104 protein-coding genes, 2 tRNA genes and 1 pseudogene are annotated in these 112,819 nt (G+C 47.1%); 52 read left to right on the top strand and 55 right to left on the bottom strand.

Going from position 1 to position 112,819, the window contains the following annotated elements; translation table 11 throughout:
- Nucleotides 1-881 (bottom strand): (E)-4-hydroxy-3-methylbut-2-enyl-diphosphate synthase (gene ispG / locus VNK96_00540; protein ID HWP30206.1); only part of this gene is annotated, 881 nt, incomplete at its 3' end.
- A 102-nt stretch (nt 882-983) separates the two neighbouring features.
- A complete protein-coding gene (locus tag VNK96_00535; GenBank protein ID HWP30205.1) occupies nt 984-1,598 on the bottom strand; it encodes a DNA-3-methyladenine glycosylase in 615 nt (204 codons plus the stop codon).
- 90 nt (nt 1,599-1,688) lie between these two features.
- On the opposite strand from VNK96_00535, the gene VNK96_00530 reads away from it, so the two are divergent.
- The 4 genes from VNK96_00530 (at nt 1,689) to VNK96_00515 (ending at nt 6,960) form a co-directional block, all read left to right on the top strand.
- Nucleotides 1,689-2,339 (top strand): sigma-70 family RNA polymerase sigma factor, encoded by a 651-nt coding sequence (locus VNK96_00530; GenBank protein ID HWP30204.1) that lies wholly within the window; start codon nt 1,689-1,691, stop codon nt 2,337-2,339.
- Nucleotides 2,336-3,115 (top strand): hypothetical protein, encoded by a 780-nt coding sequence (locus VNK96_00525; GenBank protein ID HWP30203.1) that lies wholly within the window; start codon nt 2,336-2,338, stop codon nt 3,113-3,115. Before VNK96_00530 ends, VNK96_00525 begins: the two co-directional genes overlap by 4 nt.
- Nucleotides 3,093-4,220 (top strand): S1C family serine protease, encoded by a 1,128-nt coding sequence (locus VNK96_00520; protein HWP30202.1) that lies wholly within the window; start codon nt 3,093-3,095, stop codon nt 4,218-4,220. Before VNK96_00525 ends, VNK96_00520 begins: the two co-directional genes overlap by 23 nt.
- A 328-nt stretch (nt 4,221-4,548) precedes the next feature.
- A complete protein-coding gene (locus VNK96_00515; protein HWP30201.1) occupies nt 4,549-6,960 on the top strand; it encodes a hypothetical protein in 2,412 nt (803 codons plus the stop codon).
- Nucleotides 6,961-7,176: 216 nt separating this feature from the next.
- On the opposite strand, the gene VNK96_00510 is transcribed toward VNK96_00515, so the two are convergent.
- The gene (locus VNK96_00510; GenBank protein HWP30200.1) at nt 7,177-9,003 is read right to left on the bottom strand and encodes a DHH family phosphoesterase; all 1,827 of its coding nucleotides are present in this window, start codon (nt 9,001-9,003) and stop codon (nt 7,177-7,179) included.
- Between the two features lie 175 nt (nt 9,004-9,178).
- Here VNK96_00510 and VNK96_00505 point away from each other — a divergent pair, with 175 nt between their 5' ends.
- From VNK96_00505 to dnaN, 3 genes are read left to right on the top strand one after another with little or no spacing between them, the layout of a single operon-like run.
- Entirely contained in the window at nt 9,179-9,718 is a 540-nt protein-coding gene (locus VNK96_00505) for a sigma-70 family RNA polymerase sigma factor (GenBank protein HWP30199.1), read from the top strand.
- A complete protein-coding gene (locus VNK96_00500) occupies nt 9,715-10,041 on the top strand; it encodes a hypothetical protein (GenBank protein ID HWP30198.1) in 327 nt (108 codons plus the stop codon). The genes VNK96_00505 and VNK96_00500 overlap by 4 nt, the downstream gene beginning before the upstream one ends.
- Before the next feature lie 3 nt (nt 10,042-10,044).
- The gene (dnaN, locus tag VNK96_00495) at nt 10,045-11,175 is read left to right on the top strand and encodes a DNA polymerase III subunit beta (GenBank protein HWP30197.1); all 1,131 of its coding nucleotides are present in this window, start codon (nt 10,045-10,047) and stop codon (nt 11,173-11,175) included.
- Nucleotides 11,176-11,507: 332 nt separating this feature from the next.
- Here dnaN and VNK96_00490 read toward each other — a convergent pair whose 3' ends face one another.
- The 9 genes from VNK96_00490 to VNK96_00450 all read right to left on the bottom strand — a co-directional run bounded on the left by VNK96_00490 (nt 11,508) and on the right by VNK96_00450 (nt 19,982).
- Nucleotides 11,508-12,866: an aspartate kinase gene (locus VNK96_00490; protein HWP30196.1), complete on the bottom strand. Its 1,359-nt coding sequence runs from the start codon at nt 12,864-12,866 to the stop codon at nt 11,508-11,510.
- Complete coding sequence (locus VNK96_00485) at nt 12,863-13,339, bottom strand: hypothetical protein (GenBank protein ID HWP30195.1); 477 nt, start codon at nt 13,337-13,339, stop codon at nt 12,863-12,865. The genes VNK96_00490 and VNK96_00485 overlap by 4 nt, the downstream gene beginning before the upstream one ends.
- 122 nt (nt 13,340-13,461) lie before the next feature.
- On the bottom strand, nt 13,462-14,697 hold the full coding sequence (locus VNK96_00480; protein ID HWP30194.1) for a pitrilysin family protein: 1,236 nt from the start codon (nt 14,695-14,697) through the stop codon (nt 13,462-13,464).
- Nucleotides 14,698-14,738: 41 nt separating this feature from the next.
- Nucleotides 14,739-15,572, bottom strand: a complete 834-nt coding sequence (locus VNK96_00475) for a fumarylacetoacetate hydrolase family protein (protein HWP30193.1) — start codon at nt 15,570-15,572, stop codon at nt 14,739-14,741.
- A gap of 28 nt (nt 15,573-15,600) precedes the next feature.
- A complete protein-coding gene (hppD, locus tag VNK96_00470) occupies nt 15,601-16,686 on the bottom strand; it encodes a 4-hydroxyphenylpyruvate dioxygenase (protein ID HWP30192.1) in 1,086 nt (361 codons plus the stop codon).
- A gap of 531 nt (nt 16,687-17,217) precedes the next feature.
- On the bottom strand, nt 17,218-17,793 hold the full coding sequence (locus VNK96_00465) for a sigma-70 family RNA polymerase sigma factor (GenBank protein ID HWP30191.1): 576 nt from the start codon (nt 17,791-17,793) through the stop codon (nt 17,218-17,220).
- Nucleotides 17,794-18,024: 231 nt separating this feature from the next.
- Complete coding sequence (locus VNK96_00460) at nt 18,025-18,588, bottom strand: sigma-70 family RNA polymerase sigma factor (GenBank protein ID HWP30190.1); 564 nt, start codon at nt 18,586-18,588, stop codon at nt 18,025-18,027.
- Nucleotides 18,589-18,856: 268 nt separating this feature from the next.
- Nucleotides 18,857-19,402: a sigma-70 family RNA polymerase sigma factor gene (locus VNK96_00455; GenBank protein HWP30189.1), complete on the bottom strand. Its 546-nt coding sequence runs from the start codon at nt 19,400-19,402 to the stop codon at nt 18,857-18,859.
- Between the two features lie 130 nt (nt 19,403-19,532).
- On the bottom strand, nt 19,533-19,982 hold the full coding sequence (locus tag VNK96_00450) for a CHAP domain-containing protein (GenBank protein ID HWP30188.1): 450 nt from the start codon (nt 19,980-19,982) through the stop codon (nt 19,533-19,535).
- 377 nt (nt 19,983-20,359) lie between these two features.
- Between VNK96_00450 and VNK96_00445 the strand changes: the two genes are divergently transcribed.
- The 7 genes from VNK96_00445 (at nt 20,360) to VNK96_00415 (ending at nt 28,368) form a co-directional block, all read left to right on the top strand.
- Nucleotides 20,360-23,236 carry a hypothetical protein gene (locus tag VNK96_00445; GenBank protein ID HWP30187.1) on the top strand — a complete coding sequence of 959 codons (2,877 nt, stop codon included), beginning with the start codon at nt 20,360-20,362 and terminating at the stop codon, nt 23,234-23,236.
- Between the two features lie 329 nt (nt 23,237-23,565).
- Nucleotides 23,566-24,693 carry a vitamin K epoxide reductase family protein gene (locus VNK96_00440; protein ID HWP30186.1) on the top strand — a complete coding sequence of 376 codons (1,128 nt, stop codon included), beginning with the start codon at nt 23,566-23,568 and terminating at the stop codon, nt 24,691-24,693.
- Between the two features lie 18 nt (nt 24,694-24,711).
- Nucleotides 24,712-25,836 carry a tRNA 2-thiouridine(34) synthase MnmA gene (gene mnmA, locus VNK96_00435; protein ID HWP30185.1) on the top strand — a complete coding sequence of 375 codons (1,125 nt, stop codon included), beginning with the start codon at nt 24,712-24,714 and terminating at the stop codon, nt 25,834-25,836.
- Between the two features lie 8 nt (nt 25,837-25,844).
- On the top strand, nt 25,845-26,231 hold the full coding sequence (locus tag VNK96_00430) for a hypothetical protein (GenBank protein ID HWP30184.1): 387 nt from the start codon (nt 25,845-25,847) through the stop codon (nt 26,229-26,231).
- A gap of 67 nt (nt 26,232-26,298) precedes the next feature.
- Nucleotides 26,299-26,748, top strand: a complete 450-nt coding sequence (locus VNK96_00425; GenBank protein HWP30183.1) for a hypothetical protein — start codon at nt 26,299-26,301, stop codon at nt 26,746-26,748.
- An 11-nt stretch (nt 26,749-26,759) separates the two neighbouring features.
- Nucleotides 26,760-26,999 carry a YtxH domain-containing protein gene (locus VNK96_00420; GenBank protein ID HWP30182.1) on the top strand — a complete coding sequence of 80 codons (240 nt, stop codon included), beginning with the start codon at nt 26,760-26,762 and terminating at the stop codon, nt 26,997-26,999.
- Nucleotides 27,000-27,015: 16 nt separating this feature from the next.
- Nucleotides 27,016-28,368: an AI-2E family transporter gene (locus tag VNK96_00415; protein ID HWP30181.1), complete on the top strand. Its 1,353-nt coding sequence runs from the start codon at nt 27,016-27,018 to the stop codon at nt 28,366-28,368.
- Between the two features lie 278 nt (nt 28,369-28,646).
- On the opposite strand, the gene VNK96_00410 is transcribed toward VNK96_00415, so the two are convergent.
- Together VNK96_00410 and galK are read right to left on the bottom strand one after the other, a co-directional pair.
- Complete coding sequence (locus VNK96_00410; GenBank protein HWP30180.1) at nt 28,647-28,904, bottom strand: response regulator transcription factor; 258 nt, start codon at nt 28,902-28,904, stop codon at nt 28,647-28,649.
- Nucleotides 28,905-29,152: 248 nt separating this feature from the next.
- Complete coding sequence (gene galK / locus VNK96_00405; GenBank protein HWP30179.1) at nt 29,153-30,316, bottom strand: galactokinase; 1,164 nt, start codon at nt 30,314-30,316, stop codon at nt 29,153-29,155.
- 321 nt (nt 30,317-30,637) lie between these two features.
- Here galK and VNK96_00400 point away from each other — a divergent pair, with 321 nt between their 5' ends.
- Both VNK96_00400 and VNK96_00395 read left to right on the top strand, forming a co-directional pair.
- Nucleotides 30,638-30,970, top strand: a complete 333-nt coding sequence (locus VNK96_00400) for a prepilin-type N-terminal cleavage/methylation domain-containing protein (GenBank protein ID HWP30178.1) — start codon at nt 30,638-30,640, stop codon at nt 30,968-30,970.
- Between the two features lie 144 nt (nt 30,971-31,114).
- Nucleotides 31,115-32,050, top strand: a complete 936-nt coding sequence (locus tag VNK96_00395) for a hypothetical protein (protein ID HWP30177.1) — start codon at nt 31,115-31,117, stop codon at nt 32,048-32,050.
- Nucleotides 32,051-32,598: 548 nt separating this feature from the next.
- On the opposite strand, the gene groL is transcribed toward VNK96_00395, so the two are convergent.
- From groL to VNK96_00380, 3 genes are all read right to left on the bottom strand, one after another.
- The gene (gene groL / locus VNK96_00390; GenBank protein HWP30176.1) at nt 32,599-34,206 is read right to left on the bottom strand and encodes a chaperonin GroEL; all 1,608 of its coding nucleotides are present in this window, start codon (nt 34,204-34,206) and stop codon (nt 32,599-32,601) included.
- A gap of 2 nt (nt 34,207-34,208) precedes the next feature.
- On the bottom strand, nt 34,209-34,541 hold the full coding sequence (gene groES, locus VNK96_00385) for a co-chaperone GroES (protein ID HWP30175.1): 333 nt from the start codon (nt 34,539-34,541) through the stop codon (nt 34,209-34,211).
- A 99-nt stretch (nt 34,542-34,640) separates the two neighbouring features.
- On the bottom strand, nt 34,641-35,654 hold the full coding sequence (locus VNK96_00380; protein ID HWP30174.1) for a glycine cleavage T C-terminal barrel domain-containing protein: 1,014 nt from the start codon (nt 35,652-35,654) through the stop codon (nt 34,641-34,643).
- 183 nt (nt 35,655-35,837) lie between these two features.
- On the opposite strand from VNK96_00380, the gene VNK96_00375 reads away from it, so the two are divergent.
- Nucleotides 35,838-36,509, top strand: a complete 672-nt coding sequence (locus VNK96_00375) for a hypothetical protein (GenBank protein ID HWP30173.1) — start codon at nt 35,838-35,840, stop codon at nt 36,507-36,509.
- Nucleotides 36,510-38,555, top strand: a complete 2,046-nt coding sequence (locus VNK96_00370) for a glycosyltransferase family 39 protein (GenBank protein ID HWP30172.1) — start codon at nt 36,510-36,512, stop codon at nt 38,553-38,555. It begins immediately after the preceding gene.
- Between the two features lie 54 nt (nt 38,556-38,609).
- On the opposite strand, the gene alr is transcribed toward VNK96_00370, so the two are convergent.
- The 6 genes from alr to gyrA form a co-directional block, all read right to left on the bottom strand.
- On the bottom strand, nt 38,610-39,713 hold the full coding sequence (gene alr / locus VNK96_00365; protein HWP30171.1) for an alanine racemase: 1,104 nt from the start codon (nt 39,711-39,713) through the stop codon (nt 38,610-38,612).
- 99 nt (nt 39,714-39,812) lie between these two features.
- Nucleotides 39,813-40,517: a metal-dependent transcriptional regulator gene (locus VNK96_00360; protein HWP30170.1), complete on the bottom strand. Its 705-nt coding sequence runs from the start codon at nt 40,515-40,517 to the stop codon at nt 39,813-39,815.
- A 55-nt stretch (nt 40,518-40,572) separates the two neighbouring features.
- Nucleotides 40,573-41,364 carry a hypothetical protein gene (locus VNK96_00355; protein HWP30169.1) on the bottom strand — a complete coding sequence of 264 codons (792 nt, stop codon included), beginning with the start codon at nt 41,362-41,364 and terminating at the stop codon, nt 40,573-40,575.
- Between the two features lie 125 nt (nt 41,365-41,489).
- On the bottom strand, nt 41,490-42,695 hold the full coding sequence (locus tag VNK96_00350) for a M14 metallopeptidase family protein (GenBank protein HWP30168.1): 1,206 nt from the start codon (nt 42,693-42,695) through the stop codon (nt 41,490-41,492).
- Between the two features lie 112 nt (nt 42,696-42,807).
- On the bottom strand, nt 42,808-44,328 hold the full coding sequence (locus VNK96_00345) for a hypothetical protein (GenBank protein ID HWP30167.1): 1,521 nt from the start codon (nt 44,326-44,328) through the stop codon (nt 42,808-42,810).
- 333 nt (nt 44,329-44,661) lie between these two features.
- On the bottom strand, nt 44,662-47,112 hold the full coding sequence (gene gyrA, locus VNK96_00340) for a DNA gyrase subunit A (GenBank protein HWP30166.1): 2,451 nt from the start codon (nt 47,110-47,112) through the stop codon (nt 44,662-44,664).
- A gap of 299 nt (nt 47,113-47,411) precedes the next feature.
- Between gyrA and VNK96_00335 the strand changes: the two genes are divergently transcribed.
- Complete coding sequence (locus tag VNK96_00335) at nt 47,412-48,209, top strand: hypothetical protein (protein ID HWP30165.1); 798 nt, start codon at nt 47,412-47,414, stop codon at nt 48,207-48,209.
- A gap of 91 nt (nt 48,210-48,300) precedes the next feature.
- Here the strand turns inward: VNK96_00335 and VNK96_00330 are convergent, their stop codons facing one another.
- From VNK96_00330 to dapA, 3 genes are read right to left on the bottom strand one after another with little or no spacing between them, the layout of a single operon-like run.
- Complete coding sequence (locus tag VNK96_00330; GenBank protein HWP30164.1) at nt 48,301-49,050, bottom strand: ABC transporter ATP-binding protein; 750 nt, start codon at nt 49,048-49,050, stop codon at nt 48,301-48,303.
- Nucleotides 49,047-49,919, bottom strand: coding sequence for an ABC transporter permease (locus VNK96_00325; protein ID HWP30163.1), 873 nt, complete (start codon nt 49,917-49,919; stop codon nt 49,047-49,049). Before VNK96_00325 ends, VNK96_00330 begins: the two co-directional genes overlap by 4 nt.
- 3 nt (nt 49,920-49,922) lie before the next feature.
- Nucleotides 49,923-50,786: a 4-hydroxy-tetrahydrodipicolinate synthase gene (gene dapA / locus VNK96_00320; protein HWP30162.1), complete on the bottom strand. Its 864-nt coding sequence runs from the start codon at nt 50,784-50,786 to the stop codon at nt 49,923-49,925.
- 65 nt (nt 50,787-50,851) lie between these two features.
- On the opposite strand from dapA, the gene VNK96_00315 reads away from it, so the two are divergent.
- The 4 genes from VNK96_00315 to VNK96_00300 all read left to right on the top strand — a co-directional run bounded on the left by VNK96_00315 (nt 50,852) and on the right by VNK96_00300 (nt 55,056).
- Nucleotides 50,852-51,847, top strand: a complete 996-nt coding sequence (locus VNK96_00315) for a CapA family protein (GenBank protein ID HWP30161.1) — start codon at nt 50,852-50,854, stop codon at nt 51,845-51,847.
- Between the two features lie 28 nt (nt 51,848-51,875).
- Nucleotides 51,876-52,538, top strand: coding sequence for a phosphoribosyltransferase family protein (locus VNK96_00310; GenBank protein HWP30160.1), 663 nt, complete (start codon nt 51,876-51,878; stop codon nt 52,536-52,538).
- A 34-nt stretch (nt 52,539-52,572) separates the two neighbouring features.
- Nucleotides 52,573-53,238 (top strand): alpha/beta family hydrolase, encoded by a 666-nt coding sequence (locus VNK96_00305; protein ID HWP30159.1) that lies wholly within the window; start codon nt 52,573-52,575, stop codon nt 53,236-53,238.
- 84 nt (nt 53,239-53,322) lie between these two features.
- The gene (locus tag VNK96_00300) at nt 53,323-55,056 is read left to right on the top strand and encodes a carbon starvation CstA family protein (protein ID HWP30158.1); all 1,734 of its coding nucleotides are present in this window, start codon (nt 53,323-53,325) and stop codon (nt 55,054-55,056) included.
- A 175-nt stretch (nt 55,057-55,231) separates the two neighbouring features.
- Here the strand turns inward: VNK96_00300 and nuoI are convergent, their stop codons facing one another.
- The 3 genes from nuoI to galE are packed head-to-tail and all read right to left on the bottom strand — an operon-like array spanning nt 55,232 to nt 57,268.
- Complete coding sequence (nuoI, locus tag VNK96_00295; protein ID HWP30157.1) at nt 55,232-55,690, bottom strand: NADH-quinone oxidoreductase subunit NuoI; 459 nt, start codon at nt 55,688-55,690, stop codon at nt 55,232-55,234.
- Nucleotides 55,687-56,250 (bottom strand): NADH-quinone oxidoreductase subunit B family protein, encoded by a 564-nt coding sequence (locus VNK96_00290; protein ID HWP30156.1) that lies wholly within the window; start codon nt 56,248-56,250, stop codon nt 55,687-55,689. Before VNK96_00290 ends, nuoI begins: the two co-directional genes overlap by 4 nt.
- A 13-nt stretch (nt 56,251-56,263) precedes the next feature.
- The gene (galE, locus tag VNK96_00285) at nt 56,264-57,268 is read right to left on the bottom strand and encodes a UDP-glucose 4-epimerase GalE (protein ID HWP30155.1); all 1,005 of its coding nucleotides are present in this window, start codon (nt 57,266-57,268) and stop codon (nt 56,264-56,266) included.
- Nucleotides 57,269-57,389: 121 nt separating this feature from the next.
- On the opposite strand from galE, the gene VNK96_00280 reads away from it, so the two are divergent.
- Nucleotides 57,390-60,107 carry a zinc-dependent metalloprotease gene (locus VNK96_00280; GenBank protein ID HWP30154.1) on the top strand — a complete coding sequence of 906 codons (2,718 nt, stop codon included), beginning with the start codon at nt 57,390-57,392 and terminating at the stop codon, nt 60,105-60,107.
- 42 nt (nt 60,108-60,149) lie between these two features.
- Here VNK96_00280 and VNK96_00275 read toward each other — a convergent pair whose 3' ends face one another.
- Nucleotides 60,150-61,340: an amidohydrolase family protein gene (locus VNK96_00275; GenBank protein HWP30153.1), complete on the bottom strand. Its 1,191-nt coding sequence runs from the start codon at nt 61,338-61,340 to the stop codon at nt 60,150-60,152.
- Nucleotides 61,319-61,990, bottom strand: a complete 672-nt coding sequence (locus tag VNK96_00270) for a prepilin-type N-terminal cleavage/methylation domain-containing protein (protein HWP30152.1) — start codon at nt 61,988-61,990, stop codon at nt 61,319-61,321. The genes VNK96_00275 and VNK96_00270 overlap by 22 nt, the downstream gene beginning before the upstream one ends.
- A gap of 63 nt (nt 61,991-62,053) precedes the next feature.
- Between VNK96_00270 and VNK96_00265 the strand changes: the two genes are divergently transcribed.
- The 4 genes from VNK96_00265 to VNK96_00250 all read left to right on the top strand — a co-directional run bounded on the left by VNK96_00265 (nt 62,054) and on the right by VNK96_00250 (nt 63,879).
- A tRNA-Thr gene (locus tag VNK96_00265) sits at nt 62,054-62,128 on the top strand.
- Between the two features lie 44 nt (nt 62,129-62,172).
- Complete coding sequence (locus VNK96_00260; protein HWP30151.1) at nt 62,173-62,892, top strand: ATPase domain-containing protein; 720 nt, start codon at nt 62,173-62,175, stop codon at nt 62,890-62,892.
- Between the two features lie 165 nt (nt 62,893-63,057).
- A complete protein-coding gene (locus tag VNK96_00255; GenBank protein HWP30150.1) occupies nt 63,058-63,453 on the top strand; it encodes a hypothetical protein in 396 nt (131 codons plus the stop codon).
- 276 nt (nt 63,454-63,729) lie between these two features.
- Nucleotides 63,730-63,879 carry a hypothetical protein gene (locus tag VNK96_00250; GenBank protein ID HWP30149.1) on the top strand — a complete coding sequence of 50 codons (150 nt, stop codon included), beginning with the start codon at nt 63,730-63,732 and terminating at the stop codon, nt 63,877-63,879.
- 26 nt (nt 63,880-63,905) lie between these two features.
- Here VNK96_00250 and ilvC read toward each other — a convergent pair whose 3' ends face one another.
- Both ilvC and VNK96_00240 read right to left on the bottom strand, forming a co-directional pair.
- Nucleotides 63,906-64,865, bottom strand: coding sequence for a ketol-acid reductoisomerase (gene ilvC / locus VNK96_00245; protein HWP30148.1), 960 nt, complete (start codon nt 64,863-64,865; stop codon nt 63,906-63,908).
- On the bottom strand, nt 64,835-66,727 hold the full coding sequence (locus VNK96_00240) for a hypothetical protein (GenBank protein HWP30147.1): 1,893 nt from the start codon (nt 66,725-66,727) through the stop codon (nt 64,835-64,837). The genes ilvC and VNK96_00240 overlap by 31 nt, the downstream gene beginning before the upstream one ends.
- Nucleotides 66,728-66,798: 71 nt before the next feature.
- Here VNK96_00240 and hrcA point away from each other — a divergent pair, with 71 nt between their 5' ends.
- A complete protein-coding gene (hrcA, locus tag VNK96_00235) occupies nt 66,799-67,827 on the top strand; it encodes a heat-inducible transcriptional repressor HrcA (protein HWP30146.1) in 1,029 nt (342 codons plus the stop codon).
- A 234-nt stretch (nt 67,828-68,061) separates the two neighbouring features.
- Here hrcA and VNK96_00230 read toward each other — a convergent pair whose 3' ends face one another.
- The gene (locus VNK96_00230; GenBank protein HWP30145.1) at nt 68,062-68,763 is read right to left on the bottom strand and encodes an outer membrane lipoprotein-sorting protein; all 702 of its coding nucleotides are present in this window, start codon (nt 68,761-68,763) and stop codon (nt 68,062-68,064) included.
- Here VNK96_00230 and VNK96_00225 point away from each other — a divergent pair.
- A complete protein-coding gene (locus tag VNK96_00225; protein HWP30144.1) occupies nt 68,747-70,270 on the top strand; it encodes a hypothetical protein in 1,524 nt (507 codons plus the stop codon). The genes VNK96_00230 and VNK96_00225 overlap by 17 nt on opposite strands.
- Before the next feature lie 44 nt (nt 70,271-70,314).
- Here VNK96_00225 and VNK96_00220 read toward each other — a convergent pair whose 3' ends face one another.
- From VNK96_00220 to VNK96_00200, 5 genes are all read right to left on the bottom strand, one after another.
- Complete coding sequence (locus tag VNK96_00220; GenBank protein HWP30143.1) at nt 70,315-71,043, bottom strand: hypothetical protein; 729 nt, start codon at nt 71,041-71,043, stop codon at nt 70,315-70,317.
- Nucleotides 71,044-71,145: 102 nt separating this feature from the next.
- Nucleotides 71,146-72,069, bottom strand: a complete 924-nt coding sequence (locus VNK96_00215) for a phenylalanine 4-monooxygenase (GenBank protein ID HWP30142.1) — start codon at nt 72,067-72,069, stop codon at nt 71,146-71,148.
- Between the two features lie 26 nt (nt 72,070-72,095).
- The gene (locus VNK96_00210; protein HWP30141.1) at nt 72,096-73,892 is read right to left on the bottom strand and encodes a DUF2207 domain-containing protein; all 1,797 of its coding nucleotides are present in this window, start codon (nt 73,890-73,892) and stop codon (nt 72,096-72,098) included.
- Nucleotides 73,889-74,446 carry a LemA family protein gene (locus VNK96_00205; protein ID HWP30140.1) on the bottom strand — a complete coding sequence of 186 codons (558 nt, stop codon included), beginning with the start codon at nt 74,444-74,446 and terminating at the stop codon, nt 73,889-73,891. The genes VNK96_00210 and VNK96_00205 overlap by 4 nt, the downstream gene beginning before the upstream one ends.
- 48 nt (nt 74,447-74,494) lie before the next feature.
- Nucleotides 74,495-75,874: a glycosyltransferase family 39 protein gene (locus VNK96_00200; protein ID HWP30139.1), complete on the bottom strand. Its 1,380-nt coding sequence runs from the start codon at nt 75,872-75,874 to the stop codon at nt 74,495-74,497.
- A gap of 95 nt (nt 75,875-75,969) precedes the next feature.
- Here VNK96_00200 and VNK96_00195 point away from each other — a divergent pair, with 95 nt between their 5' ends.
- The 3 genes and pseudogenes from VNK96_00195 to ispH all read left to right on the top strand — a co-directional run bounded on the left by VNK96_00195 (nt 75,970) and on the right by ispH (nt 78,014).
- Complete coding sequence (locus VNK96_00195; GenBank protein ID HWP30138.1) at nt 75,970-76,713, top strand: hypothetical protein; 744 nt, start codon at nt 75,970-75,972, stop codon at nt 76,711-76,713.
- Between the two features lie 12 nt (nt 76,714-76,725).
- A pseudogene (locus VNK96_00190) lies at nt 76,726-76,965 on the top strand (thioredoxin family protein).
- Between the two features lie 98 nt (nt 76,966-77,063).
- Complete coding sequence (gene ispH, locus VNK96_00185; GenBank protein ID HWP30137.1) at nt 77,064-78,014, top strand: 4-hydroxy-3-methylbut-2-enyl diphosphate reductase; 951 nt, start codon at nt 77,064-77,066, stop codon at nt 78,012-78,014.
- Between the two features lie 62 nt (nt 78,015-78,076).
- Here ispH and thrS read toward each other — a convergent pair whose 3' ends face one another.
- From thrS to VNK96_00160, 5 genes are all read right to left on the bottom strand, one after another.
- Nucleotides 78,077-79,822, bottom strand: a complete 1,746-nt coding sequence (thrS, locus tag VNK96_00180) for a threonine--tRNA ligase (GenBank protein ID HWP30136.1) — start codon at nt 79,820-79,822, stop codon at nt 78,077-78,079.
- A gap of 184 nt (nt 79,823-80,006) precedes the next feature.
- Complete coding sequence (locus tag VNK96_00175; protein HWP30135.1) at nt 80,007-80,402, bottom strand: hypothetical protein; 396 nt, start codon at nt 80,400-80,402, stop codon at nt 80,007-80,009.
- 152 nt (nt 80,403-80,554) lie between these two features.
- Nucleotides 80,555-81,739 carry an acetyl-CoA C-acetyltransferase gene (locus VNK96_00170; protein ID HWP30134.1) on the bottom strand — a complete coding sequence of 395 codons (1,185 nt, stop codon included), beginning with the start codon at nt 81,737-81,739 and terminating at the stop codon, nt 80,555-80,557.
- A 322-nt stretch (nt 81,740-82,061) separates the two neighbouring features.
- Complete coding sequence (locus VNK96_00165) at nt 82,062-83,015, bottom strand: zinc-dependent alcohol dehydrogenase family protein (protein ID HWP30133.1); 954 nt, start codon at nt 83,013-83,015, stop codon at nt 82,062-82,064.
- Nucleotides 83,016-83,075: 60 nt separating this feature from the next.
- Nucleotides 83,076-83,636: a DUF1579 family protein gene (locus VNK96_00160; GenBank protein ID HWP30132.1), complete on the bottom strand. Its 561-nt coding sequence runs from the start codon at nt 83,634-83,636 to the stop codon at nt 83,076-83,078.
- A gap of 69 nt (nt 83,637-83,705) precedes the next feature.
- Here VNK96_00160 and tkt point away from each other — a divergent pair, with 69 nt between their 5' ends.
- From tkt to rfbB, 7 genes are all read left to right on the top strand, one after another.
- On the top strand, nt 83,706-85,694 hold the full coding sequence (tkt, locus tag VNK96_00155; GenBank protein ID HWP30131.1) for a transketolase: 1,989 nt from the start codon (nt 83,706-83,708) through the stop codon (nt 85,692-85,694).
- Complete coding sequence (locus tag VNK96_00150; GenBank protein ID HWP30130.1) at nt 85,691-86,299, top strand: sigma-70 family RNA polymerase sigma factor; 609 nt, start codon at nt 85,691-85,693, stop codon at nt 86,297-86,299. Before tkt ends, VNK96_00150 begins: the two co-directional genes overlap by 4 nt.
- 5 nt (nt 86,300-86,304) lie before the next feature.
- Complete coding sequence (locus tag VNK96_00145) at nt 86,305-86,859, top strand: hypothetical protein (protein ID HWP30129.1); 555 nt, start codon at nt 86,305-86,307, stop codon at nt 86,857-86,859.
- Complete coding sequence (locus tag VNK96_00140) at nt 86,837-89,524, top strand: CHAT domain-containing tetratricopeptide repeat protein (protein HWP30128.1); 2,688 nt, start codon at nt 86,837-86,839, stop codon at nt 89,522-89,524. Before VNK96_00145 ends, VNK96_00140 begins: the two co-directional genes overlap by 23 nt.
- A complete protein-coding gene (locus VNK96_00135) occupies nt 89,521-90,717 on the top strand; it encodes a S8 family serine peptidase (GenBank protein HWP30127.1) in 1,197 nt (398 codons plus the stop codon). The genes VNK96_00140 and VNK96_00135 overlap by 4 nt, the downstream gene beginning before the upstream one ends.
- 140 nt (nt 90,718-90,857) lie before the next feature.
- Nucleotides 90,858-91,322 carry a dTDP-4-dehydrorhamnose 3,5-epimerase family protein gene (locus tag VNK96_00130; GenBank protein ID HWP30126.1) on the top strand — a complete coding sequence of 155 codons (465 nt, stop codon included), beginning with the start codon at nt 90,858-90,860 and terminating at the stop codon, nt 91,320-91,322.
- 12 nt (nt 91,323-91,334) lie between these two features.
- Nucleotides 91,335-92,363 carry a dTDP-glucose 4,6-dehydratase gene (rfbB, locus tag VNK96_00125; GenBank protein ID HWP30125.1) on the top strand — a complete coding sequence of 343 codons (1,029 nt, stop codon included), beginning with the start codon at nt 91,335-91,337 and terminating at the stop codon, nt 92,361-92,363.
- Nucleotides 92,364-92,462: 99 nt separating this feature from the next.
- Here rfbB and VNK96_00120 read toward each other — a convergent pair.
- Both VNK96_00120 and VNK96_00115 read right to left on the bottom strand, forming a co-directional pair.
- Nucleotides 92,463-92,539 (bottom strand) — tRNA-Glu (locus VNK96_00120).
- Nucleotides 92,540-92,634: 95 nt separating this feature from the next.
- Nucleotides 92,635-93,501 carry an HDOD domain-containing protein gene (locus VNK96_00115; GenBank protein ID HWP30124.1) on the bottom strand — a complete coding sequence of 289 codons (867 nt, stop codon included), beginning with the start codon at nt 93,499-93,501 and terminating at the stop codon, nt 92,635-92,637.
- Nucleotides 93,502-93,631: 130 nt separating this feature from the next.
- Here VNK96_00115 and VNK96_00110 point away from each other — a divergent pair, with 130 nt between their 5' ends.
- Together VNK96_00110 and VNK96_00105 are read left to right on the top strand one after the other, a co-directional pair.
- Nucleotides 93,632-94,684 (top strand): dipeptide epimerase, encoded by a 1,053-nt coding sequence (locus tag VNK96_00110; protein ID HWP30123.1) that lies wholly within the window; start codon nt 93,632-93,634, stop codon nt 94,682-94,684.
- The gene (locus VNK96_00105; protein ID HWP30122.1) at nt 94,681-95,709 is read left to right on the top strand and encodes a DUF1611 domain-containing protein; all 1,029 of its coding nucleotides are present in this window, start codon (nt 94,681-94,683) and stop codon (nt 95,707-95,709) included. Before VNK96_00110 ends, VNK96_00105 begins: the two co-directional genes overlap by 4 nt.
- Nucleotides 95,710-95,779: 70 nt before the next feature.
- Here the strand turns inward: VNK96_00105 and VNK96_00100 are convergent, their stop codons facing one another.
- Genes VNK96_00100 through pyrF form a run of 3 tightly spaced genes read right to left on the bottom strand, consistent with a single transcriptional unit; the run spans nt 95,780 to nt 97,772 of the window.
- Nucleotides 95,780-96,046 (bottom strand): hypothetical protein, encoded by a 267-nt coding sequence (locus VNK96_00100; GenBank protein HWP30121.1) that lies wholly within the window; start codon nt 96,044-96,046, stop codon nt 95,780-95,782.
- Nucleotides 96,047-97,078: an A/G-specific adenine glycosylase gene (gene mutY, locus VNK96_00095; protein ID HWP30120.1), complete on the bottom strand. Its 1,032-nt coding sequence runs from the start codon at nt 97,076-97,078 to the stop codon at nt 96,047-96,049.
- Between the two features lies 1 nt (nt 97,079).
- Nucleotides 97,080-97,772, bottom strand: a complete 693-nt coding sequence (pyrF, locus tag VNK96_00090) for an orotidine-5'-phosphate decarboxylase (GenBank protein HWP30119.1) — start codon at nt 97,770-97,772, stop codon at nt 97,080-97,082.
- A gap of 46 nt (nt 97,773-97,818) precedes the next feature.
- Between pyrF and fliD the strand changes: the two genes are divergently transcribed.
- Nucleotides 97,819-100,074, top strand: a complete 2,256-nt coding sequence (fliD, locus tag VNK96_00085; protein HWP30118.1) for a flagellar filament capping protein FliD — start codon at nt 97,819-97,821, stop codon at nt 100,072-100,074.
- Between the two features lie 83 nt (nt 100,075-100,157).
- On the opposite strand, the gene VNK96_00080 is transcribed toward fliD, so the two are convergent.
- Nucleotides 100,158-101,351 carry an ABC transporter permease gene (locus tag VNK96_00080; protein HWP30117.1) on the bottom strand — a complete coding sequence of 398 codons (1,194 nt, stop codon included), beginning with the start codon at nt 101,349-101,351 and terminating at the stop codon, nt 100,158-100,160.
- Complete coding sequence (locus tag VNK96_00075) at nt 101,335-102,093, bottom strand: ATP-binding cassette domain-containing protein (protein HWP30116.1); 759 nt, start codon at nt 102,091-102,093, stop codon at nt 101,335-101,337. Before VNK96_00075 ends, VNK96_00080 begins: the two co-directional genes overlap by 17 nt.
- A gap of 127 nt (nt 102,094-102,220) precedes the next feature.
- Between VNK96_00075 and leuB the strand changes: the two genes are divergently transcribed.
- Nucleotides 102,221-103,264, top strand: a complete 1,044-nt coding sequence (gene leuB / locus VNK96_00070) for a 3-isopropylmalate dehydrogenase (GenBank protein ID HWP30115.1) — start codon at nt 102,221-102,223, stop codon at nt 103,262-103,264.
- Between the two features lie 81 nt (nt 103,265-103,345).
- Here leuB and VNK96_00065 read toward each other — a convergent pair whose 3' ends face one another.
- The 4 genes from VNK96_00065 to VNK96_00050 are packed head-to-tail and all read right to left on the bottom strand — an operon-like array spanning nt 103,346 to nt 105,927.
- Nucleotides 103,346-103,603 carry a FeoA family protein gene (locus tag VNK96_00065; GenBank protein HWP30114.1) on the bottom strand — a complete coding sequence of 86 codons (258 nt, stop codon included), beginning with the start codon at nt 103,601-103,603 and terminating at the stop codon, nt 103,346-103,348.
- A complete protein-coding gene (locus VNK96_00060; protein HWP30113.1) occupies nt 103,600-103,791 on the bottom strand; it encodes a hypothetical protein in 192 nt (63 codons plus the stop codon). The genes VNK96_00065 and VNK96_00060 overlap by 4 nt, the downstream gene beginning before the upstream one ends.
- Nucleotides 103,788-105,425: a ferrous iron transporter B gene (locus tag VNK96_00055; GenBank protein HWP30112.1), complete on the bottom strand. Its 1,638-nt coding sequence runs from the start codon at nt 105,423-105,425 to the stop codon at nt 103,788-103,790. The genes VNK96_00060 and VNK96_00055 overlap by 4 nt, the downstream gene beginning before the upstream one ends.
- Nucleotides 105,406-105,927: a FeoB small GTPase domain-containing protein gene (locus VNK96_00050; protein ID HWP30111.1), complete on the bottom strand. Its 522-nt coding sequence runs from the start codon at nt 105,925-105,927 to the stop codon at nt 105,406-105,408. Before VNK96_00050 ends, VNK96_00055 begins: the two co-directional genes overlap by 20 nt.
- 623 nt (nt 105,928-106,550) lie before the next feature.
- On the opposite strand from VNK96_00050, the gene rocD reads away from it, so the two are divergent.
- The 8 genes from rocD (at nt 106,551) to VNK96_00010 (ending at nt 112,465) form a co-directional block, all read left to right on the top strand.
- The gene (gene rocD / locus VNK96_00045; protein ID HWP30110.1) at nt 106,551-107,846 is read left to right on the top strand and encodes an ornithine--oxo-acid transaminase; all 1,296 of its coding nucleotides are present in this window, start codon (nt 106,551-106,553) and stop codon (nt 107,844-107,846) included.
- Between the two features lie 23 nt (nt 107,847-107,869).
- Nucleotides 107,870-108,589: a ribonuclease PH gene (rph, locus tag VNK96_00040; protein ID HWP30109.1), complete on the top strand. Its 720-nt coding sequence runs from the start codon at nt 107,870-107,872 to the stop codon at nt 108,587-108,589.
- Nucleotides 108,589-109,218, top strand: coding sequence for an RdgB/HAM1 family non-canonical purine NTP pyrophosphatase (rdgB, locus tag VNK96_00035; GenBank protein ID HWP30108.1), 630 nt, complete (start codon nt 108,589-108,591; stop codon nt 109,216-109,218). The genes rph and rdgB overlap by 1 nt, the downstream gene beginning before the upstream one ends.
- Before the next feature lie 73 nt (nt 109,219-109,291).
- Nucleotides 109,292-110,224, top strand: coding sequence for a prepilin-type N-terminal cleavage/methylation domain-containing protein (locus VNK96_00030; protein ID HWP30107.1), 933 nt, complete (start codon nt 109,292-109,294; stop codon nt 110,222-110,224).
- Nucleotides 110,209-110,388, top strand: a complete 180-nt coding sequence (locus VNK96_00025) for a hypothetical protein (protein HWP30106.1) — start codon at nt 110,209-110,211, stop codon at nt 110,386-110,388. Before VNK96_00030 ends, VNK96_00025 begins: the two co-directional genes overlap by 16 nt.
- Nucleotides 110,389-110,430: 42 nt before the next feature.
- A complete protein-coding gene (locus VNK96_00020) occupies nt 110,431-111,219 on the top strand; it encodes a dienelactone hydrolase family protein (GenBank protein HWP30105.1) in 789 nt (262 codons plus the stop codon).
- A 12-nt stretch (nt 111,220-111,231) separates the two neighbouring features.
- A complete protein-coding gene (locus VNK96_00015; protein ID HWP30104.1) occupies nt 111,232-112,269 on the top strand; it encodes an acetoin utilization protein AcuC in 1,038 nt (345 codons plus the stop codon).
- 13 nt (nt 112,270-112,282) lie between these two features.
- Complete coding sequence (locus VNK96_00010) at nt 112,283-112,465, top strand: hypothetical protein (protein HWP30103.1); 183 nt, start codon at nt 112,283-112,285, stop codon at nt 112,463-112,465.
- Nucleotides 112,466-112,819: the final 354 nt, after the last annotated feature.

The following is a 112,819-nucleotide window of genomic DNA, read 5'->3' as shown; positions in this document are numbered from 1 at the left end:
CAAGCGATGAATTCCGTTTTCGTGCGTCTCAATCCGAGGGCTTGCAATAAATCATAGCAAACGGAAATTTCATGAATCGGGTCCTCCGCTAAAGAAATGCGAATCGTATCGCCGATTCCTTCTGCCAAAAGCGTCCCGATGCCAGCGGTGGATTTCACCCTCGCATATTGCCCGTCTCCCGCTTCTGTAACTCCTAAATGTATCGGGTAATTCGTTTTTTGCGAAAGCATTCGGTTCGCTGCGAGCATTATCGGAACTCGAGAAGCCTTTAGAGAAATAACCAAGTTCGTGAATCCGTGTTTTTCGCAAATGCGCACGTATTCCATTGCGCTTTCCACCATCCCTTCCGGTGTATCGCCATAAGTAACTAACATCCGCTCGGAAAGAGAACCATGATTGACCCCGATGCGCATCGCGATGTTTCGTTTTTTACACCCTTCGATGACGGGTACGAGGTTTTCTTCGATGATTCGTCGCTCTTCTTCGTGTTCTTCAGGAGTGAATTCTTCTTTTCCCGTCGGTTTTCGATAAACGAAAAGACCGGGGTTGATGCGAACCTTATCGGCATGCTTCGCCGCTTCGACTGCAATGGCTGTGCCTTGGTGATGGACATCGGCGACGATGGGAATGCGCCGGTATCGTTCGATGATTTTTTTGCAGATCTCTTCGAGGCATTCTGCCTCACTCAGTGAAGGAGTGGTGATTCTTACGATTTCGCATCCTTCTCGATGAAGCGCAATTGCCTGTTCAACGCATGTTTCGATGTTTTTAGTCTCCTCCGTGAGCATGCTTTGAACAGCGATAGGGCTACCTCCTCCGACGGTGATATCACCAATTCGGACTGCTTTGCTTTTTCTGCGAGGAAATGTAAGAGGAATCATAAGTTTTCTTTCAACGAATTCGTTTTTTTCAGTTCTTTTTGTGGAGTCGTTTGTCTTCTAAAAACCACTATCCTTTTATAAAAACCATTTTATCTTCATTACTTATCCCATGACCTCATAGCCCATGACCCCCACTGGCACAACGAATTCCTTCCCCCTTTTGTTGTGGCTTACATAGGGATTTCCCGCGATGAAAAACCTTCTTTGCCAGTCAGCAGCCTTTCGTATTCCTATGCGAGTGCTTACCATTATTGGAATGGGTTCCGACGGCGGTTCTAAATCGGCAATGCCTTCTCCGAGGAGTAAGCCACTATGTTTGCCTGTGATTCCCATTGCAGCCGCAACGCAGCCCGGACCACAGCATAAACGGGATAAATCGGAACAATTTCGGCGTCTTTTCATCGTAGATATACCCATAGTAGGTTCGAGAGATCGGATAAGAACAGCCTCCCCTGAACCTTCGGCTCCTACCACGATATTCACGCACCAATGCACACCATAACTCCGATACACGTAAAGATGCCCAGGTCCGAGGAACATGTGACGATTTCTATGCCGCATTCCTCCAAAAGAATGGCTCGCCGGGTCTTCTTCGCTGTAGGCTTCGACTTCGACGATTTTTCCGGCTGTCTTTCCAAAGCGAAAAATGCATCCTAACAGCAAGGGGGCAGCCTCGACGGCTGGCAAAGAGACGATTCGCCAGAGAGACTCCGTCATGGAATTAGAGCAAACTCATTTTCGGGCAACAGGGAGAAATAGAACATCTACCTCTAATGGTAACTCGAAACGGTTTGAGGCGTCAAGCATATGACAGAACAAGAAAAGGACCTCGAAATGGAAGCCACGATGTCTCATGCCGCCTCGCTTACAGGAGGGATAACCGACGAAGTGTTGGTTGCTGCAGCGCGTGAAGGGGATTACCAGGCTTTCGAAAGGTTATACGCGGAGCATCGCCTGACCGTTTACCGATATGTGTATCAGATGTTGCATTCTCGAGATGAAGCGGAGGATATCACCCAAGAAGCATTCGTGAGGGCATTCCAAAACCTTCATCGTTTTCGAAAACAAGCGAAGTTTTCGACCTGGATAGTGCGAATTGCTATGAACTTATGCACTGACCGTGTAAGGATGAATTCACGCAGGGCATCTCTCGAACAGCAAGAAGCCGCGGGAGCGCTCGAATGGATGACGATAGGGAAAACAATAAACCCGACTGAGGAGATGGAACGCGAACGTCGAGCAGAAATAGTTCGAAAAGCGCTCCTGGGGATGCCTGCTCATCACAGAAGTGTATTGATTTTGCGTGATTTCGAGGAAAAAGATTATCACGAGATTGCTGAAATATTGGGCTGTTCAGTCGGTGGGGCGAAACTTCGAGTTCTGCGTGCCAGAAGGGCATTGCGCGATAGACTCATCCCGCTTTTAGGCGAAGGCAAGGAGGAAAAATCGCAAAAATGAAAAGATGTAAATACGAAGAAAAAATTATTTTATTGGCTTACGGCGAATTGGACGAGGCCGAGAAAGACCGCTCCCTCGCACATGTCGAATCCTGCACTTATTGTAAAAACGTATTTCAGGACTTTAAACGCTGCGCAGAGGCAATCAAATCGTTGCCCGAAGCACCCGTTTCATTCTTCGACAGTGCTCGCCTTCGAGAAGCGATTCTTTCACGAGAACTGCGAATGGCGACGCGGCTGACCCTCGCACGAGCATTCGCATTCAGTGCTTTTTTCGTGGCGGTGGTTTCTTTAGCGTTACTGTTACCGAATTATTATCCTCGAGATTCTTCGACGAAATTCGTTGCCGCTAACCTCTCGAACGATTCAAAACCTTCCTCAGAGGGGATTGAAAACGGCGCTGCTTACACTTCGCCGAACACTTTTGCTCCGACGGAGGAAGGAATTGTAAAACCTGAAAACAATCAGAAATCTATGGCGAATGCTAATGGGGGGGCTGATATTCCGAAGAAACTAAAAACTAAGAAAAAGCCTTTATTGGTAGCAACTTCTGTTCCAAAAATTACGGAAAAGAAAACATCTGAAAACTCGGCGGTCGAGGAAGTTTCCGAGGTGGTTCTTGCTGCGTCATTAGGAGCAGGGAATAGTAGCATCGAAGCAGTGAGTAGCGAAGACAATACTTCGGCATCAGTCGTAATCATCCAACCAGGAAAAACCGGATTTCCTGCTGGTGCTGTGGAGGTTAAATCACCTGATGATGTATCGGTTGGCGGTTAGCATCTCGTTCATCTTATTGAGCGGAACAGGCGGAGTGTCTCAAGTTCCATCAGAAGAGCCTATTCCGGTGTCCTTTGTCGTGTCACTCCCGCAAGACGGACTCATCCAACCGTTGAGTCGTGAGTTGGTCGAGAGGGTTTCACCTTCTGTCGTAATGCTTTCCCAAGCCGGTGTCGCTTTAGGACAAGCGGTCGTGATTTCCGAAAACGGAAAAGCAATCACGACGGGTGAAGTTGCATTCGGTGGAGACGGATCTCCGCGTTTTATGCTCGAAGCGAAATTAACAAATGGAGCTCGAGTGCCTTGCAAAGTAGAGGCGTACGACCCTGTAACTGACCTTGCTTTGATTCAATTAGAAAATTTTCCGAAGTCTGCGATTTCAGTAGCGAAGGTCTCATTTCCTTCTCATCCTGTTGTGCTTGTTTTGCTTCCTCGAGGTCCTGTGCGCGCCGAAATTTCGAATAGTTCTGTAATCGGTGTTCTTTCACCGAGCAGAAGATATGCGCCACTAACGGAAATTCGATTCGAAATGCCTTGGCAGCCGATTGGAGCATCGCCCGTCTTCGATTCGCAAGGGAATTGGGTGGGAATTTTAGTCGCTTCCTTAATTTCCACAGAAAAGACTGAAAACAAACGTGTCCCGCGTGAAAGTGTCGCTCGTGAAGAAAAGCCGTCTTCTGTTTCTGCACCTGTCGGTGCGGTGAAAACTTTGGCTCCTCATGGTGCGATGACCGCTTATTCGTTATCGGGAATCGTTTTGCAAAGAGTGGTAGATGGATTTTTAAAAGAAGGATTCGTTCGTCATCCTTGGATTGGTGCTTACTTCACGAACGCACCGAATGGAGCGCGAATTACGGATTTGGCTCCAGGAAGTCCCGCCATGCGTGCTGGATTACGCGCCGGTGATATCATTATACGTGCGAATAATAAAGACATTCGTTCACAGTTCGATTTTGCCGGCTATTTATTTCATCAGCCATTGGGAAGCATGATTCGACTCGTGGTGATTCGAGAGGGAAAAGAGATTACATTGAATGTAGAAGTTCAGAACGACCCACGCACGAGCCGCGTACAACTCCGACGAATCTTGACACCGACGAGTTAAGAAACCACCTCATCGTTGCGGCGTTATTTCGTTCGTTTTTCTAAACTTTGACGAATACGTTTTTGCAGTACTGGGCACCCTCTTAAATACAAAGCGGAAAAGTTAAATAAATTATCCTGTCAAACAACAGATAAACCCTTTAGCAAGCAAGTGTACCAAGGTTTGGAAATATACAGGGTTTTTACAAACGCACTCGTTCTGAAAAAGTTACAGTGTTATCGAATAATCGAAAAACCCCTGACAGGTTGGCAAAGAACGGCTATATAATGTTTGTAGTCCCCGGCATGAAAACAGGTGCCAGGGTCAAAAGTTCAAAAGGAGAAGAACGATGAAATTACTATTTATTTTGTTAGGGGCGGTTATCACATCGGTTGCAATAAACTGGTTGGTTTTGCCCAGATACGTTTCTGCACAAGAGCGAACGTTGACGATGTTCGGCAGTGTGAAGGGGAAATCCGTCCCCGATGGCTATGCCGAATTGGCGTTCAACTTCTTTGACAAAGATACGGAGGTTCTCGCCTACCGGAGCGTTTCGACTGCTGATGTAAAAGATGGCATTTACACGGCGTCTTTGTACGCAGGTGAGCTCATAGAAGGCAAGGAGTATTACGTTTTGGTGACGCTGCCGAGCGCAATCCCGGGGAGTCTCCAAAAGGAAAATCGTGATGCAACAGGCGTTGTTTTGCTTCAATCGGAGACACCTGGAATACAGCAGACGGGTCATGTGAACATTTCTGGGACACTGATTGCTGGTGCGATCAAGACGAATGCGTTTCAAATGTCCATAGACGCTGCGGCAGGTCGTGTTTTGACGAGCGATGCTTCCGGGAACGGGACTTGGCAGTCTCTTCCTCCTCCTTCAGGAACTGCTGGAGGCGATTTGTTCGGGACGTATCCTAACCCGTTGGTGGATGGTTTGCAGGGTTACGCGGTAGCGAGCACTGCTCCTGCCATAGGTCAGGTGTTGAAGTGGAGCGGTTCTGCATGGTCACCCGACGCAGACCTGCGCGATGCTTTTTGGCAAGCATCGGGAAGTGACATTTTCTACAACGCGGGTAATGTGGGGGTTGGAACGAGCAGTCCTGTATATTCCCTACATGTAGTAACAAGTAGCGGAGGGCGAGCCATTTACGGGATTCACACTGCCGCAAGTGGTGTAACCTACGGTGGGCGTTTTGAAAGCGATAGTACCTCCGGCAGAGGCGTGTATGGCTATGCCTCTTCTAGCAGCGGCACAACCTACGGCGTGTTTGGGCAAAGCTACAGCACTTCGGGCTGGGGTGTGTTTGGCTATGCCTCTGCCACAAGCGGCACAACCTACGGCGGGCGTTTTGAAAGCGCTAGTACCTCCGGCAAAGGCGTTTTTGGCTATGCCACTGCCAACAGTGGCCCCACCTACGGCATGTATGGGCAAAGCGCTAGCACTTCCGGCACGGGTGTGTATGGGGTTCATCAAGCAACAACGGGCACAGCCCCTGGAATGTACGGCATCACGAACTCTACCGAAAACTATGCCGTGGGCGTGTTAGGCGAAGTGAGTTCCACTACGCCGGGTAGTTATTCAGCAGCTGTGCGCGGGCTCAATCAGGGTATTGGCGGCTCAGGCATTGGCGTATGGGGGTCGCAAGATGGCTCCGGCTGGGGTGTTTATGGTACAAGCGTTTCCGGTAGGGGCGTGTATGGCTGGGCATACGCCACCAGTGGCACTAACTACGGCGTGTATGGACAAAGCGCCAGCACTGAAGGCAGAGGCATCTTTGGCTGGGCAACTGCTTCAAGCGGGACCACCTACGGCGGGCGGTTTCAAAGCGACAGCACATCGGGCATAGCTGTTAATGGCTGGGCAACCGCAGGTAGTGGTGCAACCTACGGCGTGTGGGGGCAAAGCGCTAGCACCTCGGGTAGGGGCGTATATGGCTATGTCACTGCCACCAGTGGCTCTACAAACGGGGTGTATGGCCGAAGTGAAAGCACCAACGGTTTAGGCGTAGTGGGATATGCTCCTGCCAACAACGGTATCAACTACGGTGTGTATGCGCAAAGCGACAGCACCAACGGTCGTGGCGTGCTTGGCTGGGCAACTGCCATAAGCGGCACCACCTATGGCGTAGTAGGGCGTAGCGACAGTACATCAGGCTACGGCGTATACTCCTCTGGAAACTTCGCTGCTACTGGCACAAAATCGTTCCAAATAGACCACCCACTGATGCCTGAAACACACTACCTCAACCATTTCTGCACGGAAGGTCCCGAGCCCTATAACGTATACAGCGGAAATGTGGTTACTGATGCGCAGGGCTATGCGAACGTACAACTGCCCGACTACTTCGAATCTATCAACCGCGACTTCCGCTATCAAATCACAGTGATTGATGGCGCAGGTGAGGAGTTTGTCCAGGCAAGGGTTGTACGCAAAATCCAGAACAACCATTTCGTGATTCGCACTAGCATGCCGCACGTGGAAGTCTCGTGGCGAGTGGAAGCCGTACGGAACGACCTCTGGGTTCAGAAGTATGGGTTCGTGACGGAACAGGAGAAGCCTGAAGAATATAAGGGAAAGTATCTTCGTCCAGATCTCTACGGAATGCCGAAGGAGTATGGAATTTTCTATCGCCCGGATATCCCAGATATAAAGATAGGGGAACAAAAGGCGCAGAAGGGACAAGTCCATCGCGTTCTTGAACACCCTCGTCCAACCACCTCGAACCCTCGTCGCATGGCTTCACAGAAGACGCGCTAAAGCGAGAATCACATACATATACTACATATCGCCCCGCCGCAAAGAGTCGTCTCAACGACTTCAGCGGTGGGGCACAGTTTGGCTTGTCTATATGGCGAAGTGTGCAATTCACAATTGCATAAAGACTAACAATCAATTCACAATTACATAAAGAATAAACTGTCAAATGAAGTTGAAGAATCAAAAAAATCGCGCCTTACGGCGCTCCTACAAAGGTTAGGAGTTCTCCATAAAATCGAGAAGTTGTAAACGCATTCGTTCGCTTCCGTTCCAAGAATCGAGGCAGGCGCGAACTATCATGTCTGTTTTCGTGCAAGGAGGAAACGAGCGCAGACGCTCTCCGAAATCGAAAGCGATTCCTTCGATTACTGTATTCTTGCGGAATCGGGAAGAATCGTTAGAAGGGGCAGTTATTGCGAACTGCACGTGATTCGGATTCGAAGTTTCGCGTATCCATGCAAATTCTACGTTACGAAGCAAAAAGCGCGGCTCTGGATTCGCCTCTCCGAATGGCTCTAATTTGCAAAGTTCTTTTACCGCGCGAAACGTAAGATTTTCGGGCTCGATTTCAGCATCGATGTCCCATTGAGGAACGAGTTCTATTTCTGCAATCGTTTTGTCGGTCCATTCGCATAATATTTCTGCCGCTTCCTCTAATCGCTCTGGACGAATGCTGAAACCGGCGGCCATTGCGTGCCCACCGCATGAAAGAAACAAATGTTTATTCGCTTCGAGCGCGTTATGAAGATGAAAGTTCGGGATGCTCCTTCCAGAACCGCGCGCAATTTCGGATGTGTCGTGAATTGTAGCGAGAAATGTGGGACGATAAAACATCTCGGCGATTTTTCCTGCAACGATTCCGATAACCCCCGGATGCCATCCCTCTGCATACAAAAAGATTAAATTCTTCTTGTGAATTTCCCGTTCATAAATAATTTCGAGAGCATGTTCGAAAACCCGCTTTTGTTCTTCTCGTCGCTCTAAGTTTTGTTGATTGAGAAGTTTCGCAATTTCGGATGCCTCTTCTTCGTCTTCCGTTAATAATAATGCAAGGGAATGCGCGGCATCGTCGATTCTTCCTGCAGCATTGATGCGAGGACTCAATCTCCACCCAACGTCCCAAGAAGTGATTTTCTTTTTTGTAGGTTTTCCGAAGTATTGATAATATTCATCTTCTTCGATTGTTGCAGGATCTTCGTCTAAATCGGAAACCCGCAATAAAGCGCGCAGTCCTTTCTTTTGTGTTTTCTCGAGAGCATCGAGCCCGTGTGAGGCGAGAATTCGATTTTCTCCGATAAGGGGAACGACATCCGCAATCGTGCCCAAGCAAACTAAATCCAAAAACGCTCGTTGGAATTGATTGGGTTTTGCTCCACACTCTTCCGCTACAGCCTGTGCAACTTTGAAAGACACTCCTGCACCCGATAAGTATGGAAAAGGATATTCACTGTCAGAGCGTGAAGGGTTTACGACTGCGTTCGCTCTCGGAAAAGCATTTCCCCCCCCATGATTTCCATTTCCAATTAAATGATGATCTGTGATGACCACACGCATTCCCAACTCGCGCGCGATTTCGACGGTCTCGAACGCTGAAGAACCGCAATCGCAGGTGAGTAGCAATTTCGCCCCTTGCTCAGCCGCTTCTCGAACTGCGGTGTCATGAATCCCGTATCCCTCGCGAATACGATGAGGAACATGCGCAGTTACATCGAACCCGAGACGCTTCAACGAGCGGGTCCAGATCGCCGCGCTGGAGATGCCATCCACATCGTAGTCTCCGTGAACGAAAATGCGCTCCTTTTTTTCTTTTGCGAGCATGATTTCTTCGACAGCCCGCGCGCAATCCGGCAAAAGATACGGGTCGTGGAGATTTTCCAAGCGAGGATGGAGGAACTCCTCCGCCTCTTTCGGTTCGGTTATGCCTCTAACAACCAAAACCCTCGCGAGAAGCGGCGAAATGCCCAACTCCTCCGTAAGCCGATTCTCCTGAGATGGGTTTCGCAGAGGGATGCGCCATTTCGCTCTCGGTAGCTCTAACGTCATCTTCCAAGAGATTATGACGAGAAAGCACCCTCGAACTCTGCAATTCGAGCGATGCTTCTCTTTTGTTCTTCCACAAGATTTCCACAAGCCCACTTTGTTCAAAAGGATTTTTTGTACCGGTAAAGAAAGTAAGATTCGTTTTGAATTCTCGTATCGTCTCTTAGGTAGGAAAAGCTTGAACCAACGTTCATCCGCTGAAAAGCGGTTGCTGAGGGCGTTAGCTGAAGGCGACCCAGCAGCCATAGCAGCCATTTACGAGCTCTATGGAGAGCGCGTCTTTCGCTATACCCTTCGAATGCTCAACAATCGCGCAGACGCAGAGGATGCTACCGCAGAGACTTTTCTGCGGGTGATTCGTCGGTCTGCCGATCTTCGTGCGGACGGAGCTTTCAATACTTGGCTTTTCCGAATCGCACGAAATTTGTGCATTGACAAACTTCGACAACATCAACTTATGAACTTGCCACAAGATGCGCTCATATCTTCGGGAGAAGACGCTGCGGCGTTACGAGTCGCAGTGCGTGAGGCATTGCAAGATTTGCCGAAAGATTATCGAGAACCGTTGATACTCTGTGACTTAGAAGAAATCAGCGCAAAAGATGCAGCAGATGTCCTTGGCATCTCCGTGCCAGCGCTGAAATCGCGTTTATATCGAGGCCGCAGAGCGTTGAGAGAAAAACTCCAAGCAGCCCTGGAGAAGGAGAATGCAAAGTGACAGTAGAAGAAGCCCTCAATCTCGTTGATCTATATATTGACGATGAACTTCCGATGGAGTTGGTTTCGGAGTTCAAACAACTTATGTTCGAAAATGAAAAACTTCGTGAAGAGGTTGTATCATTGCGTAAGATTAAAGAAACATTACACGAATCTAAAAGCGTAGACGAAATGACCGAAGACGAACGAGTTCGAGTATTCTCCCGAATCATCGCTGAGATTGGAGCCTCACGAGCGGAATACTACGGACATCCGAGACAACTCGAATTGCCTATTTCGAAAGAAATTACAAAAATCTTTATGCCAAAAGAAGGAAAGGGGTAAAGCATGATCAGTGAAATCGGAACCTTGAGAGTAGATTGCCCGAGAAAGGGTTTGCTCGATGCCGTCCAATTAACCAACGCAGTAAATTCAGGAAGAACGCCGACTCTTCCCATTTTTCAAAACTTACTTTTCGAAGCAAGGGATGGGAACATCCGGCTCGTAGGTTGCGATGGAGAAATGTGGGTAGAACGCGTCGTTCCGGCAATGGTAAGTGATACCGGTGGGTTGGCAATCAATGGACGCCTCTTTCAAGACATCCTCAATCAATTGCCCGAAGGGGATGTACACATCGAGCAACCGAATGGCACATCGTTGAAACTTTCTTTGGCAACAAGCGAATATCGCATTGTCGGCATAACGCCTGAGGATTTTCCTGACCTGCCCGATGTCGAGGAAAAAGTAAGTGTTCGAGTAAAGCGCGGGGATTTAGAGGAAGTCGTATCTTCAGTGGATTTTGCAGTTGCTAAAGAACATCAAGGTAGGCCGGTATTGACTGGAGTTTTATTGCATTACGATGGCGAAAAATTAAAAGCAGTAGCCACCGACACGCATCGACTCGCGATTCGTTCTGAATCCATTCCAGGAATCGGAGGGGAAATTCAAGCGATCGTTCCTGAACGCACGATCAATGTGATTCGACGTCTCCCCGTTGCCGATGATGGCGAATTGAATTTGGTTTTCGGAGAATCCCGATTGCTCGTTACCGCGGATGGGTCACGAGTCGTTTCGCAATTGCTTTCCGGTTCCTATCCTCCCTATGAACGAGTAATTCCCAAATCCTATACGAGGCGTTGGATGTTGGATAAAGAAGCATTTGCAGCATGCTTGAAACGAGTAGGTGTTTTGGCAAAAGAAAGCGCAGAGAGAGTCGTTCTTCGTTCGGAAAACGATAATTTGTTGATTTATGCACGCAGCGAGGGATTGGGTGAAGGCAAAGAAGAGATGCAAATTGTAAAAGAAGGCGACGATATCGAAATCGCCTTCAATGCGAAATATCTTCTGGATGCACTTCAGCCGGTGAAAAGCCCTGGCGTTTATTTGGAGATGACGGAGAACGACCGCGCCGCCTTATTGAAACCGAGCGACGAGACGACGGATTACTGCTGCGTCATTATGCCGATGGCATTGGTGTAAGTGTTTTTCTAAACTCTTTACGCTCTTTCTAATTTCTCGTTCTCGTTCCCAAACTCTGTTTGGGAACGCTTTTTCATTTTCGAGTTTAATTTGCATTATTTTCTCGTTCCCAAACTCTTTTTCTCGTTCTGTTCCCAAACTCTAATTTCTCGTTCGTAAACTCTGTTTGGGAACGCCTTTCTTCAATTTACAGTTTGTACTAACGTTCGAAAGATAGTAAGCCTCAACTGCAGGAGCAGTTGAGGCATTATAAACCGAGAGGATAGTTGAGATAAAAAACGCGCGTTACGGCGCTCCTACATGAGGCATCAATTGGGATTAATCAATTGGGATTAAACTGCCTCTGCCAACTCGAACTCTTCATGCAAAAGCAAAACAGCACGTTCGCAATCGGCTTCGGAAACTAAAACGGAAAGCGATAAGGGACTATCGCACGTCTGCAAAACATGAATGTTCTCTCTACTCAAACATTCTAATACTCGAAGATACACGCCAGGCTGCTGAAGATACTCGTGAGCAATCAAAGAAACCATCGAGCAATTTTCCGTTATTTTCGCAACGCATTTCTTGATTTCTTCGAGAGCCTTCATACCGCTCAACATTCTTTCCTGAGCCTTCACCTCTGCAGAGGGCTTATTTCCGATTTGTAAAATATACGCTCTTTCACTTCCTTCTTCGATTGGAATCACTAATCCGTCTAAGATCTCTTTCACAGAAAGCAACTGCTTGCGAGGAACTGCAAAACCGAAACTATTCGGATGCACGTTCAGCATGAATAAATTGATTTTGTTATCCGCCATGAGTTCGTACACCCTCGTTTCGATGAAAGACTTGTCTTTTCCGAAAGGCGCATCGAATTGTAAATAAACCAGCGTCCCTGTGTGGGTAACTCCAGTAACTCTTCTTCCGGGAAATTTTTCTTTTTGCACGACTTCTGTTCCTGCTTCGTCGGAGAAAGTGCATTTAATCCAAAGCGGAATGTTGAATTTCATCGCGATTTCCGCAGCACGAGGATGCACGACTTTCGCGCCTTGGTGAGCGATTTCTGCAATTTCTTCATACGTCATTTTTCGAAGCGTAGGTGCCGTTGGAACATATTCCGGGTCTGCCGTTTTTACTCCGTCTACATCTGTGTAAATTTCGATTGCTTCCGCTTTGAGCGCAGCACCTAATGCGCTTGCTGTTGTGTCGCTTCCACCTCGTCCCAAAGTGGTGATCTCGCCATAAACGCTCTCCTCACTCGTTTTCGAGCGACCCTGGAAACCGCACACGACCGGTATTCTTCCTTTCTCGATGACTTTTAGCACGTCGTCGGGTTTGACTTCTATGATTCGAGCGTTTCCGAAATTCGCATCGGTCACCAACCCTGCTTGCCCCCCCGTCATTGCACTCGCAGGATGACCTAAGGCATTCAGTGTTTGCGCGAAAATACACGTAGACATGATTTCGCCACAACAAAGCATCAAATCCACTTCGCGCGGTTCTGGTGGAACTAAAGGGTCTATCTCTTTCAAAAGATTAAGTAAAGTGTCCGTTGCATAAGGAGCGCCATCTCTACCGATTGCACTCACCACTACAACAGGAGAAAAGCCGCTTTCTTTCGCGTTGATGACCTTTCGCGCGGCGAGAAGACGGTCTTCGCGAGTTACCAAACTCGTGCCGCCGAATTTCATGACCTTTATGCGCTTCATATAAAGTCCACTTTACCGATGCATTTTCGTAATGCGTTTGCTGCATTTTCCGCAGAATCCGCATCTACGACGACCAACACAGCAGAGTGCATGTCGCCGACGCTGTCTATATTCGCGCGATTCCGAACGATGAATTCTGCAATCCTCGCAATCAAACCTTCTTCTTCGCGAATGCTCGGAGCAGAAACTTTGATAATCGCCCTGTTTTTTAGTACCTTCGCATCGAAACCGTTCGAACACAAAGCCTCTTGGACTCTTGCGCCTAATTCTTCGGGAACCACGAAGGAAAAACCGTCCAAGGAGAGTTTGAGAAAGTCGATGGAAATTCCGCTGTCTTTCAAGACCTCGAGGGCTTGGATTCTCCGAACGGAAGTCAATTCCTCCGGAAAGCCGCTAACGACTACCCAAGCATGACCATAACTGACTTCGACATCGGATATCCCGCGCTTCGTTTCGAAGGTTGTGTCGGACATTTATGTCTTCGCGCCCTCCATGGCAATGATTTTTGCAATTATACTGCGTGTGGTGGCTTTGATTCCGCGAGATAGTTAGGTTGGCCGCCAGAGCAAGGAAGTGTGGAGTAGGCTTTAGAAATTCAAAATGGCCCGATTGCGGTCGTAGTCATCTTCTCCGGATCCAGGAACTCTTCAGCCAAAGTTCGAATGTCTTTCTGCGTTACAGCCTCGATTTTCGCAAGTGTTTCCTCGATGGGGATATCTCTACCGTAAATGAGTTCGTTTTTCGCGATACGTTGCATGCGCGCGCTCATGCTTTCCATTCCTAAAACGATGCTCCCCTTTATCATTTTCTTCGCACGTTCCAATTCTTCTTCTGATACATCTTCAGAACGTATCTTTTGAATTTCTTTTACGACGAGTTCTTTCACTTGTTCCCACGTTTGCAAGCCTGTCCCCCCATAAATCGTGAAGGAACCAGCCTCGCGATAAAGAGCGGCGTAACTGCCAACCGCATAAACAAGACCGCGTTTCTCACGAATTTCTTGGAATAAACGGCTACTCATGCTTCCGCCGAGTATCGCATCGAGGATTCCGAGTGCGTAGCGACGCTCGTCGTAAAGTGTCACGGAATCCCCCCCAATGCAAAAATGCACTTGTTCCACATTTTTGGGCACGAGAAATTCTCCAGGGTTGGAGTTTGGCGGTGGTTCGTTGGGAAGCTCGAAATCACCTGCAAGGAAAGAGAGTTTTTCTTCGCATAACTTTCGCAATTCTTCGGGCTCGAGTTTTCCTGCAACGGCAACGAGAGTTTTTCCTGCAACGTAACGTCTTTTCATATAATCCTTAAGATGTTCGCGTCGAAATGAATTCAAAGACTCGTGCGTTCCGATAATAGGACGACCTAAAGGGTGGTCGCCCCACCTCTTCCGCATGTGCAAATCGTGAATATGTTCTTCCGGAGTATCTTCGTATTTGCGAATTTCTTCGTGGATTACACTTTTCTCCAATTCCAAATCTTCCGGTTTAATCAATGAATTCGTGAACATATCGCCCAAAACATCGAGTGCGGTCGGCAACTCCTCGGCGAGTGTTCGTGCGTAAAAACATGTTATTTCTCGGTCGGTAAAAGCGTTGAGGTGGCCACCTTTACCTTCGATTTCTTGTGCGATTTGTTCCGCCGTTCGTTTTTCAGTGCCTTTGAAAAGCATATGCTCGATGAGATGGCTGATACCGCTTTCTTGCGGGGCTTCCATTCGGCTTCCCGTATGACACCATATTCCGATGGCAACGGAATGGACGTAAGGAACATGCTCGCAAACCACGCGGACGGAGTTAGGCAACACGAACTTAGCAATTTGGGCGTTTAATTTCATAGTTTTATAAAAATGCTCTCGTGTGAGGAATTCTAAGTATGTTACTCGATGATCGGATTCCTCAGTTCACCCAATCCCTCTACTTGAAGAATCACTTCGTCACCGGGTTTGAGGTAGTCCCTCTCGTGTTCTAAAATGCATCCTTTTCCCACCGTCCCCGAACCGATTAAATCACCTGTTTGCAATTCCACTCCTTGACTCGCGTAGGAAACCATCTCTGCGAAAGTCCAATGCATGTTTTTGAGATTTCCTTCTGTAATCAGTTCGTTATTGACGTACGCTCTCATGGTGAGTTCATATACTTTTCCTCTTTCCGTATCTCGGCATTTCGATTCCAGTTCATCCGGTGTAACTAAATACGGACCTACACTGGTTGCGAAGTCTTTACTTTTTCCGAACCCGATTCCTACGCGAATTTCTCTCCGTTGCACATCGCGCGCAGTCCAGTCATTGATGATCGTAAAACCTAAGATATAATCGTCGGCTTCTTCGACGGGAATGTTCGAACCGTTTTCCCCGATTACGATGCCGACTTCCAATTCGAAATCTAATTCGCGCGTGAAAGCGGGTTGGGGAATCGGTTCGTTCGGACCTACGATGCTAGTCGCGTTTTGATAAAAGAAAGAAGGAGCGGCATACCATTCTTTAGGAACATCCTCACGACCGAATTTTTTTCGGACGTTGATAAGATGTTCTTCGAAACTCATGAAGTCGCGAAAATTCGGATGCCGAGGGATTGGCGATAAAAGACGAACTTCGTGAAGTTTATGAATACCGATAGGCTGAACACCATCGGTTTCGTAAATCTTCTCTTCGTAAAAAAATCCTGAACGCGCCGTTGGCTCGTCCAACAAAGTGAATCGGACGAGTTTCATGATTGTTTAAAACAATCGAATGGGATTCTTATAACGTTCCTCGTATCTTTTGCTCTCGCTCGATCGCTTCGAAAAGGGCTTTGAAGTTGCCTTTTCCGAAACTCTTCGCACCTTTGCGTTGAATGAGTTCATAGAAGAGCGTAGGGCGGTCTTCCACCGGTTTGGTGAAAATCTGAAGAAGATATCCCTCGTCATCCCTGTCTACGAGAATTCCTAAATTTTCGATTTCGCTCAGCGTCTCTTCGATTTCACCTACACGGTTAGGAACATCTTCGTAATAAGAGTGAGGAACGCTCAAAAAGCCCAATCCTCTTTCGCGCAATTTTTTCGTGGTCTCGATGATGTTTCCGGTATGAAGTGCAATATGCTGCACTCCGGGACCACCGTGAAATTCTAAGTACTCTTCGATTTGTGATTTCCTTTTTCCTTCGGCAGGTTCATTGATGGGGAACTTGATTCGACCGTTGCCGCTTTGCATCACCTTCGACATGAGGGCGGAGTATTCCGTGCTGATGTCTTTGTCATCGAAATGAATCAACTGCTCGAAACCTAAAACGTTGCGATACCATTCGACCCACTTGTTCATCCCCCCCAGTTCTACATTTCCGACGACGTGATCGACGTATTCGACCCCGATGGATTCGCCCTTTTTGTTTACAGGAACGTAATTCGGAGCGAAAAGACCGCTGAATTGGTCCCGGTTAATAAACGTATGGAGCACGTCGCCATAGGAATGAATAGATGCCACCTCGACTTTGCCGAAACTGTCCTCGAGAACGGTTGGCTCGAGGGCTGGGCTTGCACCTTTGCTCACTGCTAAGTCGAAGGCACTTTTAACGTTGTCTACTTCGAAACAAATGTCCCTTACGAAATCCCCATGCTTTCCGAGCAATTCCCCGATAGGGTGATTGGGGATGAGCGGGGATGCGATGAGGAGGCGAACGTCGTTTTGCTGGAGAAGGTAACTCGCTTCCGTCCGCACGCCTGTTTCCAGCCCTGAATAAGCCACGATGTCGAAGCCGAAAACGAAGTGATACCAATCGGCTGCTTGCTTTGCGTTTCCGGAATAGAACTTGATGTGGTCTATCTTTCGTATCGGGAATGAGTCACTCATGGGGTTTACTCCTTCTGCATCCATTTTTCCATAAAATATACGTTCGGGGAAACGGTACGACGCTCGAAAACTGACGAAAAAGAGAGGGGAATAAACCCCGCTGGAAAACGCCGATGTCCGATGCTCGCTTTAAAAGATGCCTCAACTGCTCCCGCAGTTGAGGCTTTTTGTATTTTGATGTTCTTTCAGAAAATTTTTATAACGATGCCTCAACTGCTCCTGCAGTTGAGGCTATTTGTATTTTGATGTTTATAACAATGCCTCAACTGCTCCTGCAGTTGAGGCTTTGAGGCTTTTGATGTTCCCTTAGATTGTATTGATGTTCCCTAATAGAATTTCCATGCTAAAAGGTTTCCCTCAGCTTCGCAAATATAACCGAGATTTGTGTGATGCCTCGACTGCTCCTGCAGTCGAGGCTTTTTCGATGGTCTTCCTGCTTAGAGGAAAATTAGCCTTTGCATATAGCATAAGGTGATGAAAAAAAGCGGGGATTGAACCCCGCTTTAAAATCAATGAGATTCCGAATGGAAATTAGGCTCTGCTTGCCGCTCGTATTTTCGCAAGTTTTTTGCGGAGCGTTTTATGGGTTCGATGCAAGCGGCTTCTTATCGTACCGATAGGTGCATCGAGACGCTCTGCAATCTCTTGATAGGGAATCTCTTCTACATCCGCCATGCGCATGATGGATTGTTGCTCGGGAGTTAGATTTTTAATCGCACGTTCCAACTCGTCGCTAAGTTCTTCTTTCATAAGTTGAGCTTCTGGGTTCGTGCTATCGTCTGGTTTTTCGAAGTACACGATATCGTCATGTTCATGCGGCAGAGGAGCATCGTAACTTACCGTCTTCACTCTGCGTTTTCTGTGGCGAATGAGGTCTAAAAACAATCTTCCGAGGATTTTGAAAATCCAATTTTCGAAAGATTTGCTTCCGTCATAGGTGTCGAATTTTCGCAGTGCGCGGTAATAAGTCTCTTGAGTCAAGTCTTCCGCGTCGCTCGAATTTCTCACTAAACGATAAGCGAAGTTGTACACCTTGGAATAGGTTTTCTTCATGAGCCTTTCGAATCGTTCCAAGGTGTGTTCCAAGGCACGGTTTACACGGGCCATTTAGTGACCTCCTATTCCTTTCAAGGGTAGTACCTTAGACACCGCTTTCCCGGCATAAGTTCGCTAATAATACGGGCTTTTTTCTATGATTTTTTCGCATAAGGTCTTCTCAGCCGGTTTGGGGGGTCTCTACCCAAAGATTCTGTGAAAATTGGGCGGAGACTGGGCAAGGTCCCCGCCCTGCAATAGAGAGGAGCTGCTGTGAGACAAGTCGTTAGCAGAGAAAACTCTTCATGCGGCTTTTTTAGAAAGTGCTTCTCGCAACAGTCTATGCGTCCGATGCAAGCGGCTTCTTACCGTACCGATGGGTGCGTTAAAACGTTCTGAAATCTCTTGATAGGGAACTCCTTCTACATCAGCCATCAGCACAAGAACCCGCTGCTCGGGATTTAATTTCCTTATCGCACTTTCCAACTCCTCACTGAGTTCTTCATTCATGAATTGAGTTTCTGGGTTTGTACTGTCATCTGGTTTTTCGAAATATACGGTGTCGTCATGTTCTTGTGGCAGAGGAGCGTCGTAACTTACCGTCTTCACTCTGCGTTTTCTGTAGCGAACGAGATCCAAAAACAATCTGCCGAGGATTTTGAAAATCCAATTTTCGAATGGTTTATCTCCGTCGTATGTATCGAACTTTCGCAGTGCTCGGTAATAAGTCTCTTGAGTCAGGTCTTCCGCATCACTCGAATTTCTCACCAAGCGATAAGCGCGCTGATACACCTTAGGATAAGTCTTCTTCATAAGCCTTTCGAATCGGTCCAGAGTGTTTTCCTGTGTACAGTTCAAGCAAGCCATAACATCACCTCCCATTTTTGTAAGTTTTTTCGATGATTAAAGATTGCTAAAAATTACGGGGTTTTTCCTATGATGTTAATCATATTTCGTACATTTTTTAGTTCCCAAATCCTTATCCAAATCCCGCCAATGGCTATATATTGTATGCAAGTAGGAAAGTGAAGAGTTTCGTTGTGTCAGTGTGTTTTCTGACGGATAGACATAAAAAATGGGCGGGGACTGGGCAAGGTCCCCGCCCCTTGGTGTTGGGAGGAGAGGAGATGAGAAGCTAGGAGCTAAGTTGCTCGGCAGGTAAAAATCGTTTCATCTTTACGTTTTTTGAAAGCATTTTTCGTAACGTTTTGTGCGAGCGATGTAATCTGCTTCGCACCGTGCCTACGGGTGCTCCGATCCGTTCGGCAATTTCTTTGTATTGCAGCCCTTCCACATCTGCCAGTATCACAACGGTTTGTTGTTCTGGTGTCAATTTGTTGATAGCCTCTTGCAACTCATCACTCAACGTTTCTTTTATGAACAGAGTTTCCGGGTTCGTGCTCTCGTCAGGTTTTTCGAAATACACGTTGTCCTGACGTTCTTCTGGCAGGGGTGCATCGTAACTTACCGTTTTCACCCTACGCTTGCGATAGCGCATGAGGTCTAAAAACAGTCTGCCGAGAATCCTAAAAATCCAATTTTCAAAGGGCTTGGTTCCATCGTAAGTTTCGAACCTTCTGAATGCACGGTAATAAGCCTCTTGGGTCAGATCCTCCGCGTCATTCGGGTTTCCAGCCAACCGATACGCTAAGTTATAAACTTTGGAGTAGGAACTCCTCATAAGCCTCTCGAACCGCGGCTAGGAGGCTCTAATCTTAGAATGGATTCCATAACGAGTCCTAACGGGCTCTGACATTTCAAAACAACAGTACGGACTCGGTTAAAAGTTCCAGAAAATCACGAGGTTTTGTTTATGGTATTCGGATGAACCCTAACAAACGGGGCATTTTGCCCAAGCGGTATTTGAAGGTGGCGACTTTGGGTTCCCGATTTCCCTCGATGGTTTCGATTTCGTCCCCTATTCGTTTGGCGACTATGCCTATGTGCCCAAATGGACCAGATGGACTCCCACGCGACCAAACCACGAGGTCTCCTGGCTTGGGGTCATGGGTAATCATCCCCGCTCGAATAGCAGCATATAAAAGCCTTCTTGCGCTGGTTGTGTAAGGGAGCGGAGAGGGTTTTTTCTCTTTCTTAGCGGCTACAGCAATGCACCATGAAACGAACGCAGCGCACCAGGGCTGAGGAGGACGAAGTCCTGAAGGTTTCAAGTATTTCTCTACAAATGAGCCGCGGTTGTTTCCTCCGATTTCTCGCGCACCTTTCTCGAGTTCTTTTTCTGCAACGCTTAGTACCGCCATGCCCAGGCTATATTTCTCCTTGCTCATGATATATTTGGAACGAGGCGTCTGGGATAGTAAACTGGCTTTCGGGAGGAATGTCGAGCACTGCTTTTTATACTATTTTTTTTATGATTTTAGTCACAAAGTATTTTGTATTTACTAATCTGTGCACATGACAGAGGAACCTGCGTTATACTGCTTTTACTTTGGGTGCCCCGGTAACCCAAGCCTGGTTACCGGGGCATATACCAGCAAGACAAAAACAAAGCAAAAGGAGAAGAACTGTGAAATTGCTATTTGCTTTTATAGGCGCGGTTATTGCGTCGGTTGTAATCGTGCCTGTTGTAATAAGTTGGTTGGTCTTGCCCAGAGACGCTTCTGCGCAAGAGAGAACGTTGACATTGTTCGGCAGTGTGAAAGGGAAGTCCGTCCCTGACGGCTATGCCGAGTTGGCGTTCAACTTCTACGACAAAGATACAGAGGTCCTTGCATACCGGAGTATTTCGACTGCGGTTGTACAAGACGGGAGTTACTCCGCGTCTTTGCGTGCGGACAATCTCACAGAAGGTAAGGAGTACTATGTTTTAGTCACATTGCCGAACGCAGTTCCTGGGGCTCTCCAACAAGAGAATCGTGATGCAATAGGCGTTGTTTTGCTTCAGTCGGAGACTCCAGGGATTCAGCAGACGGGTCATGTGAACATTTCTGGGACTCTGATAGCGGGTGCGATCAAGACGAATGCGTTTCAGATGTCCACGGGAGCCGCGTCGGGTCGTGTTCTCACCTCAGATGGTTCGGGGAATGGGACGTGGCAAGCGCTTCCCCCACCTTCTGGTGCTGCGGGGGGCGATTTGTCCGGGACGTATCCTAACCCTTTGGTGGATGGCTTGCAGGGTTACGCGCTTGCCAGCACTGCTCCTGCTACGGGTCAGGTTCTGAAGTGGGACGGCAGTGCGTGGTCACCTGGCATAGACAACGACACGACTTATACGGCAGGAGCAGGCTTGCAACTGATGGGAACGACCTTCTCAATAGCGACGGGCGGGGTGGTGTCCAGCATGTTAGCCGACCTGTCAGTAACGACAGTGAAGATTGCCGACGGTGCAGTGACCGACACGAAACTTTCCAACACGGGCGTTTCTTTAGGTACCTACGGCAGCGCTACGCAGGTGCCGCAGTTCACGGTGAACGCGCAGGGTCGGGTCACTTCGGCAAGCAATGTGACCATTTCAGGCGTTTCACCGGGCGGTAGCGCGGGTGGCGATTTGTCAGGGACTTACCCTAACCCGTTAGTAGACGGTTTGCAGGGTTGGTCGGTTGCGAGCTCTGCTCCATCTGCAGGTCAAGTGTTGAAGTGGAACGGCAGCGAGTGGTCTCCCGATGCCGACCTGCGCGATGCTTTTTGGCAGTCTACGGGGAACAACATATACTACAACGCTGGGAATGTGGGCATTGGCACGAGCAGTCCGCTTTACCCGCTACATGTAGTAGTAGGTACGGGAGACCGCGCCATCTGGGGACTTCACACCGCCACCACCGGCGACGCCTATGGCGTGTATGGACAAAGCGACAGCACTTCAGGCAGGGGCGTGCTCGGCTGGGCTTCCGCCACCAGTGGCACGAACTATGGTGTGTTTGGGCGAAGCGAAGGCACATCGGGTACTGGCGTTTACGGCTTGGCAACCGCAACCAGTGGCAGTAATCATGGCCTGTTTGGGCAAAGCGCCAGCACCTCAGGCAGGGGTGTAGTTGGCTGGGCAACCGCCACGAGCGGTGTCAACTATGGCGTGTATGGGCAAAGCGACAGCCTCGACGGCTATGCTGGCTATTTTGTAGGGCGTGGCTACTTCAGCGGCAATATGGGCATTGGTACCACAACACCGACCAACTTGCTCCATATAGAGGGCGCCGGAACGAACTGGGGAGGAATTTCGGGATTCCCAGAAGTGGTCCTTCGGGCACGCAATACGAATACCAACTCACATACTGCTATCTCCGTTGATGCACAGACAGCCCTGGATGCCATACTCTACTTCGCGGAGAACGGAGCGCCCCAATGGGACATTCGAAGTGATGCAGATACCGACACGTTTGACATTCGCTATCAGGCGGGTGGGGCAAACGCCACCCGGTTCACGATTAACAGCAGCGGCAATGTGGGCATTGGAACGAGCAACCCTGCTTACCGCCTTCATGCAGAAACGGGTACCGGACAAATCGCTCTCTACGGGAATCACACCGCCACCAGCAACACTGCCTACGGCGTATTTGGACGAAGCTCTAGCACCACGGGCAGGGGCGTAGCTGGCTGGGCAGCCGTCACAAGCGGCGACGCCTACGGGGTGTATGGGCAAAGCGACAGTGCATCCGGTACCGGCGTATACGGCTGGGCAAGCGCCTCCACCGGCGCCACAGTCGGCGTGTTTGGGCTAAACTACAGCACCACGGGCAAGGGCGTGGTTGGCTGGACAAACGCCACAAGCGGCACCACCTATGGCGTGTATGGGCAAAGCGACAGTACATCGGGCACCGGCGTGTTCGGCTTGGCAACCGCGACCAGCGGCAACTTTACCACTGCAGGCCTGATTGGGCTAAGCGGAAGCCCCTGGGGCAGAGGGGCAATAGGATGGGCAACCGCTACGAGTGGCTTCACCTTCGGGGTGTATGGGGTAGCCTACAGCCCTGATGGCTTTGCCATCTACTCCGACGGAAACTTCGCTGCCACAGGCACCAAGTCGTTCCAGATAGACCACCCCCTAAGACCAGAAACCCACTACGTGAACCACTTCTGCACCGAAGGTCCGGAGCCGTACAACGCATATCGAGGAAACGTTGTAACCGATGCACGGGGTTATGCCACCGTACAGCTCCCCGACTACTTCGAATCCATTAATCGCGACCCCACTTATCACCTCACGGTGATTGACGACAGCGACGACTTCGTGCTGGCAAAGGTAGTGCGCAAGATTCGGAACAACCAGTTCGTCATCCGCACCAGTAAGCCCCATGTGGAAGTCTCCTGGCGTGTAGAAGCCGTTCGCAACGACCTATGGGTTCAGAAGCATGGGTTCAAGACGGAGCAGGAAAAGCCTGAGGAGTATAAAGGCAAATACATACATCCAGAACTGTACGGCATGCCGAAGGCATACGGCATTCACTACGACCATAGAGTGGAAGCGTACGGACAGAAATCGGAAGTCCGCCGAGTTTCTGCGTCGAATCATACTTCGTCTTCAGGTTCTCGCAGGGTCTCCTGGCAAAAGACACGCTAAGCGGAACTCGTTAGATCGCAAAGACGTTTCGAAAAAACTTCCTTTACAAGGGAAGCTGCCCCCGCTCCAATGAGCGGGGGAGCGTTTCCTTGGCAATAATCCATTTTTCCAAGTAGAACTCATTCGCTCAAAGGAAAGCAGGCCGTGCTCCAAGGAGTGGTGAAACCAATTTCTAGGGGAAATTCATCCGCCTTATGGGAAGAACTCCGTCGCTACATTTGGGGGAAGTCGCTACTTGGGGAAAATAGTATAATTATTTTTTCGAGGTGCAACCAAAGGCGTCTGCTTTTGTTTAAACATTCCATAGAAGCTAATCAAAGCGAAAGACCATGCTCACTCCAGAACTCCTAAATAGAATCGTGTTTTTCACTGCGTGCGTAGGGCTTTTCATCGCCTTAGTTTTGGGTATTGCGCATTTGACAGAAATCAGTCTCCCTTGCGGTCCATTCGGAAGCGATTGCGATGCTGTCGCCTTCGATGAGTGGAGCAAGTTCCTGGGCATACCTATAGCGTTTTTCGGAGCGGCTTTGTATCTCGTAACCGCAATCGGTGCGGGATTTCGTGCAGTTCGTGGAATTCCCGATACGTCGCGATTAGGATTTTTCTTATGGTTTTTCTTAGCCGCTGGATTTTTGATTAGCGCATTGCTTTTAGGGCACTCCGTTTTTAGACTCAAAGCGATGTGTGTTTGGTGTTTGGCGAGCGGTGTTGTGATGACCGTTGCTTTTTTATCGCAATCATTGGGGTTGTTTTTCGAGAAACTTGCAACTGGGAAACGCTCTTCTTTTGTTTCTTTCGGCATCGTTTTAGGGCTTGCTGTTTTCGGTTCACTGGGTTATGCGGTTGCGGAATATGGAATCGGGAAAAAACTTCCGAAGCCCGTCGAAGTGCAAATTCCGAAAGAAATTCCTCTTTTTCGAGAGCACACTCCGTTAGCAGGAAACCCGAATGCGCCGATAACAGTCGTAGAATTCACCGATTTGCACTGCCCCAGTTGTAGCGAATTATTTTTCTGGCTCGAAAACGAATTGCGAGGAAGGTTGAAAGACAAAGTCAAATTGTATTTTCGTCATTTTCCTCAATTGGAATTGCATCCTAATTCATTGCACGCAGCAGTGCTCGCAGAATGGGGAAGAAGCAAAGGAAGATTTTGGGAAACGATACGCGCGCTTCTCGAGCACCGCGAGGAAACAGAACCGAATGCAATGGTTAGCCTAATGGGAGGCGTAGGTCTCGATCCTCAGGAAGCCCAATCACTTTTCGATGAACCAGAAAAATTGGATAAGGTTTTGGAAAACATCCATACGGATATGGACGACGCTGCGAAGTTAGGAGTGATTGCGACCCCTTCGTGGTTCGTGATCTATCCCAACGGAAAAACTCTATTCGCAGTAGGCGGTGGGATACAAATATTGTTGTCGGATAAGGAAATAGAGAAACATTACGTCAATAAATAACATCTCACTTTAGGTGGCATGAAGAAGAAGCACCGAGTTTTGGTAGCGATGTCTGGGGGTGTGGACAGCAGTGTCACAGCCGCTCTATTGGTTCGTCGGGGCTACGATGTAGTCGGTGTAACGATGCAGATTTGGCAGGAAAGCCAGACAGACCCGAGACATTCCGGATGCTGCTCCCTCGGTGCTGTAGAGGATGCGAGACGTGTAGCAAGACATCTCGGCATTCCGTACTATGTCATCAACTTCCGCGAGGAATTCAAAGAATATGTAATTCAGCGTTTTTTGGATTCCTATGCCGCTGGATTGACACCGAATCCCTGCATCGAATGCAATCGTCATGTGAAGTTCGATTTGTTATTGCAAAAAGCAGAAGAAATCGGATGCGATAAATTGGCGACAGGGCACTATGCACGTGTTCGGTATTCCCATGCTAAGCAAAAGTGGAGTTTATTACGAGCGCGTGCGAAGGAAAAAGACCAGAGTTATGCGCTTTATATGCTCAGTCAGGAACAACTGAGCAAAGTAATTTTTCCTTTAGGCGAACTCCCGAGCAAAGCACATACGCGGAGTATTGCGCGCGAGTTGGGATTGCCTGTTGCGGATAAACCCGATTCGCAAGAGATTTGTTTCGTAAGTGAGGCAGGTGGTTATGCGAACTTCTTGAAAAATCGCAGACCCGATGCTTTCGTCGAAGGACCTATGATCACCTCGGATGGAAAAGTGGTAGGAACACATCGCGGATTGGGAAATTACACTATCGGTCAACGAAAGCGAATTGGATTGAATTTAAATGGCAAACCTTTGTATGTCTTGCGGATTCAACCGGAAACGAACAGCATCGTCGTGGGTTCCGAAGAAGAACTTTATTGTCAAGACGTGATTTTCGAAAATGTGGTTTCGCAAGAAAACCATGTGCCTGTTCGTGTGATGGGAAAGGTGCGTTACAATATGACTCCTATGCCTGCAATCCTTTATCCCGGAAATCCTATGCGGGCACGTTTTTTGACACCGATACGAGCAGTTACACCTGGTCAGACTGCTGTTTTCTATAAGGGAGAAAGAGTCGTTGCAGGAGGAACGATTTTGGGTTCGGAAATGACGGGTTCAGAAAGGATGGCTTCGGAAAAGGTGAATCTGTCGTAATAAAACGTATGCTGTTATTACAAATACTCGTAATTGCGGCAAGCGTAGGTCTCGCTTTTTATACTTTGTTTCTTGTTAAGGAAGGGATAAGAATCGGGAAAAGAATAGAAAGGGTATCCGAAGACATTCAGAGTTTGAAAACTATGTATGATAAGACTTTGGTCGAAGAATTACGAGGATTGTCGAGAGAACTCGAATCACTGAAAAGCAAAACGGAAGGAATTGTAACCGAGCTTAGCCCACCGAAACCTCGGGTGAAAAAAGAAGTCGAAATCCTCCTTCCTCCCTCGCTTTCTGAGCTCGTAGAAGGACCGTTGAAGGAATTGGCTGACACCGTTCCCCTTTTGAAAAGAATGTATTCTTTTCTCGTAGAAATGGTCTTTCCCAAGGCGTAAGGATAAATGCAGGTGAAGCGAAACGTTTCGAGTCTCTCGGTGGTAGTCTTGTCGTTAGGAGAATGAGATGGAAGCGACACTTTTGATTGCAGCTTTGATGCAGATCGCCCTTTTGGGAGCGCTACTTTATCTCCACCTTCAGTTGTTACAAAAGGTGGAGCGCAATGCAGATAAATTGGAGGAACTATTGAGTAACGCGACTCAGATGTTACGGGACGAAGTACGCCCCGCGCTTTCCGAAGCCCGTCAAGCGATTCGGAGTGTCGAAACCGCCGCAAAAGAGGCAAGCGAGACGTTAAAATCAGCGGAGCCTGTGATAAAAACGGTTTCTCAGGTTTTAGGGGTATTTCAAAAGCCTGCTTCGCCGGTGTGGCTGGATGCCATAAGGTTAGGCATTCGGGTAGCCTTGAGTCTGCGAGAAAAAGTCAAATCGAAACAAATGCAAGAGCCGCACCGGAATGACGAACCAATCGTAGAAATGAGTGAGGCAATAAAAAATCCGACAATTGAAAAATAAGGAGGAACAAAATGGCAGAAAACAATAGTGAAGAAAGAAGTGTAATGATTTACTTTCTTGCCGGTGTAGGAGTTGGCGCTTTGATAGGAGCAGCAGCCGGGATACTTCTCGCTCCGCGTGCTGGAGCAGAGACCCGCGAAGAACTCGCAAGAAAGTTCGACGAACTGAAAAATCGAGTGAGTGACTGGATGCGCGAACGCAAGGAAAGAAAGACTGCGGGAGTGCATAGCGCCGATGAGGCGGGAGCCTAATTAGGCTCCCCCTGTGATGGGGACTCGCGTCGTACTTTGGCTGGCGATTGTTATAATCGCCGCCGGCTTCTTGTATCTCGTTCGGAGCATCCTGCTTCCGTTCGTCATCGCTATATTTACTGCCTTATTGCTCGAGCCTTTAATTCGGCGTCTTAGAAGAAGGGGTTTCAGCAGAGCGGTAGCGGTTTGGACGGTTTTTCTCGGATTCTTTATTCTCGTAAGCACGATTGCCATTGCACTGACTCCGCTCATTCAACGGCAAGTGTCTGGAATTCAGGAAACGACGACGAAGTTCATTAACGACACTCTTTTTCCACCAACGAAAACAGAGCAGTTTCTCGCCGATAACGCCGTCAAGAAAAAACTGGCGGATTATGGAATTCCACAGGATGTTCAGAACTTCAGAAAATGGCTCGAATCTCCGGAACAGAGTGCAGAGCATGAGGCTTTCTTCCGAGATTTTTCGAGCGAGTTGATTGCTTTCGGTTTACCGACCAGCAAGGATAGATTACTGCTCGAAATTAGAAACTCTTCGAAACAAGGTTTAATTGACCGCTTTATCGAAAAATGGAAGCCGACTTTAGCGCGATTAGGATTGCCGACGACTCGAGAGGGAATCGAGCAAACATTCCAAATCGAAAGGCAAGTAAAGCAATGGGCGCAAGCGGCGTTAGGGGGGGCAGTAACGATTTTTCAATACTTGGTTTCCTCGGCGATTCTGCTCATTTTCACGCCGATTATCACGTTACTGTTCCTTTTCGAGTACGACACATACAAACGCCGTTTCGTAACCTGGATACCTCCCGCGATTCGACCCGCTGCGATGGATTTGCTCGGAGATATCGGAGAGGTGCTCGGAGGATACTTGCGTGGCTTGACGGTGAGCGTTGCATTATACATGACGATAATGGCAGTGGTGCTGACCGTGCTCGGCGTGCCCTTTTCGTTATTTTTAGCGATAGTGTGCGGTATTTTCTATTTGATTCCTTATTTGGGGGGGCTTATTTCTGCGATTCTTATCGCTTTTTCGATATTCGCGCAAGGAGCGAAAGGTCCTTTTTGGTACACTTTTTCCGATCAAGGAACGTATATCGCTGTCGTTTTAATCGTATTCTTCGTTGCGCATATTTTGCATGACCAGTTGTTTCATCCTCAATTTGTCGGAAGGTCGGTCGGTCTTAATCCAGTGGTGAGCTTCTTCGTCGTTTTCTCGGGCGCTGCGTTGTTCGGCTTGGCAGGAATGATATTGGCATTTCCTATCGCAGGAACGATTAAAGTAATTTTAGACCGTTTGATTCGATACACGACGACTGCTGTTCATGCGGGTGAACTGGAGTTACCGCGAATCCCATCGAGACACCAAACATAGGGATTTGATTTATTTTATGAGCATCTTTCGCATGATGACGGGGCAATTGCTCATTCTAAAAACCGAGCACTTCAAACCTTGAGAGAGAAGGAGTTTTTCTTTTTGAATCCCATTCGAAATAAAAGAGCCTCAACTGCAGGAGCAGTTGAGGCATCAAAAAGCTTCCCCCTGTTAGCGCAAGATTTTCGCGACACCAAGTAAGGTTTTCTTTGCTACATAAAAATAACAAAAACGCGGTGGTATTCCACCGCGTTTTGCAGACAGAAGCCTCTAAAAACTTATCGGTTATGATTGAACGAAGGTTCGAATGGAATCAATCCCATTCTCGTAGCGACTCGAAACGCTTGGACTCGATTGTTCACTTGAAGTTTGCCGTAAATATTCGCTAAGTGAAAGTCTACGGTGCGCTTCGAAACGAACAATTGTTCCGCAGCTTCTTTGCTACTATAACCTTGTGCAATGAGGCTTAATACTTCGATTTCTCGCTTCGTAAGCCGCACAGGTCGTTGCTCCTGTTCTGAACGTGTTGTTGACATAGCCATCTTATCCCCCCGCTCCTAAGTCGAAAACTGCCGCTTGGTAAAAACATTCCATGTTTTTTTGCTCCTTACTTTAAGTTTCGCAACTTAATGGTTAATATTTAGGGATAAATACGAGGATGTGCCTTGAGCATCTCCTTCTATTTTCCCGACCTTTTCGCAAATATTGCCAATTCCAATTTTCGGTATCGGCAATCGCGTCCGTTACTAAATTTGACGCTAATCCCTTATCGAAGTTCCGTTTTTTATTCTTCTTTATCGCAAACTTCACAAATCACTCCATCGTCTGCTTCCACTGAGTAAATTTTGGGCTCTTGAAAACCGTATGACATGTAACGGTCATAAACATATTGCTCGAACTTTCGCAAAGAGTCCGTGAAGACTAAACCCACACAACTCCCTCCGAAACCTGCCCCCGTGAGCCTTGCTGCAACGCAACCGGGGGCTTCCCAGGCCGCTTGAGCCATCGCATCCAACTCGGGGCAACTTACTTCGTAATCTTCTTTCAGGCTTATGTGCGACTCTTTTGCTAAGTTATTCAGAGCGCGGAAATCTTTGGATTCTAATGCTTTTACGAAAGCGAGTACTCGTTCGTTTTCACGAATTACGTGCCTCGCTCGTTTGAAGGCGATTTCATCTAAGCCATGTTGTTTGGCTGCTTCGAGTAATTCGAGCGTTGCATCTCTCAGGGAACGGATTTCTGGATTTTCCTTTCGGAGGGCTTCTACTGCTCGCTTGCACTCTGCTACACGTTGATTGTAAGCGGAGGATGCTAATTGCCTCGGCTTGCGAGTGTCCATAATGCTGATAGATATTTCGGGGGGGAGGGAATGATATGAGAAATCGAGAGAACGCGTATCTATGAGAAGGGCGTGTCTTTTTCGTCCTAATGAGCAAACGAGTTGGTCCATCATCCCACAATTCACTCCTACGAATTTCGTTTCTGCGAGCCATGCGATGCGCGCGAGTTCTTCGAGGTCGATTTCTTTGCGAATATGCTTGAGCCATGAAAAAAGCGAGGCTGTTTCTAATGCAGCACTGCTGCTCAATCCTGCGCCTCGAGGTATTTCTGAAACTATCGCCGCTTCGATATTAGGAATCGAAATGTTCCATTCCCTTTGCAATGCTTGCGCGCATGCCCACGGGTATTTCGCCCATCCCTTCGGAGGCTTTTCATCTCGAGTATCGAAGTTGACAATTTCCTCGAACTCTTGGGAAACGATTGCAGAACAATTTGGGGAAACTCTCGATGCGATAGTAAGCCTTAGCGATACAGCCGCTGGGAATACATAACCTTCGTTGTAATCTGTGTGTTCTCCGATGAGGTTCACTCGCCCGGGCGAGGAGACGATGAGTGTAGGAGAACCTAAAAAGTATTTATAGAAGAAATCAGCAACCTTTTTCTTCACCGGTAAGTCAGGATACCCAGGGTGTTTTTCGTGTGTTTCGAAAAACGTTGTGAGTCGCGACGTTTTTAATATTCTTGTAATATTTCGCAAGTAGGAGCGCCGTAAGGCGCGACAAACAACCCCTTCCGTAAGGTTCCTCCTGCTGTGCAAGGGGAACCGATTTGTTCTTGACACATTAACCCGCCCTTTGGAGATAGGAAAACCAGTAATGATTGCGGGTATGTCGAGGAAACACGATGGAAAAGAATATTCGTGGCGGGGTTCGAGTCCTAATAGCCGCCTGGACTCGGCTCCGCATTCACTAGGATGGTGAGAATAAAAATGCGGAAGCGAGGATTTACGCTGGTCGAAGTGATGATTATCGTTCTGATAATCAGCGTTTTGCTTAGCATCGCTATTCCGCAATTTATGACAGCGCGCGCGAAGGCTTCCAAACGCGCATGCCAGGGAAATATGCGTTTGTACGACACTGCGAAAGCACAGGCGGCAATAGATAAAAATTTGCCACCGGATTATGTAATCGTAGATTCCGATATAGACCCTTATTTGCGGGAGTTTCCTGTGTGCCCCGCAGGCGGAACTTACGATTACGGAACCGTCTCCGACCCGACACGCTGTAGTTTAGCGGAGCACCCCCCCATAGAAGAAGAGTAGAAAAGGCAATTCTTCCCTAGATTTCCTTTTTGTTTCTCTGTCGCTCCTTTGTTTTAGGCAGTAAACCTCCAACTCTCTCTATCTTCGTTATAATCTCCTTTTCTAGTGGGTGCACCCACCCACATTGACTGAGGAGACAATCAAATGACATTGGACAAAAAAGTAGAGATGTTGGAAGCACGAATAGAGGCACTGGAGGACCAGCTCAGAAAAGCGGAGACCATTCGGGCGGAAAAGTTCGAGTTGGTCAAAAACGGCAAAGTGTCCATGGTGCTTCAGGCCGGGCCTTATGGAGGAGTGCTGGCTATCTACAACAAGGAAGGTAAGCAAGTCGCGCTACTTAGCGCTGCCTCAGAAGGCGGCTTGCTGGGTCTGTATAACAAAGATGAGAAAAAGGTAGCGGTATTTGGTGCTGGCTCTAATGGCTGCTTATTATTCATATCCAATAATGATGAGAAACCGGTCATGGGGCTCTATGCTGCCTCTGATGGAGGCTTGCTTGAGATTTACAATAAGGATGGGAAAAAGGTATCTAGGCTTAGCAATGACTCCTATGGCGGCTTGTTTGTAATATTCAACAAAGATGAGAAACTGGTCGCTACTCTTTGTACAGACGCAGATGGTGGCTTGCTAGGCATACGTAATAAGGATGGAAAAACGGCCGCAGGGCTTGGCGCTGTATCTGAAGGTGGCGTGCTGGACATCTACAACAAGGATGAAAAACGAGTCGTTGCGCTTGGCGCTATACCTGAAGGTGGCGTGCTGGACATCTACAACAAGGATGAAAAACGAGTCGTTGCGCTTGGCGCTGACCTTGATGGCGGTGAGCTGGACATCTACAACAAGGATGAAAAACAAGTCGTTGCGCTTGACGCTGATCCTGTTGGCTACGGCGGCCTGAGCATCTTCAACAAGTATGCGAAACTCGCCACGTGGCTTGGCGCTCTCCCTGATGGCGGCAATCTGAGCATATACAACAAGGATGGGAACCCGGTCGCGGGGCTTGGCGCGGAGCCGGATGGCGGGCTGTTAATACTATGGACCCCTGATGGTAGCGTGCGGTCCAAGGCGCCGGAGTAGTAGTACGGGGGAAGGTGTTCATGGCGCGCTCCTACCACCCCCTTGAATTCTCTCATCGCCTCCAAGGAAAGCGGTTCATGCGCTCGGAAAGAGTGACAGGTAATACCTGTCGCTTGTACCGTTTCACACAACCGTGATTGGAATCCCTTGTACTTCCTATGGAATGATGAAAAACTTTGCTCACCCAGCAAGGGAAAAAAATAACGGTTCCTTGCGTAAGTGGGGGGGCCTTACGGGATAAAAGAACGTTCCCAAACAGAGTTTGGGAACGAGAAGAAACTCTTAGTGACTGAGAAGTGAAAGTTTTCACCCCCTCCCTAAAGGTTCCCCCCTCATCGCTTCGCTCGAAGCGGAACCGGATTGTATTTAAAAACCTTTTGATAATTCCGCTTTCGCTAAAAATATTCAAATACAAAATCTATACCCCTTGCGTTTTTTTCTGCTTTCGCTAGATGATATTCAAAAACAAATCGGTTCCCCCTCTTCGCTCGAAGGGGAACCGGATTTATTTAGATTATTTTCAAGGACTATATCCTTGAATGCTCCGATTAGTAGGGTGGCGGAGTATGGGGCTTTTCTTCTTTTTCAGGGATTTCGGCGACGATTGCCTCTGCGGTGATAATCATGCCTGCAATCGAGGCGGCGTTTTCTAAGCATAGTCGAACGACTTTTGTGGGGTCTACGACTCCTGCTTCCATAAGGTCGCAGAATTGCATTTTCATTGCGTCGAAGCCGAATGCACCCTCTTTCTCTTTCACTTTCTCGACGGTGGTTTCTCCGTCACGTCCGGAGTTTTCCGCAATGAGACGAAGAGGAGCTGAACATGCGTTTCTGACGAGGTTCATTCCGAATGCTTCGTCGCTTTCTAGTTTTATGTTTTCGATTGCACGAGCAGCGCGAAGGAGTGCAACGCCCCCACCAGGAACGATTCCTTCTTCCAAAGCGGCGCGCGTTGCATGAAGAGCATCATTGAAACGCTCTTTGCGCTCTTTCATTTCCGTTTCCGTTGATGCGCCGACTTTGATGACGCATACACCACCGGTTAATTTCGCTAAACGCTCAGAGAGTTTTTCTTTATCGTAATTGCTCTCTGTCGTTTCGATTTGTTTTTTGATTTGCGCTATTCTCGCCTGAATTTCTTCTTTTTTCCCTTTTCCACCGATGATGGTGGTGTGGTCTTTCGTCATGATGATTTTGTCGCAAGAACCGAGCATGTCGGTGGTTACGTTTTCCAGTTTTATTCCGAGTTCTTCAGAAATGAGTTTTCCGCCGGTGAGGATTGCCATGTCTTCGAGCATGGCTTTTCTTCTTTCTCCGTAACCCGGCGCTTTTGCTGCTGCGCATCGAAGACCGCCGCGGATTCTATTTAGCACCATAAGAGCGAGCGCTTCGCTTTCTACGTCCTCCGCAATCACGATGATAGGGCGACCCGTTTGTGCCGCTCTTTCCAGAAAGGGCAGGAAGTCGATCACATTGCTGATTTTCTTTTCATAAAAGAGAATAAGCGGATCTTCATAAACGACTTCCATTTGCTCCGGATTGGTGACGAAATACGGACTGATATAACCTTTGTCGAATCTTAAACCCTGCACTTCTTCGACGACGGTTTCTCTTCCTTTGCCCTCTTCGACAGTGATTACACCGTCGAGACCGATACGGAAGACGACATCTCCGACGATTTCTCCGATTTCGGTGCTGTTCGAAGAAACTGAGGCAACATGGATTGCATCTTCACGGCTTTGGATGGGGCGGCTCATCTTTTTGAGTTCTTCGACAATCGCATCAACGGCTTTGTCTATTCCCGATTTGATTGCCATCGGATTCGCGCCCGCAAGCACTGACCTGATTCCTTCATGGAGCATTTCTTGTGCGAGAACTGTCGCGGTTGTCGTTCCATCACCTACGAGGTCGTTCGTTTTATTGCTGACTTCCCGAACGAGCGCCGCTCCCGCGTTTTCGAAGCGGTTGTCGAATTCGATTTCTTTTGCGATGGTAACTCCATCGTCCACAACCAAAGGACCACCGTATTTCCTTTCTAACCCGACACAGCGACCTCTGGGACCTAAAGTAACACGAACTGCGTTCGCTAATTTGTCGACACCCGACTGCAAGGCAAGTCGTGCATCCGTGCCGAATTTGAGTTCTTTCGCTGCCATAGTTATTTCGCCTCCGCTGTAACCTTTTCGGATTTTTTCTTTTTGGCACCCTCGTCTATCGCCAAAATATCATCTTGTCTAAGAATCACATATTCTTCGCCATCTATTTTTACTTCGGTGCCCGCGTATTTTCCGTACAAAACGACGTCACCTTCTTTTACATCCATGGGGAGGATTTTTCCGTTGTCTAATAATTTCCCCGGTCCTACCGCAACAACCGTTCCCCTAAGCGGTCTTTCTTGCGCAGTATCGGGAAGGATGAGTCTGGATGGGGTTTTCGTCTCTTTCTCTTCGGGCTTCACGATAACTCTGTCATACAAAGGTTGAAGTTTCATTGATACACCTCCAAAGAGTTTGTTCGATAAGAATTAGCACTCGAAGGGTTAGAGTGCTAACCGCATTATACTCGTTTTCGTCAAGATGCATGTTTTCCATCAGAATTGAATTTTTCTAAGCGGCATGTTTTGTACAGTCGCTTCGACGTCGCCGCCAGGGGCATGAATGATCACGAGTTCGTTGGGCTTTGCAAAAGGTTGCCGCAAGTAGGCAGCTCCTATTGGCCCGAGTTCCGGGGAGACCACACTACTCGTTACCTTTCCAATTTGTTTTTGTTCTGAGTGAGAAACAGAGGAGCCCGGAGGAAACGCGATTTGGGCGATGAGCCCCATCCAGGTGCGGTTCGTGTGTCCTCGTGCATAAATTCTCATTACGACTTCCTGCCCTATGTAACATCCTTTCGTAAAGGACACGTGCGATGACAGAAAGTGAGGACCTAATTCTGCAGGAAGGGTTTTTTCGTCGTAATCTATCCCGTATAAAGGAAATCCGCTCTCGAGTCGCGCGATATTCCAGGCATCTTCTCCGATAGGAGGGATGTCCTCGAGAAGCTTCCTCACTTCCTCGGTGTCTCGATGATCGAAGAGCAAATCCCAGCCTCCTGAACCCGTTCGGTCACTGCGGAGAACGATGAGATTTTTCCCTTCGAATTCGACCGAACTCGCATCAGAATGGGGAAGTGAGATTCTTTCTTCGAGCACTCTTGCACTCGTGGGTCCTTGTACGCTGAAAAGAGAATATTGGCTCGTGAGGTCGTTTATTTTTACGTCCTCTAAAATAATCATCCGATTGAGTCTATCGAGGATTTTTTCATGCGCTTCTTCGGGAAAGAGGAGTATCGTGGAGTCGGATAACTCCCAGAGAGCGACTTCAGAAAGGATTTGACCTGTGGGTGTGAGAATGCAGGCTCGAAGAGAACGCCCGGGAGTAAGCTCCTGCACATCGTTCGTGATTTGTCCTTGGAGCCAGTCCTTTCTATCGCCACCTGTAATTTGCAATTTCGAAAGATGCGATAAGTCCATCCACCCACAAGAGTTTCGGATGAGATGGTATTCCTCTTCTACCGAGGCATAATACGGCGTAAGCCTTTTCGAGATGTGCGATTCGTGCATGAATTACGCTTCCAAGTGTTTATGAATACGAATTATGGGGATAAAACCGTTCGAAAAAGAACGTTTTTTGTTTTTTTATCCTTTTTTTGTCTCGTGTGTTGTTCATGTAACGTAAGATCATTCGAGAAAGGAGCAGCATCGGACATTGCATCGAAACTCGAAGGGGAGAATAAGAAGGTCGAGGTGAAAGTGAAATCGGATGGGCTTCTGGGGGCATTAGAGGGGAGATTTTCGGAAGTTTCGATAACAGCAAGAGATTTTTCGGTAAATGGTTTGCCTCTTTTTTCCGAGCCGGAGCGCTCGAAATACGGACGAATCAAAAGTTTGAAACTCCGTTTGTTCGATTTTTCCTTGCGAGGACTTCGTATCGAAGAACTCAAGGCGGATTTGCGCGATTGCCGCTTCGATTTCGCTTTGGCTCTCGATGAAAGAAAAGTGAGACTGAGCCGCTCGGGCAGTGGAGAAGGGTATGTTCGTGTAAACGAGAAAGCATTAGAAGATTTTATTCTCCGAAAATATCATGAAATCAAAAGAATTCGAGTAGAGTTGAAAAAATATAAAGTCTACGTAGAAGGATATGGCGAGTTTCCTTTTTTCAAGACGGAGTTTTATGTCATTGCTGATTTAGTTCCGAAAAACGATTTCGAAATCCATTTGGAGAACGCTTTCGTTTTTTTGGGAAGAAGCATAGACGAGACTATGAAACGCGCGCTACTCGATTTCATCAATCCCGTTATTCATGAAAACGAAGATTTGGCATTATACGGAGCGTTGAAAATGAAGCGAGTCGAAATCGGGGAAGGAGTATTGGAACTTTTCGGTGAGGCGAGAATTCCAGAAAGACCGAATCTATAAATGTTCATTTTAAAAGATGTGGCAGAAGTTTCACCCTATATAGGGTTTTTAATAGTCCTATTTTTGTGTTTTCTTTCCGTGTCAATCGGATTGCTCGTTATTTCGAGATGGGTTTCCGATTTGCCGGTCGAAGCGAGGTGGGGATTAGGTGGGGCAGTCGGATTAGGGGTGATCAGCATTGCAACTTTTTTCGTAGGTTTGTTGGGATGGTTCCATTACGGGGTGTTTTTCGTGGGATTATGGGTGCTTGTCGGGGTGTGGTCATTTTATCGAACGCGGGCGTTCATTCTCGAAAAGATAAAAACTACGCCGATTGTGCGCATTCTTTGGATGTTCATTTTGCTTTTGTTTCTCTTGAGGCTTCCATCCGTACTCACCCCGAGTGTCGGTGCTGATTGGGATTCGGTGAGTCATCAATTGGCAATGAGCAAGATATGGCTGAGGGAGGGCAAACTCGACTACATTTTTTTCATGCATCAAAGCAACATAGCCCCTGGGATAAACATGCTTTATCTCTGGGGTTTGGCATTGGGGGGGCAATCGGGAGCGAAAACTTTCGCATTCTGTTTTGCGCTTTTCGCAGTGTTATGCGTTGCTGGAATCACGGCGAAACGATACGATAGAAATATAGGTTATTGCGCCGCTCTCGCGTTTTTGAGTGCACCGGTTGCTCTTTGGGAGATCGGCACTGCATACGTAGACGTCGCTCACGGACTTTTCACCGGCTCTGCGATTCTGTTCAGCGCGTTTTATCTTCGGGAAAGAGAAAGGAAATGGCTTTGGTTATCGGGAATCTGCTTAGGCTTCGGATTGGGAACGAAATACACAGGGTTTCAAGTCGCGGCAGGAATCGTTCTAACGATGCTGCTTTTCGGGTTTTACGATGGATGGAAAGAAGGTGAACGGAAATTTGTACGGGTTTTATCCCCCCCTTTATGGCTATTAGTCGTAGCTATTGCGATTGCCTCTCCATGGTATGTGCGAAATATCGTAAACACGGGCAATCCCATTTATCCTTTTTTCTATGAGGTTTTCGATGGCAAAAATTGGAATGCGCAGGCAGCCGAAGCGTATCGAGTAGAGCAGCAGCGATTCGGCATAGGACAAACGGAAACGGGTAAGAGTTGGAAAGCGTTTCCGGGTTCGATAACCGCACTATCGCTCATGCCCCATCTTCACATCAATGGGGGGGTTCCTTGGGGTGCAATGGGAATCGTTTTCGTAGTTTCTCTCGTCGTTTGGTTTTTCTCGGGGAAAATGGGTCGAGAAGAAGCGGCGATTATGACGATGATATTTATTACGCTCTTTACATGGTTTTATCTTACACAGCAATCGCGTTACTTAATCGGACTGCTCATTCCTTCTTCATTTTTGATAGGGGGGGCGGCCGCTAGGCTTTCTTTTCGATACATTGCAGTCGGTATTATCGCCTTGCAAGTTTTATGGTCCTTATTTTTGTTCGCTTTCGGTAGCGATTTGCCGTTGCAATTGAAAAACCTGCTCTCGGGAAAGACGGAAAAAGAGATGCTCACAGAGATGGTTTCCGTAGATGGGCATCGCGTGCGTCGTTTTCCCTTCGGAGAGCCTACGGAATACATCAACGCGCTTCAGAGAAAAGAGCCAGAGAAGAAAATAAGTGTCGCATTATATGACGAAGTGCGTGGATTTTATTTGGATGTAGATTATTTTTGGGCGAACCCCGGCCATCACACCTATATCCCTTACGATAGGATTCGTTCTCCGGAAGAGTTAGTCGAAGCACTGAAAAAGTTAGGTGCGACTCATGTCTATATGAATTTAGATCCAGCGATAATTGGGGGGGAAGAGTATAGGAAATTGAGGCAGGGGTTATACGATATTCTATATGAAGAGGATGCGATTTTGAGTTTAGACCGCTCTCCTGAGAGTTTGTCCGATTACCGATGGCTTATTTTGCTTGCTTACGCCGATGCTTGGTTAGAGTTGGAAAAGATTTTCATGGCTCCTGGTGCGAAAGAGGGCGACTTCATTCCGGAGTCCGTATTGTTTCGGATTGCTTCTCGGTAAGGAGAAGTGCTTTTTGCTACCATTTCGGCAAACCGAAAAGTTTTTTTTAAAAATTTACGAAATGTAATAGCGTGGCACGCGGGACATAATGCGCGTAGTGATTTCGTGCGGAGTCGTGCCGACTATTTTCGCTAGTTCCACTGCGTTCAATTCAGGACCCAAGAGAATTGCCTCGTCACCCACCTTCGCTTCAGGCACATGCGTCGTTTCGACCATGATTTGATCCATACAAACGAGACCGCGAATCGGGCATGGCTTTCCGTGGAGCATGACGAACCCTTTGTTGCTGAGCGCACGGTGGTAGCCGTCACCGTAGCCTACTCCGAGAGTAGCGATTCGCGCCTTTGATGATGTGCGATACGTGCAGTTGTAACCGATAAACGAACCTGCTTCCAATTCGCGCATCGCCATAATGCGCGCCTTCCAACGCAGAACAGGTCGGATTTCAAAACCTGGGTCTCCAACGTGCGTAATTCCATAAGCGAGTATGCCGATTCGCACCATGTTGTAATTCATTGCTTCCGGGAAGTTGACCAATGCAGCGCTATTCCCGATATGGATGATTTCCGGATGGATGTTTCGTTCTTTTATTTCACAAAGCGCTTTTTGAAAGCGCTCATACTGCCATTGCGTATATTCATTCGAGAACGCCGCGTTTGCAAAATGACTCGCTATGCCTTCTAATCGCACGTTGGGCATGGCAATGATGCTTTCAGCGAATTTCACTGCTTCCTCGGGTTGCACACCGAAACGCGCCATTCCTGTATCGATTTTCAGATGGATTTTAGCGATTCGCCCTTGTTGAGTTGCAGCGTGAGAAATAGCCTCTGCAGTTTGTAAGGATTCGACGAGACTGCTCAGTTCATAAAAAACAACCTGTTGCGCTTCAATCGGAAGAGCAGGCGCAAGAACGAGTATCGGGGCTTCGATTCCTGCTTCACGAAGAGCAATGCCCTCTTGCACGGTTGCAACCGCAATCCAATCTGCGCCGAAATTCGATGCCGCTCGTGCGATGGGAATAAGACCATGCCCATAAGCATCTGCTTTTACGACGAGAGCCAGCAGAGTGCGAGGGGGAAGTTTAGAGCGGATTTGTCGCAGATTCCAACGGAGAGCATCTAAAGAAATTTCTGCCCAGGTGCGGGGGAACAGCTGCACGGATTTTGATTTTACGCTAATTTCGATAGAACAGTATATGTCGCGCCTTACGGCGCTCCTATATTTTTTATCGCGCCTTACGGCGCTCCTACAAGGGATTTAAATTCTCGATACCCAGACGTGTCGAGAAACCTCTCTTCCCACTGTTATCGGCTTTCCTTTGATTTCTAAATGAATTAAGCCGTCGAATTCGGTCGAGCCTATGGCTTTGAATTCCGCACCAGGAACTAGGCCTATGTCTTCGATGAATTTGAGAAATTCGTAACTTTCGTTGGTTAACTTCACCACTTTGAGTTGGTCGCCGATGCAGGCGTCTGCTAAGCGAAAACTGCCATCATCGTAGTCGGGGTCAATAGGGTTTCCATGGGGGCAAGTTTTCGGTCGTCCGATTCTCTCGTACATTTGTTCGATGACATCCGGAGAGATGTAATGCTCGAGTTTGCATGCAAGTTCGTGCACATCGTTCCACGGTAAGCCGACGGCGCTAACGAGGAAACTTTTCAGAATTCGATGAGAGCGGCTGAGAAGTTTCGCGAGTTTTTCGCCATTCGGTGTTAGGTTCACCCCTTTATAGCGCTCGTATTCTGCCAAACCGAGTTGTTTGAGTTTTTTGAGCATGGCAGTTGCGCTCCCCGGAGAGACGCACATATATTCGGCTAAATCGCCTGTAGTAACTTTCCCGAGGGCTTCACGGAGCCGATAGATTCCTTCTACGTATTCCTCGACGATCTCGGTGAATGCGCGCTTCGTCCTTTGGTTCTCACCAGGACGGCAACTTGCAGGAACACGAAGAGAGATTGCCATATCGAGGTTCTTAAAATTATACAAGAGGCGGTCTATTTTTCTCTTGAAAAGATTCTTAGTTTTTGACGGGTTCTTCGATCAGAGTTATTTTGGGCGGCCAAACGGAGTTGCCTTCCTCACCGGATATGAGCAGCACATAGATCTTTCCTGCTTGCAAAGTAAACGGACCATCGGTGAAAAGAACCGCGTCTTTGTTGCCTGCAATTCTGACTTCGAAGGTGTAAGTGCCCGAAGTGATTTCAGCAGAATATTGCGACGCGTCTTGTTCGTCCGGAGGAAGAGTGCTGTTACCGAATTGGACATTGCTCACGATAGGTATGTCGTCTCCGGGTTTGGCTAAGTCGATATTCGGTGTTATATGAGTAGCATCACGATTGAAACCATGCACCACGATAATTCTTGCCTTAGACCCAGACGGGCTTCCTCGATCAATGGGAATGGCTGTAAGTCGTGCGCTTTTTTGGCTAGGAGCAGCGTTGACTAAGCCAAGGAACAAAATGTGCACACTGGTATCGGGGATGATGTCTACGGATATCGCATCGAGTTCGTTCGTAGTACTCGCTTCTTTGACGATATAGTCTATGTAAATGTCTTGCTCTTTATGTTCGAAATAATTGGAGAATTGCAGATAAGAAAAAGTTCCGAGGAAGGACTGTTCATTCGGGTCTCCATCGACTTGAGCGACATAGTCAACACTGCTATTTCCACCTAAATCAGGTACGGCATTCGTGACTCGATAATTGAATGCGGTGATTTTAGAGCCACCACCGCCGAAAAGACCGCCGTTACAGCCAGAGAGGAGAAGAATAAATGCGAGAAAGCCTAAAACGAGCCATGCCTTTTTCAAAAGTGGTACCTCCTAGTTAGAGAAGACGTGCGAGTATACCCATACTCTTCTCGATGAAGAGTAATACGTCTGTTCGGTAAAAGCATTTCTATTTCTGTAAAACTTTTTAATGAATAAGTGAACTTTTATTGAGCGAGCGAGAAAAGCCAATCTTCGAAACCACCCCAATTTTCTTTTTGGGTGGGGTTGATTTGGTTCTCGGGAAGCAGGAATCCATACTGCCCGGTGTCGCGAAGTTCTATGGTAAAGGACATGGCACCGAAGACGTCATAGAACCAATCCTTGCTAACTCCGGAAGCGACGTAAAGAGTCCATGAGCCTTGCCCGTTTTCGTAATATTTCCCACCGACGTCGAGAATGCCTTGCTGAATGACTGCGCCTGAAGCGTTCAAGGCGTCTTTGTCGGGCGGATAGTCGTAGGTGTAAGACCAGGGCCAAAGAATTTCTTGACCATAACTGTGATAGTCAATAAAGCCTACAACTCCTCGGACGTTCAAAACGTAATTGCGAAGGGAAGAGGTTTCGGGTTCGCTGAACGGATATGGTCCTCGATAAACATCCGACCATTTATTTCCGCTGCTTCCTTCGCCCCCCCATGCTTTTTCGTAATTGCGGTTGAGGTCTACGCCGTAACTTCCACCGCCGTTATCTCTGCGGTTTTTGCGCCAATATCGGTCGTTCGTCCACGTATACACATAGCCATCCGGGTTGAGAACCGGGACGACATGGAGGGTAAGTTTATCGAGTAATCCCGCGTGTTGCCCGCTGGTTTTCGATTTTTCCAAAAGTTCATGGAACAAATACATGACTACGGGGGGGCTTATCCATTCGCGCGCGTGAGTACCGCCGAGAATGACCACGTTGATTTTTTCCCCTTTCGAAGGTCGCGGACTACTCAACCGATAAACCCAGACGGGTCTGCCCTCGTGTGCCGTGCCGATTTGTATACGAGAGATGCGCGTGGGATTTTCTTGCCTCCAAACCTCGTATTGCGCGATGATTTCGTCGTAAGTTAAATATTTCGTCGTGTAATCGCCGTCGCGTTTAACTTTTGCGATCCATCCGCGAGGGTCGGGAAGAGTGCTAACGAAAGTATAAAAAAGTTTCAATTCTCTGAGTTTCGGCAGTTCACCAGGTCCAACGATAACATCGGTTGTCCCAAGCGTGATTTTATCGGAAAAGAGAGCGAGCGAGGAATCGGCTAGCATCTCTGCTGCCAACTCGTTGGGAACATACACGCTATATCGTGCCCAGTAATTTTGCGCGAGTGCTGTAATAGCAAAAAGTAATGCTAAAGTGAGCCCGGAAAGGCGGGCGATATATTTATTCATCAAAGATCCTCCTTTGGACCATGCAGCCCATATAGGTAGACGAACCTATTTTAGCAGACTGTTCGTAAAGAAGGCAGAAAGATGCGCTCTGCTGCCAGGTATACGGGCTTTGTTAGCTTCCCCATACCTGCCACTGCACGAAGTCGGTCGCCGTCGTCCAGTTAGCGGGGACAAAGCCTGTCTTCGTCCAAACGATACGCGCATGTACTTCTCCGGTTTGAGAATGAACGAAGCGAGATGGATTTGCGGAAATGATAACTTGCGCGGTCGAATCGGTGGTGGTGGCGGTTCTCGAATCCACTTCCTCGAACGTTCCCGTTTGATAGTTCTTGAAGAGAATCTTCTGATTCGCCCCTCCTATCGAGGATGACGCTTCGAGGGTGAATCCTAATTGCGTGACAGAAGTTCCTTGGAAATGACTCTTCAAGTCGAGCATGATTTGCACGCCCGTGATACCTGTGCTGCGCGGTCGTTTTATAACTAAGTTGTTATCGTCGCTTAGGAATAAGTCGTTTAGCCCCCCCTGGATGAGTTCGCCGCGCACGATGATGAACTCTTCGGGATAGAGGGTTTCTGCACCGATTGGAGCTTTCGCAATCCAGGCTTCAAGTTGGGCTGATGGATTCCACCCGTAGCCTACTACGATTGCATAGCCATTTTGTACGGTAACGTCGATGGCGTACTCCAATACCCAACCGGGGGGGATAGATACTCCGTTTGTTGCAAGCCAATCAGAAACTTTCTGCATTCCGTGCAGGGGATCCCAGATAAATGCTGCGTAGCCTTCCCATGAGTGGCTACCGCCGACAACCACCGTTCCGTCTTGGGATACACCAAGTGCAGTACTATAAAAATCTCCACCTGGCAGGTCTCCTAAACCGACCATTCCTGTCACTTCGTTCCAAAGAAATGCTTCCAGGTTAATCCCAGAATAGGACGATTTACTATAGCCGACAATCACTGAACCATCCGCTGATGCAGCACTTGCGACACTGTAAAACTCATCACCGGGAAGATCTCCTAATCCAACCATTCCTGTTGTTTCGCTCCATCGAAATGCTTCCGTACCGCTTCCCGAATTACTGTAACCGACGACAACCAGCCCATCTCCAGAGATACCAGTTGCGTAACTATGAAAATCACCACCTGGAAGGTCCCCTAAACCAATCATTCCTGTTGTTTCGGTCCATAGGAAGGCTTCCCCGCCGTTTGCTGAATTACTGTAGCCAACGACAACCGTTCCATCTTGAGATACATCGATTGCATAGCTTTCAAGTTTGCCACCGGGAAGGCCTCCTAACCCAATCATTCCTGTTGAGTCTGTCCACCTGTAGGCTTCCGTGCCATTCGCAGAATTACTCATGCCTACGATGACTGAACCGTTTTCGGATACACCATATGCATAGCTCTCGAAACTACCACCGGGAAGGTCTCCTAAACCAACCAAGCCAGTCGCTTCCGTCCAACGAAACCCTTCCGGTCCATTTGCAGAGTAGCCGCTGCCAATAACAGTTGAACCGTCTCGGGAAATTCCGTATGCTACGCTTGAAACCCCTCCTCCGGGAAGGTCTCCGAGCCCTTTGAAGAAAGATTGAGTAAATGAATTGATAGATGTGATATGTATAACTGTCACAAGTGCAATTGCCCGAGGTATCCACAACATTATAAGGAAACTTATTTTTCTCATTCTTTTTTTCATTATAATCCTCCATTGACAATGAGAAGGTCGCTTGAATAGAGAGCAAACGACTATCACAGCACAAGAGTGTATAAATATTGTACGGCGAAACTTTACTATAGACAGTGTAATAAATCAGCAATTAGGGCACTATTTTCAGAAACCAGGGCTGCTTTTTCATTACAAAAACAGTTTATAGTAGCCCACTGCTGAAGTCGGTAGCAATTGAGCAGTCAGAGTGCAAAACTGTAGAAAATACCTGTGGCAGTTTTTCTTCTCCTCTTGGTTCTAAACTTCTCCGGTGTCGCTTTCCTTCACGAGGCGAGCGACGTTGGCGACGTGGTCGTCGGGGTCGAGGTCAATGAGTTTGACCCCCTGAGCGATACGCCCTACGCGCCGCACTTCCTTGACCTTTAGTCGAATTGCCTTTCCTCTGGTTGTCATAATGAGCAGCGAATCGTCCTCTTTTACGATTTCCGCTCCTACAACGTGGCCCGTTTTTTGGGTGACGTTCATCGTGATGAGTCCTTTTCCACCACGTTTTTGCGGTCGGTATTCTTTTAGAGGAGTTCGCTTTCCGAATCCTCTTTCTCCTACTACAAGAACAGAAAGGTTCGGGTCTTCCACGATATCCGCTGCCACGACCTCGTCGTCTTTTTCTAAGGTTATTCCTCTTACCCCCCCCGCTGCTCGGCTTCGTCCGGTGAGTTCTTTTTCGTTGAATCGAATGCTCATTCCGTTTTTCGTGATAATTAGAACGTCTTGATTTCCACGACTGCGGAGCACCCAGCAGAGTTCGTCTCCTTGCTCGATGTCGAATGCCTTGAGTCCATTCGCGCGAATGTTGGCGAATTCATTAATGGGAGTTCTTTTCACTTCGCCCTTCTTCGTAACCATGATTAAATATCCTTCTCCAGTAATATCTCGAATGCTGAGTGCGGCGGTTACGCGTTCTTCGGGTTGGATTTGGATGTAGTTGATGACAGGTGTGCCTTTTGAGTATCTTCCGCTCTCAGGAATTTCGTAGGCTTTCAATCGGTAAACACGACCTCTATCCGTAAAGAAAAGAATATAATGGTGGGTACTCACCTGGAATAAGTGAGCTACTTCGTCCATCTCTTTCACACTTTGTCCGATTACGCCTTTCCCCCCCCTGCGTTGCCCGCGATAAGAGTCTATGCTCATTCGCTTGATGTATCCGTCTCGGCTGATAGAGACGATTGCATCTTCCTCAGGAATCATCTCCTCTTCGCCGATGTCTTCCGCTTCCATTGGGATGATTTTCGTGCGGCGTTCGTCTCCGTATTTTTTCTTGAGTTCGAGAAGTTCCTCTTTGAAAATTGCGTCTATGCGTCGAGGGTCACTCAAAATATCGAAAAGGTTAGCGACTTTTCTTAGAATTTGTTTGTATTCTTCTTCTAATTTTCTTTGTTCCAAGCGAGTTAACCTTCGGAGTTGCATGTTCAAGATTACGTTTGCTTGGAACATCGTCATTTTGAAGCGTCGTGTGAGTTCGCGTCTGGCTTCTTCCGGGTCTTCCGCTTTGCGAATGACTTGGATGACTGCATCGAGATTCGCGCGCGCAATTTGATATCCTTCGCTGATATGTGCCTCTTCGAGAGCACGATTGAGTTCGTAGCGCGTACGACGAACGATGACGTTTTTGCGATGTTTGATGTATTCGTCTATGATGGAAGTGAGAGGTTGTACACGAGGCACTCCATTCACTAGACTCAACATGATTGCGCCGAATGTCGTGCGTAGCGAGGTGTGTTTCAAAAGATAGTTGAGCGCTCTCGTCGGTTGAGCATCCCTTCGCACGGTGATTTCGATTCGCGTTCCCTGACGGTCGCTGATATCCGTCACGTCAGAGAGCATTTCGGTTTTTCTGTCTCGGATAATGGCTGCGATTTGCTCTACTATAGTTTTTCGGCTTATTTGATAGGGAATTTCCGTAACGACAATCGTGCTTCGCCCCCCCTCTGCGGGTTCGATTGCCGTCTTGGCTTGTACGGTAATCGAACCTCGTCCGGTTTCGTACATGTTTCTGATTCCTTTCAGTCCCAGAATAACTCCATAGGTGGGGAAGTCGGGACCCGGAAGAACTTTCATGAGCTCATCCGTCGTGCAATTCGGTTTTTCCAATCGCAAAAGAATCGCATCTACGACTTCGTTGAGGTTATGCGGCGGCATGTTCGTCGCCATACCGACAGCGATTCCCGTTGCACCATTGCACAAAAGGTTGGGAAATTTCGCTGGGAGTACGGTCGGCTCATTGATTTCTTGCAGGTAGTTCGGGACCCAATCCACCGTTTCGCGGTCGATGTCTTCGAGCATTTCCATGGCGATTTTGCTGAGCCGCGCCTCTGTATAACGCATTGCTGCTGGGGGGTCGCCATCTATGCTTCCGAAGTTTCCTTGCGGGTCAATAAGTGGGTAGCGCATCGAGAAGTCTTGCGCCATCCGAACGAGGGTGGGATAAATCACCTCTTGCCCGTGCGGGTGAAAGTTTCCTTGACAATCACCGCAAATTTTCGCGCATTTCGTTCGCGAATGGTCTGCTGTCCACCCCCCGAGGTACATCGAATAGAGAATTCTGCGCTGAACAGGTTTCAGACCATCGCGCACATCGGGGAGAGCGCGCGAGATAATTACGCTCATCGCATAGTTCACGTAGGAGCGAGCCATCTCCTCGTGAACAGCGATTGTTTCGACTTTGGGTTCTTCTACTTCAGGCACGTTTTATACATTTTTTTTAGAGATAGAGATTGATATGAATTTCTTTCAGTGAAGAAAACGCTTCGGGTTAAGCACCCATGATGTTTTACGAGTCGTAATAAGAGACGGTAAAAGCATAACTAACGCTGCTGGAATAATATAAATTTTAGCATATAACAGCGCTTTATTTCAGAAAAAATACGGAAGGATAGCAACGCTATAACAAGAAGCCCAAAAAATCTTAGAACAGACTAGACATTTTAGGCGTCTATGTTTTGCGACTTCGAAAGAGGCTATTATTCAACGTGAGAAAGAATGCGATGAGAAACTGGAAGAGATTTTGTTTGCTCTGCGTGTCTCTGCCACTGGCTTTCTTCGTCCTTCTAACGAATGGCGGAGGCTGTGGGGGAAGTGGAGGAACCGGAGGTGGAGGTCAAGAATTCGCGGCAATCTTCGTAGCCATAGAAACCCTTTCCGGGCAGCAGGCGGACGGATATAACCTCAGGGTAGGGGACAAGTATCAGATGATTCTTATCGGCTTCACGAGCACCGGTATAAAACAGGAAATCCCGGGTACGAATTGGCAACTAACAGTAACGGAGGGGACCCCCGGCACGCTCGATTCTTCAACGGGTGAATTCACAGCCCTCGGGGAGGGGAAGGGCATAATTTCCGCACAGTATGCTGACGACCCGAGTCAGAGCGTATTCCCTCTCGAAATCGTCGTCCACGATTCCTCGAAAAAAGCTGCAATCGTAGGCAGTGTGTTTTCGGATAGCGGAGCTTCTACGGAGGGAATGATTCTCGAATTTTTCGATTCGTCTAACGCATCTTTAGGGAAAGCGACGGTGCTGAGCAGCAAAAGCATCAAAGCGTATGTTCCCTTGGATACAACGAAAGTAAATTTCGTCTTTGGAATCCCAGGAGACTGGGTGGGGATGTGGTCTTACAAAGATCACACCTATACGGCTAACGATAAGACTTATCCTGATTGCCATGCCCTATTGCAATTAGATAAATCCTTGCAACCCGGTCAAACGAGCAATATGGGACAAGTTTTCGTAATCTTCATTAACGACCCCCCTCCCCCTCCGCCTGACGGATGCAAAGGAGGCTAAAAGAGCAATACATTTTGTAGGAGCGCCGTGAGGCGCGATATTTCGAGAAACCGTAAGGGGCGTTTTCACCTTGGGAAAGATGAGGAGTAATTTATGAATCCTCGAAATGCTCTTTTGCCGATTCTTGATAAGCGCTAACGACTTCGAGCGTTCGCCCTTCTTTTAGGATTTTCCCCCCCTGTAGCCATATCGCGCGTGTTGCTGTTTCGAGAACAGCATCCATATCGTGGGAGACAAAAATCGCAGTCCCCCCAGCTTTCAGAAATTCCGAAATACGATGCAGACATTTTCTTTGAAATTCGATGTCCCCCACTGCAAGCGCTTCATCCACCAAAAGAATATTCGCATCTACATGCACTGCGACGCTGAAACCGAGTCGCAACAACATTCCGCTCGAGTAAGTGCGCACATGAGCATCTATGTAATCTCCGATTTCGCTGAATTCGATGATGTCCTCCATTCTCTCGGCTACTTGCTTTCGTGTAAGACCTAAAACGACTCCATTGAAAAACACGTTTTCACGTCCCGTCAAATCGGGATGAAAGCCTGCACCTAATTCGAGCAGAGGGGCGACACGACCGTTGATTTTCACGTCTCCCGAAGTCGGTTTGTAAACGCGCGCTAAGATGGCGAGCAAGGTGCTTTTTCCTGCTCCGTTAGGCCCTATAACGGCGAGTGCTTCACCTTGATAGGCATCGAAAGAAATTCCATCTAAGGCTCGGATAGTTTCTTTACTCGACTTTTTCCGAGTCACGAGCATCCCTTTGAGAGAGGCGTAAGGCTCACTCGAGATTAAAAATTCTTTTACGAGATTGCGAACGGTAACCGTAGGTTCGTTCATGGGCGCTCCACGAACTGCCATTTTTTCTGATTGAAAAGAGCGTATCCCCATACGAGGGTGAGCAAACAGATGATTACGGTTACTGCGAACATCGTCCAATCGAACGGCAATACTCCTGCATCTATCGTTTCGCCCCCCCGAATCATCACTACGGGCTGTGGATCTAAAGTGACTTTTCGATATGCGGTCATCAGCATCGCAATGGGATTGAGATTGTAAAGAACATAAACCATATTGCGGTACGCATCAGGAATGCCAGGGGCATGATACACTTGTTCGACGAAGTAGACGATAGGGGACAGGAAAAAAAGCAAATACAAACCGACGCTAATCAGATATTTGACATCTTCATAAAAAGTGTTGAGCGCTGCGACAATCAATGCGAGCCCTGTGGTCAGAGCGAGTTGAAGAAGCATGATGACGGGAAGAAAAAGTACGGTAACCCTAAAAGGATTATCCCCTGGATTCAACAACCAAACGATCAAAAGATAAACGAAGAAAATTCCCATTGCAAGCAGAAAATGGATGAAGTTCGAAATCACGGAGCCGAGAGGAAGGATTTCTCGAGGGAAATATATTTTTTTGAGGAGCGTGATTTGACTCAATATAGATTGCGATGCATCTAACAAGGAGAGTTGAAAGAACATATAGGGAAGGTATGCGATGAGAATGTATGCGCTGTAGTTCGGGATTTGTTGCCCCATGACGAACTTGAAAACGAGCGTCATCACTAAGACGGTCGCTAACGGATTCAAAATAGACCAGAAAAAACCGAGCACTGAGTTTTTGTAACGAATTCGCAATTCGCGAACGACGAAGGTGTAAAGCAGTTCTCGGTATCTCCAGAGTTCTTTGAGTTCTTCGAGCATAGATTAAAAACCGAATCTTGAGACGAAATCTTTTACCTCTTCTCGAGCGTTTTTATCCAACGGAACGAGAGGGGGGCGCACATTTCCACCAGGAAGGCCTTTAAAGTCCAAAACTGCTTTATGTACTGCAGGTTGAGGATGCTTCTTTATCGCTTTGAACGCCTCGTCTATGATCGTCTGAAGCACATCTGTCCTTTCACGGACCTGTCTCGATACAAGAAGGGGAAAGGAGTTGGCGAGTCCGCTAATCGTTCCCGAGCCGCCGTTTTGTAAGCATTTCAATATTAGCCTTTCATCGCCGACGAATACTTTTTTCTCCGCTGCCTTTGCAAGTTCGAGGTAACTACATAAAAGTTCTTCGTCTCCTGAAGAGTCTTTGATTCCTAAGACGTTCGTGTGCTCGAAGAGCCGGCGAACCAGAGGTGGGTCGAGAAGGATTTTCGTGGTTTGCGGAAAGTTGTAAAGAATGACCGGAAGTTCTGTTTTCTCGAGAAGTTTTTCGAACCACGCTAAGATTCCCTCAGACGGAGCTGAATAATAGTAAGGTGGCAAAACGAGGGCGGCATCTGCACCTGCTTTTTGCGCCTGTTCGGAAAGCCAAATCGCTTCAGTAAGAGAAGGGGTTCCGAGACCTGAGATGATGCTTAGTTTCCCCCTGTTTTGAACTGCGAATTTGGTGAGGTCGCGTTTTTCGATAGCGGAGAGGCTCGGACCTTCGCCATTCGTTCCTGCGACGACCACACCGTCCATTCCATTCGCTTCGTGCCAGGCGAGCAAACGAGCGACAGCCGGGTAATCAATTTCCCCGTTCGAATCGAAGGGTGTAACGAGGGCGGTAAATGCCCTTGGGTTCATGAGACTAATCATGGCGTATTAGAGTAAATGAAGGTAAGGGGATGTAGAGAACATATTTTCTCATAAAATGACTTTCGATGAGGCTTAGAATCGTTCTTGCTGGCGACACGATGTTAGGGAGAGGGGTTGCGGAGACTCTTCGTGTGCAAAAACCGGAGTCGTTGGTTTCGCCAGAGGTCGTCTCTTTCGCACGGGATTCGGATTTTGTCTTTTTGAATTTAGAATGCTGTATTTCGGAGAGAGGGACGAAATGGCTAGACCCTTACAAACCGTTTTTCTTTCGAGCCCCCCCAATTGCAGTCAAGACGCTTCAGCATCTCGGTGTTCGCTGTGTCACGCTGGCGAACAACCATGCACTCGATTTTTCCGAAGAAGGTCTTTTGGATACATTCGAACACTTGAAGGAGGAAGGGATTGCTTACGTAGGAGCAGGCAAGAATCTCGAGGAGGCGCGTGCTTTTCGAGTTTTCACGGTTGCAGAAACCTCTTTGGCAATCGTCGCCTTTAGCGACCATCCGGAAGATTACGCTGCGAAAGAGGACAAACCCGGAATTGCGTACGCCGATTTGCGCGGAGGTGTTGACAGATGGGTTCGTGAAGCAGTCTCAACAGCGCGAAAATCGGCGGAAATCGTTTTAGTTTCTCCCCACTGGGGACCGAATATGGTTGATTCACCTCTTCCTTATATTCGAGATGCGGCAGAAGAATTGAAACATGCAGGGGCTACGCTTATTGCCGGACACTCTGCACACGTGTTTCATGGGGTAAAGGATGGAATTCTGTATGATTTAGGCGATTTTTTAGACGATTATGCAACTCATCCGATTTTGAGAAACGATTTGGGTTTGCTATTTCGAGTGGTGATCGAGGGGGGGAATATTCTGCGCATCGAGGCACTTCCTTTGCATTTAGATTATTGTTACACCGAGATGGCGCGAGAGGAAGATTGGGAATGGATTCGAAATCGCTTTACCTCGGCTTGCGCAGAATTCGGCACGGAGGTTCATGTGGAAGGTGAATTGCTCGTTATCGAGTCACCGAATTACCGTAAAGATACACAGGAAACTAAATGACTCTATGATCTTTGTCAGGAGAGAATAAGTGATAAACGGGGATAATAGGGACATGTTTCTCGACAGGCGTGATGCAGGAAAACGGTTAGCAGCCGCACTTTCTCATTTCAAGGGAGAGGATGTCGTAGTTTGTGCCCTCCCTCGTGGTGGAGTAATCGTAGGTGCGGAAATCGCGAAGGAGCTGAAAGCACCAATGGAGCTCATTCTGGTGCGGAAGATAGGTCATCCCTATAACCCGGAATATGCCATAGGTGCTGTATCGGAAGACGGTCAATTGATGGTGAATCAGCAGGAAGTCGCAAGCGTGGACCGAGATTGGTTCGAAGCGGAGGTAAAGCGTCAAATCGCCATTGCAAAAGAACAAAGAAAAAAATATTTAGGGGGACGCCCTCCGATTTCTTTAGAGGGTCGAAAAGTGATAGTGGTAGATGATGGGATTGCTACTGGCTATACGGTTCGCGCATCCATACGTTTTCTCCGCAAGATGAAGCCGGCTCGTATCGTGGTAGCGGTTCCAGTTGCACCGAGCGACACTGTGGAATTGCTCCGGGGAGAGGCAGACGAAGTTATCGTTACGCTCATTCCTGAGTTCTTCGTGGGTGCAATCGGCGCCTATTACGAAGACTTTACGCCGGTAAGTGACGAGGAGGTGATTCAAGCGTTGGAATCCGTACATGAGTATGCATCGTGAAATTTATCGTAATGAAATCGTAATAAATGTATAGATGATCAACGTGAATAGGCTCGATGTCGAAATTCCTTTCGATGGTTTCTCTTTAGAAGGATATTTAAATCTTCCTCCTGACATAAAAGGTGTTGTCGTTTTTGCTCATGGAAGCGGAAGTAGCCGAAAAAGCGTTCGGAATCAATTTATTTCCAACGTATTGAACGCAAAAAATTTCGGAACTTTGCTTTTCGACCTTTTGACCCCCGAAGAGGATTTAGAGTACGAAAATCGTTTCGATATCCCTTTGCTTTCGGAGAGGCTTAAGGGAGCAACGGAATGGGTGAAACAACAGGAAGGGTGCAAAGGTTTGCCCATCGGTTTATTCGGAGCGAGTACAGGAGCGGCAGCAGCAATCATCGTCGCTGCGGAAATGGGGAAAAAGATTTCTGCAGTGGTCTCACGTGGGGGAAGACCGGACATGGCAATGAACTACCTCGAGCGCCTCGAATCGCCTATTTTGCTCATCGTAGGAGAGAGGGATTACGATGTTTTGGAGTTGAACCGCATGGCTTTCGAACGAATCAAGGCGGAGAAGGAGTTGGCAATCGTCTCCAACGCAACTCATTTGTTCGAAGAACCGGGTGCATTAGAGGAGGTAGGGAGGCTGGCTGTCGCGTGGTTCGAGAAATATTTGAAAGCGCACAATCCTTCCGTAGTCTTGTGAACGTCTCTCTTTTAGAAACGTCTTTTTTTAAGATTTAGAACTTCGTCAAAATAATAAAGGCTACTTTCGCCGGAACAGAAGTCAATGAGTCTTTTGGTTATCGCGAGCATCGCCTTAGTCGCGCTCGTATTCGCGTACATCGTTTACGGGGGGTTGCTTGCTCGTCTGCTTCGCCTCGACCCTAATGCAAAGACGCCTTCCGTGGAATACTGCGACGATTCGGACTACATTCCCACTCCGCCACGATTTCTAATCAGTCAGCATTTCAGCGCGATTGCGGCGGCAGGACCCATCGTGGGACCCATCTTAGCGGCGGCAGCATTCGGATGGCTTCCCGCGTTTTTATGGATTCTGTTGGGGGGGATATTGATCGGTGGAGTACACGACATTATGTCGCTTACGGCGAGCATTCGACACAAAGCGCGTTCCATTGCAGAAGTCGTCCGCGAGCATATGTCCCGCCGCTCTTATGTGATTTTCCTTTCGTTCATTTGGTTAGCACTCGTGTATATCGTCGTCGCTTTTACGGATATCACAGCGCTTTCTTTCGTGGGAGTTCAAACACTCGAAAACGGTGAAAAGGTATCTGGGGGGGGAATTGCGACCGCTTCCATTCTGTATATCTTGTTGCCCATATTGATGGGGTTGACCTTGAGGTTTCTCAAATTACCTTTGATGGTCACTACTGCGATATTTCTGCCGCTCGTGGTTTTGGCAATTTGGTTCGGAACGAAATTCCCGCTCGAACTGAGCACGATTTTCCCTATCGGAACTTACGAAGCAAGGAAATACTGGGATGTATTCATCCTTTTATATTGTTTGGCAGCGGCATTGATTCCGATGTGGCTGCTTTTACAACCGAGAGGGCACCTCGGCGGATTTTTCCTCTACTTTTATCTGATTATCGGAATGTTGGGTTTGTTTTTCGCTGGAAGGAAAGCGGAATATCCTGCTTTCATCAACTGGAACGCAAGCAATGGCGATACGCTCGCTCCGTTTTTATTCATCACGATTGCATGTGGTGCGGTTTCTGGCTTTCATTCCTTAATCGCTTCGGGAACGACTTCGAAACAACTGCAAAAAGAAACAGACGCAAAACCCATCGGTTATGGGGCGATGTTAATGGAGTCCATGGTTGCCGTTCTATCGCTTTCGACCTTGATGGTGCTCACTTCGAATTCTTCTTTGTTGCAAGGAGCACCTAAACCTAACCTTATCTTCTCGCAGGGAATCGGGAGTTACATTCACGAACTTTTAGGCGTTCCTTATGCGTTTGCAGTTTCGTTGATGTTGATGGCGTTTACGACGTTCGTTTATGACACCTTGGATGTTTGTACGCGATTAGGACGATACATCATTCAAGAATTAACAGGAATGAAAGGAACATTCGGTGCGTGGTTAGGAACCGGGCTCACTGTCGGTGTACCGCTCATGTTTTTGCTTTCCCAGCCGTCCGTAGATGCGCAGGGAAAACCGGTTCAAGCATACATGGTTTTCTGGCCGCTCTTCGGTGCGAGCAACCAACTTCTCGCAGCATTAACGCTATTAGGCGTAACAGTTTGGTTGTGGAGAACACGACGCGCGAAATGGGTATGGGTCGTAACGGGAATTCCGACACTTTTCATGTACGTGATGAGCGGTTGGGCGTTGGTGAGTTTGTGTATGCGAATGGTTTCAGCGGGGAATTACGGTCCAGTTTTGTGGGTAGGTAGTTTGTTAGTGTTGTTAGCGATTGTGATGATGGTGGAAGCGATTGTCGCATTCACTTCCGCAGAGAAAGCGCCCCCCCAACCTCAACCTGCTCCAGCGGTTACATAATACCACTGTAGGAGCGCGGTAAGGCGCGATTTCGAATCGAGTGGTTCGTGACAGATGCCTCAACACTCCTGCTGTTGAGGCTAAAGAAAATGTGACAATGGTTTCGGTCAAAAACCATGGCGTGTTATTGCAAAAAAAAGAATTTATAAAATATTAGGAGCAAGGAGTACAAGCGCTAATCTTCTTTTATAGGCATTTTTTCTAAAAGCATCTCTTTCGTGTAAACAAAATCTTCCCGATGGTAATCCGCTAACTCGAAATCGGAGCGAAGCACTATAGCTCCCGTTGGACAGGCTTCTTGACATAATCCGCAAAAAATACAACGCAGCATGTTGATTTCGTATCGTTTAGCATATCTTTCCCCAGGACTGTAGCGTTCTTCGTCCGTGTTTTCCGCCGCCTCTACATAAATGCATTTTGCAGGACATGCTCCAGCGCAAAGCGAACATCCGATGCATTTTTCCAACCCGTTTTCGTATCGAGTGAGAACATGACGCCATCGCGTGCGAGGAAAAGGCTCTCGCTTTTGTTCAGGATACATCACCGTAACTTTGGGGCGACGAATGTGACGAGCGACAAGGAGAAGCCCCTTGAAGATCGGTTGAATTACATCTCTCCAGACTTCCGCTATCAAGGTTTCATCACCTTTTGTTTCCTCGGTATCAACTCGATGAGTTTGTTTCCTCTCGTATTCCGGATTTTTTCTTGCAGTTTCAATAATCCATATATCAACGCATCAGGCGAGGGGGGGCAACCAGGAACATATACATCTACTGGTACGATTTGGTCGACTCCTTGAACGATGGCGTAATTGTTGTACACCCCACCACTGCTCGCACATGCACCCATACTGATGACCCATTTCGGCTCGGGCATTTGGTCGTAGATTTGCCTGAGCACAGGTGCCATTTTTTTGCTCACACGACCTGCGACAATCATGACATCTGCCTGTCTCGGGGTGGCTCGAAATGCCTCACTTCCGAAACGGGAAATGTCGAATCGAGAAGCCACCGTAGACATCATCTCGATTGCACAGCACGCCAATCCGAACGTGAGAGGCCAAAGCGAGTTGCTTCGCGCCTGGTTGAGCAATTCATCAATAGAACCTATCAGAACGGCTCCTCCTCGTTCGAGGCTGCCTATTTTCGGAGAGGCACTATCATGAAAAACGATTTCTTCGATTCGTTTCGGCATGTGAATTTAGACTTTACCCACTGTTTAAACGCTTCTCGTAGCCATTCGGATGGCATGAGCGCCAAGAAAAAGCATGTTCTACGATGGTCTCTAAATCGTCGTAGCGTGGTTTCCAGCCGAGAAAAGATTTTGCAAGCCGTGACGATGCGACAAGGCGAGCGGGATCTCCGGGTCTTCTCGGTCCGATTTTGTAGGGGACTTTTCTTCCAGAGACACGTTCCACGGTATCAACAACATCTTTCACACTGAAACCATGTTCGGAGCCTAAATTGATGGCTTTGTGGCAAGGGTTTTCCGTTTGACTCAATTTTTCGAGTGCGAGCAAATGAGCGTCAGCGAGGTCGGAAACATGGATGTAATCGCGAATGCAAGTACCGTCCGGTGTATCGTAATCGTCCCCGAAAATCGTAAGCGCATCGCAACGTCCCAAAGCGGCATCAATCGCTAAGGGAATGAGATGTGTTTCGGGTCGGTGGTCTTCTCCGATTTCCCCCTCAGGGTCGGCTCCTGCTGCGTTGAAGTATCGCAAACTGATTGCCTTCAAGCCATAAGCAACGCTTTCCCAATGAAGAAGTCTCTCGACAGCCAACTTAGTCTCTCCGTAAGGATTCGTCGGGTTCGTCGGGTGGTCTTCTGGAATCGGAATGCTTCGCGGTTCTCCGTAAACGGCTGCGCTGCTGCTGAAAATGATGCGTTTGACGTCATGCTTTCGCATCGAATCGAGGAGGTTAAAAGCTCCTATAAAATTATTCGAAAAATATAGGTCGGGAAATTGCACGCTTTCCGGCACGCTCGTGTAACCCGCGAAAAGCATCACGCTCTCGAAGGAAAACCGAGAGAAAAGGGCATCGAGTTCTGCTGGATTTCTAATGTCAGTCTTTTCGAAAGGGCTTTTCCCAATCGCCTCTAAATGGCCTTTTTCCAGATTGTCAGCGACGAGATGAGGAAGATTCTTCTGCCGGAGAGCCTTCGCAACATGCGAACCGACGAATCCGGCACCACCGAGAACGAGAATCACGAGTTCGAGTTTACCGACATCTTCGGGGAATCAAACCGACAGTGGGGAGGTTTACTACATACGGGTATACTCGACAACCCCACAAAACGACGGGATTCCCTAAGGAGTGTAAAAGACTTCAATGAAACGAACTCTAATATCCGTTATCGCAATCATCATGTTTTTGTCCCAGGCTCCGGCGCAGGATGAGTTCGTCCCCGACCAAACGGGACAAACTCCTACAAAAGAAAAACAAGACAAAAGCGACGAGCAAAAGAAGAAAGAGCAAGAGGAGAAAGAACGTCAGGAAAAAATCAAAAAGTACGAAGAGATTCTCAAAGACTCTACGAAATCCGAAGGTCCTCTCACGCTTTATCTGAAGAAGAAAGACGTGTATTTAGAATTAGACCCTTCGCAATTGAGCAGGTATTGGTATATCCAGGGTGCATTTCGTACGGGAGCGTCTCCTTTCGGAGTTACTGCTGGTTTTCCGATTGGTAGAGATTTTCAAGCCGTAGATGCTTTTCGATTGGAGAAACGCGACGAAGAGATTTGGCTTTATGTTCCGAATTTGGCATGGCGCTGGAAATCGGATGACCCAATGGCAAAAGCCGCTGAGCGTTCTTTTCCCGAAGGCGTTTTAGGGAGTTACAAAATCGAAGCGGAGCATCCCGACACGAAAAAGATGCTCGTGAAAATCACGGACTTTTTCTACGGTGATCTCTTCGATTTGAGCATGCTCGTGATGATGTCTATGGGACGACCTTATCAATTGGATCGAAACAAAACTCGCGTTACTTCCATCGAGGGATATCCGGAAAACTTAGTCATTCATGTAGATATGTATTACACTGCTGGCAGAATGCCTACGGGGGGGCCAGAAGGACTCGCCGGTATCTTTGGGATGGGTGGAAAAAGTCATTTAGCGGATGACCGCAGTCTTCCTTTTTCCGTTACCTATTTGCTCTATCCGCAAAAGAAATCGGATTACGTTCCACGTCTTGCCGACCCGCGCGTTGGATATTTTGTGCAGCAATTCTTCGATCATGAACGCTTCATGGAACTCGATAGAACGACGCGATTAATCAACCGCTGGAATATCAAGAAAAAAGACCCGAACGCAGCATTGAGCGAACCGGAAAAACCCATCGTTTGGTACATAGACGATTCTGTGCCGCGAAAATGGCGTGAAGCATGCGCGGAAGGAATCTTACGATGGAATAAGGCATTCGAAAAAATCGGAATTAAAAACGCCATTGTCGTCAAGTACAAAACCGAAGAAGACAAATGGAGCCATTCCGATATGCGATACAACGTTCTCCGATTTACGGATTCCGAAGACGCCGGTTATGCTGTCGCATTGTTTAGAACAGATCCGTTTACCGGAGAAATCGTGAATGCAAGCATCAACGTAGACGCTAATATGGTGATGTATGTCGGTCAAGAGTACACATGGATTGTAAATCCTGCGACATATTCGTGGAGCGCGCTTTTGCGTGAAACGGTTTTTCAAGACGATAACGGAACTTCGCAAACCCTCGATGTCGGTAAAAGGCCACTTCCGATTTGGAATTTGTGTACTTTAGGTGAAGGGAAACTCTCTTCAGCGACATTCGGTTGGCTTGCATTGAATACTCTCCATCCGCTTTCGATGAGCAGAGACGAATATATCAAAGAATTCCTCGCCGATTTAGTTTCCCATGAAATGGGTCACTGTCTCGGATTGCGACATAACTTCGTGGGTTCAACGGAACTTTCTCTCAATGAACTCAAAAACCCGAATATCACCAAAGAGAAAGGGATTAGTTCGAGCGTGATGGACTATGTTCCTGTGAATATTGCAGCCGTTGCGCAAGGGAAAGGTGACTTTTATTCGAACACCATTGGAACGTATGATATTTTCGCCATCGAATACGGATACACGGATTTTGGAATCAAAGACCCTTTGAAGGAGTTACCTTATCTGCAAAAAATCGCCGCGAAGAACGGAAGACCTGGTCATGCCTTTATGACCGACGAAAACGCGGACCTCTTTGACCCGTACGTCGTGCGCTTCGACATTTCGAAGAATCCATTAGAGGCGGCGGAAACATCCATTTACGTGGCGAAACGACTTTTAGAGCAGGCAGATAAGCGTTATCCGCAAAAGGGCAAGCCTTATAGCGACCTCACACGCGCAGTTCAAATCGCGATGAGCCAGACGTTCAGAAACTGTCTTCTTGCAAGTCGTTTCGTCGGTGGGTTACACGGTCGTCGTAACTTTGCGGGCGATGAGAACGAACAACCCACTCTCGTGCCCGTAGATCCACAATTGCAAAGAAAAGCGCTTCGCATCATGGTGGATAACTTGCTCCGTGAAGATGCATTCAGGTTGAGCGACAAAGTTCTCCTGAACTTAAGCCCGGATTACAATAGCGAAGTTTACGATGAAGCACCGATTAAAGACATGATTAGCAGTTTGCAGCGCGCTGTGGTCGTTCGGTTGATTTCTGCGACAACGGTTCGACGAGTGAACAATAACGCCTACAAATTGCGTGGCAAGAATGGCGCATTGACCTTGCCCGAACTTTACGGTGCAGTCGTCGGGAATGTATTTTCGGAAATTGGAACAGGAAGAAAAATTGGTGTTTTACGCAGGGATTTGCAGCGGTTCACTTTGGAAGGATTGATCACCCAAGCGATGGCGCCTCCCGGAGGAATCGAAGAAGATGCGCGCGTTATCTGCTGGGACATGCTTGCAAGACTTCAAAAAAGACTCGCCACAGCGAAAGCAGAAGATGAAATGACGAGGATACATCTGCGCGACATGAAAAACAGAATAGATCGCGCAATGAAATCGGTTGTAGCCACTCCGAGATAAAATCAGAAAGACCTATAAGACGAAAAAAAAATCTTATAGGTCTTATTTTTTTAAGCGTATAAGTTTCGTTATCGCTCGCGGGCTGGCGAATCGAATCAGTTCTTCTAAATTTCGTGCTTTTCCTGGGTTTATTAAAATCAAATCAGGGTTTCCTCCCTGTTCGATGTTCCAGTTGCGTGAAAGAAAAATTGATTTTGCGCCTTCTGTAGTCGCCATCGTCCAAACATCTTCTGGCGTGAGGGGTTCGCCTCGTATTTTGGCAGCACGAAGCGCTGCGCGTATTTCAGCGAACATATCTATTTCACCAGAGGTAGCAGCACTATCGAGCCCGAGTCCCACAGGTATCTCTTTTTCGCGCATGCGAGCGACCGGTGCGGGGGGGCATAAAAGATTTTCGTTCGAACGGGGGCAATGCGCAACGGTTACCCCACGAGATGCGAGGATTTCGATTTCTTCTCGAGATACATCGCAGACATGAACGAGTTGCGTAGTTGGTTTAAGAAAGCCCTTCGAATCTAAATATTCGATACTGCTGCAGCCTAAAGGCTCGAAATGTATTCCGCGCTTTCGAAATGCCTCTGCAATTGGTCCTTTCCCGAAGCGGAAGAATTCGTTTTCGATGGGATGTTCTGCGACATGTATAGAAGTGGGGTTTTCGGTTTTCAATGCCTCGAATACCGAAGGATGCACAGTGAATGATGCATGGGGGGCTAAAGTAATGGGCAGGTGGATATGTCGTTTATGCTCTTCGAGAAGAGTTTTCATTATCGTTATTTCGTTTTCCCAATCTTCGTTTCCATATCCCGTTATCACTTCCTGAAATAATCTTCCATCGAGTTTTGCTTCTTCTAAAGCAGAAAGGCTTACATTCCAGTCCATCCACTCGGCGATTGCCGATATTCCGGTGGTCAATTGGAGTTTGGCAGCGATTTGCGCCTGTTCGAGGACGTGCGCGCGTTCTCTTCGTGGTTTTAATTCTGTAATCTCTTCGATGAATTTCCAATATTCGACGCCTTTCCATCGTCCGATACAGTCGTAATATTCGAGATGAGAATGAGCATTTACGAATGCAGCGGATAATAAAAGTCCATCCTCTTTTCCTGTGCGCGATTTTCGTGGACGGAGTTCGCTTATACGGCCTTGTTCAATGCAAACTTCGATATCGGGTTGGATCCTCCCGTCAGGAAAGATGACAGCGTCAGGTCTTATGATTAGAGAAGAGGAGTTTGCCACGCTGCCCAGTATTGTTCGCGAGAGACGTTTTTCGCATGAAAGTCACCCCAAAGGACGTTATAACGGTAATTTTTCAATTTCTGTTGGATTTCTTCCCAAGAATCGTTCCGTTCTAAAAGCGGTTCGCCCGTGTGCCACGCCCCAGAGCCGTCGAAATAAACATTGATTTCGGGAAGATTGGGGATGCTCGAACTTATCAAACTTTTCACTGTGAGTTCGGTGCGATAGTAATAACTCGTTCCGAATTTTTCGTAACTACTCGGCATGCTTTCGAGAATATGAAAAGAGACGTCGTCTATGATTTGCCCTTTATCGGCTGGGCATTCCCATACTGCTTTCGAAGGGAGATAAGGTTGCAATAATTCGTGCATGAGAGGGATGGAAGGGATTCTCGCTTTGAATTCCGGATAATCGTTCCAGATATCGGGAGTATATTTATCCGCCGGGTCTACGCCGAAGGGCCAAATGTCATCGTAATCTTGCATGTAAAGCATAAACGCCCCGCCGATTTGCTTGAGATTGTTGAGGCATTTGGATTGTTTGCTCGCGTTTTTTGCGCGGAAATAAACGGGAAAGAGCAGCGCGGCGAGAAGCGCCAGAATTGCAATCACGACGAGCAGTTCGATGAGCGAAAATCCTTTACGCTGCATTGTTTGTTAACAATGATACGACTTTTTCCTTCAGGAAAATCCAAGGTAAGATAAAAATCCCCCGCCGATGTAGCTCAGCGGTAGAGCAGCGGTTTCGTAAACCGCAGGTCGTCGGTTCGAATCCGACCATCGGCTCCAGGGAATTCATTTGCGAATTTCAATTTCGATAAACTAAAAGTCTCATGCACGAAGTCGATCTCCAAGCAACGGGAATCAGGGGTTTGGACGAAATCATAGGAGGGATTCCACGCGGTTCTCGCTCGCTTTTATTGGGTCCACCCGGGGCAGGGAAGCGCGTATTTGCGATGAGTTTTATTTGGGCTGGGTTACAAGCAGGTGAAACGGTTGCGTGGGACGTATATGACAGACCCTGGACGCAAATGCGTCGTTATTTCCAATCATTCGGTTGGGATATCACGCGTTACGAAAAGGATTCCCGATTCATCCCGATTCAAGCGTTTCCTCATCACGATGAATACAAAAGAGATCCTTATGTCCGATATTTCGCTTTGGCAGATTTCGAAGAGATGAAAAGAATAGACCTGGAACTGTCGAAAGCGGGAGTGACGCGTTTCGTTTTCGGAGATAGTTACGAGCACATCTTTCATGAGTTGCCTGAGAAGAATTGGCATGAGATCGAACAGTGGACCGTGAACTGGTGTCATCACAGTCGGATGACGAATTTCGATATCGTTCACGAATCGAGAGAGCGCGATGCGTTGGTCAACCGTTTAATAGATTTCACGTTGATGCTTGCCAATAATATCATTCGTTTTCGAATACGGGAAGTGAATATGCGTTTGCAACGCGAGTTTCGAATCGAGAAGATGGAATGTGTTTCACACCCGATAGATTGGATTCCCTTTCAGATTACGAAAAAAGGAATCGAAATAGGCATATAAACGATTGCATTTCTATAAGGTGATTTACGAACGTCTAACGAAGGCACTCTCCTCGGTTGGGAAAATGCTCTTGGCTTAGGAGGAAATTCTCGGATTTTGTGTATAATTAACATTCCAAAAGTAAAGGCTTTCGAAGCCGCAAATGAAAAACTGAGGAGGCAAATCATGGCAAACGTAAGAAAAGGTAAAGAGTGCATCATCACGTTGCCGAACGAAAGAGGCGCTGGAGCTAAATTGCTGGAAACGGTCGCAAAAGCAGGCGTAAATCTGAACGGAATCGTAGGATATGAGATGGGACCGAACGAGGCTTGTATACACGTCGTAGCGGATGATTACGATAAAGCGTGTTCGGCAATCCAGAATGCAGGTTATTCTTGCCAAGGTTCGGATGTGCTTTTGGTGGATGTTCCAAATGCTCCTGGTTCATGCGCCGAGATTTTGAAAAAGTTAGCAGATGAAGGAGTCGATGTAGAGTACTGCAACGCGACTGCCCTCGAGGGTCGTAGTTTGTTCGTGATTAAAACGAAAGACAACGACAAAGCGCTTGCTGCACTTTCGTGATCCTGTTGCACTTTTGATTCGTTGCGCTTCAACCCCCCCTTCTGTGAGCGAAGCGAGCAGAGGTGGGGGTTATGCATTCCGAAAGACTCACCAGAGTAGGAGCGCCGTTAGGCGCGATAAAAGCCCTTTTTTATACAGGTTCCCCATGCTACGCATGGAGACCCGCTTCTTCGTACAAATAGATAGCTACTTTTGAAAAACGGGCGAATACCTACGACTCCATACCTCGGCTTGTGTGCTAAGACACTAAAAAGAATGTTGTAAAATAACAAAACCATGCAAAAGTCGTTCCTGTTTTTTACCATCTTCTTTTTGATACTCTTCTTATCCGGATGTTCGGGCTCGCCTGAGCCAGGCGAAGGGCAATTGCCTCCCGAGGCTCAAAAGGCGAAAGGGACAGAAGGCGGAGATATGCCGGTGTTGTAACTTCGTAAAGAATTACAAGAAAATCGTTATAAGTTCAGTTTGCGTCGAACTTCCTCGAGAAGTTCTTTCTTTAATGATTCACGCCATTCGAATACATTCTTTAGGTTATTCTCTTGTTCTTTGGTAAAAGTTTGCGCGAAATCGCCGCTTCGTATATTTTTTAAAAGTCTCTTCATTTCTTCTTTTACATGGTCATCTATGATTCTTTTCCCTTGGGTCATCGCTCCGAATTGTGCGGTGTCGCTGATTTTTTCGATCATTCCAGCAATTCCATATTCGAAAATTAAGTCTGCGATAAGTTTAATTTCGTAAACGCACTCGAAGTAAGCCGCTTCAGGCGAATAGCCGGCTTCGACTAAGGTCATGAACGCCGAGCGAGCGAGTTCCACGAGCCCCCCACAGAGCACCACTTGCTCTCCGAATAAGTCCGTTTCTGTTTCTTCTCGAAAACTCGATTCGATAACGGCGACTCGACCGCAGCCCAGGGCTTTTGCGTAAGCCTTCGCTATTTCTAAATCATCGTTTCGCGAAGCAATGAGCGCAGGAACTCCACTCCCTTGCTCAAAGAAACTACGTAATCGAGGTCCTATACCTTTCGGAGCGACTAAAGATATTTTCAGGTCTTCTCTCGGTGTGACGATTTCATAAACGATGTTGTAGCCATGAGCGAAAATGACATGCGCGTTTTGTTTCGCATTAGGATTAAGGTATTTTTCGAATACCTCTTTTTGCGCTCGCTCCGGAATTAAAACCGCTAATACATCGGACATTGCGCATGCTTCGCCAATTTCAGCAGTTTCTAATCCGCATTCCTTCGCTTGATTAAAACTTTCGCTTCCTTCGCGTAATCCGACGACGACGGAGAGTCCGCTATCGCGAAGATTGAGAGACTGCGCGCGACCTTGCGAACCGAAACCCAAAACCGCGATGGTTTTGTCTCGCAACGGAGAGAGACTCAGTTCTTCGTCGCGCCAGATTTTTGCCATGCTTTGTTTGTTTCGATAACCACCGGTTCAGGCACATCTGCGAGGGTCCAACCCATCGGGTCGACGGTCATTTTTTCTGGACGCCATGGGGTTTCGAGGTTGTATTGCTGAGCCGATTGTGTCATCACTATAGGGAATCTCTTCTGTTCGATACCTGCCGAAAGAACGACGACAAAGCGCAAACGAAAAGGTTTAGCAGTTCCTGTTTGTTGAAACCTTACACTCGTATTGAACCCCCCCTCAGGACCAGGTTCTACATAAAGTCTTTCTACTGTAATCGTGGGAAAGTTCGAACCACGTATCCATTGCTCGAAGAACCATGAGAGAGAACGACCTGCTGTTTCGTTAAAGATTTTTTCGATGTCGCTCCATTCTGTGGCTTTTCCGAAACGCTTTTCGACTAATGCGCGCAAACATGCGTTCATCGTCTCGAGCCCGAGTTCGTTTTCGAGCATTTTCATCGTGTAGGCTCCTCGCATATATCCGACCAAGCCGAAAGGACCATGAGGAGTAAATGGAGAATCGAGAGCGACAGGAGTTTTTCGCAGTGCATATCCCGATTCCAAAGAACGGTCGCTGTTGTTTTTGAATTGTATGCTGTCTATATATTGCGTGAGAGTTTCGTTCCATATACTGTGCAAATAGGTATTCGGAACGAGGCCGCCGAAATAGGTATGCCCGATTTCATGAGACGTAGCCCATTCCGTTATGCGAGGTGAAAGAATGGTGAAACTGTATGCTTCCAATCCATAAAATTCCGGAGTATCGATGATATCGTAACCTTGATAAGGAAATTTTCCGAAACGACGTTCGAAGAAAGCGACAGCGACTTTTGCCATTTCTGCGTCGTGTTTTCCCCGCTTTTCGTCTATGCTTCCCCAATGCCACGCGCGAAAAGTTCTTCCCTGGTCTTTTACTTCATATGCCAGAAGATAAGGACCTGCAACGATGTGATGGAAACATATCGGTACTTGGTTTTCGAACTCGACGATTTTGCGATTGTTGCTAACGCTTTCTTTAATTTTATTGCCGACTCCCCAGGCGTACCAATTCGAAGGTACGTTGATCTTCGTATGTGAAGGAGCGGGTTGCAATCCGATGAATGGCCACCAATACGAAGTAAACAAAGCATGATTTTCTACGATTTCGTCGCAACCGGGTTCGTCGACCTGTGCGGAATATTTCAATTCGAGCGTGCCACCATCGCCAGCATTCGAAACGTAAACGATGCTTCCGGATTGCACCAATTCGGAACGCTCCGAAGATAGTGTATAACTACCTGGCTTTTGGTTAATATGTAAAGGTAACTCTTTTCCATTCAAACTCGCATTTTGCACAACGTATTTATAATTGATTCGCATGAGAATAGAAGAAGGTTTTCCAGTACGTTTGATTTTCATCGTCGTAGTGAAGTCTGCCCGTTTTTCTCGTTCGTTCAAGTAGACATCGAAATCGTAATGCTCTATGGAATAGGGAACTTCTACATCTACGGGGATTTCAGCACCTAAACGAAGACCCAAGCCTGTTACGACGATGGGATAAACGACATCGTGTGTGTCTTCGGCGCGCTGGTATTTATAAAATACTATCCAATTTTTTCCGTAGTTTTCGAAACCGGGTGGGGCGGGAACAAAAGAGCAGCCGATTTTGCGAAGTTCAGCGCTCCTCGAAGTCATTTGTTCCAGAGGGCGCATATAATTCGGGTCTACAAATAGAGGTTTTAGGTTTTCGAAATTGCCAGTTCGAGCGGCGAGAAAGACTTTATCGAAAAATGCCTCGTATTCATTCTGGTTCGTGTTTTGAAAACCGGAGAGAAGGCTTACGATAAGAAGCGCATGAAGCGCTAAAAGCAGGCGTTTCATCGTCAATGAGTATAACGGCTAAATCTATGCAAAGTAAGCACAGATGCGGTAGGATTTTTTTAAAAGCACTTATGGAAGAACTGTCGCAACGTAAAGAGGCGATTCTTAAGGCAGTAGTCGTCGAACACGTTAGGACTGCCGAGCCAGTAGGCAGTAAGGCAATTGCCGAGAAGTATCCCATAGGTATCGGACCGGCAATGATTCGGCACGAACTGGCAGACATGTCCGAAAGAGGGTATCTCGAACAGCCGTACACCTCTGCTGGGAGAATTCCCTCGGATACAGGCTACCGTTATTACGTGAACCGGCTCGTCGAACCGGTAATTCCTCCCGAAGCTCAGCGGCGGGTGAGGGAGGTTTTACGAGGAGAAAAGGGTGTCAACGAACTGCTCGTAGAAACGTGCCGGTTACTCTCGCGCTTGACTCATTATGTCGCGGCCGCTTTTGCATTACGCGAGCAAGCAACCACGATTCGGCACGTTTTTCTTTCCGGTATTTCCTCACAAAAAGTTCTCATTACTGTCGTTTACGGAGCGGGAATCGTAGAGAACAGAATTATTGATGCGACACCCGACACGACATTGCAAGATATCCATTACGTCTCGAAAGTTCTCGAAACCCTTTTAGTAAATCGCACGATCCGAGCGATTTCGAGGATGTCTGCACCTCAAGAGAATTATCTTAAGCCTGCTGCTCAGCAACTCCTATTACGTGCATGGAAATCCATCCGCACCTTGTGCAGTCAGTTGGTTTCTGGAAAAATCATTAGTGAAGGAGCTACGTTTCTCGTTTCTCAGCCGGAATTTCGCCGGGATTACGATGCTTTTCAAAAGGTCATCGCGATTTTAGAGAACGAGCAGATGTTGAAAGAAGCGATCGACGAGCCAACGGAAGATTCGGTAACAGTAAAGATCGGAGAAGAAAACGAGCTCGATGCTTTGAAAGATTTGGCGGTAATCACGAGCAAGTTTTATTTAGAAGAGCAAGAAGCGGGGACGATTGCGGTAATCGGTCCTACGAGGATGGATTATGATTCTACGATTGCACTCGTTCGAGAAGCCGCGAAAGCATTAAGCAGTGCAATTAGCAAACTCCTGTAGATACCTGTAGGAGCGCCGTAAGGCGCGATGCACTTAGAAAATTGCAAAGAAACTATTGCCTACAAGGAAGGTCATCAGAGGCGACCGCCATCAAACCAATTGTAGGAGCGCCGTAACGCGCGATGCTCAGAAAATTGTAAGGAAACTATTGCCTACAAGGAAGGTCATCAGAGGCGACCGCCAAAAAATCAATTGTGGAGCGCCGTAAGGCGCGATACGACTTAAAGGAGTTTTTTACAACGAAAATTCCGAATCAGGGATTCCCGTATTCACTTTCACGTTGCTGATTCGAGAAATCCCTGCCAATTTTCCTTCTGCGTTTTTCACTACGATTTTCGTTGGGAACCAAACGGAATTGACATGAACCGGCTCGGAATATTCGAAAGTCGCCATGAGTTCGCCGTGTTGGTTGTACCACATTCTTTTCACGGTGTATTTTTTTTGCGGGTCTACCCAAACACGAAATCGAGTGTAATCCTTCTTATATTGATAGCGCAGGTCGAAGACATAATATCCCTCACTATCCGTGCGTACATAATTTCCGGTGAGAAACGACTCTTTCATACTTTTCGTAATTAAGCCGAAATCGAGGAGGGTTTGGCGTTTGCCCGGTTCTTCTGCTATGTTGTCTTTACGCTTGAGTTTTAATCGAGGCACGTGATAATATTTGGTATCTCCTTTGATAACGTATACTGCCTCTTGCCCGTTATATATGGTGGAAACTTTGAGTTTGAGAGGTTCTTTATAGAGCACGCGTATTCCTTCCGCTTCGTAAGAGAAGGCAAAATCCTTATTGATCTTTTTCAATTCTTTTCGTATGGCGGTTTCTATGTTTGCAGTAAAAGATAAATCTTCGAGTTTAGAGCAGACGATGTCGTCTAAAGTGGGGGGTGAAAACGTTCCTAAAGTAAGCAAAAGTGTGAGTCCCTTCAACATAGCCTTATTATGGACGGTTTTAAGTAGAAAACGTAACTCCCGACTCCTTAGCACGGTCGGGTTACTTCTTTCGTTAGCGCAGGCTGTTTTCCCTGCATCGTATGTGCTCGTACCCAAACCGAGCGAAGGAGGGGTTTATATCGAGGTTCATATCGAAAAGCCTTCTAAGGAATTCCGAATGCCTGCTTGGGCACCCGGCGATTACCGGATTGTAAATTTCGGGAAGCGGCTTCGCAATGTCTCATTCACTCTCGATGGGGGATCGGTTTCTTATGAGAGGAGCGACGACCCGAACTTATGGAAACTCCCGAATGGCGCAGATAAGGTCTCTTATTTCGTTCCGAGCACAGGTCCGAGCCTCTTTACGGAAGACATCCGTGTAAATAGTCAAGAGATGTACATCGAGGGTCCTGCAGTTTTTGGCTATTTTCAAGGTCATCAGGAAGAAAGGCAGACATTAAAAGTTCGCCTTCTTTCTGTGAATGCTTCGATTGAAACCGCTTTGGAAAAGATGGATTCGGATTCAGAAGGTTGGGGGGGGTTCAGTGCGCCGAATTATGAGACGCTGGTGGATTCACCTATCGTGATGGGCACGAAAATTCGAGTGAAAACCTTTATGGTGGCAGGGAAGGAGCATCGCATCGTGGGTTTCAATAATCCGCAATCAGTGGATTTGGAGGAATATGCAAGGGTGTCGCAAAGAATCGTGGAAGCGGTCTATGACTTGTTCGGGGAGTTGCCTTATAAGCGTTATTTGTTCTTGTTCGATTTCGGAGGCTCCGGTGGGGGCTTGGAACATGCGAATTGCGCGCGTTTGGCGATTCCTTCGGGAACGAGAGCCATTCATGTGGCTTCTTTTATCGCTCATGAATACTTTCATGCATTCAATGTAAAACGCATTCGCCCGAAAGTTTTGGGACCTTTCGATTACACGAAACCTGCTATAACCGGCACACTTTGGTGGATGGAAGGGGTTACGGATTATTACGCAGAAGTGCTCATCACTCGCGCAGGATTGCAAACGCGGAAAGATTTTTTGGAGGATATGTCCTACACTATTCAGGCATTAGAATCGACGCCTGCTAGCATGCGCGTCTCCGCAGACGAAAGCAGCAGAAGAGTCTGGGAAGCGAATAATAGTTCCGGTTATGGACTGGATTATTATCTAAAGGGTAAGGCTATCGGGTTGCTGTTCGATATCTCCATTCGCGGTTATACGAAAGGAGAGCGCAGTTTAGACGATGTTCTTCTCGCTCTTTATAAGGAAACGAAAAACGGAAAGCCGGGATTCGAGGAGAATCGAATAAAAGAATTGTGCGTAATGTTCGGAGGAAAAGAAATGGAATCGCTCTATGATAGGGCGGTTTTAAAACCAGGAAAGCTTCCGTTTTCGGAAGTTGCACCTTTGATTGGAATGAAATGGGAATCCGGTGCTCTATTCGATGACCCACGCGCAGAACCGGAGAAACGAAATCTCGGGAAAATGTTTCCCTATTCTAAGAAATAGAGTTTTATCGAAACCTTAGTTTGGGTTTTGCGAAGTGAGAAGAATTATAAACGACGCATCGTCATCGTCATTTTGACGTTCGACGGAATTCCTTGAGTATTCGCATTCTTGCTCATTGGCTTCATGGTTAAACTCATGTTCATTTTTTCTTCGAGACCATCCGAACGCCGAATCCACAAAAATCCGTTACCTGATATTTTCATGTTCTCGACGGTTGTAGATGTGCTAACAGAAGTCTTGTAGCATTCCACTCCGCCGACTCTTTCTATTCCCAAAAGTTTTAAAGTCGCTTTTACGTCTGTCGTTCCAGACATCGAATTAACCTTTGCAGTAGATGTCCACGTTTGGCCGATTTTTATAGGGTTCTTAGGATAGGTGATTCTCTCGATTCCCGAAGAGTTTAAAGTATTAGTGCCACTTATTATTCTGCCTAAGCTGTCAATTTTGTAGGTAGCATTTCCATTTTTCTTGATGCTATCTTCGAGTTGCTTTACCATCTTAGGGTCTTTGAGAGAGGGAGAGTTGAGATTTACCGAATCTACTTTTGCATTTACTGTATAAACGCCATTCGATGCGGCTGTGCATTGTTGGGTGACGCGCATTTTCATGTTCACATCCATACCTTGCCCCCCGGCATCGTATTTGACTACCGCCTCATGACGTATAACTTGTCCCTTTTTGAGGTTTACGCGAAGCAAATGTCCGGATTGATTCGCAAAAAGAATTCCAACCCCGATGATAAAGAAAATTGCGATAGAGTAGGCTTTTTTCATTGTTCGATGGCTCCTTGGGTTCGATGTTCGGTCATTCTGTAGTCGCTTGCATTTCGTCCAGCCACTTTCATGACCCATTCATATAGTTAAAGAATACCTTATCTACTTCGTTACTGTCTCTGTGAGTTCCGCCTCTAAAAACGATTTCAGGTCCTCTTCGCTCGCGTGCGGTTCGCCAGGAGAGACGTTGTTCAATTTTCCCTCCTTCATCCACTCGATGAGCCTATCCACTTCGTCAAAGAGATGGTCGAAGGAATCTACGATAAATAACAATGGTTGATAATGGTGGATTTCGAAATATTGATTAATCACCCACTCTAATTGGAACGGATACCTCTGTACATTCGGAGACTCCACCGAATGACTCAATTCACCGTACGAACTCAACAAACCAGAACCGTAAACCTTAAGTTCCCCGTTCGAGCGCATGAGTCCGAATTCGATCGTAAACCAGAAGAAGCGCGCTAAAGCCTTGATTATGCTTTCCAAAACATGCACACGCTCTTTTTCATCTTTGATTTCACTGACCATGAAAGCCGCGTTGAGCGCCGCCTCTCCGAAGCGAACGAGAACGTCGGCGAAACGAGGATCCGTGTGCATAGGCACATGTCCCGCGACATCATGAAAGATATCGGGCTCCGGCAGATAATCGAGGGACGCGAGGTCTCGTATCGTTATCGTTGTCGGGAATTCACGCCTCCTTAAACAATCGAAAAACAAATATGCAGGGATATAGCCGCTCACTGCTTTCGCTTTAAAACCGGTCAAGGGAGCGAGAAATTGGTTGATTTCTTCTAAGCGTGGGATTCTGTCTGGAGGTAAGGCTAACTTGTTTACTCCCTCTAAAAATTTAGGGGTCGAGTATTTTTCCCATTTGGGTTTGATGCGCGCATAGAGCCTGCGCCAAGCCTCTTGGTTTTCTTCGCTGTAAAGTTCATATGGCTGCCGAATAAACATTTCGTTTCGGCTTTTTGCCTCTTCGATGAAAGGGGCTTTTGTCGTGGTGAGTCCTTGGGTTGCCGCCATTTTCGTCTCCTTGGATTGATTTTATTCTACCAACTTCCTCCTCCACCTCCTCCGAAGCCGCCACCCGAAAATCCACCTCCTCCGAATCCGGATGAGCCACCGCTTGCTCCAGAAGACCTCGGCGGTGTCGTCATTGCAGTCGCCAACTGACTCGAGACGTTATCCAAGTCAGTACTTAGATAAGCCCAATTGTACGTCGTTCCACTCGGAACTCGATACCAATTCGGAGGTTCGGTCAGCACGTCGCGGAAAGCCTCTGCCCATTCTTTAGCGAGTCCGAAAGCGATTGCATGGGGAAGATAGGTTTCGAAAAGAGATAAATCGGGATGCTTTTTGGACATCCAGTCGAATTCCGCTCCACGCGCACGTCGGATAAATTCTTCGAATCCTAAAACGTATTGCCGAACCTGTGCACCCTTGCGTGTCCTTTGCGGCATCTCTCGAGCAAAAAACCAAATGATGATCGCACCGAGAACCCCCCCGATGATTGGAGGAATCGCACTCGGAAGTGGTGAAAGCACAAAACTCGCATACGCCAACAATACGACGACGATAATTCCTCCTATCAACCAAGCAATTCGAACCTTTTCTGGCGATTTCAAATAGTAGTTTTTTTCTACGAGTGTTCGATAGAGCGAAGAGGAAAGGGAATACGTCTTGGGTGCAATTTCTTTTCGTAAATCACTCTCTGTAATGGTTTTTCCGATCCTATGCAAAAGCGTAAATAGTTCTTTTTCGAAAGGCGTTAAATCTTCACCAGGTTCGTCTTTTTTCAAAATGAGAGTTGCGGTTCGTTTTTTGAAAAGTAAGCCGCTTTCTTCTGGTTCGATATCCAAATAGCCTTTGACAGCCAAACTGATGATTCCTGCCGCCAAATCTCTGCGATCTACGCGCTCGTCGATCATCGCTCCCGCTTCCGGACCGGATAGGTTTTCGGGGGGGTCGTATTGGACGACGACCGGTCCTCCATAAGGGTCTTTTCCGAATCGCGACCAAAGCGCCCACATGATCACGAGCATGAAAAGAGGAATTGCCAATCCGATATTGGGGAGCAGGAAGAACTCTATCGTTTTGAGAGGGGGGGGCTTTTGAATATACTCGAACGGAAGATCGAGGACGACGGTCAATCCCTCCCCCGTATAGAGCGATGTTTCTCTTCTGCAGATGACTTCGTTGTCATGTAGTTCGAAGGTTGTTGCATATTTTTCGTCATAACTCTTCTCTCCGACGGCTATAACTTCCTTATACTCTACTGAGCCGTAAGAACCGGCATAAAGACGAGCGCGTACGCGATGCCCTTTCTCTACTTTAGGAAAACGCAAGCGAAAACCACTGTTTGTGATTTCCGTGTCCCATTCCGTTCCGATGACGTTCCAATACAATTCCGCGTAAGGCTCCCATTCCGTCGCTTCTGAAAACCAGTTCGTCGCGTTCCAAACCTTGTAAGAGATGACATATTTCTTTTGCGTGCCTGGTGAGAGCCATTTATTCTCGTCTCCGATGCGAATATTGATATAGTTTCCTTCGCGTCTTATCAATGTGGTGTAAGGATTGCCATTTTCATCCGTAACCTCGATGCCTTCGATAATAATCCTTCGGGTGAAACCGGATTTCGCAGGCAAATCGAAAGGAATTTTGCGAAAGATTCCTCTACGCGATTCGCGGAAGGTAACGGTAATCGTCTCTCGAACATTCAGAGAGGAATCTTTTCGCCATTCCATCTCCACGAAGTAGTCGTCTATAACATATGGAGATGTTTGGGCGAAGATGCAAGTGGAGAAAACGGAAAAAACGAAAACATAGAAAACGCGAAGTATTTTCATGTCGTCTTGGCAATCGGGGCTTCTCGCTCGTCGCTTTCGGTTTCGAAATATTCTTGAGGCTTATACCCGAAAAGCTTTGCGAGTAATCCTAAAGGAAAACTTTGAAGCATGATGTTATGGTCTCGAACAGCGGCATTATAGTACCGCCGCGCATCCGCGATTTTGTTCTCGGTGTAGCTGAGTTCTTGTTGCAAACGCATATATTGTGCGCTCGCTTTCAATTCCGGATAGTTTTCCACGACCGCAAGCAACGAATGAACTCGCTGTCCGAGTTCTTCTTCTTGTTTCGCTCTTTCTAAGGGTCCTAATTCGCCACGTTCTGCTCTGCTGCGAATTTCCGTTACGCGCTCGAGGACCTCGCGCTCGTATCCCGAATATCCTTTCGTGGTTTCTACCAATGCAGGAATTAAATCGGCGCGTCGTTTCAATTGTACGTCTATATCCGCCCATGCATTTCGCACGATGTTGCGAATTCTGGCGAGAGAGTTATATCCCCAGATGGCGAAAATGACAACGAGGATTGCTACAAAAACAAGCCAAATTTCAACTCCCATCTTTATCTCTAAAGACGATTGTACTCTTACAATCGGTGTCGGTGAATATTATGTGTCGGTGGAATACTTTATTGACTGCAACTCTTCCGGATGCGTAATTCTGTAAAAACCTATAGGCAGAAGCCAGAGCAAGCAATACATATCAGCCACGAACAATAAAAAAAGAAAGCCACCTGCGAGCCCTGAAAACCATACCCTCGATTCCGAAATAAGTTTAGATAGACCATCCGAAATCGTTCGAAATCCGAAACCAACGATGGAAACGAAAAAGATTAGAGCAGGGAATAGATATCTTGCTTGCGCCTGATAATAGACCGTGTTGAATTGTATAAAAGTGTAAAGAACGATAACGAACAAAATAAAATTTAGACAATGGAAAGAGCGCTCCATAGGGTTTTTTGTAAAGACAGAATTTTTCGTGAAAATACGCACTAAAAACCCTAATATTCCCAATGCTGCAGGGATGGATAATAACCAATACACCCACATTTCCATATTAATTTCGAAGTAACTGAAGACGCCCCAAAAACTCCAAAGCGCACGAAGCGCAACCCATTCGAGCCAATATCCCCAAAAGCCCGAATCGGCAATTGCCTTCGAAGCTGGATAAGTGTGAAATGCCTCTTGAAATATTCGAATTGCGAGCGGGTCACCATAAAGAAGATAATTTCGTATAAGCCACGGCGATGCGATGAGTAAAGCGAGAGCAAAAGTTAAAATAATATATCGCAATTGCGCTCTATACGATTTCCAAAGAATCATGCTCGCAAGCACAGGAATCCAGTAAACGAGTGCGCTGGTTTTTGTGAGCAACCCTAATCCAAGACTAAGTCCCAACCAAGATGCACGTTTTGTGTTCCAACCCTTATTCCATGCTTCTACAATGATGGCGAAACTCCACAGTCCGATCAAATAAAGCAGGATGTCATTATTGACTGCCGCTGATAGCGCAAGAAACATCGGTAATAAAGCAACAAAGCCGGCACAGAATAATGCGACTCCCTCGTCATTCGTAAATCCCTTCACGACTTTGAACATAAGCGCAACGACAAACAAGCCCAAAACGACATTCACGGAGCGCAGAGTCCACATTTCGAGTGCTAAATTTTCCGTGCCGACGATTGCACTCAATGGAGCACAAAGCAAGTAATAAAGCGGGGGTTGATGCGACTCATAGGTCTCGTAACCTTCCCCTTCACCAAAAACTGGAAATCTTCTTACATGAGCGAGGGTTCGGATGTAATTCACATGTTGGCGCTCATCCGGTGCCCCTATGTCTTTCTGATAACCTTGATAAGGCAAATATCCTGCTGTTCTATACGGAGTAACTTGAATGAATCCGAGCGCAAGCACAATGTAAAGAGCAAAGATGAGTAGAAGGGGGATTTTCGATTTCGATGGAGCCTCTCGCCTCATTCGAACGTTCATGATATACCTTCATTCGATAGGATGGAAGGTGAACAAGTCCGGCGAGAATAAGATATAATCTCCATAATGGCTAAATCCGAACGGAGGAAAGGAATATGAATGCTCTAATTATGGTCGGCTTGGGTCTATCGCTCATCACTCCCCAAAGGAGCGGGACGGACCTACTGACTAAACATGTTTCCGCTTTGCAAGACGCCAAATCCTTATCGGTGGTTTTCACCGTACAGGCAATCCCATCAGCACCTCAGGAATATCGTATAGATTTCAGTCGCCCAGGGATGGCGAAAATTGTCACGCCGAAGGGTTTCATTCTAACGGATGGCAAAACTGTCTGGGAATATTACAAAGACAGTAACGAATATGTGGAATATCCCGGCGGACTGAAAGAAATCATGGAGCATTTTATGCAAGAGGACGTCGCTCCTTGGGCTGCGTTTTTCCTGAAAGACCAATTTAAATCAGTAAAGGACGCCACTATCGGTAAGCAAACCGTCGTGAAAGGTTTGAAAGTCATCCCTGTCAGTTTCACCGTGGATGCAAACAAGAGCAAGGTGGCGACGTTCTTTATCGACCCCGCGACTGGGGTTGCGCAAGGTGCGACGTTCAAGGCAGCCCGAGCGGGTGATTCCAGCGAGGTCATCATTCTCGCAAAAGAAATCAAACTCGGTCAGACAGAACTCGATAACTCGGTATTCACTTTCGAGGCTCCATCTGGTGCAAAGAAAGTCGAATATGCAAGACATGACCTCGAAAAGTGGTACACGAATCTCGATGAAGCTCTGAAGGCGGCGAAAGCATCGAACAGGATGGTGTTCCTCGATTTCGGCACCGAATGGTGAGGGGCTTGCAAATGGTTGGCCCGTGAGGTCTTCCCAACTGCAGAGTTCCGAGCCATGGCGAAATACTACGTTTTCTGCCACATAGACGGTGACGCAAATCGCAGCCTCGTAGACCAATTCAATGTCACTGCCTATCCCACCATGGTCTTTTTGACTAAGGATGGGAAGGAAGTTCATAGAATGGTCGGCGCGGCACCCGTGAATGTGATTGTCGCCGAAATGGAAAAAGCACGCCAGATGGCTGGCGGGTAAGGTTTCTTATCTTGATGCCTCACCTATTGAAACGGTGAGGCATTTTTTTTGTCGATTCTTTGTTATAGTCTTATGAATACGGTTATCATATAAAACGCGTGCAAAAAATTCTTCTTGCCTCACCCCGTGGATTTTGTGCTGGGGTTGCTTATGCTATCGAAGTCGTAGACCTTTCCTTACAGGTTTATGGTTCGCCTTTGTACGTTCGTCATGCAATAGTCCACAACGAGCACGTGGTTCGAAATTTCGAAAAAAGAGGAGTGATTTTCGTCGAGGATATCGAGGAAATACCAGAAGGCTCTACAGTCGTGTTCAGCGCGCACGGGGTTAGCCCTGAAATACGAAGACAGGCGGCTGATAGAAATCTAAAAGTAATCGATGCAACGTGTCCTTTAGTAACGAAAGTGCATCGAGAAGCGCAACGTTATGCGAGGTTGGGTTATCAAATGCTTTACATCGGTCATCGTGGGCATGTAGAAGCGGAAGGGACTATGGGAGAGGCTCCCGAGCGAATCGTTTTGGTGGACAGCGTGGAAGAGGCAGAGAATGTCGAAGTGCAAAACGGGAAGTTAGCCGTTTTGACGCAGACAACATTAAGCGTGGACGAAGTCGAAAGAATCATGAATGTTTTGAAGAAACGTTTTCCGCATTTGGAAACGCCTGATAAAGAAGACATTTGTTATGCAACGACGAATCGGCAAAAAGCGGTGAAGTTGTTGGCGGAAAAGAGCGATTTGGTGCTAGTGGTGGGGAGCAAAACGAGCAGCAATTCGAATCGTTTGAGAGAAGTTGCGGAGTCTTATGGCGTTCCAGCCTTTTTATTGATAGAGCCCGAAGAGATTTTGGAGGAGTGGAAGAAGGATTATCCGGTGATTGGCATCACTTCGGGCGCTTCGACTCCGGAAGAATTAGTGGAAAAGATTATCGGTGTGTTTTTGGAGTCTAACGAAGATGCGACAGTCGAGGTGTTGACGACAGTTCATGAAAACGTTACCTTCATCCCCCCCCGAGATTTGATTGCGATGGCAGAAAAGAGTGTTGTATCTTAAATTTATCTTGAAATAGTCGATTAGAATTTCGGGGAAATATCCCCAATGAGATTAAGCAGCAATCAACATTCTACGAGTTCTTCGAATTCCTCTAAACTTTTCGCTCCTAAATCCCCTTTCTCACGAGAACGTGGGCTGACCGTTCGGTTTTGCTCGTCTTTGTCTCCCACAATCAACATGTAGGGAACTTTCTGCGCTTGATGTACGGCAATCTTTTTGCCTAAGCGTTCGTTCGAATCGTCTACTTCTATTCGCCAGTCCGGGTGCGTAGAATGAAGTTTGTCGCGAACCTCGTTTGCATACCTGACGTTTCGCTCCGTAATCGGCAAAATTGCAATCTGCACAGGCGCAAGCCAGAAAGGAAATGCTCCAGCATAATGCTCCGTGAGTAGCCCCACCATTCGCTCCAAAGAACCGAATGGCGCTCGGTGAATCAATACGGGACGATGAGGTTTACCGTCTTCGCCGATGTATTCCAATTCGAAGCGTTCCGGCAAGTTGTAATCCACTTGCACCGTTCCCATCTGCCAGGTACGACCCAAAGCATCCTTGATCATCAAATCCAATTTAGGACCGTAAAATGCGGCTTCGCCTTCCATTACATCGTAATCGAGGTTCATTTCATCGCAGGCGCGAAGGATTGCGCTTTCCGCCTCTTTCCAGTTTTCGTCCGTACCGATGTATTTATTGCTTTTCGGGTCTCGAGTTCCTATTCGCACAGAAAAATCGTGCAAACCCAATTTTCGGAGAACCGTCATCGTGAGTTCTACGACGCCTTTGAACTCTTCGAGAAGTTGGTCGGTGCGCACGAAAAGATGCGCATCGTCTTGTGTGAAACCTCTAACGCGCAACATCCCTGCTAATTCACCGCTTTGCTCGAAGCGATACACCGTTCCGAATTCGGCAAAACGCAACGGTAAATCGCGATAACTGCGCAATTCGGAGCGATAGATTTCGATGTGAAAAGGACAATTCATCGGCTTGAGAATGAACACCTCGCCATCTTCATGTTCCATAAAGGGAAACATCTTGTCTTTGTATGTTACGAGGTGACCCGACTTCTCGAACAATTCTTTTTTAGCGATGTGCGGAGTTACGACGGGCAGATATCCTCTTTTTCGTTGCTCTTCTTTGAGGAATTTCGTCATTTGCTCGCAGATAATCGCCCCTTTAGGAAGCCATAGAGGAAGACCGGAGCCTATTTCTTGAGAAAACAAAAACAAACCGAGTTCGCGACCCAAAACGCGGTGGTCGCGCTTTTTTGCCTCTTCCAAGTTATGAAGGAATTGTTCTAATTCCTCTTTCGTTTCGAATGCCGTTCCGTAAATGCGCGTGAGCATTTTGTTTTTAGAATCTCCGCGCCAATACGCACCGGCGATGCTCAAAAGTTTGAAATGTTCGATTTCCCCCGTGGACTTCACATGAGGACCGCGACATAAATCCGTAAAGCCGTCTTGCGTGTAAAAAGTAATCGGCTCATTGGGGGGGATATCTTCGAGAAGTTCGAGTTTGTAAGGGTCTTGGTGTAATTCGAGGATGCGTTTTTTTGCCTCTTCCCGTGACATCTCTTCGCGCACGATAGGGAAATTGCGCTTCGCGTTATCGCGCATTTTTGCTTCTATCTTCGGAAGGTCCTCTTCGCTGATTTTTTCGTCACCGAAATCGAAGTCGTAATAAAAACCATTCTCGATGGGAGGACCGATAGCGAGTTTAGCGTTCGGATAGAGTTGCAGCACAGATTGAGCCAAGAGGTGCGCCGCGCTATGGCGAAGAGCGTAGAGACGTGTTTGTTCGTATGGAACTTTCATGGTTTTGAATTATCGGGTGTACGGCTAAACACCAAGGCAACCGAATCCGATTGATTTATAGAGCTGAGAAACGTGAAAAAGGGTTCCGAGAGGGAATTTGCTCGGAGCGGTTTCACGAGTTCAAAAATGCGGTTCCCAAGTTAGTTTTTCCTCGAGAACAATCACTATACCCAAATTTTTTTGACTAATGTTCCATATCGTGTTCCATCTCGGGACCCGTTCGCGGCATTACCTTAACGTCTTCCGGCTTGATGCCTTCCATGTGACCATCCCCAGCCATCCAGCCACCTTTACACTCGTGGCAGACTTCTTTCCCTGCCTTCACGTTTTCTTCGCAAGGGCACATTTCCATGTTGATGAGACACTGGTCGCATGGGTGTTTCAGACAGCATTCGTATTTGCCTTCATTTATAGCCTGTTTTTTTCTTTCTGCGACGAGCTTTTTCAGGTCTATTTCTGCTTCTTTGCCTGCTGTTGGGGCGGTAGACGTTGTTTCTTCGGTTTTAGGCTGCTGCTGGCATCCGACGAGGATTACGAGGGCAGCAAGAGGTAATAGGACGAAGTATCGATTGGAGAGCATAGTTACCTCCAAATTTGGCACTTGACTTTTTACATTATGCGTTACTTTTTTCGGTTTGTATTTTTGTTTTACAAACAAAGCTAAAGTCGGTGGGTGATTTTGTCAACAACAGTAGAAGCGCGCTAAGGCGCGAATGAGTCGCTAAAGTTCGTCTATGATTTTTGGACTTCGATCATTACAGCGGTTGCCTCGCCACCACCGATGCAAGGTGTTGCGATGCCGATGCCGCCTCCGCGTCGTTTCAATTCGTACATGAGTGTCAAAATCAGGCGAGTGCCTGTCATTCCAATCGGATGTCCTAATGCGACGGCTCCTCCGTTCACGTTCATTTTATCGTGAGGAATTCCGACCTTATCGGCGACTGCCAACGCTACGACACTGAATGCCTCGTTTACCTCGAATAAATCTATATCAGAAATCTTTTTGCCTGTTTTTTCTAAAAGTTTTTGTATTGCGAAAGCCGGTGCAGTAGTGAACCATTCAGGGGCTTGCGCATGCTGAGCATGTGCGATGTAGCGCGCCATTGGTTTCAAGCCCAATTCATTAGCCTTTTCTTCTGAGCAGACAACCAATGCAGCAGCGGCATCGTTGATGCTACTCGCGTTGCCAGCAGTAACCGTGCCTTCTTTTTCGAATGCGGCAGGTAATGTGGGGAGTTTTTCGATGTTTCCTCGTCCCGGTTCCTCATCGGTATCTACGATAATCGGGTCTCCTTTACGCTGAGGAACTTGCACGGGAACGATTTCTTCTTGTAATCTGCATTCCGCTTGTGCAGCGAGCGCACGACGATAACTTTCTGCGGCATATTCGTCTTGTCGTGATCTTGGAATCCCGCATTCTCGTGCACACAACTCACCTGCGTTTCCCATGTGAATGTCCTTATAAGGATCCCAAAGACCGTCGTAAATCATCAAGTCGGTCAATTCGCCATGACCCATGCGATATCCGGTTCTCGCTTTATGAAGAGCATAGGGTGTCTGACTCATACTCTCCATTCCTCCTGCAACGATGATCTCTGCATCTCCATAAGCGATAGCCTGTGCTGCCATCATCACGGTTTTCATCCCACTGCCGCAAACTTTGTTGACCGTAGTGCAGGGAACACTTTCAGGGATGCCAGCGAAGATTGCTGCTTGCCGTGCGGGGGCTTGACCGATACCGCCCTGCAGAACACAGCCCATAAGGACTTCGTCCACTTGTTCGGGTCGTACTTTCGCACGCTCGAGGGCGCCTTTGATTGCTATCGCACCTAACTTCGGGGCGGATAAAGAGGAGAGAGAGCCCATGAAAGAGCCTATCGGGGTTCGTGCGCCGGAAAGAATTACGGTTGACTTCATAAAATTCTCCTACGACTGATGAAATTCTACCAGAACACTTGCTACGAGGAGCATGAGTGAAATGTAGAAAACAAAGAATTTCATTCGCGATTTCGAGTGATATTCAAAAATAAACGTGCTTCCCATGCGTAAGCAAGAGGAAGAGATAGATTTTCAAATTATTTTCTAAATCATTGGTAAGAAAAAGAATTTCACCCCCTCCTCATAGGTTCCCCTTTTCGCTTCGCTCGAAGGGGAAGCGGATTACTTTAGAGATTTTTATTTGCTTGATTCTTTAGGGATTTTTATTTCCTTGGATTAATTTGGGCAGAAAGATGTGAATTCATTGCGCAATCTTGAGAACGATTTTTCCACGACCGTGGCGAGTGTCCATTCTATCGTGCGCTTTCTTTACTTCTTCCAAGGGGAGAACTACATCTATAATGGGTCGAACGAGCTTACGTTCGAAAAGCGGACGCATTTCGTCGAGGCGTTTTCGTTCGCGCGTTAGAAAAACTCCATAAAGTGTAATGTTTTTCATGTAAAGTCTCGTTAAGTCTCCCTGTGGCGGGAGGATGGCTGCGATTCGTCCGAAGGGGCGCACAGCCCTCAAACAACGAGAAACTAAATCCGGACCTTCTATATCGAAAGCAGCGTCAACACCAACGCCATCCGTTTCTTTGAGAGCGATTTCGGTCACGTCTTCGGAGTTGTAATCTATTGCGACGTCTGCTCCTAATTCCTTTAAAAACGTCAAGTTGTGAGCGCTCGCCGTAGCGAGTACACGTGCGCCTGCAACTTTCGCGAACTGAACTGCGAAGGAGCCTACGCCTCCAGCCCCCCCGTGGATAAGAACCGTTTCACCGATGCGCACTTGCAAGCGCCTCACGATCGCTTCCCACGCAGAGCCTCCCGCCAAGGGAATTGCTGAGGCTTCTTCGAAAGATAGATTTTTGGGTTTTTTCGCGACGATTGCAACAGGAACTACATTGAACTCTGCATACGTGCCATGAGGGTTCCCGAAGATTTCGGGAGTGTAATACACCTCGTCACCTGCCTGAAAATCTTTTACTCCTGGTCCGACTTCTTCGACAATTCCCGCGGCATCGTATCCGAGGATGGCGGGAGGTTCGATTTTTGCCCAAGTACCTCCCGCTCGTATTTTCGCATCCACGGGGTTGACCGCCGATGCAATCACCTTTACGAGCACTTCGCCATAACTCGGTTTGGGCTTTTCGACCTCACGGAGTTCGAAAAGCTCCGAACCGCCGAAACGAGGCAAAACCATTGCTCTCATGCTTTTGAGGCTACTGTCGAATTTAGAGATAACAAACTGTTATCTACTATCTCCACCTCATCAAGGTGAGGCTTTTTTCGTGTGCTCCAAAATTACTATACGTTCTTCTGGCTTTCCCTCTTGCATCTGAAACCATTCCAATGTGAATTTATCCTTGCTTTTTATCGTGAAAACCATTTTCAGTTTCGACTTTTTGCCAGTCGAATCGATGAATTCACCGGAAGTGGTAATCACCTTGCCATCCTCTGAAATCTTTCCTTTGGTATGAAGCGCGCCAGTTTCCATGCTATTGATATGGAACACGAAAGGCTCGTTATTTTGGTTGTCGTACCCAAGAATTTGGATTACCGTAAAAGGCGAGCCCATAAAATTGCTTTTGTATTCTTGCTGAAGAAATCTGCCATCTAAAATCCATTTCGATTGAAGGGTAGCTTTCCCTTCTTGTTCTTTTCCTTCCATTTTGTATTTGACTACTACATCCCAATCACCAGCCAACGAGTCGAGGATTTTATGGTATTTCCCGGGCTTTCCCATCTCCATCATCTTTTCGGTCTCGGTTTGTGCTGTGGCAATCGAAACTACAAAAAGAAAGCAACAAGTACTTATCGTAACTTTCCGCATGTTTTCCTCCTTCGAGTGTCTCACGGTTATACCGCGAAAGGTTCATTGGAGGTAGCATAAGTAGCCTCCATGGGAACATCTTCTTCCCCGGATATAGCGCAACTCACCATCAACACGATTCGTGGTCTCAGCATGGATGCTGTGGAAGCGGCGAAGTGTGGACACCCAGGGATGCCAATGGGTGCAGCAGCGATAGGCTACGTTTTGTTTGCGCGACACTTACGCTACGATCCCGAAGCGCCACATTGGTTCGATAGAGACCGTTTCATTCTGAGCGCAGGGCACGGGTCAATGCTCCTTTACAGCCTTTTATATCTAACAGGCTACGATTTATCTCTCGAAGATATTAAAAACTTTCGGCAATGGGGAAGCAAAACACCCGGGCATCCTGAACATGGTTTGACTCCCGGCGTGGAGGCAACAACCGGTCCATTAGGTCAAGGCTTCGGAATGGCAGTTGGGATGGCAATTGCGGAAGAAAAACTTCGCAACGAATTTCCCGGAACCGTAAATCATCGCACCTATGTTCTTTGCAGCGATGGAGACATGATGGAGGGGGTAAGCCACGAGGCTGCATCTATTGCAGGTCATCTCGCGTTAGGTCACTTGATTGCGTTATACGATTCCAATCGGGTGAGTATTGACGGTAGCACCGATTTGGCATTTACAGAAAATGTCGCAGCGCGTTTTCAAGCCTATGGTTGGCATGTCCAAACATGCAACGGAATGGATGTGAACGAAGTGGACGCTTGTTTGGTGAAAGCGAAAGAGGAGAGAAAAAAACCGAGTTTGATTATTTGTCACACGACAATCGGTTTCGGCAGCCCGAGTTTCGCGGGGACAGCGAGAACGCATGGAGCGGCTTTAGGGGCGGAGGAAGTGAAAAAAGCAAAAGAGATTCTCGGTATTCCACAAGAGCCACCATTTTACGTGCCGGAAGAAGTACTCGCACACATGCGAGAAATCGGGAAAAAACATCGAAAAGAACGAATCGAATCGGAAAATAAATTACAAAAATATCCTGATTTAATTAGGAGACTCGAGTGTCGTTTACCGGAATGTTGGGAAAAAGATCTGCCTATATTCGGAGAGCCGAATAGCGGAATTGCGTTAGCGACACGCGCTGCGAGCGGGAAGATATTGAATAGTATCTGCACGAAAATGCCAGAACTTCTCGGAGGGAGCGCGGACTTATCGGAATCTACCCAAACGATTCTGCAGGAATATCCCGATTTTCAAGTGGATAAACGAGAAGGACGCAACATTCATTACGGAGTGAGAGAACATGCGATGGGTTGCATTATCAACGGGATTAATCTCCACGGTGCATATCGCGCATTCGGAGGAACGTTTTTGATTTTTAGCGACTATATGCGTCCGACGATTCGTTTGGCTGCGTTGATGAAATTAGGTTCTATTTTCGTTTTTACACATGACTCGATAGGGTTAGGTGAAGACGGACCGACTCATCAACCTATCGAACATCTCGCATCCTTGCGAGCGATACCGAATATGAGGGTTTTCCGACCTGCGGATGCGAACGAAACGAAATGCGCCTGGAAAGTTGCATTGAACTCGTTGGACGCCCCGACTGCGATTATTCTCACCCGCCAAAAGGTCTCGTTATGCACGCCGGATACGGATGACGCGATGCGCGGTGCATACATTCTAAAAGAACCTGAATCCCCCCCCGAAGCCATTCTCATCGGCACGGGTTCTGAAGTCGAGATTTGTTTGAAAGCGGAGGCGCTCCTTCGGGAACAGGGGTTTCCTGTGAGGGTCGTGAGTATGCCCAGTTGGGATTTATTCGCAAAACAAGAAAAAGAATACAGAGATACCGTCTTGCCCCCCCATATTAAAAACCGCGTGAGCGTAGAGGCAGGAGCGACATTAGGCTGGGAGCGCTGGGTAGGAGATAAAGGAGTCGTCGTAGGTTTAGACCGTTTCGGAGCCAGCGCACCTTACGAAAGGCTTTACAAAGAGTTCGGGCTAACCCCGGAAAGAATCGCTGAAATCGTAAAGGACAACGCGAAAAGAGTAGAATCTTCCTTAGATTGAAGGATCGCTTCTCCGACGTAGGGATTCTCTTAGAACGTGCCAAGCGTGGAGACAACAAGGCTTGGAACAAATTAGTCGAACATTTCCAGAATCTCGTGTACTCCATCCCTGCCCGAATGGGGTTGCAAACGGAAGATTGCAACGATGTTTTCCAAACGACGTTTGTCGCTTTATATCAAAACATGCAAAACATCAACGAACCGAAGGCTTTATCGAGGTGGTTAGCCGTGACCGCATCCCGTGAAGCCTTGCGAGTGAGACGATTGGGTTCGAAGCATCAAGGAGAAGTCCCTGAGGAAATTACCCTCGAAGATTTACTGGTGTTGGAAGAGCGCTCCGCCGAAGAAATGGCAATTGAAGCACTCGAAAGCGATAAGATATGGGCAGCAGTTCGATCGCTTCCAGACCGTTGTAAAAGACTTTTAGAGGTTCTTTTTTCGCGTGAAAATCTTTCTTACGAAGAAATCTCACGAATGACGGGGATGCCTGTTGGCGCTATCGGACCGACTCGAGCCCGCTGCTTAGAACAATTACGAAAAATTCTCCAAAAAGAGGGGTTTTTCGAGCAGGAAGTTGTATCACAGGCAACGGGGGGAGGCTCATAAAAGGTATGGCGGAGAAAACAGGTTGTTCTCGGTTCAGCGAGGAATTGGTGGGGATTGCAATCGGAGAAGAGCATCCCGAGGCATTGGAGCATTTGAAAAAGTGCCCGAACTGCTCGGAAAAATTAGAGCAGTTTAAAAGAATTGTAGGGACTGCGAAGATTTCGCGCTTCGACGCTCCGGAGGATGTCATAGAAAAAGCAAAAGATATCTTCCAGCAAAGAACAGCCCAAAGAGCGCAGTTGGTCAGTTCTACATTGGCGATGGAAGGAATTCGGGCGGCGCATCAGGGAAGTTTTCAAAACATATATTCTTGGGATGACCACCGCATGCGGGTTATGTACGTTAAAACTGAAAAAGGTTGGGAAGTTATCAGTAGTCTGCCTTCGAAAGAATGGCAGGTTAAAGTACGAGGGAAACGAATCGAGCCGGATGAGGCACTGCGAATTTCGTTCTTGGCAAAAGAATTGAAACAAACGACTTTTACACTCGAAGGCCCTGGAATTACCGTAGAAATTCCTGCACCGAGTGTAGAAAACAATGAACGCCAGAGAAGTGGTTGAGGAACTCGAAAAGATTACGACGCGTCGGGAAGCAAAAAAACTGTTTTCGAAATGTGGCACGAAAATGAAAGAATTAGGGAAAGTTTTTTTCGAAACCGCCGCGAAACTCGCTGGCTCGAATCCTCGACGCGCATATCAATTCACGCGATATTGGGATGTCGTCTTGCCTTATTCTGAAGACCCGATGTATGTATTTCGCGCAAAGGGGTTAGGAGAAAGATGCATAGGCCGTTGGATGGAAAGCGTCGAGTCGTTTCGTTCTGCATCGCAGTTGGCAAAAAACAGAATCGAGTCTCTCAGTGTTCTTGCAGGCGCCGTAGATTCTTTGGCTCGTATGGGTAAAACCTCAGAGGCGATATCCTTGGGGAAGAGGCTTATCAAAGAACTTACTCGATACGGAGAAAAGGCACTCGCGGCTCGCATTATGGTGAATGTCGGAAATGCGTACTTATGGAGAGACGAATACGAAGCGGCGAGAAAAGTTCTAAATGAAGCAGCGAGCATTTTAGAATGTTCGGGATTGAGCAGAGAGGCAGCAGCGGCTAAATTAGGTGCTTCTACCGCAGAATTATACGGGGGGGATTTAGAAAAATGTCGGCAACTCGCATACGAAGCGCAACAAATATTTCAAGAACTCGGAGACCGATATCATGTGTTTTTGTGCTCTGTAAATATAGCCCAAGCGGATATGCTTTCAGGAAGATTAGACGATGCATTGGACAAATTGCTCCGTTTGCGCGATACATTCGAAGAACTTTCCGATGTAGACGCAGTTCGAATCGAGGAAAGCATAGGCGATGCTTATTACCGCCTGAATCTATTTACGGAGGCATTGTCTTGTTATCGAAACGCACTATCCAGAAAAAAAGCGCATGGCATCGAATTGAACGTAGCGAATTGTTATTTGGGTTTAGGCTCCTGCTATGCCGCGCTCGGTGAAACTGCGAATGCGATACGATATTTGAAACGTGCCGAGAAAGCATACGAAAAATTGAATAATCGCGTATGGGCTGGTGCATGTATCAGCGCTTTAACAGAAGTTTACATCTCGAAAAACGATTTGCAAAATGCACTTACAGAGGGGGAACGCGCGATTAAAACGCTTTCGAAGAGCGGCTCGGATTGGCATCTTGCCAACACATTGCTCATTTTCGCCTATACAAAATTTCTCAAAGGATTCGAAGCGGATAAAGAGATAAGCCGTGCGAATGAGTTGATCATGCGACGAGGATATCGTTCCCTGCTTTGGCGTGTTTACTATTTGAAGGCTTTGATTTCGGAGTCGAAACAGAGACTGAAATATTTTCAAGAGATGTTTCGTGTTTTATTGGATGAGCGCATGTTGATGACATCGCTTTATTCGCGAGCCGCCTTTTTGCGGGATAAGCAAGAAGCGTTGTGTAGGTATCTCGACGAGCTTCTTTCCCGAGCGCGCCCGGAAACGATTAGAGATGCACGAAATGTGATATCTGCAACGCGTTCGGCGACTTTGTTGGATGAAATTCTTTTAGCCACGAAGGCGTTTTCGAAAGAGGATATGGACAGGCTGCGTACTCTCCGAGACGAATGGAATCGAGTACTCAGGACTGAAATTCCAGGAACCGCGATAGCGCGAAGCACGTTTCGAAATAGAGAGTTTCTCGCAATGCAGCGGAAATGGACGGAGAGCCTTCGAAACGTCCAGCGTGTGCTTGGCGGTTTAGCCGTCATGGGTGAGAGTAAAGGGCTAATCTACGTAGATACAGGTAAGGATATCTATATTCTAAGGAATGAACGCGCGCAAAAGATTCCATCAACCTCGGAAAAACTCTCCGAATTTTTACGATATCTTTATTTCGAATTGTTGTCTCCTATGACTGGGGGGGACTCTTCTCGAGAAGGGGTCGATTCTATTGCCCGAATCGTTCGCGAGAAGTTGTTTCCGGAAGAATTTTCCACGAATAGGGAAGAGACAATTTGCCCTGACGGAATTTTATGGAGAGTCCCATGGTCGGTTTTATTCGATGGAAGAAGAGAGCCGATTTTATCTTTGAGTCCGCAATTTTCCTCTGAAGGTGCGTTCCTTACACTGAGAAAACATCCGAGGGTAGCATTTTGGGCTTACCCTACGAAAGATTTGCCTTATATCGAGAAAGAACTCGAAGAACTGAAACGACTATTCCCCGATGCCCATTACTTCACACATATCGAGGAAGTGCGCAAATCCTTAGAAGTAGATAGTTATGATTTGCTCCACGTCGCTACCCATGCGCATTTGAATCGCGAAAATCCGATGTTCTCTTATTTAGATTTTGCGGGTGGGAAGTTGACGGCTGCCGAAATCGTGAAAAGCCCGATGCGCGTAGAACTGGTAACTCTCTCGGCTTGCGAAACAGGGGGTTTGAGCGCTATAATTAGAACTGAGCCGGACGGCTTCGTCAGAGCATTTTTAGCGAAAGGCGCAGCGTCGGTGATAGCGAGTTTATGGGGTCTAGACGACCGCGCAGCGAGTTTATTCGTCGTCCCTTATTACAGGAAATTGATTGAAGGAAATACGATTTTAGAGTCCTTGAACAACGCAAAGAAATCCGTGCAAAATGAGATGCCCCATCCTTATTATTGGGCGCCGATGACTCTTTTTGCCGGTTATCGTTCTAAATCTCTCGAACAGGAGAAAGCCGCATGAAAAAAATCTTTTTATTCCTTTGTTTATTTCTTTTCCAAACTGCCTTTTCTGCTAACTTCCTGATTTGTCGTCTTGCGCCTGGCGCGGATGCGAAACAAATTGCGGTAGATTACGGGTTGACTCTTATTGATACGACCGATCCCGCTCCCTTCGTTTATTATCAAGTCCCCGATGGAGTGGACCCCGATTTAATTCAACAAGATATGCTGGACGACCCGCGAATTATCTGGGCAGAGGAAGATCAAACCGTAATCATGCCCGAGCATATCGGAGCAGGAAAAGGAACGACGATAGGAGTAGTCGGCGATTCGAAAACATTCTACGAAGAAAATAAAAATGTTTTGCAACAGATCGAATATGTCCCCCCCTCTTTTCTTTCGAGTTACAATCGTCGCGTGCGCGTGGCGATATTAGATACGGGTATCTCTCCTTATCAGCCCATTTTGCTCTTTAGAGTCGTAGCGAAATTAAATGTAGTAGAACCGAATGAACAACCTTGGGACCTACCGAAAAACACGGATTCCGACGGTGATGGAGAAAAAGACGAAGGTGTAGGACATGGAACGATGGTGGCAGGAATCGTCGCGATGTTATCCCCTACGACGCAATTGGTCGTCGTTCGCGTCGCGGATAGTGACGGATACTCGACCGCGTGGAGAATCATCAAAGGTTTAGCCTTTGCGGTAATCAACGGCGCAGAAGTGGCAAACGTAAGCCTCGGCTCGGAACAACAAGTCAAGGCATTGAGCGATGTTTTAGATTGGACGGACGAAAATGGTCTCGTCATTTGTGCACCAGTAGGAAATGGCAATCACGAGGGAGCGGATTTTCCGGCTCGCTATAGTGAAAGCATTTGCGTGACCGGTGTAGACCCATACGATATCAAAGCCTCTTTCAGCAACTGGGATGGAACTGCGGAATCCGCAGCGCCAGCGACCGGAATCGTGAGTTTTTGGTGGGATGGGACGATGGGGATTTGGTCTGGGACCTCTTTCGGCTCTCCTTTCGTTGTAGGTGCTTTGGCTGCAGGACTCTCCCACATAAAGCCCGTGCTGATTCCCGACGTGATTCGCGACATCGTCAACGAATCGGGGGATAACATTGACGGCTTGAATCCTAATTACGAACAAAAACTCGGAACTCGATTGAACATGAGGAGTTTGATGCTTGCGCTAAAAAGCGCTGGTGGTTAAACGATTTTCCATCAATCTTGCTTTCGGGTTTATACTTTTTTTCGGGACTATTTTTGTTATCCGGTTTACGTTGCGTTGATAAACGCTACAACATAATTCATAAAAACCGATCCCTTGGATTCATGTAAAATCGAAAACCGATGAATATGTATAAAGAAATTATGCCGGGGGTTTTCGTGAGGCACTTAAATAGACACGAAGACAGACGGGGATGGCTGGTCGAGGCATTTCGAGAAGACGAATTGCCGGAAGGATTTCGCCCGGTGATGGCATATGTTAGTTCTACGCAACAGGGAGTCGTTCGGGGCCCTCACGAACACAAAGAACAAACGGATGGGTTTGTGTTTTTGTCAGGAAAGTTTCTTCTTTGCTTATGGGAGAATCGCTCCGGCTATCCCCCAGCGGAGATTCGCATGGAAGTGGGCGAACATGCTCCGACGTTTGTAATCGTCCCTCCCGGCGTCGTGCACGCGTACAAGAACATCGGTGAAAAAGAGGCATGGATTTTGAATGTTCCAAATGCTCTTTATGGCGGTTGGGGAAGGCAAAATCCCGTTGATGAAATTCGGCATGAAGAAAATCCCGATTCGCCGTTTCGAGTATAAAGAAATCCCCTCATGAATATTTTAGTTACAGGCGGTGCAGGTTTCATAGGCAGTCATTATTGTCGTTATGTTTTGGAGAATTATCCGCAGGATAAAATCTTCGTTTTAGATGCGCTGACTTACGCCGGAAATTTAACTACGATTAGCGACATACGCGACCATCCCCGTTTTCGCTTCTATAAAGGGCGAATAGAAGACGAAAATGTCGTAACGAGAATATTAAGGGAAGATGAAATAGATGCCATAGTAAACTTCGCGGCGCAAACACACAACGATCGCAGTCTGCTTTCCTCGAAAGAATTTTTAGAGACGAATGTCATCGGAGTTCATAATTTATTGGTTTGTGCGCGTAGAACGAACGTAAAAAGAATCGTTCATGTTTCTACGGACGAGGTTTATGGCTCGATTACGGAGGGTGAATTTACAGAAGAATCTCCATTGCGTCCTAACACACCCTATAGCGCGAGCAAGGCAGGGGGGGACTTACTGTGCAGAGCGCATTTCGTAAGCTATTCGACGCCTGTTATCATTACGAGAGGTGGGAATACTTATGGTCCTTATCAATATCCGGAAAAACTCATCTCGTTCTTCGTCACTCGATTGATCGATAACAAAGTCGTGCCGTTATATGGTGATGGAAATCAAGTGCGAGAATGGATACACGTAGAAGACCATGTCTCGGGTATAGATGTCGCCTTACGATACGGAAAAGAGGGGGAGATTTATAACATTGCGGATAAAAACGAACGAAAAAATATTTACATCACAGAAATGATTTTGGATATATTGAAAAAACCTAAAGATTTGATACGGTTTATTCCTGACCCGAGGGGAAAAGCACATGACTTACGTTATAGTATGAATTGCGACAAGATAAAAAAATTAGGATGGAAACCGAAAGTTCCTTTCGAGAAGGGCTTGCGTTCGACAGTCGAGTGGTATGTAAAACATCAAGATTGGTGGCGACCTTTATTGCAAAAGCCGGAGTTCAAAACGTTCGTGGCGGATTTTTATGGAACGGTTTTGGGCAAAGACTTGTGAGCTTTATATGAGCTTTATATAGGTATTGTGAATTTATACGTGGACTTTACGCACTAACGCGGGGGGTAAGCATTTCGGTAGAACGTATCTATCGGATTTTGGTACCCCCGACCGGATTCGAACCGGCGACCTTCGCCGTGAGAGGGCGACGTCCTTGACCGCTAGACGACGGGGGCTTAGACAGAAATTATACTTCTTTGTCTGGCGCAGCAGACAAGTGACTGATGGGATCGTTTCTTCTTAATAACTCTTGGGTAAAAGGCTGTGTTTCCTAAAAGATTTCGAAAAATTCTTCTGCGTCTTTTATCTTTTTGGAAATGTGCACCAAGAGAGAAGGTATTTCTTCCGGCTGTAAGTTGAGCCATTGTTCCACATGTTCGTCCATCGGATCTATTCCGCTAGGTAAAACGTTTCCCGAGCATTTCGTGAGATAATCTGCGGCGTGAACGATGGCTATCGTGTGTTCTGGCAATTCATCGAACGGTCCGTGATGGAATTCTATGATGTCTGCGAGGTTTTTTGGAAAATTCCACGCTTGAGCTAAATGACCTCCCACTTCCGCATTCGTAATTCCTAAGATTTTCTTTTCTGCTTCGTGTATGGAAATGGATTGGGTCGCAGCGAGTTGCAAAGTAAGGCGGTAAAGTTCCGTGAAATTTCCAAAGAGAAAAAGTTGTCCGATGTCGTGCAGTATTCCACCGACATGGACAAGGTCTCTTTGTTGGGCGGGAATTTTTTTAATTTTCGCGAGTTGAATTGCTGCAGCACCTGTGCCGAACGAATGTCTCCAAAACGAATGCAATATATTTATAGTTCCCTTATTGCGTGCTTTGAGAAGGCTCATCGCCGTCATGCTCAAAACGATGTTTCTCACTTGTTGGAATCCGAGAATCACGACAGCATGAGAGATGCTCGTCACCTGTGTAGCCAATCCGTAATAAGCACTATTGACAACCCGAAGGAACTTAGCTGTAATTGCTTGGTCGGCGAGAATGATTTCTTCGAGCTCGGATGCCGATGTTTCGGGATTCTCGGATAACTCTAGTACCTTCGTAACGATCGAAGGCAACGCTGGCAAGTCGTTGAGCGATCTTTCGATGTATCGTCGAACAGATGATGGGTCAATGGATAATGCCATGAAACATCCTTTAGATATTGGCGTGCGAGTTCATAAGCACGCGTGGAAGCAACCACTATTGGTTTATAGTTTTATCGGCAATAAAAAGCCCTTTCGTTACCTGATAGAGATGTAGGATAAGATTTCTGGGATGGAACTCGAATCTCGTATATTGGAAATACCAAGAAAGAAACCGCTACGCACTGCGAGAGGAGTATCTGAAATCTCCAAAAACCTATACATAACCATCCGTCATGACGGAATCGAGGGATATGGCGAGATGGCTGAAATAGGCTACCGTCACCCTCAAAGTGCCGTGAAATCTTTAGAAGAAATTCAACTTTTATCGGAAAAGTTAGAAGATTTCACTCCACATAAGTATCTTGAAATGGAGGACTTAGCGCGGGAACATGGGATAGGAACTGCAACTCAAGCCGCGCTTTTAAACGCTTGCCTCGATTGGGTGGGAAAAAAGGCGCGGATGCCGCTTTGGCAACTCTTCGGAGGGGAAAGGGAGACTCGGGCAACGAGCATTACGATCGGTTTGGATTCACCCGAATTCGTTCGTGAGCGAACGAAAGAGATCCTAATGTCTTACGATTCTCCCTACATAAAATTAAAACTCGGCGGGGAAGACGGAATCGAAGCGGATAAGGAACGCTTTCTCGCGGTTCAGCGAGGGATTTCGGAAGTTGCAGGATACAAAGAAATAAAGATACGAGTAGACGCTAACGGTGGCTGGAATATCTCCGATGCGATCGTGATGTGCGAATGGTTGGCGCATAGAGGATGCGAATATATCGAGCAGCCTTTGTCTTATGAATGCGATAAAGAAATGCCCTTATTGTATGTGCAAAGAAAGTTACCGATTTTTTTAGACGAAAGTGTTTGGAATTCGAAAGAGGTCGCAAAGGTTTCCAAGTACTGCGATGGTGTCAACATCAAGTTGATGAAATGCGGCGGAATTATAGAAGGGATGCGGATGATTCATGTAGCACGCGCATTGGGTTTACGAGTGATGTTGGGGTGTTTCGGTGAAAGTTCTCTTTCGATTGCCGCAGCAGCAAGCATTGCAAGGGGGGCAGAATATATCGATTTAGATAGTCATCTCAACATGAACCCAGACCCGGTTCATGGTCTTGAAATGTCCCAAGGACGATTGATTTTGAGCATGAACCCAGGATTAGGAGTTTCATTTCGATGAACTTTCCACTCGATGAGAGTGCGAAAGTGGCGTTGCTTACGCATGGCCAATTAGCCGGCTCTTTCGGAAAATTGGCGGAAGGGATGCTGCGATATGGTAGGGCGCAGGTTGTCGCAATCGTTGACCGCGAACTTGCTGGATGCAACCCTCAAGATTATCTTCCGCGAGTTCGTTATGCGCCTATCGTGTCAACGGTTGACGAGGCAAAGAGATTAGGAGCGGAAATCTTAATCATAGGAATAGCCCCCCCAGGCGGAATGCTACCGCAAGAATGGCGAGATGAAATTAGACATGCCTTAGAGATCGGTTTTTCTTTAGTAAATCCCCTTCACGCACGCATGGAAAACGACCCCTTCTTTTTAGAGGCTCTGCAAAAAGGGAGATGGATTCTAGACATAAGGGTAGAGCCGCCAGGTTTGAAACCCGGCACTGGCGCGGCAAGATTGCTCGATATTCCCAGAATTCTTAGTGTCGGCACGGATATGACGGTAGGAAAGATGACTGCGACGATCGAGTTGCATAATGTACTTAGGGAGCGAGGATGGCGCTCCGTTTTCGTTGCGACAGGGCAGGTCGGGCTTTGCATTTCTGGAAGAGGTGTTGCGATTGATGCAGTTCGCGTTGATTATGCTGCTGGTGCAATCGAATCGGAAGTTATGAATGCTTCGAAAGATGCTGACGTAATTTTAGTCGAAGGTCAAGGTTCTCTTTGTCATCCTGCGGCAAGCGCCAATCTTGCGCTTCTCCGTGGAGCGATGCCGACGCATTTGCTCATGGTGGCTCGTGCAAAACAGGAGACGATTCGCTTCCATCCTTGGGTAAGAATCCCTCCGTTAAAAGCACTGATTGGTTTATATCAAGATTTGTCCGAGGCTTGCGGTGTGTTTCCCAGACCGAATGTCATCGGCATTGCACTGAATACATCTCTTTGGAAGACGCAGAGGCTCGCGACTTCATCGAGCGAACACAAAACGAAACGCAATTGCCTGTTACAGACCCGATTCGTTTTGGAATGCAAAATTTAGTAGAGAGTTTCGAGAAAATGCTCAAAGCGAATAAATAGGGTTGCGTGTACGAATATTTATGGAGATTAGACTATTCTAAGACGTTCAAGACTCGTCTTAGCATTATCCCCACCGCAACTGCGATAACTATCCCGATATAGAAAGCAACCATCTGTCCTAATCCTATGACTAAATCTAAAAACAAAAACGTTCCTGAAATCACCATCGTCGCTATCGAAACCACGAGTGTCTTTTTGGCTAAGTTATATTTACGGATAAACCAGAACATCGCAGCAAAGCATAAAATAATGACTGGAACGCCGATTGCGACGTAAATGGTCATTGGCTCTATCGGCATTTACTTTTTCCTACCCGACAAATCGAGACTTTCAAGGAGAGAGGTAGCCACCCTTCTATACGCTGAAGGCATGGGAAGATTCATCAAACCTCGAGGAGTTATATAACTTACGTCGGGGAGACGTTCAAAAGTCAAATACGCATTGAGAAATATTTTATGATTAGTAATCGTATGGGGGAGCGATATAAGAAAAATTCCCTTTTTGCAGCCTAATTTCCGCAGAATATCGCCGTCGCTTTCCGAGGATGTTTTTGTCGTTTTCGGAAACTCATATAACCCCTCCCACCAGTTATCGCGCGGAATTCGTCTTACACCGATTTTTCTATTCCATACCGAGCATACACAAACATGATGTAGAATCTTTTTCTCTTTCTTATTTTTCTTCGGGGGAAATCTAAGCACTACATTTTTTCTTAATGCCGAGCATTCTTCGTGAATCGGGCATATCTCGCATTTTGGGTTTTTCGGTTGACAAACTTCGGAGCCGAGTTCCATAAGAGCCTGATTCCAACGTCCCGGTTCGCTTTTTCCCATAAGGCTCAGGCTAAGTTCTTCGCATTTCCTTTGAAGTTTTACTCCGTTTACTTTCAAACAGAAAACTCGAGATAGAACTCGCATCACATTGCCGTCTACGACAGCGCAACGCTCTCCGTAGGCAATCGAAGCAATTGCAGATGCTGTGTAATTTCCTATTCCTGGAAGTCTTTCTAATTCTTTTTTATTCGCCGGAAGAGAAGTGGAACAGGTTTTCGCAGTTTCCAAAAGGTTTCGCGCTCTTTTGTAATATCCGAGACCTTGCCAAACTCGATACACGTCTTCGATGCTCGCTTTCGAGAGTTCTTTCAACGTAGGGAATCTCTCAATAAACTTTTCGAAATAAGGGATGACTGCACTCACGCGCGTTTGTTGCAGCATTACTTCGCTTATCCAAATCCTATAAGGGTCTTTCGTTTTCCTCCAAGGCAGTTCTCTTTCGTTTTTGCGATACCAACGAAGAATCTTCCTTCTGATATCTTTCAAATCTTCTTGCATATCACAAGCCGAGTTCCGCGAGCGTCTTTTCCGGAGAGCCTGAACTCGTTAAGTATCTGCCAATGACTACGTAATTCGCTCCGGCAGAAATAGCATCCCCCGCAGTGGTAATTCGGCGCTGCTCATCGGGGGGGCTTCCCACCGGACGTATACCGGGAACTACCAGAACCGGTTCGTGCCCTAACTCCTCTCGAAAACGAGCGACCTCATGACCAGAACAAACCAAACCATCTAACCCCGACTCGATGGCAAGTTTTCCCAAATGGTGTGCAAAGGATGAGGCGTCCTTTTCGATTCCGAGTTGATGACGCAGAACCTCGTCATCAATACTCGTGAGAAGGGTAACTCCAAGCAGAATGGGAGGGATGGGTGGCTCAGCTTCGGCAACGGCTTCTATCGCAGCAGCCATCATCGCTTTTCCACCCGAAGCATGCAAAGTCATCATCCATACCCCTTTTCGAGTAGCTTCGTAAACCCCGAGCGCTACGGAGGTAGGGATGTCGTGAAATTTCATATCCAGGAAAATTCGCTTCGCCCCTACTGTCTCGAGTTCATCGATGATGTCTAACCCGTGTGGCAGGACAAGAGCGTGGCCGATCTTGAACGCAAACACATACGGAGCGAGTCGCTTGACGATGGCTTTCGCTTCCTCGAGTTCAGGGGTGTCTAAGGCGGCAATGACATGGGTGTGCACGTTTTTTAGTTTACTTGCCTCGTAGATTACCGATAATGGGTTTAAGATGGGATTTAGCGGCTCTGGGATTTCTTTTACAGGTTTAGGCTCGGGCATTGACACCGAGACTCTCATTCAGCAATTGATCGCGCTCGAGAAGCGACCTATTCTGCGTCTGCAATTGCAGCAGACTCAATTGCAAACGAAACTCGACTCGATAACGCAATACAAGTCGCTTCTCAACGTCTTGCGCAAAGCATCGGTAGAACTTAATTCCAAAAACGCATTCCAAGCGATGAAGGGAACGAGCACCAACCCCGACGTTGCGACAATTACAGCGGGAAGTAATTCGACAGAAGGTACGTATCAACTAAAAGTATTTTCAATTGCACAAGCACATAAAATCGCATCAGCAGGGCAGTCGAGTGCGACGAACGCGTTAGGTTTTTCCGGGGCATTTCTCGTTAACGGCAAAGCGATCAACGTGGTGTTGAGCGATTCTCTTTCTTCGATAGCATCGAAAATCAATGATGCCGATGCTGGCGTAGTAGCATCGATTATCAACGGTGGGGCTGGAAATGTTTATCTCACGATGACCGCAGAAAAGACCGGTGCGGATAATGCTCTGATTCTAAGTGACGTAGGCTCAGGAAATGTTTTAGAGTCTTTAGGTGTATTATCTGGCGCTACTTCGATACGTGACCCGATTCCGAACGGAGCTAAAAGTATGGGCTTTTCGGATTCTTCTACTGCCGTAGGAACTTTACTCGGCGTTTCCGTTCCTTCTGGAACAATCGAGATTAACGGAATTTCTATAAACATAGATTTCACTTCCGATTCTTTGAATACCATCGCAACGAAAATCAATAACGCAGGCGGAAATTTTTCTGCGACGGTGGTGACAGAACAAATCGCCGGAGAGACGAAGTATTTTTTGCAGATCACAGGGTCGCCCACGTTGACTTTTATAGACAACAATCACATGCTCGAAAATCTCGGGATATTGCAACGCAACTATGGGAATGAAATTCTCGCCGCCCAAGATGCCTCTTTCGAACTGGATGGAATTTCTTTTACGAATAGTTCGAATACGATCTACAATGTCATTCCCGGTGCGACCATTACGCTGCTCGATGGCGACACTACGAATCCGCTCGAAACCACATTAACGATTCAGCGAAGCACAACCGAGGTGGTAGAAAAATTACAATCTCTGGTGCAGGCTTATAATGCCATTGTCGAATTTTTGAAAACAGCGGCATCCTTCGACAAGGAAACCTTGGAATCGGGCATTTTGTTCGGTGATTCGGCTGTTTTACAGACTCAATCCTTATTGTTCGGTTCGTTAATGGATGCGCCTGATGGCATTAGTGGAATCTTTAAAAACCTGTTGGCTATCGGAATCTCTTTCGATAGCGATGGAAAAATGACTTTGGATAGCGCCGCTTTCGAAAATGCATTGAGCGCAAATGTAGAAAACGTGATCTCATTATTTACGGAGATTGGAACGATTGATGACCCATATATCGAATTTATTTCTGCAGGACCTAAAACGAAAGAGAGCGGTGCAACGGGTTACGAAATCGTCATCACACAATTGGCTACACAAGCGAGTTTCACCGCAGGAACGGCATTTTCCATGCCGAGCACAGAGCCAGAAACGATTACGTTCGATGGAAATCTATTCGGGAATCAACCTTATTATCTCAATGTAGAAAGCGGTTCTACGATTGACGATGTGATATTGCAGATAAACAGCGATGCTAAGTTGAAAAACTTAATAGTTGCCAGTAAAACCGTTGACAATAAATTAGTGCTCACTTCGAAAAAATACGGTACTCCGGGGAATTTTACAGTCGTCAGCGACAAAATGGCTGCTCCTAACAACAGCGGCATAGGGCTAATGCTGCAATCTGCAACAGGACTCGACGTTGCTGGAACGATGAACGGAGAAGCAGCGACGGGAAATGGACAAATTCTCACTGGAAATAGCGGAAATGCAACTACGGATGGTCTTCAAATCATGATTACCGGCGGTTCGACAGGTTCACGAGGGTTCATGGTATTTACAAAAGGTGCAGCCTCGAAATTAGAGGATGCTTTGAACACCGCGCTGGATACGATCAATGGTTTGATCCCTTCTTCGGAGAATTCTATTCAAAGCCAAATCGACGATATTTCGCAGCGCATAGAACATTTGAATGAGATTATCAAACTTCGTGAAGAGACGTTGCGGCGCAGATTCAAAGCGATGGAAGAAGCGATGGCGAGATTGCAAAGTCAAATGGTTAGACTTTCGCAACTATTCGCAACGGAAATATAGAAATCATCCTATTCCTTGCTGAGAATAAATCGCGTCTTACGGCGCTCCTACAGGATAAATCGCGTCTTACGACGCTCCTACGATTAAACGCGCAGAAGAACTGTTTCTTTCAAAAAGAGCCTAACTGCGAACCAAAGTCCTGCAGAAGCTAAAACCACACTAATTCCCGTCGTGACTATCAGGCTATACATGTCTACTTTGTTGAGCAGAGCATCGCGCATCACCATTGCAGAATTGAGAATCGGAATGAAGGGAAGCCATTTTGCGCTTGCAATGTCGGTAAATCCGACGAATTGGCTCGCGATGGCGGGGACTAAAACGATGAATCCTAAAAGAGAAAGGTAACTTTGCACTTCCTTCTGGTTGCGAGAAAACGTCGAAACTGCTAACAGAATCCCAGAAAAGAAAACGACGAGAGGAAGAACAGTGATGACCAGCGTGATGATCGAAAGAGGCGTCATCGTGAGCCCTTCTTCGAATAATTTTCGAGTCATGGGAAGATTGAGAATCCCCATCACGAGAACACCGGATAGTGCAGACAAAGTGCTCACGAAACTCACAGCGGCGAGCGCGCAAAACTTTCCGAAGGCAATCGCGCGACGAGAAATAGGAGAAATCAACAAAGTTTCCAACGAACCTCTTTCTTTTTCTCCTGCTACCAAATCGGAAACGATAGCAAAGCCACCGTAAAATGCCCAAATCACGATGAGATAAGGAAGGAATGCTACCAACCATTCACCGGCGAATGGTTTGCCTGTTTTCGCTTTTTCTTCTTTTAGGATGAACGGTAAAAACTCTTTTTCATCGAGCCCGAGCGCATGCATTCGCGCTTTCGCATAACTCGCGCTCGCTTCGTCTACTGCATTTTTGACAATTTCGAACGCAATTTTGCTGCGGGGGTCGAGCGGGTCTAAATAGGCATAGAATTCCGGCGCTTGTCGCTCAGAAACTTTTTTCGCAAATCCCTCCGGGAATTCGATTACCACTTGGGCTTTTTTTTCGAAAAGTTCTTTTTGGACGTTCGCCTCTTTGGAAAGGGGTTTGATTTCTAAATTTTGTTTTTTATAAAGCGCATCTAAAACTGCACCACCTTCCGCGGCATTTACGATAGATATTTTTTGCGCACCGCTCTTCGAAAGGTTCGATTCTAAATAGCCGAAAAGAAGGATGAGAAAAACTTCCAGAAGTAAAGGACCTAATACGGCGTTATAAAACACTCGCTTATCTCGAGCGAACTCGCGCAATTCTTTCAGGCAAACATCAAGCCATCCCTTCATGGTTCATTCCTTTTTTCGTTACGAGCGATAGGAAGACGAGCTCCAGACGTTCCTCTCCAGTCAGAGCGCGCAACTCGTCCATCGTTCCGATTGCCGCAATTTTTCCTTCGTGGATAACGGCAATGCGGTTGCACACGCGCTCGGCTTCGCTCATGATATGGGTACTGAATAATACGGTTTTGCCCAAGTTTCGGCAATCCAAGATGAAATCCATTATCGTGCGGCTTGCGATAACGTCTAAACCCGATGTGGGTTCGTCGAAAAAAAGCACGGGGGGGTCATGAAGAATCGTTCGCGCTAAACTCACGCGCTGTTTTTCTCCGGTTGACAATTTATCGCATAAACGATCTTGAAACTCTCCGATTTCTAAAAATTCTATGACTTCCTTTGTTCTTTTTCGAAGCGTGTTGTTCGACAACCCGTAAAGTTTTCCGAAGTATTCGATCATCTCCTTCGCAGTCAATCGTGCATAAAGCGCGGTTGTCGTAGACATAAATCCTATCGAGCGACGCACGTCTTCGGGTTGTTTCACTAAATCGTAGCCATGAATCGTGGCAGTTCCGGATGTGGGAGTGAGAATTGTCGCAAGCATGCGTAAAAGGGTCGTTTTACCAGCACCGTTCGCTCCCAATAAACCGAAGATTTCACCGGGTTTGCATTCGAAGGAAACGCCGTCAACTGCACGAACGATTCCGCGCTTTTTTTCTCGAAAATGTTTGACCAGATTATGTACTTCGACCATTTTTCAATTTATGACTATCCATTGTATCTATTGTATCTATCTGAAACTTGCTCGACGGGTTGCATGTAAAAAACAAAATAGCGTACCTTCATTGCTGAAGTCGATTTCGTTATAATCCCTTTCGGAAATGAAAAAGGTAGCGGTTCTTCCTGGTGACGGCATAGGTCCTGAGGTGGTTGCTGAAGCGGTAAAGGTGCTCGAAAAGGTTTCGAATGACATAGAATTCGAAGAAGGCCTTGTCGGAGGAACCGCGTACGATGCCACAGGGCATCCTTTGCCTGAGGCAACCCTCCAGTTGTGCAAGAAAGCTGATGCCGTTCTCCTCGGTGCGGTAGGCGGTCCTAAGTGGGAGAAGATAGAACCACCCGAATTGCGCCCAGAAATCGGTGCACTTTTGGCTCTTCGTCGAGAACTCGATTTGTATGCGAATTTGCGCCCTGCAAAGGTTTTTCCTGCGCTGATTGACGCCAGCCCGGTTCGCTTCGGTCCGAGCGGAAGGATAGATTTGATAGTTGTTCGGGAATTAACCAGTGGCATATATTTCGGAAAGCCACGAGAAAGGAGAGAAAACGGAGAAGTTGCAGTAGATACCTGCGTGTATTCCAAACGTGAGGTTCGACGCATTGCAGAGCGAGGTTTCGAAATTGCGCGAATGCGCAGAAAGAAATTGACATGCGTGGATAAAGCGAACGTTTTGGAGACGAGTAGGTTGTGGAGAGAAGTAGTTTCTGAAGTTGCGCAAAAGTATCCCGACGTGCAAATGGAATTTATGCTCGTAGACAATTGCGCGATGCAACTCGTTAGAGATCCTGGACAGTTCGATGTTATCCTCACTGAAAACATGTTCGGAGACATCCTGAGCGATGAGGCAGCACAGATAACCGGCTCTTTGGGTTTGCTTCCGAGCGCATCTCTTTCAGATGGAAATTTTGGTTTATACGAACCTGCGCATGGCTCAGCGCCTGATATCGCCGGAAAAGGTATAGCGAACCCTATTGCCACGATTTTGAGTGCGGCGATGATGTTGCGATATTCCTTCGGCATGACAAGCGAGGCAGATGCCATCGAGAAAGCGGTAAACGAAGTGCTCGAAAGCGGAGTGCGCACTCCGGATTTGGGGGGGAATGCAAGCACATCTATGGTCGGAGACGCTGTTACGGCGCATTTATAGATTTACGATGCTTCTTCAGAGTTTTTGTGTCATTTACGAGGTTCCGTCTGCGCTCGATAAGAATCTTCCTCGCGTGTCATACTACTCAATCAAACTGCGTGATTTGGATTGCTCTTCCTCATTTTCGATTTCGACTTCTATGAGGTTTGCGATTTCTTCGTCGAGACCGATTTCAGAAAAACCAACGCTAATAACGAGGCCTGGCCACTTCTGACGGAGTTCGAGCAAAGCGCCCGGCAAAATACCGAAGGCAGCGAGTTTACGCCAGTGACCTTCATGGTCGTGTTTCAAAGAAAGAACACGCGCCTTTTCGCCTTTGTGTAATTCGGTGATGGTCATTGCTTGACTTTGATTTGCTTTTTCTTTAGCCAATCCGTGAGGCGATTGATCCATTCTGGAATCTTCGGCTGTTCATATTCGCATTTTGGGCATTTCACCAAATTGCAACCACCGAAGGAGCCGCACTTTTCGCAGCCTTTTTCTGCCTCTTCGATACGAAATTCATACCCGCAATAACCGCACTTCATGCTAACCATCCCGTTGTCATCAAAATTCGCGCTAACAATGCTCCGACTAAAGTCGCAAAGAATAGAGTAAAGGCGAGCATTCCCACTGCCATTCCCAAACCACGTTCTTTTCGAACGACGAGAAATTGCGCGATGCATGGCAGGAAAAGCGTAATCGTAACGGCAATTACCAACATTTGCGGGGGGGTTAGCGAATGCTCGCTAACGAGTTTGTCTAATCCAGCGGCACCATAATCTCGCCGGAAAAATCCGAAAAGGAAAACTTCAGCCGATTCGATAGGTAAGAGAAGAACATTAACGAGCGGCCTAAGCGCGGTAATCGCCGCTTGGAAGGGAGTATATCCGTGAGAGAATGCCGATATCGCCAGTCCGATAAAAAAGCCGTATCCACTTCCGAGAAGACGCCCGAACCATCCCCACCTTTTCACGATAGCGAACCCAATCCAAGCGAGAAGTAATGCCCAACCGAAAGGCATTTGCCCCATCCATATTACTACACTCGCGACGATGAATAGAGGAAAGACTTCTAAGAAGTACCACTGCATTCGCGCGAATGTTTTGGCGAATACGTTAGCGAAACTCGGTAGTCTTATGGGGGGGAGTTCCATATAAAAAGGTGCCGTGCGACCCGGTGTGATTTTCGCCGCTAAAAAACCGGAGAGAAGAAACACCATCGTCATGATCAATCCCCAAATGACCAAAAGCGTGGGAATGGAAATTCCCGGACCTATAACGATTACTTTTTGCGTTGCGAGCAAACCTGCTACGACTGCGAGTTGTGCACTGCAAGGGATGCAAAGACTCAAAAGAAAAGTGGCAATCACTCGTTCGCGTTTACTTTCGAGGATTCGTGTGACTATCGTCGCCATAGTGTCGCACCCGAAGCCGAGCACTATAGGGATAACTCCTCTTCCATTTAGTCCGATGCGTTTAAAAATGCGGTCTACTAACAAAGATAAGCGAGGCAAGTACCCGCTATCTTCTAAAATCGAGAAAGCGATAAAAAACGTCGCGATGATAGGAAGGATTAACGCAACTGCGTAGGTAACTCCTAAAGTCCAAACTCCGTATTCACCCACGAAAAGTTCGTTCAGCCATTGAGGAGCGTTGAAACGTTCGAAAAGCGATATCACCCAAGGGTTGACGACCTTGCCGAAAATATCTTCTTCTACCCACCCGACCAAAGTTCCCGCACCGAATACTCCCACGAACTGATAAAGCCCGAAATAGAGCACGAGTAGGAGAATCGGAAATCCCCAAAACGGATGCGTACATAGTCTTCCCAAATATTCGCTAACCCGGTTACGGGATGCGCTGGTTTTCGTAATCGTTTCTTTCGCAATCTCTGTAGCGGTATTTTGTCTCGCTTCCACGACAAGATAACTGGGGGGGACACCGGTAGCGTTGGATTCTTCTACCCATTTGCGAATTTTCGCGAGTGTTTCGCTACCCTCTTGCCTTTCGATGCTCTCGAGGATTTCTGTGTCGTTATACAAAGCTAGTATCGCAACAGAGCGCTTCGTAAAAGGATAATCTCCCGCTCGCAAACAAGCCTCGATACGCTGAATTACGCTTTCGACGGATTCTGGATATCGAACGATGGTCGGTGCGCTGCTATTTGGCAAGGCGCTCATATAAGATGTCTTTCAAGAGATCGATACCGCGTCCATGAAGGCAAGCAGTTGCGATAACGGGAATGCCTAAACGCTTTTGGAGTTCGATGGTGTCAATTTTGATGCCTGACCGGTCCGCTTCGTCCATCATGTTCGCCACGACAATTACTTCGAATCCTGCCTCGAGAAATTGCAGGGTGAGGGGAAGCATGCGCTCGATATTCTTTGCATCTACGACGTGGAGGATGAGGTCGGGAGGGTTGTCTATCAGAACCCGTCTTGCTACCCGCTCATCTTCCGAAATAGGGGACATGGAATACATGCCGGGAGTATCGACGACGATGAAGCGAACCTTGTAGGCGGATGCCAGTCCTTTGGAGATTTCGACCGTGGTACCGGGATAGTTAGAGACAGTAACATAACGCCCCGTCAATCGGTTGAAAAGGACGCTTTTTCCCACATTCGGGTTGCCGACGATAGCGACAACCGGAAGTTTCGACGGGGACTTGAGAGCAAAAGCCATTTTTACGATTATATCTTTTTCTATAGATGATTTTGGCACAATGGTAAAAAAAATTTGGACGCATCAAAAATTCGGCTTTCCTACAAGGGGTATCAGTAATCGGACAACCTAAAGAAAAGGTGGCTTCGGCATCGCTCCAAAAAAGTGGATGGATATATCAGCTTACCTATAAGCCCATGGTGCTTCTTGGGATTTTACTGGCGGGATTGGGTCGTTTAGGGCAGTGAACCTGGTATTTACAACTGATGTTGTAGGTTTTTTCGTCCTGCTTGCATTATGAGTAAGTCTCCGAGTAAGTCCTCCGAAAAATGCTTCCCTGACGAGTTTCCTCAAATTTTTCTCGATTGGTTACAGAGTGCTCTGCATCAATGTTTCTTCGACCCTTTGCTCTTTTTCAAAAACCGCAGTCTATCAAAAAAAGCAGGACAATCCTGAGTCGAGGAAAAAGGCGTTGCTCTTTTACGACTAATTGTTTTCGAAATCGTATAACTTGCGAATCAATAGTAGGAAAGCATAATTGATCTTCAATGGGATGGGTAGTTTGTGGAGATTATTTTTTTTAAAAACAGGGTGGCATTATAAGGGTAGTATTTCGATGCAGAACATAGGTAACATAATTCACAATGAATTCGAAGAAAGGGAAAGAAGCGACTCTTATGAGTTTTTGGGAAGAGATATTTTCGGTAGGTGTTCAGGAAATGGTTTCTCGTCTAACAGACGAAGAAGCGAAAGAACTTACCGAGCGATACGGTGCACATAATTATCATCCGTTACCAGTAAATATCGTTCGCGCGCGAGGAGTATATGCTTACGACGGGAAAGGAAAGGAATACATCGATTGCATCGGAAGTTATTCTGCAGTTTCGCACGGGCATTTAAGTGAATTTATCGTAAGCAGCGTAATGAAGCAATTAGAAAAAGTTACACTCGTAAGCCGTGCTTTGTATACCAGTGAACTTGCGCTCTTTCTAAAAACGATATGCGAGTACTGCGATATGGATATGTGCTGCCCGATGAACACGGGGGTAGAAGCAATCGAAACATGCATAAAACTCGCGCGCAAGTGGGCTTACACCGTAAAAGGTGTAAAGGAAGACCGCGCAGAAATTATCGTTGCAGAAGGCAATTTTCACGGTCGAACGACAACGGTGATCGGTTTCAGTACGGAACCGCAGTACCGTTATGGATTCGGTCCTTTTACTCCCGGTTTTAAAATCGTTCCTTTCGGAGATGCGGAGGCTATAGAAAAAGCGATCAATGAAAATACGGCAGCAGTTTTATTGGAGCCGATTCAAGCAGAGGCTGGGATCATTATCCCCCCCGAAGGATATATGGAAAAAGTTAGGAATCTGTGTTCTAAAAATAACGTGCTGTTGATTTGGGACGAGGTTCAGACAGGGCTTTGCCGCACAGGCAAAAAGTTTGCATGGATGTACGAAAATGCAAAGCCGGATTTGATGGCGGTAGGGAAAGCGTTGGGAGGAGGAATTCTGCCGATTTCCGCAGCGCTCGGAAAAAAAGAAATCATGGAGGTTTTCAAACCTGGTGACCACGGAAGCACGTTCGGCGGCAATCCTCTCGCTTGCGCGGTTGCGATTGCAGGAATGGCTGAATTGGAGGTTTCCAACGCAGCAGAAAAAAGCGCTCGCTTAGGAAACAGATTACTTCAAGGTTTTCGCAAAATTCGAAGCGATTCGATAGAAGACGTGCGCGGAAAAGGATTATTAATAGGATTACAAGTCAAAGAAAGAGTGGATACGGAACTTTTAGTACAACAATTTATCCAAGAAGGGATATTGACGAAAGAAACGAGGCAAAGAACTTTTCGTTTCGCGCCTCCATTCGTCGTAAACGATGTCATCGTTGACGAAATAGTCGCGCGAGTCGAGCGTGCGTTGAAGAAAATAGGAGAGGGTTAACTCCTTCGGTAAAATCGTCGGATATGGCTATTGAAAGACTCGATGGACGCGCGCCTCAGGAACTTCGCCCATTGAAGTTAGAAAGAGGAGTCGCAAAATACGCGGAAGGTTCGTGCAAAATTACATTAGGAGATACGATTGTCCTCGTAACTGCGACAGTCGAGGAGCGAGTAGCTCCTTGGCTCAAAGGGAAAGGAACGGGTTGGATTACTGCCGAATATGGAATGCTTCCTCGCTCTGGTAAGGAAAGAAGTCAAAGAGATTATATGCGTCCCAATGGACGCGCGGTAGAAATTCAAAGACTGATAGGAAGGGCGATGAGAGCGGTCGTCGAATTAGAAATGTTAGGAGAGAGGACGATCACTCTGGACTGTGACGTAATACAAGCGGATGGAGGGACTCGTGTGTCTGCGATAACGGCAAGTTACATTGCGCTTCATGATGCGTTTCAATGGATGATAGGGCAACGAATGATTCCTCGAATGCCGTTGAAAGAACAAGTCGCCGCTATAAGCGTAGGCGTCGTGGGGGGGATAGAACTTTTGGATCTAACGTATGAAGAAGATAGTCGAGCCTCGGTGGATATGAATCTGGTGATGACGGACCGCGGTAGATATGTCGAGATCCAAGGAACTGCGGAGACGGAACCTTTCGAAGAGACGACCTTTGCAAAACTTCTTGGATTAGGGAAAATGGGATTGAAGCAACTTTTCGCCGCGCAAAAAGAGGCGTTGCAAAGTTGATGGATAACCGAACCAAAAAAGTGTTAGTCATCGCCTCGAAGAACGAGAAGAAGAGCAAGGAGATGAAGGATATTCTCGAAAGCCTTTTAGGGGGGGATTGGGAAATAAAAACTCTTATGGACTATCCTCAATACGAAGAGCCGGAAGAAATATCGGATTCCTATGCGGAAAATGCGCGAATTAAAGCGGAAACGGCGATGCGTGAAACGGGAGAAATGTGTATCGCAGACGACGCTGGATTAGAAATCGACGCTTTGGGGGGCAAGCCAGGTGTGCACAGCAAACGATTTGCGGGAGAGGAAACGCCCTTTCCAGAAAAGATTCGTCAGATTTTGGAGATGCTCCGAGACGTTCCGGAGGAAAAAAGGACTGCTCGTTTTCGATGCTTTGTTGCCATTGCATCGCCTGGAATGGAAACGCGTATATTCGAAGCGAGCAAGGAAGGCAAAATCGCATTCGAACCACGCGGAAGTTATGGTTTCGGCTATGATCCTATCTTTTATCTCCCCGAGTATGGGAAAACATATGCCGAAATGCTCCCGGAAGAAAAAAATAGGATAAGCCATCGTTTTTTAGTGTTGAAGAAGACTGCGGAATGGTTGAACACATCCGTTTCGGTTGAATCATAAATTTTGCGTTAAGAAAGAAGGAGATCTCGAAAAAACGCAGAAATTAAGAAATCGAGCCTCTAAGGAGGGAAAAGTGAAGCCGAGAAAAGCCTTTACCCTAATCGAGATGCTGGTCGTGATAGCGATAATCGCCATAATCGCCTCCATTCTCTTTCCAGTTCTCTCCCGCGCGAAGCAGGCAGGGAAAAAAACGAAATCCATTTCGAACATCATGCAATTCGGGCATGCGACCCAACTATACTGCAGCAATTGGGACGATAAATATCCTCGCACGGATTATTGTTCCCCGATGGATTCCCTTAATCCAGATTTAAACAAAGAGGGGGCTGTAAATGGCGATGGTTGCAGTCAATATCCGTTTCCCTATCGCATCAATCATTACAAATGGCAAAAGTGGTTGATGCCTTATGCCACGACGGTTCACCTTTTCGACCATCCTGTGATGGAAAAAGATAGAAAGATGTGGGAAGAGAATGGCGAAATTTTCGACATGTATGCAATTAATCTCGCACTCACAGGCGCGCTTAACACTTGGGGTAACCCAAATAAAAACGGAGCATATCGCGATTCGTTTTTAAGGGGCAGTCCTACGAATGTTCCAAACCCGAGTGAAGCAATGTTATTTATGGAATTTGCAAGCAGCAAAATCAATTTCGTGCCCGTTTTTCTTTATCCGAACGATAAATATACGACTGCGTATCCGATAGCCTTGCGCGAGTTATGGGCTCCAATGTTCATGAAATGGAAAGACAAGAATGATTGCACGCCAACGAATGAAGTAGACGACAAAGTAGTGCCTTTTTCTGGTGGAATTATCATCGGAAAAGTAGACGGAAGTGCGAAATGGATGCATGTAAATGCATTTCTTCAAAAAACACCTACGAAAATGGATTATATCGTTGGAAGTTATGCTGGAGGATGGGAATGCGGACCGACGGACGGCGCAAGAACCGTATCGGAAAAACCTAACTGGTCGGAGGAATGGCCTTTATGGGCGCTGAATTGAAGAAAACCATTCTTTTCCTCAGTGCAATGGCTTTGTTCATTTCTTCAGGCTGCGATGTAAGAATTTCTTATGATGCAGTGGAACAAAAAGATAGAGAACGTGCCGAAACCGCTAAACGAATGGCAGGTTACAATCATATGCGAGAACCTACCGCAGATAGATAATTCTCAGATGGATAATCCCCGGCGTATATTAAAAGTACCGATATGAAAATTCAACCTTTGGTCGTGTGTGCTCTCCTCTTCTTTTTCTTCGGATGTGCACCGAGAGGGGAGAAAGCCGCGGAAAGCGAGAAGGAGACCGAAATGGGTGGCATCTCTTTTCAAGCATCGGACGGAACGAAGGTTTACGCCGTGCTCTATCCAGTTACGGAAGGTGCGAACGCGCCGATCGTTCTTCTTTTTCACCAGGCGCGTTCTAATTCGGGTGAATACGAGCCTATTGCGAAGCGCTTGGTAAGTATGGGAATCAATGCGTTGGCAGTGGATTTGCGCTCAGGCGGTGAAATGTGGGGAAGAAAAAATAAAACTGCCGAAGCATTCCGCACCGACCCTGGATATCTCGCAGCATATCGAGATATGGAAGCAGCACTGGATTGGGCTAAGAAACAAGGCTACTCGAAAATCGCCGTGATGGGAAGTAGTTACAGCGCCTCGTTGGCTTTGCGTTTGGCAGCAGAGCATCCGGAAATAAGTGCCGTTATGGCGTTCTCTCCGGGAGAATACGGGGAATTGAAAGGACAAGTGAGAGGATGGAATGAAAAGGTCGAAGTGCCCGTTCTTTTTGCATGCACGAAAGACGAGTTGAGAGAAGTGCGGGCTTATTACGACACTCCTAAAAAGAAACTTTTGCGAAGCAAATATGATTTATTGATTTCGGAGGAGGAAGGTGTGCACGGAGCGAGTACATTGAGAGAGGATAAAAATCCAGATGGTTATAAATTTTATTGGGCTGGATTAGAAGGTTTTTTGGAGCAGTGGAAAAAGGGTTTTTAGCGTAATTCGCTCGTGATTCCGAATTTTTTCTATCGCCCGGAAATGCTCGAGTACGATTTTGGTTCTTTTCATCCTTTACGCCCAGAGAGACTGAAAAAAACTATCGAAGTGCTTGATGAATTGCATGCAATCGAGCCCATCGCTTCCCCCCCAGCGAAAATCGAAGACCTTCTGCGGGTGCACGATATGGAATACATCGAGGCAGTCCAGAAAGCGGGTACTATCCCGAACCCGTCCGAAAAGAAATGGACTCAGTTTGGGTTAGGCACTGAAGATAATCCTATTTTCGAGAAAATGCACGAGAAGGCTTTATGGTACGTGGGGGGGTCTGTGGCGGCAGCAGAGAAAATCCGCGACGGAGAAAAGATTTCGTTCAATTTGAGTGGAGGACTGCATCATGCGCATCGCAATCGTGCAAGCGGTTTCTGCATTTATAACGACCCGGCAATCATGATTTCGATACTACGCGAACGTTTCGAAAAAGTAGCGTATATAGACATCGATGTTCATCATGGAGACGGTGTGCAATGGATTTATTATGACGATCCTACGGTGATGACAATCAGCATCCACGAATCCGGTCGCACGTTATTTCCTGGAACGGGATTCGTGAACGAAACCGGAGCAGAGAACACCTCGATAAATATTCCATTAGAAGCATATACGACAGGTGATGTATGGGTTTGGGCATTTAAAGAGGTAGTCCCACGTGCATTAGAAAAGTTCGTTCCTCACGCAATAGTTTTACAGATGGGAGCGGATGCCCATTTCGACGACCCTTTAGCGCATCTTTTGGTTTCGGTTCAAGAGTGGTTAGAAGCGGTAAGAATCGTGAAAAGTTTCGGATTGCCAATTGCTGCGTGCGGAGGTGGAGGTTATAATCTTTCCACCGTTCCGCGCATGTGGAGTGCGGCTTGCATCCTTTTAGGGGAAGAAAATTCCTCGATCATCGAAAGATTCTACGATTCCTCATTGCCGCAACCGCGAGAACAAGGTAAAAAGGAAGCGGAGCGAGTAGTGAAGGAATTGCTCGAAAATGTGTTGAAATGAATAGGAGGTTCTAATGCCGGATTTTACGGATAAGGAATTGGCTTTATTAGCGGAGTTGCTCGCAAGGGAGCATGACGAATTGTTAGTAGAAATACGTCGAACCGAAAATTTGGAATTGCACGACCAGTTGAAAGAACGCCTTGAATTGGTGCGCAATCTTCAAAAGAAATTGAACGTTCCGAGTTCGAGCGATTAGCGGTCTTTTGTTTCCTTTTTTCTTTGTGCATCACTCTGCGCTTCAATGCTTCTCTAAGCAAATACTCGGTTTGAGTCTCGAAGCATGCAATTCCTGTACGTCTATTTAAATCTTCTTCTGTAAAAGCGGGACATGGACCTGAAGGAAAGTTACGGTTTTTTCGAAAATTGCGACCTACCTTAACGTTAGAACACGAGAAAACCGCTATATAATTTTTGTATATTCCGGATGCGAACTGGGCAACGAAGTAAAACGCATCCGCAAGGAGAAGAGCAATGAAATTACTATTTATTTTGTTAGGGGCGGTTATCACATCGGTTGCAATAAACTGGTTGGTTTTGCCCAAAGACGTTT

The sequence above is a fragment of the Fimbriimonadales bacterium genome, assembly GCA_035559795.1.
Taxonomy (GTDB): Bacteria; Armatimonadota; Fimbriimonadia; order Fimbriimonadales; family ATM1; genus DATMAR01.
Note: the sequence above shows the minus strand (reverse complement) of the source record. Positions and strands in the feature narration are given on the sequence as shown.

Coding starts and splice junctions, on each gene's coding strand:
- VNK96_00535 (HWP30205.1), bottom strand. CDS start 1,598: ATGACGGAGTCTCTCTGGCGAATCGTCTCTTTGCCAGCCGTCGAGGCT.
- VNK96_00530 (HWP30204.1), top strand. CDS start 1,689: ATGACAGAACAAGAAAAGGACCTCGAAATGGAAGCCACGATGTCTCAT.
- VNK96_00525 (HWP30203.1), top strand. CDS start 2,336: ATGAAAAGATGTAAATACGAAGAAAAAATTATTTTATTGGCTTACGGC.
- VNK96_00520 (HWP30202.1), top strand. CDS start 3,093: ATGATGTATCGGTTGGCGGTTAGCATCTCGTTCATCTTATTGAGCGGA.
- VNK96_00515 (HWP30201.1), top strand. CDS start 4,549: ATGAAATTACTATTTATTTTGTTAGGGGCGGTTATCACATCGGTTGCA.
- VNK96_00510 (HWP30200.1), bottom strand. CDS start 9,003: ATGACGTTAGAGCTACCGAGAGCGAAATGGCGCATCCCTCTGCGAAAC.
- dnaN (HWP30197.1), top strand. CDS start 10,045: ATGATCAGTGAAATCGGAACCTTGAGAGTAGATTGCCCGAGAAAGGGT.
- VNK96_00490 (HWP30196.1), bottom strand. CDS start 12,866: ATGAAGCGCATAAAGGTCATGAAATTCGGCGGCACGAGTTTGGTAACT.
- VNK96_00485 (HWP30195.1), bottom strand. CDS start 13,339: ATGTCCGACACAACCTTCGAAACGAAGCGCGGGATATCCGATGTCGAA.
- VNK96_00480 (HWP30194.1), bottom strand. CDS start 14,697: ATGAAATTAAACGCCCAAATTGCTAAGTTCGTGTTGCCTAACTCCGTC.
- VNK96_00475 (HWP30193.1), bottom strand. CDS start 15,572: ATGAAACTCGTCCGATTCACTTTGTTGGACGAGCCAACGGCGCGTTCA.
- hppD (HWP30192.1), bottom strand. CDS start 16,686: ATGAGTGACTCATTCCCGATACGAAAGATAGACCACATCAAGTTCTAT.
- VNK96_00465 (HWP30191.1), bottom strand. CDS start 17,793: ATGGCCCGTGTAAACCGTGCCTTGGAACACACCTTGGAACGATTCGAA.
- VNK96_00460 (HWP30190.1), bottom strand. CDS start 18,588: ATGGCTTGCTTGAACTGTACACAGGAAAACACTCTGGACCGATTCGAA.
- VNK96_00455 (HWP30189.1), bottom strand. CDS start 19,402: ATGAGGAGTTCCTACTCCAAAGTTTATAACTTAGCGTATCGGTTGGCT.
- VNK96_00450 (HWP30188.1), bottom strand. CDS start 19,982: ATGGCGGTACTAAGCGTTGCAGAAAAAGAACTCGAGAAAGGTGCGCGA.
- VNK96_00440 (HWP30186.1), top strand. CDS start 23,566: ATGCTCACTCCAGAACTCCTAAATAGAATCGTGTTTTTCACTGCGTGC.
- mnmA (HWP30185.1), top strand. CDS start 24,712: ATGAAGAAGAAGCACCGAGTTTTGGTAGCGATGTCTGGGGGTGTGGAC.
- VNK96_00430 (HWP30184.1), top strand. CDS start 25,845: ATGCTGTTATTACAAATACTCGTAATTGCGGCAAGCGTAGGTCTCGCT.
- VNK96_00425 (HWP30183.1), top strand. CDS start 26,299: ATGGAAGCGACACTTTTGATTGCAGCTTTGATGCAGATCGCCCTTTTG.
- VNK96_00420 (HWP30182.1), top strand. CDS start 26,760: ATGGCAGAAAACAATAGTGAAGAAAGAAGTGTAATGATTTACTTTCTT.
- VNK96_00415 (HWP30181.1), top strand. CDS start 27,016: ATGGGGACTCGCGTCGTACTTTGGCTGGCGATTGTTATAATCGCCGCC.
- VNK96_00410 (HWP30180.1), bottom strand. CDS start 28,904: ATGTCAACAACACGTTCAGAACAGGAGCAACGACCTGTGCGGCTTACG.
- VNK96_00400 (HWP30178.1), top strand. CDS start 30,638: ATGCGGAAGCGAGGATTTACGCTGGTCGAAGTGATGATTATCGTTCTG.
- VNK96_00395 (HWP30177.1), top strand. CDS start 31,115: ATGACATTGGACAAAAAAGTAGAGATGTTGGAAGCACGAATAGAGGCA.
- groL (HWP30176.1), bottom strand. CDS start 34,206: ATGGCAGCGAAAGAACTCAAATTCGGCACGGATGCACGACTTGCCTTG.
- groES (HWP30175.1), bottom strand. CDS start 34,541: ATGAAACTTCAACCTTTGTATGACAGAGTTATCGTGAAGCCCGAAGAG.
- VNK96_00380 (HWP30174.1), bottom strand. CDS start 35,654: ATGCACGAATCGCACATCTCGAAAAGGCTTACGCCGTATTATGCCTCG.
- VNK96_00370 (HWP30172.1), top strand. CDS start 36,510: ATGTTCATTTTAAAAGATGTGGCAGAAGTTTCACCCTATATAGGGTTT.
- VNK96_00360 (HWP30170.1), bottom strand. CDS start 40,517: ATGGCAATCTCTCTTCGTGTTCCTGCAAGTTGCCGTCCTGGTGAGAAC.
- VNK96_00350 (HWP30168.1), bottom strand. CDS start 42,695: ATGAATAAATATATCGCCCGCCTTTCCGGGCTCACTTTAGCATTACTT.
- VNK96_00335 (HWP30165.1), top strand. CDS start 47,412: ATGAGAAACTGGAAGAGATTTTGTTTGCTCTGCGTGTCTCTGCCACTG.
- VNK96_00330 (HWP30164.1), bottom strand. CDS start 49,050: ATGAACGAACCTACGGTTACCGTTCGCAATCTCGTAAAAGAATTTTTA.
- VNK96_00325 (HWP30163.1), bottom strand. CDS start 49,919: ATGCTCGAAGAACTCAAAGAACTCTGGAGATACCGAGAACTGCTTTAC.
- dapA (HWP30162.1), bottom strand. CDS start 50,786: ATGATTAGTCTCATGAACCCAAGGGCATTTACCGCCCTCGTTACACCC.
- VNK96_00315 (HWP30161.1), top strand. CDS start 50,852: ATGAGGCTTAGAATCGTTCTTGCTGGCGACACGATGTTAGGGAGAGGG.
- VNK96_00305 (HWP30159.1), top strand. CDS start 52,573: ATGATCAACGTGAATAGGCTCGATGTCGAAATTCCTTTCGATGGTTTC.
- VNK96_00300 (HWP30158.1), top strand. CDS start 53,323: ATGAGTCTTTTGGTTATCGCGAGCATCGCCTTAGTCGCGCTCGTATTC.
- VNK96_00290 (HWP30156.1), bottom strand. CDS start 56,250: ATGCCGAAACGAATCGAAGAAATCGTTTTTCATGATAGTGCCTCTCCG.
- VNK96_00280 (HWP30154.1), top strand. CDS start 57,390: ATGAAACGAACTCTAATATCCGTTATCGCAATCATCATGTTTTTGTCC.
- VNK96_00270 (HWP30152.1), bottom strand. CDS start 61,990: ATGCAGCGTAAAGGATTTTCGCTCATCGAACTGCTCGTCGTGATTGCA.
- VNK96_00260 (HWP30151.1), top strand. CDS start 62,173: ATGCACGAAGTCGATCTCCAAGCAACGGGAATCAGGGGTTTGGACGAA.
- VNK96_00255 (HWP30150.1), top strand. CDS start 63,058: ATGGCAAACGTAAGAAAAGGTAAAGAGTGCATCATCACGTTGCCGAAC.
- VNK96_00250 (HWP30149.1), top strand. CDS start 63,730: ATGCAAAAGTCGTTCCTGTTTTTTACCATCTTCTTTTTGATACTCTTC.
- ilvC (HWP30148.1), bottom strand. CDS start 64,865: ATGGCAAAAATCTGGCGCGACGAAGAACTGAGTCTCTCTCCGTTGCGA.
- VNK96_00240 (HWP30147.1), bottom strand. CDS start 66,727: ATGAAACGCCTGCTTTTAGCGCTTCATGCGCTTCTTATCGTAAGCCTT.
- hrcA (HWP30146.1), top strand. CDS start 66,799: ATGGAAGAACTGTCGCAACGTAAAGAGGCGATTCTTAAGGCAGTAGTC.
- VNK96_00230 (HWP30145.1), bottom strand. CDS start 68,763: ATGTTGAAGGGACTCACACTTTTGCTTACTTTAGGAACGTTTTCACCC.
- VNK96_00220 (HWP30143.1), bottom strand. CDS start 71,043: ATGAAAAAAGCCTACTCTATCGCAATTTTCTTTATCATCGGGGTTGGA.
- VNK96_00215 (HWP30142.1), bottom strand. CDS start 72,069: ATGGCGGCAACCCAAGGACTCACCACGACAAAAGCCCCTTTCATCGAA.
- VNK96_00210 (HWP30141.1), bottom strand. CDS start 73,892: ATGAAAATACTTCGCGTTTTCTATGTTTTCGTTTTTTCCGTTTTCTCC.
- VNK96_00205 (HWP30140.1), bottom strand. CDS start 74,446: ATGGGAGTTGAAATTTGGCTTGTTTTTGTAGCAATCCTCGTTGTCATT.
- VNK96_00200 (HWP30139.1), bottom strand. CDS start 75,874: ATGAACGTTCGAATGAGGCGAGAGGCTCCATCGAAATCGAAAATCCCC.
- VNK96_00195 (HWP30138.1), top strand. CDS start 75,970: ATGAATGCTCTAATTATGGTCGGCTTGGGTCTATCGCTCATCACTCCC.
- thrS (HWP30136.1), bottom strand. CDS start 79,822: ATGAAAGTTCCATACGAACAAACACGTCTCTACGCTCTTCGCCATAGC.
- VNK96_00175 (HWP30135.1), bottom strand. CDS start 80,402: ATGCTCTCCAATCGATACTTCGTCCTATTACCTCTTGCTGCCCTCGTA.
- VNK96_00170 (HWP30134.1), bottom strand. CDS start 81,739: ATGAAGTCAACCGTAATTCTTTCCGGCGCACGAACCCCGATAGGCTCT.
- VNK96_00165 (HWP30133.1), bottom strand. CDS start 83,015: ATGAGAGCAATGGTTTTGCCTCGTTTCGGCGGTTCGGAGCTTTTCGAA.
- VNK96_00160 (HWP30132.1), bottom strand. CDS start 83,636: ATGCGGAAAGTTACGATAAGTACTTGTTGCTTTCTTTTTGTAGTTTCG.
- tkt (HWP30131.1), top strand. CDS start 83,706: ATGGGAACATCTTCTTCCCCGGATATAGCGCAACTCACCATCAACACG.
- VNK96_00145 (HWP30129.1), top strand. CDS start 86,305: ATGGCGGAGAAAACAGGTTGTTCTCGGTTCAGCGAGGAATTGGTGGGG.
- VNK96_00140 (HWP30128.1), top strand. CDS start 86,837: ATGAACGCCAGAGAAGTGGTTGAGGAACTCGAAAAGATTACGACGCGT.
- VNK96_00135 (HWP30127.1), top strand. CDS start 89,521: ATGAAAAAAATCTTTTTATTCCTTTGTTTATTTCTTTTCCAAACTGCC.
- VNK96_00130 (HWP30126.1), top strand. CDS start 90,858: ATGAATATGTATAAAGAAATTATGCCGGGGGTTTTCGTGAGGCACTTA.
- rfbB (HWP30125.1), top strand. CDS start 91,335: ATGAATATTTTAGTTACAGGCGGTGCAGGTTTCATAGGCAGTCATTAT.
- VNK96_00115 (HWP30124.1), bottom strand. CDS start 93,501: ATGGCATTATCCATTGACCCATCATCTGTTCGACGATACATCGAAAGA.
- VNK96_00110 (HWP30123.1), top strand. CDS start 93,632: ATGGAACTCGAATCTCGTATATTGGAAATACCAAGAAAGAAACCGCTA.
- VNK96_00105 (HWP30122.1), top strand. CDS start 94,681: ATGAACTTTCCACTCGATGAGAGTGCGAAAGTGGCGTTGCTTACGCAT.
- VNK96_00100 (HWP30121.1), bottom strand. CDS start 96,046: ATGCCGATAGAGCCAATGACCATTTACGTCGCAATCGGCGTTCCAGTC.
- mutY (HWP30120.1), bottom strand. CDS start 97,078: ATGCAAGAAGATTTGAAAGATATCAGAAGGAAGATTCTTCGTTGGTAT.
- fliD (HWP30118.1), top strand. CDS start 97,819: ATGGGATTTAGCGGCTCTGGGATTTCTTTTACAGGTTTAGGCTCGGGC.
- VNK96_00080 (HWP30117.1), bottom strand. CDS start 101,351: ATGAAGGGATGGCTTGATGTTTGCCTGAAAGAATTGCGCGAGTTCGCT.
- VNK96_00075 (HWP30116.1), bottom strand. CDS start 102,093: ATGGTCGAAGTACATAATCTGGTCAAACATTTTCGAGAAAAAAAGCGC.
- leuB (HWP30115.1), top strand. CDS start 102,221: ATGAAAAAGGTAGCGGTTCTTCCTGGTGACGGCATAGGTCCTGAGGTG.
- VNK96_00065 (HWP30114.1), bottom strand. CDS start 103,603: ATGACCATCACCGAATTACACAAAGGCGAAAAGGCGCGTGTTCTTTCT.
- VNK96_00060 (HWP30113.1), bottom strand. CDS start 103,791: ATGAAGTGCGGTTATTGCGGGTATGAATTTCGTATCGAAGAGGCAGAA.
- VNK96_00055 (HWP30112.1), bottom strand. CDS start 105,425: ATGAGCGCCTTGCCAAATAGCAGCGCACCGACCATCGTTCGATATCCA.
- VNK96_00050 (HWP30111.1), bottom strand. CDS start 105,927: ATGGCTTTTGCTCTCAAGTCCCCGTCGAAACTTCCGGTTGTCGCTATC.
- rocD (HWP30110.1), top strand. CDS start 106,551: ATGAATTCGAAGAAAGGGAAAGAAGCGACTCTTATGAGTTTTTGGGAA.
- rph (HWP30109.1), top strand. CDS start 107,870: ATGGCTATTGAAAGACTCGATGGACGCGCGCCTCAGGAACTTCGCCCA.
- rdgB (HWP30108.1), top strand. CDS start 108,589: ATGGATAACCGAACCAAAAAAGTGTTAGTCATCGCCTCGAAGAACGAG.
- VNK96_00025 (HWP30106.1), top strand. CDS start 110,209: ATGGGCGCTGAATTGAAGAAAACCATTCTTTTCCTCAGTGCAATGGCT.
- VNK96_00020 (HWP30105.1), top strand. CDS start 110,431: ATGAAAATTCAACCTTTGGTCGTGTGTGCTCTCCTCTTCTTTTTCTTC.
- VNK96_00010 (HWP30103.1), top strand. CDS start 112,283: ATGCCGGATTTTACGGATAAGGAATTGGCTTTATTAGCGGAGTTGCTC.